A 115343-nucleotide genomic window follows, 5' to 3' on the forward strand; every position below is an offset into this window, starting at 1 on the left:
GGCGCGATAGCCGGCGGCGCGCGGCGAGCGCGTCGCGCGTTTGCATCGCGGTGTAGGTCAACTGCGCGGCGGCGAGTCCGAGCGCGCCATATGCGGGCGTCAGACCGAACGCGGCGAACGCTTCGGGCACCGGACGCTCGCCGGCAATGGCCGCGGCCAGCAATTCGCCGGAGACGGTGGTCGGCGCCATGCCGTGTCCGCCGAAGCCGACCGCATGCCAGACGCCGTCCGCGCCGCGGCCGATTTGCGGCATCTTGTGACGCGCGTAGCTCATCAGTCCGCCCCACGCGTAGTCGATGCGCACGTCGTGTAGTTGCGGATACACCTTTAGCAGGTCGCGCCGCAGTAATCGCGCGATGACTTCAGGCGCGCGATCTCGTACTGAGATGCGTCCGCCCCACAGAATGCGCGTATCGGGCAACGGCCGGTAGTAGTCGAATGCGAAGCGCGTGTCGTAGACGGCCGCGCGCGTATCGATTGCATCTTGCAGACGCGCGCCGAGCGGCTCCGTCGCCATCACGTAGGTGGCAATGGGCAGCACCGCGCGCTCGACTTTCGCATGGACGTTGCGCGCATAACCGCCGCCCGCCATCACGACGTGCCGCGCGTCGATTGCGCCTTGCGGCGTATGCACGATAAAGCCCGCGCCCTCGCGCTGCAAACGCACGACAGGCGACTGCTCGTGTATCCGCACGCCCGCATTGGCCGCGGCATTCGCTACGCCGAGCACGTATTTCAGCGGATGAAAGTGAAACGCGTTGCGCTCGAAGAGACCGCCGTGATAACGGCGCGTCTTCAATTGCGAGGCAAGCTGGTCTGCCGTCAGCGGTTCCCAATCGACGCCGAATGAATCGCGCATCAGGCGCAGTTGCGCGTCGAGACGCGCCGGTTCGTCGAACCAGTTGGCGAGAATCACGCCGGCGTCGGTTGCGTCGCAATCGATGCGATAGCGCGCGATGCGGGCGCGCATCAGATCGACGGCGTCGGTCGTAAGCGCGTAAAGCTCGCGCGCGCGAACCGCGCCTAGCGTTTTCAGCATATCGGCACAGTCGAGGCTGTAGCCGCCGAACACGAAGCCGCCGTTGCGCCCCGATGCGCCGAAGCCGACTTGCCGCGCTTCGAGCACGGCGACATTCGCGACGCCGCGTTCAGCCAGCCCCAATGCCGTCGAGAGTCCCGCAAGCCCGCCGCCCACGATGCAAACGTCGACACTGTGGCGTCCGGCGAGCGGCGCGTAAGCAGAGGGGCGAGCGACAGTCGCTTCGTAAAAGTTGTCCATGGCGGCTAGCGTAGCGGCATTCGCGTGTCCGCGTCCAGCCGCTTAGCCGCTCACTTGCCGCAAGACACGGTCGCGCTTTATCTGCCCCAGCGCAACACGAGCGGATCGAGCCGCCGCGCGATCTTGAGAAGTCCTTCGCGCGTCGCGGGATGCATCGCCGGCAACGGATGACGCACCGCGTCCGAGCGAATCACACCGCCTTCCTTCATCAACGCCTTGCAGGATGCGAGGCCACCCTGGCGGTTTTCGTAGTTGATGAGCGGCAGCCACCGCTGATAATGCGCGGCGGCGGCTTCCGTATCGCCGGCGGCGTACGCGTCGACGATCAGACGAATGCCGTCCGCGTAACCGCCGCCTGTCATCGAACCCGTTGCGCCCGCATCGAGATCGGCCATCAGCGTAATGGCTTCCTCGCCATCCCACGGACCCACGATTGCATCGCCGCCCAACTGGATGAGTTCGCGCAGCTTGTTGGCGGCTTGCGGCACTTCGATCTTGAAGTAAGACACGTGCTCGATTTCGCGGGCGATGCGCGCGAGAAACGGCGCGGACAGCGGCGTGCCGCTAACGGGCGCGTCCTGGATCATGATCGGAATGTCGATCGCATCGGACACGGCGCGATAAAACTCTTCTATGCCGCGCTCGCCGATGCGGATCGTCGCGCCGTGATAAGGCGGCATGACCATCACCATCGCGGCGCCGGCCTCTTGCGCGCGGCGGCTGCGCTCCGCGCATTGATGCGAGCTGAAATGCGTGGTCGTGACGATCACCGGCACGCGGCCCGCCACGTGATCGAGCACGACGTGCATCAACGTGTTGCGTTCGTCGTCCGAAAGTGCGAACTGTTCGGAGAAGTTCGCCAGAATGCACAGGCCGTTCGAACCCGCGTCGATCATGAAATCGATGCAGCGCTTCTGGCCTTCCAGATCGAGCCGGCCGGCGTCGTCGAAAATGGTGGGAGCAACGGGAAAGACGCCGCGCATCGCGGCGGCATGGGTGGTTTGGCTCATGATTCGGGCGCCTTTTAGAAGTGGTAGGGCACGGCAGTGTCGATGTCTCCACCGCCGACTATACGGCGCTGCGGCGGCCGGGTATATTGAATTGTTTCCATCCTGTGATCGCTTTTACGACTCACCGCGGCTTTCATGAAAAACACGTTGAACGTTCTGCTCGGCAAATTGCGCATGAAGCAGTTGCAATTGCTGATCGCGCTGGACGACCAGAAATCGTTGCATAAAGCGGCCGGGCTCATGTCGATGACGCAATCGGCGGCGAGTAAGGCATTGCAGGAACTCGAGTCGATGTTCGAGGCGCCGCTTTTCGAGCGTTCGAAAAGCGGCATGATTCCGAATCAGCTCGGGCATTGCGTGATCCGCCATGCGCGCCTCGTCGCGACCGACCTCACCGCGTTATGTCAGGACGTGGCTGAAATACGCTCGGGGCGCGGCGGGCGCGTCGCGATCGGCGCGATCATGGGCGCTATTCCGCAGTGCGTGATTCCCGCCGTGAATCGGCTGCACGCGGGACATCCGAACCTGTCGATCGAAGTGGTGGAGGACACGAGCGCGCGCATGCTCGCGCAACTCGACGACGGCCGCCTCGATCTCATGATCGGCCGTGCCGCCGTGGCTGTCGATCCATCGAAATACCAGTATCGTCCGCTTGCCGATGAACCGTTATCGGTGGTGGTGGGCTATGGTCATCCGCCGTTGCCGAGAAAGGAAGTGAAGCTCGGCGATCTGGCCGATCATCGTTGGGTGATGTATCCGTCGCATATGCCGTTGCACGCGCTGCTCGAACGCGAGATGGATCTGGCGGGGCTCACAATGCCGGATAACCCGATCTCGACGGCATCGACTTTTGTGACCGTCGCGCTATTGCAAAGCCGGGCGGATCTCGTGTCGTTGTTGCCGACTGCCATCGCCGAGATGTTCATTCGGCAAAAAATGCTGCGCGCGGTGCCGGTCAAACTGAAATCGCCTTCGCAGACTTTCGGTGTCGTGACGCGCAAAGGCGGCGTGCTGTCGCCGCCAGCGGAACGCTTTGTCGAATTGCTGCGGCAGCACATGAAGATGCGCGACGAGCCGGACATGCAGAAGCCAAAGCCAAAGCGCGCACTCACCACGAAACGAAAAGCCGCCTGAACAAGCGGTTTTTTCGACTGACACTCACACTCGCGGCCGACATCGCGCAGACCTTAAATATCGCACGGTAATTCGCACTTTGCTATGTCGCCGCAGCGGGTGTTGTAGCCGCGACACTGGGGGTTTATCCGAACCAATTGCGTGCGGGCGTCCGAGCTAAACTCCTTAAAGGGTGCCGGATTTACGAGCCTGGCGCCCGTTCGGGGAGAGCAGTCATGAATCGGCCATCGGTTCGGTTTCCGCTTCGCGCCACCGGCACCAGCCCGGTGCGCAAGTGGATCAAATGGGCGCTGGCGGCGGCGTTGTTGCTGGGCTTGGCGTGGCTTGCACGCTTATGCCAGCTCGAAATAGAAACGTCCCGGCTGCAAGCGCACTATCTGTCCGAACTGACCCGCGACGTCGGTTTCACGGTCGACGACGGCCCCAGTCATTCCATTCGCTTCCCCGAAACCGATAAAGGCCCTTACGACACGCGCCTCGGTTACGCGCTGCTGCCGTCCATCCAGCAGCGCCTGCTGCAACGCGGCTTCGAAATCACCGCGCAGGCGCGCGATTCGGAACGCATGCTTTCGCTCGCGGACAGAAGTCTTTTTCTGCCGTATGCCGAGAAAGACCAGGCCGGTTTGCAACTCTTCGACGGCACCGGCGCAGCGCTTTTCAGCGCGAATTTTCCAGGCCGCGCCTATGCGAGCTTCGAGGCGATTCCGCCCGTCATAGTCAATTCGCTGCTCTTTATCGAAGACCGCTATCTGCTCGATCCGAACCAGCCGAACCGTAATCCGGCTATCGACTGGGGACGCTTTAGCCGCGCGCTGGCCGATCAGGGCGCGCGCGTATTCAATCATCATCAGCCGACGCCTGGCGGCAGCACGCTCGCCACGCAGATCGAAAAATTCCGCCACTCGGCGGGCGGCCGCACTGCAACGCCTCCGGAAAAGCTGCGGCAGATTGCATCCGCTTCTGTGCGTGCCTATCTGAACGGCCCTCAAACGATGCCCGCACGTCAGCAGATCGTCGTGCATTACCTGAATTCGGTGCCGTTGGCCGCGCAACCCGGCATCGGCGAAATCAACGGCATGGGCGACGGCCTCGCCGCATGGTACGGCCGCGATTTCGCAGAGGTGAACCGCATACTCGCCTCGCCTTCAAGTGAAGAGAATTTGGCGGCGCAAGGAGAAGCCTTCCGCGAAGTACTGTCGTTGATGATCGCGCAGCGCGCGCCGTCGTATTTCCTGCATCGCGGCTATCCCGAACTCGAGCGGCTGACGGACAGCTATTTGCGCTTGCTCGCGAGTGGCGGCGTGATTTCCGCCGCGCTGCGCGATGCGGCGCTGTCGACGAACGTGCAGTTGCACCGCGCGCCAAAACCCGCCCAAAACACGGGCTCGTTCGTGTCGCGCAAAGCCGTCACGTCGATGCGCTCGAATCTGCTCGCGGCGCTCGGCATTCCGAGCTTCTACGAACTTGACCGGCTCGACCTGCAAGCCACGGGCACGCTCAACAATGCCGTGCAACAGGCCGTGAGCGAGAGGCTTGCCGCCGCCGCCACACGCGAGGGCGCGAAGGCCGCGGGTCTGGTCGGTTTCGAAATGCTGCGCGCGTCCGACGATCCGTCGAAAATCGCCTACAGCTTCACACTATTCGAGCGGCGCGACGGCGCGAACCTCGTGCGAGTGCAAACGGACAGCGTGAACCAGCCGTTCGACATCAATTCCGGCGCGCGGCTCAATCTCGGTTCCACCGCGAAACTGCGCACCATGGTGACGTATTTGCAGATCGTCTCTCAACTGCATGGCCGTTACGCCGCTCTGAGCGCGACGGAGCTGAAAGCCATCAAGCCCGATCCAAACGATCAATTGACGCGCTGGGCGCTCGACTACTTGTCGCATACACGTGACCGCTCATTGCAACCCATGCTCGATGCGGCCGTCGAACGCAAATACTCGGCGAGTCCCGGCGAAACGTTCTACACAGGCGGCGGCGCGCAGAGCTTTAACAATTTCGATTCCGACGACAACAGCCGCATTCTCACGGTTCGTCGCGCGTTCCAGCATTCGGTGAATCTCGTGTTCGTGCGGATGATGCGCGACATCGTTCACTATGAGATGGTGCAGACGACCGGGCCTTCGTCGCAGTGGCTAAACGATCCCGCGATTCGCAAGATGTATCTGACGCGTTTCGCCGATCAGGAAAGCCGCGTATACATGCACCGGTTCTATACGAAGTATCACGGCAAGACGCGCGACCAGGCGCTCGCTTTGTTGCTGCTCGGCGTGCGCAAATCGCCGCCGAAAGTCGCGACCGTATTGCGCAGCGTCGCGCCCGACGAGTCCAACGCGTGGTTCAACGAGAAGATGCGCGCTGCGCTGAGAAACACGCCGGCCGCCTCGATACTCGACGATGAAGACCTCGCAAAGCTCTACGCCAAATACGGAATCGACCGCTTCAATCTAAATGACCGCGGCTATATCGCGAGCGTGCATCCGCTGGAGTTGTGGACGCTCAATTATCTGCGCGAGCATCCGAACGCCACGCTCAACGAAATACAGAACGCAAGCGGCGACGTGCGTTTGCAGACCTATTCGTGGCTCTTCAAAACGCGCTATCACGCGACGCAGGATCGCCGCATCAAACGCATGGTCGAATTGCGCGCCTACGAGGCCATCGGCAAATCGTGGCAGGCGCTCGGCTATCCGTTCGAGACGCTGACGCCTTCGTATGCAGCGGCAATCGGCGCGTCGGGTGACAGGCCCGCCGCGCTCGCGCAACTGATCGGCCTGATTGCGAACGACGGCAACAAGGTGCCGACCGAAAGCATCACGCAACTGGACTTCGCGAAAGACACGCCATACGAAACGCATTTCCGCCGCGCGGCAACCGCGCCGCAACAGCAGCTTTCGCCGGAAATAGCGGGAACGGTAAAAGGCATGTTGCGCGATGTGGTGACGGGCGGCACGGCGCGGCGTCTCGCGCAAGGCATCACGTTCCCCGACGGCCGGACTATGGAAGTTTACGGCAAGACCGGCACCGGCGATCAGCGCTTCAACGTATTTGCCAAAGGCGCGCGCCTCATCGAATCGCGCAAGGTGAATCGCAGCGCGACGTTCGTGTTCGCTATCGGCGACCGCTTTTACGGCACGCTGACTGCCTGGGTACACGAACCGTATGCCGCACGCTACGAGTTCACGAGTGCGCTTTCGGTGCAATTGCTGAAGTCGATGGCGCCCGCGCTGCAACCGTTGCTCGAGTCCGCGCCCGCAAAGACCGCTTCGGTCTCCGTGAAGAGAGTCGCGGCGCAATAAACTGAACGCGTCGCTGCAAATCAATAAGCGGACTCGGTCGCCGGCTTGAGAAAGAGTTCATGCACCGGCGCGAAGTGCGCGTAGAGCGGCAGTATTGCGCCGCCCATCGCACGCGCGTCGGCGCCGATTGCGCCTTCCAATAGTTGCGGACGCACCATTCCTTCCCACTCGAATCGATCGAGCACGCGCTCCGTGCGACGAATGATTTCGCGCACCATTTGCCGGTCGAGTTCACCGTCGATCACCACTGCTTCGAGATCCAGCAGCGCTGCCGCATTCGTGAGCGCGTTGGCAATCGCGGGGCACGCGCTATCGAGCCATTCCTCGGTGTGCCGCCACATGTCCGGCGATAACGCGCGATGATCGTGCGCGGCCGCAGCCGGCTTGCCCGCTTCACTCAACAGGCGTTCGAGCACGAAGCCCGATGCCGCGTGCAGCAGTTGCCGCGCGGGCTTGCGCGCGCTGCCTTCGCGCAGCGGAATGGAGCCGACGGCGCCCGCGTTGTCGTGCGGTCCGCCATGCAAGCGGCCGTCGATTACGAGTCCGCCGCCGATGAACGTGCCCACGAACAGATACAAAAAATTGTGGATGCCGCGCCCTTGGCCCATCACGAGTTCGGCGGCACAGGCGGCGGTGGTGTCCTTCGAGAATTCCACCGGCAGGCCCGTCATGGTCGCGATGCGCGCGCGCAAGTCGATCTCGTGCCATGCATCGAGCGCATCCAGCGCGTCGGGCGGCGCGCCGAGCAGATCGCGCCAGCCGCCGAGCCATAACGGCGCGGCCACGCCCACGCCGACGACTTTGCTTGCACTCGCGCCGAGCGTCTGATTCACGCGCGCGAGCCTTGTTTCAAGCGCTGGAAACAGCGTGCGCGGATCGGGATACGGATACTCGAACACGTCGCGGCACACAACGCGGCCCGCGAAATCCATCGCCAGCACGTCGAGGCTGCGGCGCCCGACCTTGATGCCGATCGTATAGGCACCGTCCGCACGCAACGCAATCGGCACCGACGGCTGCCCGATCCTGCCACGCACGCGCGCCTGCTTTTCCAGCAGACCGTCGTCGATCAAACGGTCGACGATCATCGACACCGTCTGCATCGAAAGACGTGTCAGGCGGCCAACGTCGGCTTTCGGCAGCGGCCCGTGCAAGCGGATCGCCTGCAGCACGATGCGTTCGTTGAATTGCCGCATGCCGACCTGGTTTGAGCCGACCGTGCGTTTGAGGGGCGGGCGCATGCCCGTGGTATCCATGACGATGAGCCCCTCAGCGAAGTGACTGCATCATGCAATCGCCTTGACGTCGGCTTCTTTCGCGCCCGTCATGATTGCAACGGCCTCGGACATATGCACGTCTTTCGTATTGACGAGCGCGGCGCGCCGGCCGAGCCGCTGAATATGAATGCGGTCCGCGACTTCGAATACGTGCGGCATGTTGTGGCTGATGAGAATCACCGGCAGCCCGCGGTCGCGCACACGGCGAATCAGTTCCAGCACCATGTTGCCTTCCTTCACGCCGAGCGCGGCGGTGGGCTCGTCGAGAATCACGACGTGTCGCGCGAATGCCGCACTGCGCGCGACCGCGACGCCCTGGCGCTGACCGCCCGACAATGTTTCGACGGCCTGGCGCATCGAGCGGATGCCGATTTGCAGGTCTTTCATATGCGCAGTCGCTTCCTCCAGCATGCGGCGCTTGTCGATCATCTTGAAGATCGAGCCGCGCCAGCCGGGCTTCACCAATTCGCGCGCGAGAAAGAGATTTTCGGCGATGCTCATCGCGGGCGCGACCGCGAGTTCCTGATAGACGGTCTCGATGCCTTGCGCGCGTGCATCGAGCGGGCTGCGGAATTTGACGGGCTTGCCGTCGAGCAGAATCTCGCCTTCGTCGGGCACGGTCGCGCCGGACAGCGCCTTGATCAAGGACGATTTGCCTGCGCCGTTATCGCCGATCACCGCGAGAATTTCGCCGGGCAGCACCTCGAAATCGCAGCCGTCGAGCGCGGTCACATTGCCATAACGTTTGACGAGCCCACGCGCCTGTAAAACGGGCAGCGGGGAAGAAGCGGAAGTAGTTGTCGACATCACGGGCTCCTGTCGGTCCGGACCTGCATGCAAGATGTTGGCGGTGCTGTGCTTAACCGCGGCGATGAGAAAGTTTGTCCGCGGCCACCGCGAGAATCACCAGCATGCCGGTGATCAATACCTGGTAGACCGAAGAAACGCCGATCAGTGTCAGGCCGTTTCGAAACACGCCGACAATCAGCGCACCGAGCAGCGTGCCGGAAATCGAACCGCGTCCGCCGAAAAGACTCGTGCCGCCGAGCACCACCGCGGTAATGCTGTCGAGATTCTCCGTTTGCCCCGCTTGCGGATCGCCCACGCCGGTACGCGATACAGACAGCAGCGCCGCGACGCCATAGATCGCGCCCGCCAATGTGTACACGGTGAGCAGGATCTTCTGCGACGACAAGCCCATCAGCCGCGCGGCCTCGGCGTTATTGCCGAGCGCATACAGGTGCCGCCCAGGAACCGTGTCGCGCAGCACGAACCATGTGGCCAGATACATCAGCAGCGTGAGGACGGTGCCGTACGTGACATCGGCGGGACCGAGCTTGAACGTGTTGCCGAAGAACATGATCGCGTCCGGCAGATTCGACACGCTTTCCGCATTCGAATAGATCTGCGTGAGCGCGAACGCAATGTTCAGCGTGCCGAGCGTGACGATGAACGCGGGCAGTTTGATGCGCGTGATCAGCACGCCATTGAGCACGCCGAACAATGTGCTCGCGGCGATACCGCAAAGAATCGCGACGGCCGGCGGCAGGCCGAGCGTGACGGCGAACTTCGTCATGATGATGGAGCCGAACGCCATCACCATCCCGCATGAGAGATCGATGCCGCCGGTCAGCACGATCAGCGTCTGACCGATTGCGATGACGGCGACGACCATCGTCTGCTGAAGAATCAGCGAGAGGTTCTGGAACGACAGGAACCGGCTGCTTTGCGAAATGAAGAATGCACAAGCCAGCACGAGCGCGATGAGCGGCCCGACTTCGGCGAGCGACGGCAGACGGTCGGAGAAATGGCGCGGATGGCCCGCGGGCGCGGAGGGAGTCGACATGATGGATGACCTCGAGACATGAGCGCGGCAGGCGCCGCGCGGCGAATCGTTCGGCGGCCCGTACGTGGGCCGCCGTGCAGTGCGCGTTACTTGTTGCCCCAGCAGTTGTCGACACCGAACTTCGTGTCCTTGCTGTCGATGCCGGACATCGGCTTGTCGGTGATCAGCGTCACGCCCGTGTCCTGATAGCCCGTGACCTTCTTGCCGGTCTTGGCGTAGTCGACGCCCGCCGTCACGCCGAGCGAGGCCATCTTCAACGGATACTGTTGCGAGGTCGCGGCAATCGAGCCGGCCTTCACGTTGCGCACGCCTTCACAGCCGCCGTCGATGGAGACGATCATCACGCTCTTGTCCTTGCCCGCCGCTTTCAACGCGCGGTACGCGCCCGCGGCTGCCGGCTCGTTGATCGTGTAAACCACGTTGATGTCCGGCGCTTTCTGCAAGCAGTTTTCCATCGCGGTCTGGCCTTTCGCCTGATCGCCGCGCGTGTCCTGGCTGCACACGATCGACGCGTCGCCTTCCTTCACGCCGAAGCCTTCGAGAAATCCGTTATGACGCAGCACGCCGACCGACACGCCTGGCGCGAGGTCGAGCGTGGCGATCTTCGCGGGCTTGCCGTTCAACGCGGCTTTCGCGTACTTGCCGATCAGCACGCCGGCCTTGAAGTTGTCGGTGGCGAAGAGGGCGTCGGTGGCGTCCTGCGGATCGGTCGGCGTGTCGAGCGCGACCACCATCACGCCGGCCGCGCGCGCTTTCTTGATGCTCGGCACGATCGCTTTGGTGTCGCTCGGCGTGATCAGAATCGCTTTTGCGCCGGCCGTCATCATGTTTTCGATCGCGGTCACCTGGCTCGCGTTATCGCCGTCGAAGCGGCCTGCGGCGGTAATCAGCTTCGCGCCGTCTTTCGACGCAGCCGCTTCCGCGCCTTGCTTCATCTTCACGAAAAACGGGTTCGTGTCGGTCTTCGTGATGAGGCCGACGACCGGCTGGTCGGCTGCCTGGCTCGCGCTCGTGCACCAGACCGCCGACGCCGCGACGCACATGGAGACGATTTTCCTGGCGACAGGAAGCCTGCGGGAATTCAGATTCATGGGACGCTCCTCCAGTTATTGGCAACGACGTTTGAACTGCCGGCGGTTGCACATGCGAACGCTGCGCGGCGCAACCCGAACGGCGGCTGATTCCAACCGTGATCTGAGGTCGAAAGAAGCCGCCTAAATCACTTTGGTTGATTTAGTACAGCAGGCGCGAACGGGCGCGTCAAGGAATCTCGTGAGCGGGGGTGAGAGTGCGGCGAATCACGTCTAGGCGCGCAAAGCCATACGGGGTCGGGCTCTCCGGCGGTGATGCGATGCAGCGTTGAGTGACGCCGATTGGGGAAAGTCCTGGCTGCGGTGAAAGTTGTCTGAAAGCTAAAAGGCATGCGTTAGCGACTAAAAGCCGCGCATGCTTCGCTCCGTTTGCAGCGGTGCGAGGGGAAAATCAACGCGAGCGCGGCGTGCCGCTCGACGCTCGCACCACGAGTTGCGGCGCGGACGAAACGCGCATCGGCACTTTCGTTTTGCCGCGTGCGTTCTGCCCATACGACGACTCGATCAACTCGCGCAGCAGCGACACCGCGAGTCCGGCCACTTCGACGGTCGGCACCGCGACCGTGGTCAACGCGGGTCGCGATTCGCGAGCGAGTTGAATATCGGTGATGCCGACAACCGACAAATCCCCGGGCACCGCGAGGCCCAGGTCCGCGGCGGCATGCATCGCGCCGAGCGCCGGCAGGTCGTTGGTCGCGAAGATCGCAGTGAGTTGCGGGTCGGCTTCGAGCAACGCGCGCGCCGCCGTGTAGCCACCGTGGATCGTATCCGCTGCATGTCGGACGCGGTTCCTGCGCACGCCGGCCGCGCGCAGTGCATCGACGAAACCTTCATAGCGCGTCGCGTGAACGCCGGACGCCTTGCTGCCGACAATCGCGCCTATCCGCCGATGTCCCAACTCGAGCAGATGTTTGCCGGCAAGCTCGCCGGCCAGACGAAAGTCGACGGCGACGCAGGGCAAGCCCGGCGGATCGTCGGGCCGCTCCCACATGCATAAAACCACGGGCGTACCGCGCGATTCGGTCACATGAAGGTCGGCGAGTTCGAGGTTCGCGTTCGTCACCAGCACGCCCTCGGACAGCGTGCCGGCAATCTGATCGAGGTAGGCGCGGCCCGTCACCGGATCTTCGTTAGTATTGCAAATGATGACGAAATGGCCGCTCGTACGCGCCGCGCGTTCGACGGCGAGCGCGAACTCCGGATAAAACGGATTGGCGATGCTCGACACCATCAACGCGAGCGTCGGCGCGCGGCCTTCGGCCAGCGCGCGAGCGGCAAGATGCGGGCGATAGCCGAGGGCATCGACGGCTTCGAGTACGCGTTGACGCGTCGCTTCGCCGACGCGGCCGCGATTGCGCAGCACGTTCGAAACGGTGGCGGGCGTCACGCCCGCGTGGCGCGCAACTTCGCTGAGTGTGGGCATAGATCGTCATTATTTGGGATGATTACCCGGCATTTGCATCAAAGCGCAAGGCACGGCACCATCTGTCGCACAGACAAAACGACATGGAGACAGGCAAGGACCGGCGATCGCATGCGATCGATTTTTTAGGTCCTGCTGATTAAGCGCTTAATCTCCGTCGTCGAGCCGATTAAATCACGGAGTCGATGCGATGGCGAGCATTTCGTTAAGAGGCGTACAGAAAGCGTATGGCGACGGCGCGCCGGTGATTCGCGACGTCGATCTGGAAATCGGCGAGAACGAATTCTGCGTTTTTCTCGGCCCCTCGGGCTGCGGCAAGTCCACCTTGCTGCGCATGATCGCGGGGCTCGAAGATCTCACCGACGGCGACTTGTCGATCGGCGGAAAGATCATGAACGACGTGCCGGCCGCACAGCGCGGCGTCGCTATGGTGTTTCAGAGCTATGCGCTCTTTCCGCATATGACCGTGTTCGAGAACATGGCCTTTGGATTGAAGCTCGCCAAAACTCCCAAGGAAGAAATCGACCGCAAGGTACGCGAAGCCGCGCGCGTTTTGCAACTCGAAGCACTGCTCGAACGCAGGCCGAAAGCACTCTCGGGCGGTCAGCGTCAACGCGTTGCAATTGGCCGCGCAATCGTGCGCCAGCCCGGCGTGTTTCTATTCGACGAACCGCTTTCCAATCTCGACGCAACACTGCGCGGTCAGACTCGCATTGAAATCGCGCGGCTGCATAAGCAGTTTGCGAAGGCGAGCGTGGTGTATGTCACGCACGATCAGATCGAAGCGATGACGCTCGCGGACAAGATCGTGTTGCTGCATGCGGGCAAAGACACCGAGCGCTACGGCAGCATCGCGCAAATCGGCGCGCCGCTCGAGTTGTATCACCGTCCGAAAAGCCGCTTTGTGGCCGGCTTTATCGGTTCTCCACGCATGAACTTTTTGCCGGGACGGGTTGCTTCCGTCGACGCGCAAGGCGTAATCGTGACGCTCGACACGACGCTCGAAAACGTACGCGTGCCCGTGGATGGCGCCGCGCTCGAGGTCGCCCAACCGGTGACGCTTGGCGTGCGTCCGGAGCACCTTGAATTCATCGATACGTCTTCGCTTCAGGATGAAGCGGTGCTCACGCGCACGGTTTCGCTCGTCGAACAACTCGGCGAACACAGCTACGTGCATCTCGATCAGCCTGGCGGCTTCACGCTGATCGCAAAGGCGCCGGGCGACACGCATCTCGCGCCGGGAGATCGCGCGCATTTGCGTGTGCCGCGCCACGCCACGCATTTGTTTACCGAAGACGGCTTTGCCGCCGCTTCGCTGGAATCCGTCGAACACTACGCATAAAGGACATTCGGATGCGCCTTGGAGTCTGCTACTACCCGGAACACTGGCCAGAGTCGATGTGGGAAGACGACGCGCGCCGGATGAAAGCACTCGGCATCGAACAGGTGCGAATAGCCGAGTTCGCATGGAGCCGCATTGAACCGACGCCCGGTGAATATGATTGGGCGTGGCTCGATCGCGCGATCGAAGTACTCGGCGCGGCCGGTCTGCAGGTTGTAATGTGCACGCCGACCGCGACGCCGCCGAAGTGGCTGATCGACCGTCATCCGGACATCTTGCCGATTGGCGCCGATGGCCGGCCGCGCGCGTTCGGTTCGCGTCGTCACTATGACTTTTCGTCGCCGTCGTATTTCGCGGCGTCGCAGAAGATTTGCACTGCAATTGCCGAGCGTTATGGCAAGCATCCGGCCGTTCGTTACTGGCAGACCGATAACGAATTTGGTTGCCATCACACGGTAGTCAGTTATTCGCCCGCGGCAGTAGAGCGCTTTCGCGAGTGGCTGAAAGCGCGCTATCAAACTGTCGACGCATTGAATCGCGCGTGGGGCACCGTGTTCTGGAGCATGGAGTACCGCAGTTTCGACGAGATCGACGCCCCCGTCGCCACCGTGACCGAAGCGCATCCTTCGCATCGGCTCGATTACCGGCGCTTCGCTTCCGATGAAGTCGCGCGCTATAACCGCATGCAGGTCGAGATCATTCGCGCGCATTCGCCGGGGCGGCCGATCGCGCACAACTTCATGCAGCTCTTCACCGAGTTCGATCACTACAAAGTTGCCGCCGATCTCGACGTCGCCGCGTGGGACAGCTATCCGCTCGGCGCACTCGAAGAGCAATGGTTTGCGCCGGACATGAAAGCGCGCTGGCTGCGCAGCGGTCATCCCGACTTTGCGTCGTTCAATCACGACGTGTACCGCGGCATGTCGAAGCTGCCGTTCTGGGTGATGGAGCAGCAGCCGGGTCCAGTGAACTGGGCGATGTGGAATCCCGCGCCGCTGCCTGGCATGGTGCGTTTGTGGAGTTGGGAGGCGTTTGCGCATGGCGCGGGTTGCGTGTCGTATTTCCGCTGGCGTCAGGCGCCGTTTGCGCAGGAGCAGATGCATGCGGGTCTGAATACGCCGGATAACCGCCTCGACGTGGGCGGTAGCGAGGCCGCGCGCGTGGCCGAGGAAATCGGCACTGTACTCGCGGCGAACGCCGACGCAGATGCCGCGATTCGTTCGAAAGTCGCGCTCATTTACGACTATGAGGCGAAGTGGCTCTTCGAGATTCATCCGCAGGGTGCGGACTTTCACTATCCGCGCTTTGCATTCGAGTACTACTCGGCATTGCGCGCACTAGGTCTCGATGTGGATGTCGTGCCGGTCGATGCATCGCTGGACGGCTACAGTCTGATCGTCGTGCCGCCGTTGCCGGTCGTGTCTGCTGATCTTGCCGCGCGCCTCGCGAAGTCGGGCGCGCAAGTGGTGCTCGGGCCGCGTACCGGTTCTAAGACTCAGGACTTGCAGATCCCGGCGAATCTTCCGCCAGGCCCGCTCGCTGATGTATTGCCGTTGCGAGTATGGCGCGTCGAATCGATGCGGCCGAATGTGACCGAACCTGTGCTGCTCGATGGCACACAAACCGCGAATGCCGGAGAGGGCGTCGCGCGTCACTGGCGCGATTTCATCGAAAGCAATGGCACGAATTCATTCGACGTGCTCGCGCGTTTCGCGGACGGCCACCCAGCGTATGTGCGAAGCGGCGCGTTCCATTACTTTGCAAGCCTGTTCGACGACGCGCTGACGGTTCGGCTTTTTGCGCAAATCGCACAGCAGGCAGGCATTCAAACGATGCCGCTCGGCGAAAGCGTACGCATCAGCCGGCGTGGTGCGCTGACCTATGTGTTCAACTACGGCGATTGCGCACACACCATCGCCGATGTGGCAGACGACGCGTTCATTATCGGTTCGCGCGCAGTCGAACCACAGGGCGTGGCAGCGTATCGATCGAAATGACCGGTTCGGGTAACGGGACGATTGGCAAGCCGGAATTCCATGCAGTAACGACAACGACGCAAAATCAAGGAATAAAGGAGACAGGTAGCATGAAAATGAAACCACGCAAGGTTCTGCTGACACTCGCGCTCGCTGCGGCTGCGCTCGGAACGTCCGTTGTCAGTACTGCGCAGGCCGGCACGCTGACTGCGAACATCGCGTTCAAGGGCGCGAGCCAGCGCGCGGTGTGGCAGTCGGTGGTCGACGACTTCAAGAAGGCGCATCCTGGCATTGACGTGAAGGTATCGTTTATCGACGAAGAAGCCTACAAGGTGCAGTTGCCCGGCTGGCTCTCCACGGTCGCGCCCGACATCGTGAACTGGCATGACGGCGAACGCATGGCCTATTACGCGCAGCGCGGCCTCTTTGAAGACCTGAGCGGCGATTGGGCGAAGAACGGCTGGAACGACATGTATGCGTCGACGAAAGAAGCCTCGTCGTATAAGGGCAAGCAATATGCGGCGCCCACGGTGTACTACTCGTGGGGCATGTTCTATCGCAAGGATCTGTTTCAGAAGGCCGGCATTTCCGGTGAGCCGAAAACGTGGGAGCAGTTTCTCGACGACTGCAAGAAGTTGAAGGCAGCCGGCATTGCGCCGATTGCCGTTGCGGGCCGCGATTCATGGACGCTCGCCGGATGGTTCGATTATCTGGATCTGCGCGTGAACGGCAACGCATTCCACCAGAAGTTGATGGCGGGCGAGATTGCGTACACCGATCCGCGTGTGAAGAAGGTTTATACGACGTGGAAGCAGTTGATCGACGCCGGCTATTTCATCGACAACTCGCTCTCTTACGATCTCGATTCGGTGCAGCCGTTCCTGTTCCAGGGCAAAGCCGCGATGATGCTGATGGGCACGTTCATTACCGCGGGCTTTCCGGCGAACGTGAAGCCTCAAATGGGCTACTTCCAGTTCCCGATCATCGACGCCAATGTGCCGACCGCTGAAGATGGTCCGGTCGAATCGCTGCATATCCCGTCGAAAGCGAAGAACAAGGCGGATGCGCATACGTTCCTCGCATTTGTCGAGACGCCGGAAATCGGCGCGAAGCTCGCCACGGGGCTTGGATCGTTGTCGGCGAACAGCAAGTCGCCGGAACCGGAAGATCCGATTTCGAAGATCGGTTTCCAGATTCTTGCGAATACGAAGGGCGGCATTGCGCAGTTCTATGATCGCGACATGACAAAGGAAATGGCCGATGAAGGCATGAAGGGCATGCAGCAGTTCATTTCCGATCCGTCGAAGCTTGATAGTGTGCTCGCGCAGTTGGAGCAGACGCGGAAGCGGATTTATAAGAAGTAGGGAAGGGGGCGGTCGGGCGGCCGCCTTGGTGTTTTTGCTTGGCCGATAACACGCGTCGACAGCTTTGCATGGGGTGGGAGTAAGAGCTTTGCATGGGACCGGAGTAACGCGCTAAAGCGCGAACTCCGGATCGACAGCTAAAGCACCAACTCCCACCGACAGCTTTGCATGGGGTGGGAGTAAGAGCTTTGCATGGGACCGGAGTAACGCGCTAAAGCGCGAACTCCGGATCGACAGCTAAAGCACCAACTCCCACCGACAGCTTTGCATGGGACCGGAGTAAGAGCTTTGCATGGGACCGGAGTAAGAGCTTTGCATGGGACCGGAGTAACGCGCTAAAGCGCGAACTCCGGATCGACAGCTAAAGCGCTAACTCTGGTCGACAGCTTTGCATGGGGTGGGAGTAGGTGCTAAAGCACCAACTCCCACCGACAGGAGAATCACTTTGTCGCATTCCGTCACCCGTCACACCGTGGACGGACCCGTTCAGCCGGGCGGCTCCGCGCTGCCCGCATCGCGTGACCACGCGCCGAATGTCCGCACGCGCGGCCGCCGTCCTTCGCCCACTGCAAGGCGCCAACGGCGCGCGGCCTTTCTGTTTCTCGCGCCGGCCTGCGTGATGGTGGCCATTTATGTGATCTGGCCGATTCTCTCGACAATACGCCTGAGCTTCTTCAACTGGGACGGCATGACGGAGCCGACTTTCGTCGGCCTCGCCAATTACGTCGAACTGTTCAACGCGCAAACGTTCTATACCGCGTTGAAGAACAACGTCATCTGGTTGCTGCTATTCCTCCTCGCCCCGCCGATGGGACTCGCCGTCGCGCTCTACCTGAATCAGGCAGTGGCCGGTATCCGTATCGTCAAATCGCTGTTCTTTGCACCGTTCGTCTTGTCCGGCGTCGTCGTCGGACTGATCTTCTCGTGGTTCTACGATCCGACATTCGGCCTGCTCGCGCTGATTCTCGGCCACGGCGTGCCGGTACTCGGCGATCCGCGCTACGCGACTTTCGGCATCGTATTCGCGGCACTGTGGCCGCAAACCGCCTATTGCATGATTCTCTATCTGACCGGACTCACATCGCTCAATGCCGAGCAGATAGAGGCCGCGCGCATGGAAGGCGCACGCGGCTGGTCGATGCTGTGGCACGTCATTCTTCCGCAATTGCGACCTACTACGTTCATGGCAATCGTCGTCACGATCATCGGCGCATTGCGCAGTTTCGATCTGATCTCGGTGATGACCGGTGGCGGTCCGTTCGAAAGCTCGACGGTACTCGCCTATTACATGTACGACCAGGCGATCAAGTACTACCGCATTGGTTATTCGGCGGCAGTGGCCGTCGTGCTGTTCGGCATCATGCTGGTGTATATCGTTTATCACTTGCGGCGGATGCTGCGCACCGAGCAATAAGGAGCGACCATGTTTCCAATTCCCATCGACAAATGGAAACCGGCCACGCGCCGCGTCTACAAACTCACCTTGCCGATTGCACTGCTGATCTGGCTTCTGCCGATGATCGCCGTGCTCGTCACGTCCGTGCGGTCCACCGAAGAACTCAGCGAGGGCAACTATTGGGGCTGGCCCAAACACTTCGCGCTATTCGACAACTATCGCGAGGCGCTCACCACTTCGCCGATGCTGCATTACTTCTGGAATAGCGTGCTCATTACCGTGCCTGCGGTAATCGGCTCGATCGCTCTCGCGGCGATGGCGGGCTTCGCGCTCGCCATCTATCGCTTTCGCGGCAATTCCTCGCTATTCGCCACCTTTGTCGCGGGCAACTTCGTGCCCGTGCAGGTGCTGATGATTCCGGTGCGCGACCTGTCGTTGCAACTCGGCGTGTTCAATACGGTTAGCGCACTGATCCTCTTTCATGTTTCGTTTCAGACCGGATTTTGCGCGCTTTTCCTGCGCAACTTCATCAAGCAGTTGCCGTTCGAACTCGTCGAGGCCGCGCGCATCGAAGGCGCAAACGAGTGGACCGTGTTCTTCAAAATCGTGCTTCCGCTGATACGGCCCGCGCTCGCCGCGCTGGCGATCCTGGTTTTCACCTTTGTCTGGAACGATTACTTCTGGGCGTTATGTCTGACGCAAGGCGATGACGCCGCGCCGATCACAGTCGGCGTTGCTGCGTTGAAGGGCCAATGGACGACTGCCTGGAACCTCGTTTCCGCAGGCTCCATTCTCGCTGCGCTGCCTTCTGTGGCCATGTTCTTTGCGATGCAAAAACACTTTGTCGCCGGGTTGACGTTCGGTGCAACAAAGGGCTAAACCGGCGATCGCCTCACGCTAAAAAAAGCCACGGCAAAAGAATAATAAGTCTCGCGAAGCACACCCAGCTTTGCCAGTACGACTGGCAAACGTTTGCGCAATTATCATCACGTTTCCCCTCATTAAAGATCGGGAAGGGCTTGTCGTTATCTAGTGAAATAAGTCAGACCGTCGAACTGACTCGTGCCTGAAAAAAAGGCACGCGCTGGACCAAAGCTCATCGGGGGTAGCAATCGTGAACCAACAACGCTCGCCATGGACTCGCACCGCGGCTCCGGGGGAAGTCATCTATTCGGAAGGCTTCTTGGGCGACGCAGTCATCTACGTCATTGCAGATGGCAAAGTCGAGATCTCCACGCAGTGCGATGAAAAAAAGGTCATTCTCGCCACGCTCGGCAAGGGCGAGTTTTTCGGCGAAGCGGCGTTGTTGCCGCCCGAGCCGCGAGCGCACACCGCCAAGGCATTGAGCTTTTGTCAATTGACGGCTATCGCAGGCGGTATCGTCGAAGAAGAACTGGAACGCGTGTCGCCGCTTCTGCGTCATATCGTTCGCACGATGATACGGCGCGTCAAGAAGAAGGACGACATTCTCGCGACGAACACGCATGCCGATTTTCTCCCAGGCGTACTGTCCTACGCGCATGTGCTGTCGTTGATGGCAGGCGCCGAGGCGACTGACCGGTTCGATGCACGCGCTCGCCGTCCTCAGAACGAGGAAGTCTCGATTCCGCTTCCCGAAGTCATCAAGAAGTGCAACGCGATTGCAGGCCATTCGCGCCCGCATGTGATGGCGATGCTCAAGCGCATGGAGAAGCTCAATCTGGTCTCCATCGAATCGGGACGCTCAGAGCGGCTGAACAATACGTCGGGACGCTATTCGGCGAGCGACGGTGCAGTGGGCAGGCAACTCGTCACGTTCGATCCGGTGAAAATCACCGAGCGCGCGCAGCAGGTCGCGAATCACGATCTCGACGTTTCGATCAGCAGCGAACTCGAACTGATTGAACTCGACGATCTGGAAGCGTTGATCGGCGTCGACAGAAAGGTGATTCTGAACAAGCTCTCGCATTCGGAGATTGCCGAAGACCTCTTCGCGTTCCGCAAGACCAAGGTTCTCAACTACGTCGAAGAGAAAGGCCTCAGCTATTTCTCGCGCCGCAATGCGCGCGGTGCGGGTGAATTGAATTCGCTCGACGATCTCGAGTTCGTCGATCAGCGAACCCTGTTCGAAGCAGTGAGTGCGTTCGATACCTACGATCTCGCGAAGCTGCTGTCGGCGTCAGCCGGACAGCCGGTGGACGAGCGCCTGCAGGCCGTCATGACCGAAGCGAGAAAGAAAGAAGTGTCGTGGGTGATGCGCCGCGAGATCAAGATCGATCCCGTCGAGATTGTGGAAATCGAGCAGCGTTTCATCGATACCGTCCGCGCGCTGAAGTCGCCCGCGGCGCACGCCGCGCCGGTCGAATCCTGACGCCCGTTGCGTTCGGTCTAGAAGGCCGAACGCAATCTTTAACTGTAATTCGCAGGCTCGTGCAGCCGGTCGCGAGGACGTATGGATCTTTTGACGGTATTTGGCGTAGTGTTCGGCGTCGCGGCGATCGTCGCGGGCTTCTCGCTCGAGGGCGGCGACTTTACGTCGCTGCTTCAACTGGAGGCGTTTGTCATTGTCCTTGGCGGCACGTTGGGCGCAGTGATGATCCAGAACACATGGGCACGGTTTTACGACGGCGTGAAGCTGCTGCGCTTTGCTTTCGTGAAGGCGCGGCAAGTGGATCGCGAGAGCCTTTCCGTTCTGCTCGAATGGGGCGATCAGGCGAAACTGAACGGCATGCTGGCGTTCGAATCGATCGACGCGAAAGGCATTAGCCCATTCGCGAAGCGAGGTCTCGAACTGCTCGCGAACGGCGTTTCCACGGCTGTACTCGAAGACGCATTGCAGCGCGAAGTCGACGCCTATGAGCGCAATTGCATGGCGGCCGCGCGTATCTGGCAACAGGCGGGCGGTTATGCGCCGACCTTCGGTATTCTCGGCGCAGTGCTCGGTTTGATTCAGGTAACGGGGCATATGCTCGAGCCGTCGCAACTGGGCAAGGGCATTGCGGTCGCATTCGTCGCCACGCTGTATGGCCTTGGACTCGCGAACCTCGTATTTCTGCCGCTATCGGGAAAGATCCGCGCGCAGGTGGACAGCGAATTGCGTTTCAGGCGCTTGTATCTGGACGGCTTGCTCGCGATCTCGCGCAAGGAATCGCCGCATACCATCGAAACGCGTTTGGCGGGCGACGTGCGCGAACGATCCGCCGAATTGCTCGGCTAGTCGAGTCGAGAAAAGTCATGCATCAACTGATAGCGGACCTGCGTGTATGAGTACAACCACTGGCAGCAAGCGTCTCGCGACGGACAAGAACGGGCACGACGACAGCCACGATAGCGGCGAGCAGTCGGACCGCTGGCTGATTTCATACGCCGATCTGATTACTACACTGATGGTGCTGTTTCTCGCGCTCTATGTCTTGCAGCTCGCGAAGAACAGCGAGTTGCAAATACAGACGCTGCAGCATCATCCGGTGAAGGAAGCTGTCGACGTAGAGCCGCCGATCACGGCAGCGAACGCGAAAGACGCCGCAAAAAAGCAGCTTCTGTCATTGCTTGCACCCTTGCAGGACAATCGCCAGATTACGATTTCGCACACGCCGCAAGGCGTGGAAATCGCGATCAATGCGAAAGTACTGTTCAATTCCGGCGATGCGCGTCTTTTGCCCGAATCGTTCGCGGTGCTGGAACGCATTGCAGCGGTGCTGCGCGACCGCGCGAAAAATAACATCCTCGTGGAAGGGCATACGGACAGTTTGCCGATTGCCACGGCGAAATACGAATCCAACTGGGAACTGTCGTCCGCGCGCGCGGGCGCGGTGGTGCGCTTCTTCGCGGACAAGGGCATAGAAGCGCACCGCATGGCGGCAATTGGCCGTGCCGACAATTTCCCGCTCATCATCGGCAACGATGCGGCGGCCAACGCCGCCAATCGCCGCGTGACGATACTCGTCGAGTACTGAGCGCCAAACGGGAAGCATCAAACGCCGAGCGCAAGGTACTGATGAAGAGACTGAATCGCGGCTGCGCCTTCTCCAACGGCTGCCGCGACTCTCTTCACCGAGCCGCTGCGCACGTCGCCCACTGCGAAAATACCCGGCCGGCTCGTTTCGAGAAAATGCCCGGTGCGCTCGGACGTCCACTTGTGAGCGACATCGGGACCGGTCAGCACGAAGCCATTTCTATCGAGTTCGACGCAATCGCCAAGCCAGCCGGTATTAGGTTGCGCGCCGAGAAACAGGAACACATGGCGGATTGGCTTCTCTTCGATTCGCCCTTGCTGATTCCATTGAATCGACTCGAGATGCGCTTCACCGTTTAGCGCGACGATCTGCGTTCGCACATGAACCGTGATATTCGGCGCTGCCTCGATGCGTCGGATCAGGTAGTTCGACATGCTCGCGGCAAGTCCTTCGCCGCGAATCACGATATGCACATGGCGCGCGAAGCCCGAGAGAAATACGGCTGCCTGTCCCGCCGAATTGCCTCCGCCGACAATGACGAGTTCTTCGTTGCCGCAAAACGCCGCTTCCATATACGTCGCGCTGTAGTACACGCCTCGGCCCTGGAAATGTTCGAGACGTGCGAGCTCCGGCTTTCGATAACGCGCGCCTGTTGCGATCACCACTGCGCGGCCATACACATGCTCGTCGTGACTGAGACGGATGTGAAACGGCTGACCCTTGTCGCATTCAATACCGAGCGCCTCGATCGGCACGCCGACTTCAGCACCGAATTTGCGGCATTGCGAAAGGCCGCGTCCGGCAAGCGCCTGACCGGAGATGCCGGTGGGAAACCCAAAGTAGTTTTCGATCTTCGAACTCGTGCCGGCCTGGCCGCCCGGCGCTTTCGTGTCGAGAACCGCGACGCGCAATCCCTCCGACGCGGCATAGACGGCTGCGGCCAGGCCCGCCGGTCCCGCGCCGACCACGACCACGTCGAACCGTTCGCCATTCAATCTGTCGGGACTCAAACCGATTGCGTCGGCAACGGCGCGATTTGTCGGGCGCTTCAGCACGACACCTTGCAAGGTGACGAGTACCGGCAGATCTTCTTTCGTGGCGCCGTAACGTTCCAAGAGTGCTTTGGCTTCCTCGTGCTCGTCGATATCGAAGTACGCCGACGGTTGCGCATTACGGCTCAGGAAGTGCCGCAATACGAGTGTCGGAAAAGAAGCCGAGCTGCCGATCACGACCACGCCGCCGCTCTGATCCTGTATGTAGGCGACGCGGCGCAGAATGTATGCGCGCATGATCGTCTCGCTCAGTTCCGCTTCGGCAATCACGAGCGCGCGCAGCGATTCCTCGTCGATCACGATGACTTCGCAATCGCTCGTCGCGCGCGCGGACGCCACCGCGCCGCGCCCCGCGAGCGTGCCGACTTCGCCGGTAAAACTGCCGGGCCCGTGCGTGCCGAGAACATGCAGCGTATCGCCGCTGCCGCGCGTCGCCTCGATGGTGCCGGAGATGATCGCGTACATCGGAATGTGGCGATCGCCTTCGGTAAACAGCACGTCGCCGGTGTTCAGTTTGCGCCGCTCGCCATAGCGCTCGAGTACCGCGAACTGCGCGTCGTTCAGCCTGGGGAAGATCTGGTGGTGACGGCTGCCGCCTGCCAGCAGATCTTCACGCTTGCCAGAAGTTTTATCGCTCATGAGAGGTCCGATTGGAAAGACGCACGATGCAGCGTGTCGCTGCGCCGCCAGATTGGCATGCGAATGCGAACAATCGGCAGCAAGAAAAGGCCGCGGAGAAGCCGCTTTCGCCGAGATTGTGCGCCAGAGTCCACTCGCCAGTAAAGAGTGCGTAAGGCGGAGAACGTGCGGCCGAACAGCGCGAGAGCGCTTCTGCTCAAGTTCGCGCTTCTTTTGCCGTAAAAGACGAGAGGAATTAGAGAAATAGACAATGAAAAGGGTCTAGGAAGCATGCGCGATTTAACAGTAAAAAACAGCTTACTTGCAGTGCTGGTCGTCTTTGCCGCGATGATCATGTTCGGCGGCGTGGTCGGCGTATTCGCACTCGGCCGCTCGAATGAAAACGCCCAGCGGCTTCAGGAGATCGCCACTCAGGAGATCCTCGCCAACGATGGCTATAAGGACAGCACGCGCACGCGGGCAGCGCTTACGCGCGCTTATGCCGCGTTGAAGGAGCGCAACGATCTCGCCACGCGCGATTCCGCACTTGGCAGCGCGCAACGAACGCTCGATCGCGCGGATGCCGAGACGCGCGCTTTTGCGGCAGCGTCCCGATTCGTGGGACAGGACGATGCGTTGAAACAGCAGCTCGTCGATTCGTCGAATGGATTGGCGGCCACTTTAAAGAAAGCTTTCGACGCGCTTCAGCGTGGCGATACCGACGCCTACGTCGCCATCAACGATCGCGACATTACACTTGCCGGTCAGGTCTATTCGGCAAACGTCGAAAAATTCCAGAACCTTGCGGGTGCGCTTGCAAAGGAGTCAGCGGCGAGAACCGAACGCGAATACGGGTGGATCGTCGCGATGGTTTTGACTGGTGTTGCGCTTGCCCTCGCATTGATCGTCGCCACGCACTTTGCGTTGCGCACCATTGTTATTCGCCCGTTGCAGCAGGCGTCGAAACTGCTCGACCGGATTGCGGGCAATGATCTGACCGCGTCTATTCCTGAAGGCAGCAAGAGCGAGATCGGCAAGTTGTTCACGTCGATGTCGCGGATGCAGGCCGGACTCGCGCATACCGTGTCGAACGTGCGCGTCAGTTGCGAGGCGATTCACGGCGGCGCGCGCGAGATTGCAGCGGGCAACCTCGATTTGTCGAGCCGCACCGAAGAGCAATCGGCTTCGCTCGAGGAAACCGCGGCGAGCATGGAAGAACTGACCTCCACCGTCAGACAGAACGCGGATAACGCGCGCCAGGCAAGCACGCTTGCCGCGAGCGCCGCCGACGTCGCACAGCGCGGCGGCGACGTCGTGCAGCGCGCGGTCCACACCATGACGGCCATTACCGCAAGCTCGCACAAGATTGCGGAGATCACCGGCATGATCGACAGCATTGCATTCCAGACCAACATTCTCGCGCTCAACGCTGCCGTCGAGTCCGCGCGTGCGGGCGAGCAGGGCCGCGGCTTCGCTGTCGTCGCGGGGGAAGTGCGCACGCTGGCTCAACGCAGTGCGAGCGCCGCGCAAGAGATCAAGGCGCTCATTTCCGCTTCCGTCGATGACGTGCGCAGCGGCAACGAACTCGTCACACAGGCCGGCCACACGATGAACGAAATCGTCGGCGCAGTGCAGGGCGTTGCGACTATCATGGCGGAGATCACGTCGGCGACGGTCGAGCAAACCGCGGGCATCGAGCAGGTCGGCAAAGCCGTCAGCCAGATGGATCAGGTCACGCAACAGAACGCCGCGCTCGTCGAGCAGGCCGCCGCCGCTGCGAGCGCGCTCGAGCATCAGGCGCAGTCGATGAACGATGCGGTGTCGGCATTCCGTCTGCGATAACGCCGTCAGTCTCCAAACCAAACTAATCGGAAAACAAATATGAGCGTTAAAGCCGTCTCGCGTGCAGTCGCAATTCTGTTAGCCGGCGTGACGATGTCCGCCACCGTGCACGCGTCCACGTATGCGTATGTGTCGAATGCGGACAGTCAGGACATTTCGGTTTTCAGCCTCGATAAGTCGAATGGCGCACTCAAGCCGGTCGAAACAGTGAGCGTTGGCGGCACGGTCATGCCGATGGCCTTTTCGCCGAATCATTTGCGGCTCTATGCAGGTCTGCGTTCAAAGCCTTTTGGCGTGGTGAGCTTCGCAGTCAGTCCGCTTGACGGACGCCTGACCGAACTCGGCAAGGCGCCGCTCGCGGAAAGCATGGCCTATGTGTCGACCGACGCGAGCGGCCGCTATCTGTTCTCCGCGTCATATGGCGGCAATCTGCTCGCGGTAAACGGCATTGGTGAAAATGGCGTTGCCGGCGATGTTCAGCAGATCGTCAAGACGGGTCCGATGGCTCACGCTATTCGCAATGCGCCCGATAATCGTTATGTGTTCGCGTCAGTACTCGGCGCCGACGCATGGTTGCGTTTGAAGTTCGACGCGGCGAACGGCGCGCTTACTCAAGACGCGGCGCCCGCCTATTCGCTGCCGGCCAAATCGGGCCCGCGCCATTTCGTGTTCTCGCCGGATGAGCGCTTCGTTTATCTGATCGACGAACTCGACGGCAAGCTGCATGTACTCGCATTCGACAAGCAACGCGATGCGGTGAAGCCGGTGCAGACCGTTTCCATTCTGCCGCCCAACTTCTCCGGCGACAAACCGTGGGGCGCGGATGTTCACATCACGCCCGACGGCCGCTTCGTCTATGCATCGGAACGCACGTCGAGCACGCTCGCTGCTTATCGCGTGGACCGTGCATCGGGAAAGCTGACGCGCATCGGCACCTATCCGACCGAAAAGCAGCCGCGCGGCTTCAATATCGATCCTTCGGGCAATTACCTGCTTGCGGTCGGTCAGTTGTCGACCAACCTGAGCGCATACCGGATCAATCGCGAGACGGGCGCATTGAGCGCGCTCGGTCAGTACCCGGTCGGCAAGGGCGCGAACTGGATCGAGATTGTCGAGTTCAACGGATCGAACGATTGAGGTTTACGGCGAACTGCGTCCCCGCGCATGCGGCGACGCGGACGCCGGCCCGCCCGCCGACGCAGCACTGCGTCGGCGGGCGCGCAAGCCGCGCCATAGTTCTTCGAGGTAAGGCAGTAGCTCGAATAGCAGAATCAACGCGAACAGAATCGCGATATAGGCGACGGGTAACGGCTCGCTTTTCGCGGTCAATTCGAATCTCGCCGGCTCGCTGCCGAGGCCGAGCAACGCCAGAAATTGCGTCCAGTGACGGGCGACGACAAGCAGTATCGCCATCAGCGGCACGAGTTCGAGAAAGCTATGAACGTGCTGTTCGAACGGCGTCACCTTGCGTCCACTCACTGCATAACTGACGTCCCACAGCGCGGTCGCTTCGTGAACGAAGAACGCGACGATCATCAATAGAATGATGCCCGCGTTGATCTCGAGAAAGATCGCGGCGAGTAGCGGCAGTCCGACTTCGGCAAACATCAACAGATGGATCACCGATTCTTTCGCGCCGGTCGTGGATTCGATTCGAGTCGCGCGATGGCACAGCCAGTCCGCGAAACCGGCCGCAAGCCACACAGGCAAAACGAAGTACATCAGGATCGTGAGGGTTGGGTCGGTCGACATGATTTCCTCGGCGAACGGCTGGCTGACCAACGCGAGCACGCGGCTTTACTCGATCCCTTCGTGTTTCAACGCCAGTTGCACCGCGGGCCGCCCGCGCATGCGTTGTGAGAACTCCGCGAGTTTTTGTGGGACCTCGATCTTTACTTTGTTCGCCCATAGAAGCATGGTGAACAGATAGGCGTCCGCGACGCTCGCTTCTGCGCCGAACAAATAGTTGCCTTTAAGCATTGTCGATATGAGCTGGAAACGCTGGCCGATTTTCTCGCGCGCGGCATTCGCTTCCTCATCCGACGCCGGCTTGAATACGCGGCCGAATTGTTTGTGAAGCTCCGTTGAAATAAAGGCGAGCATTTCAATCAGGCGCGTAGTGCCGAGTTCTCCCGACGGTGCAAGCGAGGGCTTGCGTTGCGCGACCCACGAAAGGATCGCGACGTTTTCGGTGAGCCGTTGACCGTCGTCGAATTCGAGTGTCGGTACATAGCTCTTGGGATTGATTTCATCGAACTTCTGGCCGGTCTCAGTCGTCTTTGTCTTGAGGTCGACGCGCACGCGATCGAATTGCATCTCGGCCTCGTGCATCGCGATGTGATCGGCAAGACTGCACGCGCCCGGCGAATAGTAAAGCTTCATGATGCGGCCCTCCTTCATGCAGCAGTTGGCGATTTTTTAATGCAGCATCCCGCGTGCCTCTACTTGTCGTGACGGCCCGGAAGCACTGCGCCAAGCACCTGCTTCGCGGTCTGCACAATCACATTGCCTTCGTCGGGATCGCCTTTTAACAATGTCGATGCAAACGCCTTCGCCTGAGCCAGCGTGATGTGCGGCGGTAACGGCGCGATGTTCGGATCGGCCTTTACTTCGATCACCACAGGGCGGTCCGCAGCAAGCGCAGCGTCCCAGGCCGCGCCCATCTGTTCGGCGTCGTCGACATAAATGCCTTTCAGGCCGATCAATTCCGCGAACTTGTGATACGGCACCGAAGGAATGTCCTGCGAAGCCTCGAACTTCGGATCGCCCTCCATCACACGCTGTTCCCACGTGACCTGGTTCAGGTCCTGATTGTTAAGGACCATGCAGATCCAGCGCGGATCGGCCCAGCCTTTCCAGTACTTCGATACGGTGATGAGTTCGGCCATGTTGTTCATCTGCATGGCGCCGTCGCCGACCAGCGCGATGACGGGCCGCTCCGGATAAGCGAACTTCGCGGCGATCGCATACGGTACTGCCGCGCCCATCGACGCGAGGCCGCCCGACAGCGAGCACATCATGCCGCGCTTCACCTTCAGATCGCGTGCATACCAGTTTGCACAGGAGCCTGAATCGCTCGTCACGATTGCATTCGACGGAACGCGTGGCGACAGTTCCCATACCGTGCGCTGTGGATTGACGGCATCCTTGCCGGGCTCGTGTGCGCGTTCGTCGAGTGTCTTCCACCAGTCGGCGGTCCAGCCTTCGATCGTCTTGCGCCACCCGCGGTCCTGCTTGTGTTCGAGCAAAGGCAGCAACGCGCGCAGCGTTTCCACGCTATCGCCGACGAGGTTCACTTCCATCGGATAGCGCAGGCTCAGCATGTCGGCTTTCAGGTCAATCTGCACGCCGCGCGCCGCACCTTCCTTCGGCAGAAACTCGGAGTACGGAAAGCCGGAGCCGATCATCAGCAGCGTGTCGCACTCGGTCATCAGATCGTAACTGGGCTTCGTGCCGAGCAGGCCGATCGAGCCGGTGACCCACGGCAGATCGTCGGGCAACACCGCTTTGCCGAGCAGCGCCTTTGCCACGCCTGCACCGAGTTTTTCCGCGACGGCGATCACTTCGTCCGTTGCATGCAGTGCGCCGGCGCCGACGAGAATCGCGACCTTCTTGCCGGCGTTGAGCACGTCGGCGGCCTGCTGAAGATCTTCAGGCTGAGGCACGAGACGCGGCTCGCGATAACCGACGCCCGAATGCAGCGTGCCGTGTTTGCGCGCAGGAGGCTCGTACGGCAAGTCTTGCAAGTCGTTCGGCAGCACGAGCGCCGTCACTTTGCGCTCGGAAAGTGCGGTACGTATCGCACGATCCACGAGATGCCGCACTTGCGCGGGCACCGACGCCTGTCCGACGAACGCCCCCGCGACGTCCTTGAAGAGCGAGACGAGATCGACTTCCTGCTGATAGTGGCCGCCGAGCGCCGCGCGAGCCTGCTGACCGGTGATAGCCAGCACGGGCATATGATCCATGCGGGCGTCGTAAAGTCCCGTCACGAGGTGCGATGCGCCAGGCCCCGACGTCGCGATACAGACGCCGAGCTCGCCTGTGAATTTCGCATGCGCGGATGCCATGAAGGCGGCCATTTCCTCGTGACGAACCTGAATGAATTCGATGGGCCTCGGCTGGTCCGTGTTCTTGTGATGCTTCTTCGCTTCACTCTGCGCGCGATTCAACGCGCCGAACACGCCGTTGATGCCGTCGCCGGGATAGCCAAAAATTCGGCGCACGCCCCACGCCTGGAGTCGCTCGACGATGAAGTCACCGACAGTTGTGGACATGGACAGCTCCTCACAATAAAGATCGTCACACATGCGAGGTTGCAAACCACGTTCCGCGTTCTTTCACTCAGAAAGAATGAATTGCTTCCTTGTGAAGCTGCGCGGTGAATGAAGCGGGCTCGCTTTTTGCTGGGCGCTTGTGAGTAAAACGCGGTGCATGTCGTGCAAGGGATTCGTCATGAATAAAGTCGTCGTTGTGACAGGCGCGGGTGCCGGAGTGGGACGCGCGACCGCCGAGGAATTCGCGCGGCATGGCTACGATGTCGCATTGCTTTCACGCGATTTGGCGCGGCTCGAACGCGCGGCCGCCGAACTGCGTCTTCGATACGGCGTGCGTGCCATTGCGATTCCAACCGACGTCGCCGACGCCGCGCGCGTGGAAGAAGCGGCAACGCGCACCGAAACGGAGCTTGGACCTATCGACGTGTGGGTCAACGTTGCAATGGCCACGGTCTTCGCGCCGGTATCGAAGCTGACTGCGCAGGAATTCGAGCGAGGCACCAAGGTGACGTACCTCGGCCAGGTGCACGGCACGATGGCCGCACTGTCACGCATGCGCACGCGCAATCGCGGAACGATTGTCAATGTGGGGTCCGCACTCGGTTATCGTTCGGTGCCGCTGCAATCCGTCTATTGCGGCGCAAAATTCGCGGCGCGAGGTTTCACTGACTCGCTGCGTTCCGAGATCATTCACGACGGGCTCAATGTGCATTTGACGATGGTCGATTTGCCCGCATTGAATACGCCGCAATTCGACTGGTCGCTCAACAAGATGGGTAAAAAGGCCAAGCCCGTCGCGCCGATTTTCCAGCCGGAAGTGGCCGCGCGCGCGATCTATTTCGCTGCAACGCATAAGCGTCGCGAGGTATGGGTGGGTTTTCCGACGGTCAAGGCGATACTGGCCAACTTCATCGCGCCCGGACTGCTCGACAGATATCTGGCAAAGGCGGGCTACTCAGGACAGGTCACCGACGAGCCGCTTCCTGCCGACGCGCCTAACAATCTGTTCGATCCCGTACCCGGCGATTACAGCGCGCACGGACGTTTCGACCGTGAGTCGAAACCCGTAAGCCTGGAGATGTGCGCGGTTCGTCACCGTGGCTTTTTATGCGCATTGGCAGGAATAGGGATCGTCGGCGGCATCGGATTTTTGATCAGAAAGAATCGCGGCGCATAGATACGACGGCGTAACAAAGGGTTCTTGCCGGCCACCAGGTAAGAGTCACGAGGATAGGTGACAATACACCTATCCCACAGCCCTTAGGAAAGCCATGTCCCAGCCGCTCACCATCGATTTCGTTTCCGACATTGCATGCCCCTGGTGCGCAATCGGCCTTTCGTCGCTGCAACTCGCGTTGTCGCGCGTCGGTGACGCAGTGGATGCGCGGATCGTCGTGCACCCGTTCGAACTGAATCCGCAGATGGCGCCCGAGGGCCAGGCGATTGTCGATTATCTGGGCAAGAAGTACGGACGCACGCCCGAGCAGATCGAAGAAACGCAGGCCATGATCCGCGAGCGCGGCGCAAGCGTCGGCTTCGAGTTCGGTCCGCGCACGCATGTCTACAACACGTTCGATGCACACCGCCTGTTGCATTGGGCAGGTCTCGAAGGCAAGCAACTGCCGCTCAAGCTCGCGCTGCTGCGCGCCTATCATTCGGAAGGCCGCGATCCGAGCAATCATGATGTGCTCGTCGAAGTCGCGCAGTCGGTAGGAATGGACGCCGAGGCTGCGAGCAAGGTACTGCAAAGCGGCGACTATGCCGACGAAGTCCGCGCCGAAGAAGAAGAGTTCCAGTCGCACGGCATTCAGTCGGTGCCGGCAATCATTTTCAATCGCCGCTATCTGGTGAGCGGCGGGCAACCTGTCGAAACCTTCGAACAGGTCATTCAGCAGATTCTGGCCGAAGCATAATCCGGCACTTTCGTATGTGAATGCCTGCGCAATAGCAGGCCTTTTTTTGGCGTAAACGAAATACAGCCGGAGAACCCCGTTCATGGTCACCAAACGAATCCATGCCGCGTTGCTCGGCTTCGCGCTGATGGCGCTTGCATGCGTAGCTCATGCGCAATATACGACCGATTGGCTCGCCAATACCTATGGCACGCTGGCCGCGCACGTCGGCAACGGCGCGCGTTCAATGTGGGTCGCACCGGAAGGCGTGATCTATACGTCGTCGTTGTGGGACGAGAACGAGGGCGGCGTCGCGATCTATCAGAACGGTCAGAACATCGGCTCGATCGGTACGCACGCCGACTTTCAGGGCAGCGCGATAACCGGCAATGCGACGTCGATTTTCACGGCGCTGCAATACAACAGGTCGTTCGGCAGCGGCTCGGTCGGGCGCTATAACCGTGCGACCAAAGCGCTCGAGCTTCGCATTCCGGTCAGCGTGTGGACCGGCATCCCTCATGCGGATGTCATCACCGGACTCGCCACGGCAGGCACGCTGCTTTATGTCAGCGATTTTTACGGCAACCGTGTGCGTGTCTATACGACTGACGGCGTGTGGCAGCAGGACATAGCGGTGTCCGGTCCCGGCGCGCTCGCACTCGATGCTGCGGGCAATCTGTGGGTCGCGCGAAAAAGCGCTGGCGTCATAGCGCAATTCAGCGCGGCAGGCGCGTCGCTCAATACGATCCAGATGCCCGCCGCTTCGCGGCCCTCGGCGTTGTATTTCGATGCATCGACGGGACGGCTCATGGTCGGCGACGAAGGCCCCGACATGAACATCAAGATCTATAACGTGGCGGGCGCGCCGACGTTGGCCGGTACATTCGGCATTCAGGGCGGCTACCTGGATACGACTACCGGAATCAAAGGGCAGGTCGGCGACAAGCGCTTCACGCGCGTAGCGGGCATCGGCAGGGACGCAGCGGGCAACCTGTATGTGCTCAACAATCCGTGGGGCGGCGGCTGGGACATGGGCCGCAATGGTCCGACCGACCTGCATGCCTACGACAGCGCCGGCAATCTGCAATGGAAACTGCAGGCACTGAACTTCGAAGCGGTCGCGGCACCGGACCCGTTGACCGACGGCGCGTACTTTTATAGCGGCGCGCATATTTACACGGGCACCGCGGGCGGCACCTTCGTTGCGAATACCGTCGACCCGTTTACTTATCCATCGGACCCGCGCCTGAATATCAACGACACGCAGCGCGGGCAGCACTTCGGGCAACTCGTCGCGGTGGGCGGAAACCGCATTCTCGTCGCGTCCGGCCAGAACCCCGACACCTTCAACTTCTATCATTTCAATTCGGCGAGCGGCTACATTGCAATACCGGATGGCTCTTTGCCGGGCCCGGCGTTCAACACGACGGTGAAGGTGACGGGAGGCTTTTGCATCGACAGCAGGGGCGATGTGTGGGCGGGTCTCGACAGAACAAACCATATCTATCATTACCCGCTTACGGGTTTCGACGGAAACGGTAAGCCGTTGTGGGGCCCCGCCGTCACGATCAAGATTCCAATGAGTATCCGGCCGTTGACGCGCATCATCTATTTGCCCGAAAGCGACACGATGATTCTCGCGCAAGGCGTGGCAGGCAGTTGGGACTGGACGGCGATACAGTCGCGCATCGAGGTCTATCACGGCTGGAGCGCGGGTAATACGACACAGCCTCAGCCGGTGATCAATCTCACTAGCGCCAATTCGAAGTCGATTACCGCAGTGGGCAATTATCTTTTTGTCGGCTACGTGCATACGGTGCCGAACATCGACGCGTTCAATCTGAACACCGGCAATCTCGACGCCACGCTCATCAATAATAGCCCCGGTACTGTGGATGTCGGCAACGATGTCGATTCGATGTACGGACTGCGAGCGTTTCTGCGGGCAAGCGGCGAATACGTGATTACGAAAGACAACTACAACGGATCGAGCATGATCGTGCATCGCTGGACACCTTAAGCGGCGTGGGCCTGCGTGAGGCTTCGCGCTAATCACGTAGGCCATCGGATAAGATACGGCCCTCGTGGCATTTTCCCGCTTAAAGGAGTGGTTTCAGTGATTCAGCCGAGCAACGTATTCAAGGAAAACCTCGCGCACATGCCTGCAATCGACGGCATTGCGCGTATCGATCTGATCGACGCGCAAGGCGCCGTTGTTGCGAGCATCGAGAACAAGCCGGGCAAACAGGGCTCGCTCGCGGTCTACAACTATCTGCAACAGACGTTCGATGCGCTCGACGCCAAAGCCGCCGAACACGGCCTCGCGGTGTTCGGCGAACATACCGCCGACGCGCGCAACCGGCCCGGCGCTCATCCGAATGTCGATCATCTTCTCGCGATTGCAGCGGGCGCGCCGGCTTTGCGCATCGACGTGATTGCGGCGGACTGAACTGCGTTCGGGCCGCCGTTAACGCGACTTGCTTTAGCGCGCCTTTAACGCGCATTGCTTTAACGACCTTGAAGGCCGTGCGCCGCACGGCCGAATATCGCGCGGTCGGCGAGCCATACGGCGACAAGCGTTGCGCCCATCAACGGAAAAACAATGCCGAGCATGACGAGGCCGGTTTTCCACCCGCGCATCGGCGGTGCGGCTCTTTCCCGCGAAGGCGCGCCGAGCGAGCGCTGCGGTTTGCGCTTCCACCACATCACGCAGCCGCTCACGGCCATCAACGCGAGCCCCAACGAAATCGCGGCGCACAGAATCTGATTGGCGACGCCGAAATAGCGGCCCATATGCAATGACGTGCCGTATGACACCGCTTTCGATACGCCGCCATAGTCGGCATAGCGAATGTCCTTGAGAATCGCGCCGCTGTACTGCTCGATATAGATGGTGCGTTCCAGTTGCGGATCGGCCGGGAAATACGACACGGTATAGACGCCCGTCGGCGATGTCGGCAGCGCGATGTTGTAGCCGCTCGTGACACCGAGCGACGCGGCTTGCCCGACGATGTGGCCGAGCGGCAACGGGGCCGCTGCTTTCGCATCGGCGGAAGCGGGCACAGGCGCATTGCCCACGGCCCAGGGCGTTTGCGGCAGCGGCAAGTCGTCCATCACCATGCCGGGCATGGAGTCCATGTGCGCGGCGTGTTCTACTTGTGCGCCTGGTTTTGTCTTCGCGTCGATCTCTTTGCTCGTGCCCGCAGGCAGCACCGAGCGCAACGGCAAGCCGCCCCACGTGCCAGGCGGAGCGCCGAGATTCGCAGCGGTCGCGAGCGCCTTGAACTGCTGACCCCACGAGCCGGACCACGGCAAACCGGTCAATACGAATGCAAGCGCGCCGAGTGCGAGCCAGATGCCCATGACCGCGTGGATGCTCTTCCACAGCGGCCGGCCCTTTAACGTCAGACGCGGCACGAGTGCATCCCGCACGCGTGTCGTTTCACGCGGCCACCACAGCGCGATGCCGGTGCCGATCATCACGAGCGTCCAGCATGCGGCAAGCTCCATCAGCAATTCGCCCGGTTTGCCGAGCAATAGCTTGCGATGAAGCATGCGGTCGACCTGCATCAAGCGACGCTCGACGCTCAATGTGCCGAGTACTTCTCCGCTATACGGGTTCAGATAGACGCTCTGCTTTTCGCCGTCCGCGAGACGAAAGATGAATTCCGTGCTGCGCTCAGGCGCGTTCGAGATCGCGGCGGTGACGGCGATTGCGTTGGACGGCATCGCCGTACGCGCTCGCGCGAGCAGCGCGTCTTCTGACATGCGCGGCGCCGTTTGCGGTTCGACGACGAGAAGCCGCGGATAAAGCAGCGGCTCGATTTGCGGCTGAAAACAGTACAACGTACCCGTTATTGCCAAGACGATGAGAAACGGCATCACGAAGAGGCCAGCGTAGAAGTGCCATCGCCAGAGCGTGCGATAGCCGCTGCTGGGGCTCGTCGTGCCTAATACGGCGTTATGCGGTGCGATGGTGGACATTGAATCCTCCTGAAGAAGATTGATCTGGTTCTTGCGCTAGAACGCTACGATTGCGCGCTACATGCGCAACTTCGCTTCCAGATAGAACGTGCGTCCTGGGTAAGGGTGATAGACGAAGTAGCGCGCATCGAAAATGTTGTCGACGCCAATGCCGACTTCGCTCAGCTTCGTGGGCCTGAACGTGAACTTCGCGTCCGCCACCGTGTAAGAACTCGTGCCGCCGAATACATCCGGATTCGTGTCGGTATTCGTGAGCGTGTTGTATTGGCGGCCCGAATAGCGCGCGGCGAGTGTCACTGCCGCGCGCTCGTCGAAGCGATAGGTCGCCGCCACATTCACGCGCCATAGCGGAATGCGATAAAAGTATTTGCCGACGCTCGCGGGGTTCTGCGCATTGGCAATGATCTTCGACTGCGTATAAGCGACGCTTGCCAGCAGATCGAGTCCGCGCATGAATACGTTTTCGCCGGCATAGCTCGTTTCCACGCCGCGCGAACGTACCTTGCCGATGTTCTGGAAGTTCGTCACGTTCGGAATCACGGTCGTATCCGTCTGGCTGAAAATCGTGTTCTTCACGTCGTCCTGAAACAGCGAGAAACGGAAGATGCCATTCCAATGCGCCCATTCGGCGGTGAGTTCTTTCGAAAGATCGTCTTCCGGTTTCAGGTTCGGGTTGTTGTTGACGATCGAGGAGCCGTTGATTTGCCCCTGGAACAATTCACTGACCGTGGGAAAGCGATATGCGCGGCCAATCGACGCGCGTAACGTCAGATCGTCGCTCACATCGAATGAAAGCGAAGCCTTCGGCGAGAAGTGCTGCTCACTGGCGTTAGCGAGTGCAACCCTTGTGCCCGGCAACGCTTGCGATCCGTCGTACGCGCGCCAATCTTCGTAACGCACGCCGTAGACGAATTTCCAGCGCGGCAGGAAGCGCCATGCGTCCTGTGCGTAGAGCGCCTGAGTTTGCGTCTTGCCGGCGAATGCGTTGGCGAATGAGGTCGGGGAGCCGTCGCGCCAATTGAGCGTCGAGTAACTTTCGTTGTCGAGAAAGTAATTGTCGTAGTGGTAGCCGAAAGCGAGCGCATGATTCGCGAGACCCGCTTGCGTCGACGCCGGCGTGTAAGTACTGCGCAAGTCGAGTGTCTTCCAGCCGGTGCCGTCGCCGAAGGTCACGGTGCCCGCGCCATTGCCTGGCGCGCCGGAACTTGCAAGACGCGCGACGCTATTACTGACGTCGTAATACGAGGCGATCGCCTCGCCGTTCCAGCCTGTGGCGTTGCGCGTTTTCAGCGTCACGCCATAGAGCCAGTTCTCGCTATGGCCCAGGCTCGGCGCGAATGCGGCAGCGGGAATCGTGTACTCGTAGCCGTTGATTGAAACCTTGCCGCCGTACACCGCGTTGCCGTTCGCGTCGCGCAGAAAACTCGACGTCTCGCTGTTATACGTTTGATGCCAGTAGCCGAGCGTAAAAGCGCCTTGCAGTGTCGGCGTGAAGTCGTACTGCATCTTCAGCTTGAACTGGTCCTGCACGGTGTGCTCGATGCCTTCGCCGTTAATGCCGAGTATGGCGGTCGGCGTATTGGTCTGGTTGTTATAGAAGTACGCTCCTGTAACCGGCGTGTCGCCGGCCTTCGCGGGCGTGCCCGATTTGGCGAGCGTCGCGAATTGCAGCGGCTGGCTCGTGTTTTCCAGATGGTTCACGCCGAGCAGAAACGAGAACTTGCCGATCTGGTTGCCGATAGACGCACTCGCTTCACTGCCGTTGAAATTACGGTTCACACCGTAGAGGCTGAAGTGCTGCGTGAATGCTTTCACGTCGGCTTCGGCCTCGAATTTCTTCGGCATGCGCGTGCTGATCAATACGGTCGCGCCAAGCGAATTGCCCGGATAGAGCGCGGAATACGGGCCATAAATCACATCGACCTGCTGGATCTCGTCGGGAGACACCATCGACCAGCGCGGTGGAAAAGAAAAGTTGTTGCCCAGCAGATTGCTCAGCAGTAACCCGTCCGCATAGACGAGACCGCGCGCACTTTGCGTATTGCTCGTGCCGCGCACTGCGATGATCGAATTCAGATCGCCGATAAAGCGTTTGCGAACCGCGAGATTCGGCATGTACTTCAGCACGTCCTCGGTGTTCGCGACATTCCAGTTGGAGAATTGCTCGCGCGTGACTGTTTCGACCGAAGCCGGCAGATTCGGATCGACGGCGCGGGGCGCGACGCTTTCGTTTGCGGCGCTATTCGCACTCACGCTGACGGCGGGCAGCGTCGTGTCGGCGCTCGCCGTGTCGGCGTGAGCCGGCGCGACCGCTAACGCGGTCATGGCTGGGGGAACGAAGGCGCGCAGCCTTCGCAATGAGAAGATCGACATGAGCGTTTCCTTCATGCATTGAACGGACGATCGCGCACGCCATCGACAGATGCGGCAAATGCGGCCGCATGTGGCTAACGCGGCCACATGTGGTCAATGCACGCAATGCGCGGGCGATCAGGAACAACGACGATCAGGAAACGGAGGGCGGTGCTCTAGGGCGTCCCGAAGGGAACGCGCCGAGTGGTGTGAAGCGGGTGGAGAGAGTGGGCGGCGCCGTGCCTGTCATGACGATGACAACCGGTGGCTGCGCGGCCGCAACCGTGGGCATGGCCACATGATGCTGCAACAGATGACAGTAGCCGCAAGCGCCGAAGGCGTCGTCGTGACTGAGGTGGACGGCCGATGTGTCAGCGCGGCTCGCGTGCTGCATGGCGCCGGGCTGAACGGTTTGCAGCGCCGAACATAGCGCGGCAATCGGCTCCTGCGCGCGGTTGGACACCAGCGTCTGACTCACGACCGGCGCAAACACGACGAGCCACATGGCGATGAGGCCAAGCCAGGCGGTCAGACGGTTGCGGGAGTGTGGAGTCATGGCGATGAGCAGGAAAACGCGGCGATTCTAGCACTGCCACGCACATTTTTCTGCCCGATGTCCGGCATAACGGCGGATTGAAGCCGGAAATCCGCTCATTTCCCGCCGTTACAACGCGGCCGCATCGCTTAATCTGCGTGGTACATGTTGGCCTTTGTGCAACATGGGCGATCCCGCACCTGGACGCCGCACTCGCAACGTTACTGGACTCATGACTCTCACGCAGACGCTCGCCTCTTCAATTGCACAACTCAACCAGCAGGCGATAGCGCTCTACTCGGCGGATGAATTTGCCGCGGCATTATCGACGGTAATGCCCGCGATCGAGCGCGACGAAAGCACGCTCGACGATGCAGCGATTCACGCAATGGCCGACGCGCTGAACATCGCCGGGGCTTCGTCGTGCCGTCTCGGTCACGCGGACGATGCAGAGCGCCATTGGCGCCGATGCCTGCGTATCGCGCCAGGTTATGTCGAAGTGTATGAGAGCTTCGGCGCATTGCTGAAAGCGCGCGGTCGCCTGTCGGCGGCCAAAGCAATTTATCGGCAACTCGTCGCGATGCGGCCCGAGCATGCGGACGCTCACAATCAACTGGGCGCAGTGCTGCATGCGCAAGGCCATCATGAAGAGGCCGAGGTGTCGTATCGGCGTGCGCTTTCCCTTCGCCCGGACCATGCCGAGGCGCACTATAACCACGGCGTCGTATTGCAAACGTTGCGACGCCTGCATGAAGCCGAGGCCGCATATCGCGAGACGCTGCGCCGATTACCGGCGCACGCGCAAGCGCACAACAATCTGGGCAACGTGTTGATGGATCTCGGTCGTGTCGACGAAGCGGACGCGGCTTATCGCGACGCGCTCAGCATCCAGCCGCATTATCCGGAGGCATTGAATAACCTCGCCGGCGCGTTGAAGGCTGCGCAGCGTCTGACCGAAGCCGAACTCGCTTGCCGGCTTGCGTTGACCATGCGCCCCGACTACGCGGAGGCTCACGTCAATCTTGGCGCGGCGCTGACCGATCTTGCACGGCTGCCCGAAGCCGAGTCCGCGTATCGCAAGGCAATCGCGCTTTGCGCCGATTACGCCGAGGCTCATTACAACCTCGGCATCACGCTTTTCAAACTCGAACGCATGGAGGAAGCCGCGGCCGCTTATCGCGAAGCGGTTCGCCTGCGTCCCGACATAGCGCCTGCTCATAACAATCTGGGCTGCGTGCTGCGCCTGCTCGACCGTTTGCCCGAAGCCGTCGACGCTTTCGAACAGGCGCTATCCACTGATCCCGATCTGGCCGAAGCGCATTACAACCTCGGCGCCGCGCTCGCGCAATTGACGCGTCTGCCCGAGGCGGAAAGCGCATACCGTCGCGCACTTTCGTTACGCGCCGATTACGGCGACGCGCGCTTCGGGCTCGCGACATTGCTGCTGAGCATGGGACGTTTCGAGGAAGGCTGGCCGCTTTATGAATGCCGCTATCAGCAGACGGGTTTCGTGCATCGGCAGACTGCTCAGCGGCTATCGTGTCCGCAGTGGCAGGGCGACGCGCTCTCGGGACGATCGTTGCTCGTCTGGCAGGAAGACGGTCTCGGCGACATGCTGCAATTCAGCCGCTATTTCGCGTTACTGAAGGCGCAGGGCGCCGCGCATATCGCGTTTGCATGCGCGCCTGCGTTGCATCGGCTGATGACGCGCATCGACGGTGTGGACTCTGTGCTCGATCACCATACGGCAGCGGCGCGTGCATCCGATTATGATTGCTGGACGAGCCTCTTGAGTGCGCCGCTGCATTTGCGCACAACCATCGATACGATTCCGCGGCCGGTCCGGCTCGCGGCCGAAGAGTCGCTCGTCGAAAAATGGCGGCCTGTGCTCGACGCATTGCCGCCGGGGCGCAAGATCGGTCTCGTGTGGAAGGGCAATGCGAAGCATCATAACGACGCCAATCGTTCGATTCCGTCGCTCGTCACACTCGCACCGTTGTGGAGCGTGGCCGGTCTCAGCTTCGTGAGTCTGCAGAAAGGGCAGGGCGAGGACGAGGCGCGCCACCCGCCACCTGATCAGCCGTTGCTCCACGTTGGTTCGATGGTGACAGATCTTGCCGACAGCGCCGCGATCGTCGCGCAACTCGATCTGGTGATTTGCGTCGACACGTCGATCGCGCATCTCGCTGCGTCGCTCGGCAAACCCTGCTGGGTGATGCTGCCGGAGAAAGATGTGGACTGGCGCTGGATGTACGAGCGCAGCGATTCGCCGTGGTATCCGCACACGCTGCGGCTATTTCGCCGCGAGCGGCGCGAGGAGTGGACCGCGGTTGTCGAAAGAGTGAGACAGGCGTGCGTCGCGCGATTCGGCGTGCGCGAGTAGCCGCTACGCACTCACGAGCGTCATCGAGAAACCGTCCCACCCTTTTGTGCCGACCGTTTGAATCGCAGTGGAGTCGAGGCGCGGATTGCTGCCAAGCAGCCTGAAGAATTCATGCAGGCCGGCTACGTCCGGATCGCTGCTCGCGTGATCGGCAATGCGGCCGCGGCGAATCACGTTATCGCCGACGATCAGTGTGCCGACGCGGCTCAATTGCAGCGACAGGCGCAGGTACTCGGGATAGCTTTTCTTGTCGGCGTCGAGAAAAATCATGTCGAACGGTTCGACGTTATCGGCGACGAACTGCGCGAGCGTTTGCGCCGCGGCGCCCACGACGATCGACGCAACGCCCGACACGCCCGCGCGTTCCAGGTTCGCGCGCGCGACTTCGGCATAGTCGCCGTTTGCTTCGAGAGAGATGAGTTGACCGGTTGGCGGCAGCGCTCTTGCGAGCCAGATCGTGCTATAGCCGCCGAGTGTGCCGACTTCGAGAATGCGCCGCGCGCCGCGTAGTTTCGCGAGCAGATGCAGCAGCTTGCCCTGATTCGGCGCGACGTTGATGGACGGCAAACCCGCCTCGGCACTTGCGCGCAATGCAGCGTCGAGTGACGCGTCCTCGGGTAAAAGGCTGCTTGTCAGATATTCGTCGATCGTATTCCAGAGGTTCTCGTCCATCGTTTCTCCTGCATGGTGTGAACTACTTCGCGCGCTTCGGCTTTGCCTTCGATGCCTTGCTCGATGCCTTGCCCGATTCGTTAAGCGCGATTGCCGCATGAATCAGGGCCTTAAATGCATTCGCGTCGAGTTCCTCGCCTTCGTGAATGTCGATTGCGCGCCTCGCATTGCCGTCGAGACTCGAATTGAAAAGCTTTGCCGGGTCCGCGAGCGAAGCGCCCTTCAGGAACGTCAGCTTCACCGCCGACTTATACGACTCGCCTGTGCAGATGATGCCATCATGCGACCACACAGGCGTGCCCATCCATTTCCATTCTTCGATCACGTCAGGATCGGCTTCGTGGATGAGCTTGCGCACTCTGCTCAAAGTGGCGCCGCGCCAGTCCGCGAGATCGGCAATTCTTTTGTCGATCAGTTCCGAGGCCGGCAATGCTTCCGACGAAGCCGATTTATTCATAGTGCTCTCCTGAGCTTGTTCGGTTCAGAGCCCGAATTGCTTCGCGTACTCGGTATTCAGACGCGGCCATTCGAAATTCATTGCATCGCCGGCGACGATACGTCCCAGCGGATCGCCCGCGAGGAAATGGTCGAGCACGTCGAGGCATATGTGCCAGCCGGCTGCGCCCATCGAGATGAACTTGCGGTCGATGTTGTGCCACAGCGTCAGGCGCGTGCCGTCGCCGAGCGACTCGAGTTGCCAGCGAAGATCGTTCTCGCCCCAGCGGTACTCGAGCAGATTCGGCGCGTCGGCGCGCGTGACTTGCGTCTCCGACACTTGCGGCGTGGGCGTGCCCACTGTCGAAAGCTTGACCGGACCGACCGATGCAAGGCTGTGGTCCGCATCGAACGGCGCCCATTCGCGCAGGCTTTTCGGGTCCGTCAGCGCTTGCCAAACTTTCTCCGGCGAATGACGCAGTTCGCGCACGAGGACGAGCATCCAGCGGTCTCCGTCTTTCTGAACTTCCGCGCCGGCGGCGGGGCCGGGCCTGTATGAATCGCGATTGCTCATCGCTTCTTCTCCTTGCGACGTGGTGCGGGATGAGTCTGGTCGAGATGACGCTCGAGCGCGTCGAGATGAACCGACCAGAAACGGCGGAACGGAGCGAGCCACGCGTCGATCTCCATGAGCGGCTCCGGTTTGATGCGATAGACGCGCCGTTGCGCGTCGACGCGAGACTCGACGAAGCCGGCGTCACGAAGCACACGCAAATGCTTCGAAACAGAGGGCTGCGAGAGATTGAGCTGCTCTTCGATATCGCCCACGGACTGCTCCGACGATGCAAGCAGACTGAGAATGGCGCGGCGGCTCGGCTCGGCAATGATGGCGAAAGTTGAGTCCATGTCGTTTATATACTCCGTGAGGCATATACGTGTCAAGCCGTGGCTGTGGATGCGAAAGCCTCACGATTCGTTTGGTTGGCTCCGGCTTCGCTTCGCTTTCCGCGCCGCCTTCACAAACTCGACGAAGCATTTCACGACCGCATCGTCGCGCGCGGTTTGCCATGCGAGACCGATGCGCCAACTGGCGCCGGGTCCGCGCAACGGCAGCACTCTCGCGTCGCGCAACAAATACTGCACGCGGGACGGCAGAAACGCGGCGCCGACGCCTGCGGCCACGCCGGCCAGCACGGTCTGAATGTCGTCGGTCTGCTGGATCACATTGGGCACGAAACGATGCGCGGCACACCACTGGTCGATCTGCGCGGCGAGGCCCGGACCACGTCCGCGCGCGAGTGCAATGAAGCCCGGCTCGTTCATTTCGTTCAGATCGGAAGGAAGGCGCTTCCAGCGTGCATGCTGCGGAATAGCCAGCCCGAGTGCCTCGTCGAGCATCGCGAATGAGGAGACGCCGCTATCGGCCGGCAAGCGTAGAAAGCCCACTTCGAGCTTGCCGGAAAGAAGCCGCCGCGTTTGCTCCGCCGACGACAGGTCGTTGAGCGTCACGCTGACGTTGGGATAGCGCTTGCGAAAGTCGGCGACCAGTTGCGGGACTTCGGTGAGCGTGGAGAGCCCGAGACCCACGCGCAGAAAACCGCGCGCGCCGCTGCTCGCCTCGCGTGCCCGCGCGAGGATTTCGTCGGCATCGCGAACTAGCGCTTCCGCATCGGCGAGAAAGCCAGCGCCAAAAGTAGTGAGTTCCGCGCCATGCCGGCCACGCTCGAAAAGACGCGCGCCGAGGCTCGCTTCGAGTGCCGCGATCTGCTTGCTAAGAGCGGGTTGACTCACGCATAAAACGTCCGCTGCCTGGCCGAAATGACGCAGCTCGGTGACCGTGAGAAATGCCCGCAGTAGTTTGAGTTCCATTCTTGAAAGTAATCGAATGCACCGAAACTTTCATTTTACGTATGGATGGTAGCGCGGTCCAATGGTGCTGTTCTTATTTCACCGGGCCGTGAAAATGCTGTCTTCGTTCGCTTCGTCGTTTCGGGTTGCATCGGTGCCGCTTGTGTCGTGCCGCGGGCAAGCCGCGCAAAACGTCGCGCGTATCGCGGACTGGTTGACGCTTGCCGCGTCGCGCAACATCGACCTCGTGGTCTTTCCCGAGGCTTGTATCAGCGGATACGCGAGCATGGCGAAGCTGAACCGTGCCGAACTGAATGCGCTTGCTGAACCACTGGATGGTCCTTCCGTGCGCGCGGTCATGGATGCGGTCGAGCGCACTGGCGTCGCGGCTGGTGTGGGACTTATCGAACGCGCGATGGATGGGCAGTTGTTCAACAGCTATCTGGTGTGTCTGCCGGGCGGCGTGCGCTATTGCCACAGAAAGCTGCATGCGTTCGAGCATCCGCGCATTGGCAGCGGCGATCGCTTCACCGTGTTCGATGCGTCAGCGGGCATTCGCATCGGTATCCTGATCGGCGCCGATAACTATGTGGTCGAGAACGTGCGCATGACAGCGCTGATGGGCGCGACGCTGCTGATCGCGCCGCATCGAACGTATGGTGTGAGCGGGGATGGCAGCGAGTGGATGCAGCCGATGTCGATGGAGCAGGCGCTTAACGGCGCGTCGAGCGGGAATGCGGCGCGTTGCAAAGCCGCATGCAGTGCCGAAAAATGGCTATGCCGCTGGCTGCCTGCGCGAGCCGTCGATAACGGAATGTTTGTCGTGTTCAGCAATGGCGCCGACATCGCCGGGCAGCCGAAACGGGCCGGCGCAGCGATGATCGTCGATCCGTTCGGCCGCACATTAGCGGACATGTCGAGCGGCGAAACGACAGGCGGCCTCGTCTATGCCGAACTCGACACGAGGCTGATAGGGGTTAGCCCTGGGCGCGAATGGCTCGGTGCCCGCCGATCGGATCTTTACGGCGCATTGAGCCGCTCTGCGTTAAACGCGACGGACTTCGACGCGCAACGCGTGTCGGCCAAAGGCGCGGTTGCAGTGTCGTTTGCGCAGGTCCGACGCAATCGCGTTATCGGTTGATGCGACCCGCGCCAGAACACCTATTCCGCGATTGAAAAGCGCGCCGGACGGCTTTGCGTCGATTTCGTGGGGCGCTCGATGCGCGCCGTCGCGCCTCGGATGAACAGCACCGCGCACACCGCAACCATCGCCCAAATGCAGAGAATTACCGTCAAAGCGCTCATTTCGTGTCTCGAACGTTATAGAAGTGCTGTCGTTATCGTTGGCTGTACTGTGTTGCCAGCCGGTCAGTGCATCGTGGGTTGGTCGTCGCCGGCGGAAAGAATCTCGTCGATCAAATGCGTGGCCAATCCAAGCTGCTTTTCCAGCGAAGCACGCGCTGCGTGCGCCGCTCGTTCATCTCCCCGCGCCGCTGCATTGTACGTCTGCGTCGCGAGGCGCAACACATTTTGCGAAGCGAGATGCAGGTCGTGCATGGTGCCCGTGTCGCCAGCGGGCGCGGGGCTCGCTTCGGCTGCCGTCAATTCGGGCAGATTTTCGTCGAACGGGCGATCCGGGCGGTCCGGACGATTCGGGCGATGGCGGGAAGACATCTGAGGCTCCTGGCGCGATTGGCACGAAAACAGTGTGCGCCGGGCGAGCGAACTTCAATTGGTCGAATAGAAGGCGTTTTTAAGGGCAATCGCGGGCATGGGCGGGCTGAGGGTTTTCGTCTGTAGAAAGCATGGCTTTCAAGTGCGCTGCACCAACGCATTGCAGCTACGTAGACAAAGCGCGTTCACACGCGCTTTGTGATCTGCAAAAACGCGTGATGCCAACGTTACCGATAAGCAGATTAGATGGCTTTATGGGCCGCTTTAGGCGCTTGATCGACGCGCGCCAAATCTACAATGACAGCCACATTAGCGTTGGAGACCCGCGATGTCCGGTCGCACACAGACCCGCATTCCCTGCATGTTGATTCGCGGCGGCACGTCGAAGGGCGCGTTTTTCATGGCGTCAGATCTGCCCGCCGATCCAGTCGAGCGCGACCGTGTTCTGCTCGCCGTGATGGGTTCGCCCGACCCGCGGCAGATCGACGGTATCGGCGGCGCCGATCCGCTGACGAGCAAGGTCGCGATCATTTCCCGCTCGTCGCGCGAGGACGCCGACGTCGACTATCTGTTTGCGCAAGTTGTCGTCAACGAGGCGCGCGTCGATTTCGGTCAGAATTGCGGCAACATTCTCGCGGGCGTCGGGCCGTATGCGATCGAGCGCGGACTCGTCAAAGCGGAAGAAGGCAGCACGCGTGTGGCCATTCACATGGTGAACACCGGTCAGATTGCAGTGGCCACAGTCAGCACGCCGGATTGTCGCGTGACGTATGAAGGCGACGCGCGCATCGACGGCGTGCCTGGCGGCGCCGCGCCGATTCCACTCGAATTCAGGGACACGGCCGGTTCGACATGCGGCGCGCTTTTGCCGACGGGTCAATTGAAGGACACCGTTGAAGGCGTGGAGGTGACGTGCATCGACAACGGCATGCCGCTTGTGCTGATGCGCGCGCGCGACCTGCAACGCAGCGGTTACGAAACGCGCGAGGAACTGGATGCCGACGAGGAACTGAAGGCGCGCATCGAAAAAATCCGCCTGGCCGTAGGCCCGATGATGAACCTCGGCGACGTGAGCACGCGCACTGTGCCGAAGATGTGTCTCGTCGCCGAACCGCGCGATGGCGGCACCATCTCCACGCGCAGCTTTATTCCGCACCGCTGCCATGCGTCGATTGGCGTGCTCGGCGCGGTCAGCGTGGCAACCGCTGCTGTGTTGCCGGGAACTGTCTGCGACGGCCTTGCAAACGTCGATGCGGAAGGCGCGCGCAAGCAGGTGTCCGTCGAGCATCCGACTGGCGAGTTCACTGTCGAACTCACACTCGGCGGCGAGCGCGATCGTCCCGTGGTGTTGAGCGCGGCGTTGCTGCGTACCGCGCGCTGGTTGTTCGACGGCGTGGTCGGCATTCCTGCTTCGGTGTGGGAACAAAGAGGTTCTTTATAAACTGAACGGCCGCTAGTTCGTCGTGGCGGTGCTGACGGTACGCGTAACGTCCACGACCGACAGACGAATCGCGTCGATCAGCGCGCGAGCCGCCGGCGACGGCGTACCCGCCGCGCGCAGCGTCAGCCCTATGTCGCGGCGCGTATTGTGAAGCGGCACGTCGAGCACCGCGAGCTGGCCCGTTTGCACTTCGTAGTGCAACTGCTGCGCCGACAGCGCCGCAACCATGTCGGTGCCCAGCAGCAGGCCGCGAATCACCGCGAGATCAGCGGTTTCGACGGTAGGCAGCGGCGGCCTGATTTTCATCCGCTTGAATTGCGCTTCGAATAGCGCGCGAGCCGGCGCGTGGCTGCGCGGCAGAATCCATTGCACGTCGCGCAAATCGGCGATACGCGGCTCATGCGCGCGCGTGAGCGGGTGATCGCGGCGCACGAGAAGCACCATGTCTTCCGACATCAGGCGCTCGTTCCGCAGGCCACTGGTCGCGTCGTTTTCGCGCAGTGCGCCGAGAATGAAGTCGATGTCGCCCGCTCGCAGACCCGCCACTAACGCTTCATAGGCGCTTTCGTCGGTGACGACACGCACGCCTGGATTTTCCGCGCTCATCTTCGCGATGGCTTTCGGCAGGATCAGCGTGCGTCCGAGCGGCAATGCGCCGACGGTCACCGCGCCCTGGATATTGCCGCGCAATGCGGCGATATCGTCGGGTACGTGGCGCAGTTCGTTCAATGCGCGGCGCACGTGCAGCAGAAAAGTTTCGCCTTCCGTCGTGAGCAGAATACCGCGCGGGCTTCTATGAAAGAGGCTCAAACTCGAGCCGCTTTCCAGTACGCGGATCGCGGTACTCACGGCAGGCTGGCTGATGCCGAACGTCTTCGCGGCGCTCGGCATATGACGATGCCGTGCCAGCGCGACGAAGATTTGCAGCCGCCGCGTGTTCAGCAAATACGCGGGCAACGCGCCCTCAGCAGCGGGCCGGCGACGCGTCTGGCGCGCGGCGCACCATTGCGCGAGTTCTTCGAGCTCCGCAAAAATCCGCTCGCAGCGAAGCAGGACCGCGCGCCCGACCGGCGTGGGCAACATGCCCGAAGGACCACGATCGAAGAGCGGTTCGCCGAGCGCCGATTCGAGTTCCTGCACTGATCGCGTGACCGCCGATTGCGCGCGAAACAGCGCAGCCGCCGCACGCGTCGCGCTGCCCCTGTCGGCGACGAGGCGAAACGCGCGTAGTTGCGCGAGGTTGAGGAGGTCTTTCGTATTCGCGGGCCTAGTGCGCATGGCGGCGCTTGCGGACGTAGGCGTGGTTCCTTGCGCGGTGCCCTGGTTCCTCACGCGACGCGGCGCTGCGTTCTGAGTCATGCCGCGCCCGCGATCAGGTGCAAAGCCGGCAGCGACAGATTGAGGCTTTCCTTCGAGATGTGCGTGTGTTCCTTCATCAACGCCTCCACGCGCGCGCCTTCACCTTTCTTCAACGCGTCCGCGATCGCATGATGCTGGCGGTGCGCGTACATCAGCATCATGAACTGGCGCTCGCGCGCGGCTTCGTCGAATGCGATGGTGAACGGCGAGACGAACGGAATCTTGTCGTTCAGGCTCAGCGCGGCGCTCACCGCTGCGTTTTGCGCGGCTTCGATGATGAGCGAGTGAAAGCGCCCGTTCATGTCGGCATAACGCACGTCGTCGCCGGGTTTCAGTTGGCCGTTGCGGAAGATTTCGTCGCCCTCGCGCAGGCAGTCGTCGAGTGCGGCGGCGAGCGCTGCGCCCACGCCGCCCTCGGCAACCGAACGCGCGGCGAGACCTTCGAGCACGCCGCGCACGTCGATCGCATTCAACACGTCGCGCACGCTGAAACGGCGCACCACATAACCGCGCGCGCCGGAGCGATCGAGCAGTCCTTCGGATGACAAGACGCTGAGCGCATAACGCAGCGGCGTTCGCGACACGCCGAGCCATTGCGCGAGTTGCGCTTCGACGAGCCGTTGTCCGGGCGACAGTTCGCCTGCCAGGATTTTCTCGCGTAAGGTCTGAACAATGGCCTGCTGAGTGGTTTCGTTCATCGTCGTCTACTCGTTGGACGTCGTCCAGTATAGCCACGCGAGCCGGGTTGCACCACGCTTCGAAAGCGTCTTGCGAGTTGGTTTTATGGCCATCTAATTTGTTTATTGGCGGCCATTCCAGAAATGCGGTTGCGAAGTCAGCTTAGATCCGTTCGGGATACCAAAGCGGCCCGGCATCATGCGGCTCGCGGGTCATTGCATGAAGACGGAAGGGCTCTCGCACTCCACTGGTAGCCACAATTCTGCTCATCTCGCGCGTTTACCCGTACTTCCCGAGAGCCCCCACAATTCCTATCTTCGTATCCCAAGACGGTTGCCAACGCTTCTTTCGTGTTCCCGGCAACCTATCCGATTCGCACACAGCAATAGCGCAGCACGAAGTAACGGAAGACAAACGAAATGGCAAGGATCATTGGCGGCATCGGCACTTCGCATGTGCCGACTATCGGCATGGCGTACGACAAGGGCAAGCAGAACGATCCGGCATGGGCGCCGCTTTTCAAGGGCTATGAACCTGTGGCGAGCTGGCTCGCAGAGCGCAAGCCGGACGCGATGGTGATGTTCTACAACGACCACGCGAACAGCTTTTTCTTCGACTGCTATCCGACCTTTGCACTGGGCGTATCGGCCACTCATGAATTCGCGGACGAGGGCGCGGGAAAACGTCCGCTTCCGGATATAGCGGGCCACCCCGACCTCGCGATTCACATTGCCGAGCAACTGGTCAACGACGAGTTCGATCTCACGATATTCCAGGATCGTCCGCTCGATCATGGCTGCAATTCGCCGCTTTCATTGATGTTGCCGCATGCGGGCGGCTGGCCGCTTGCGCTCGTGCCGATAGAGGTCAACGTGCTGCAGTATCCGCTGCCGACCGCGAACCGCTGCTATCGGCTCGGACAGGCACTGCGCCGCGCGATCGAATCGTATGAAGCGGACCTTGATGTCGTGGTGGTCGGCACGGGCGGTCTCTCGCATCAGGTGCACGGCGAGCGCAGCGGCTTTAACAACACCGAATGGGACATGGAGTTTCTGGACCTGATCGTTCACGAACCAGAGCGTCTGGCCGCGATGAAGCATGTCGACTATGTGCGCCTGGGCGGCGCGGAAAGCGTCGAAACGATCATGTGGCTCGCGATGCGCGGCGCGCTCGGGCCAACGGTGCGCGAGCTACATCGCAACTATTACCTGGCGACCAGCACGGCAATGGCCGTCACGATTTACGAAGACGAGGTGGCGCAATGAATCCGCAATTGATCGGCGTCGAAGAACTGACCGGCACCTATCCGTTCGACATTCGCCAGAGCATGAAGGCCATGCGGCTGAACCGCTTCTTCTGGCAAATGCGCGAGGCTGCGGCGCGCACGCTGTGGCTCGAGAACCGCGAGGCGGCTTACGACGCGGCACGGCTAACACCGGAGGAGCGCACGCTCGTCGATAACGCCGACTGGATCGGCCTGATTCGCTACGGCGTGTGCTTCTTCGTGCTGGAGAAATTCGCGCGCGTCGTGAAGATCACGAATCTTGGGATGTACGCAAGCATGCGAGGCGAAACGCTCGAAGCGTTTCTGAAGACGCGCAAGGTCCCGGAAGCCGTGTAGCGCGCTCGACACGGCGCCCGCTGCAGGCGCATTTAATTCGGATACCAGAACAAAACCCGGCTTCCATTGAAAGCCGGGACGGGAAACTATTTTCTTCGGAGACAAGCATGAAATCTGCAGAATCAGTCGACATCAAGGCGTTTATCGACGCGCGCAAGGTGTCGCCCTATCAATGGCTCGTCCTCGTTCTGTGCTTTGTGATCGTCATGATGGACGGCCTCGATACGGCCGTGATGGGTTTCGTCGCGCCCGTCATCATGCATGACTGGAGCGTGAGCCGTACCGCGTTTGGTCCGGTGATGAGCGCTGCGATGGTCGGCCTCGCGGTCGGCGCATTGGCCGCGGGTCCGATTGCCGATCGCATCGGGCGCAAGAAGGTATTGATCGCTTCGGTATTCTGCTTCGGCTTTTTCAGCCTGATCTGCGCGTTCGCCGAAACGCCAGTACAGCTCGTCGTATTGCGTTTTCTCACTGGCCTCGGACTCGGCGCGGCCATGCCGAATTCGACGACGCTGCTTTCCGAATACGTGCCGTCGCGCAGCCGTTCGCTGCTGCTCACCATCATGTTTACGGGCTTCAATTTCGGCTCGGGAGCGGGCGGCTTCGTCGCGGCCTCGCTGATTCCGCACTACGGCTGGCGCTCGGTGTTCATGTTCGGCGGCATCCTGCCGATCGTGAGCGTGCCGCTTTTGTTGTGGCTCTTGCCCGAGTCCGCTCGCCTGATGCTGGTGCGCAAGATGCCGAACGAACGTATCGCGGCGACGCTCGGACGCGTCTGCGGCCACCTGTTCGACAAGGACGTGCGTTTCACGGCGCCCGAACCCGTGGTTGCGGCAAAGGCGCCGGTGCGCATGTTATTCGCCGATGGTTACGCGCTCAGCACGCTGATGCTGTGGCTCACGTATTTCATGGGCCTTCTCATCATTTATCTGTTGACCGGCTGGCTGCCGACGCTGATCAAGGACGCCGGCTTGCCCGTCGAACGAGCGGCTGCGATCACCGGCATGTTCCAGTTGGGCGGCACGATTGGCGCCGTCGCGGTGGGCTTCGCGATGGACCGTCTCGATCGCAACGGAGTGATTGGCGCGGCATATCTGCTTGGCGGCGTGTTTATCTTCGCGCTCGGCATGGGCACACTGAAGTCGAGTTTGTTGCCGGTTCTCGTCACGTGTGCGGGCTTCTTCATGAGCGGGGCGCAGACGGGGCTCAATGCACTCGCGCCAAGCTGCTATCCGACCCGCGCTCGCGCAACCGGCGTGAGCTGGATGCTCGGCTTTGGGCGGCTCGGCGGCATTCTCGGTTCGCTCGTGGGCGGCGCGTTGCTGTCGCTCGGATTCAGCTTCCAGGTCGTGTTTTCCGTGCTTGCGGTTCCCGCCATTATCGCGGCCGTGGCAATCGGGATGAACCGGCTTGCCTTGCGTTTCATTACCAGTCCGGTTGCCGACGCATAGATCTGTTTTGCAGTGAGTGGCGAGAACTTGCGGCGTTCAGCTTGCGCCTCCGTTCTTGTATCGAACGCGAACACAGCGCGCTTACTACATCTACTGCGCGTTTATCCGGGAGCAGACATGGACGGCAATTTGAGTGCAAGCACGAGCGAGTTCAAGAGAACAGATCTTTCGTCCCGGTGGACGTGGCGCAATCGTCACGCAATGATTCGCGCGGGCGTGGCGGGCGGATTGCTCGGCGCGGTGATCATCTGGATTTACGAGGCGTTGATCTGGGTCGGCGCGCAGCATCTGATGCCGCTCGCCGGCATTCCGCGCAACGCAACGGGTCTCGTATTCGGCAAAGGCGTGCAGGAGTCGATCGGTATATGGGCCTACGTAGTGGGCACGGGTATTCATTTCGTGTTCGCGATTGCATGGGGCGTGCTGTTCTCCGCCGTCTGGCCATACTTTCGCCGACGCGGCATTGAAGCGACGCTCGTCGCACTCTTCTATGCGGTGCTCGCGTGGATCGTCATGCACGTGGCCATCATGATCGCTTCAGATAATCACCCGAACTACTACGACCCCGCGGTGATTATCGGCGGCTTTATGTCTCACATCTTCTTCACCGTGCCGCTTGCATTGACGGTGAAGCGCCGGTTCGAAAGAGAAGCGCAAAAAAGTATTTCAACAAAGACGTAGCAATTGGGGATCTGGAGAATGAAAAGAAGTCTCAGGGGAATTGACGTCGCGCTATTCGGCGCGGCACTGGCGGCCTCAGTGCCGGCCTTCGCGCAAAGCAGCGTGACGTTGTACGGTATCGTCGATAACGGCCTTTCCTATACCAGCAATCAGACATCCACGCTGGGCTCGACGAGCGGCGGCAAATCCGCTGTCAAGTTCACGCCGGGTGTATGGGCCGGCAGCCGCTTTGGCCTTAAAGGCGGGGAAGATCTCGGCGGCAACACGAAGGTTATTTTCCAGCTTGAATCAGGCTTTAACTCGGGGACGGGCGCGCAGCAATACAGCAATGCGATGTTCGGCCGCCAGGCCTGGGTCGGCGTTACCAATCCCGCGTACGGTACTTTTACGGCGGGTCGCCAATATGCGTCGTACTACCAGATGCTGTCGCCGTATAGTCCGACGACCTGGCTCACCGGCTACTATGGCGCGCATCCTGGCGACGTCGACGGTCTCGATACGATTTACCGCGCGAACAACACGCTCGAATATACGTCGCCGAAACTGTACGGTCTGACTGTGAGCGGTTCGTATTCTCTCGGCGGCGTGGCCGGCAGCACGAACCGCGGCTCGACGTGGTCGACTGCGGCGCAATATGCGTTGGGTCCGATCGGCCTCGCGGTCGGCTTCTCGCGGATCAACAACTCGACGCTCGGCGGCGGCACATGGGGCGCGGATTCCACGACGACGAACGGCGGCTCACAGATCGGCGTATCCGCGGTGACGAACGGCTATCAGACCGCGCAGGCGCAGCAGCGTTTCGCAGTGGGCGGCGGTTATACGTTTAACAGCGCGTGGGACGCCACGGCGACCTATACGAACGTGCAGTACATTCCGGGCACAGGCTCGAAATTCCACGACACGGCAATCTTCAATACAGGCGGTCTCGTGTTGCACTGGAAGCCGATGGTCGCGTGGGATTTCGGCGCGGGCTACAGCTACACGCGCGCGACACGAGCGAACGGTATTGAAGACAGCGCGCAGTATCACCAGTTCAACCTGTCACAGTACTACTCGCTTTCAAAACGCACCGGTCTTTACGCGCTGGAAGCGTATCAACATGCGAAGGGGAAGACGCTCGGCACGAATGGGGCTGGGCAGATCATCGACGCCACCGCGACGCTCGGCGACGGCTACAACACCGCGCCGTCGACGACCGGCAATCAGTTCGCTTTCGGCGTGGGCATCATTCACCGCTTCTGACGAATGGATTGAGTTTGTTGTCGTTTGAAAAGCCGGGCTGCATGCATGACCTCCATGCGTCAGCCCGGCTTTTTTGTTGTCGCGGAACAGTAATTGCTCCCTCGTTGCACGAAATCGCCTCGCGGTATTTCAGGAGCCGCGTCGCGAATTCTTCCGCGAAAACAGCAAGCAGTTAATAAGGGAGACGATCATGACGAGCAAGCCCACGACACTCGCCACTCCGGCCACCCTGGCCGCCCCGGCTGATCCCGCCGATCCGAGCCGTCGCAAGGTGCTCGCGGCGCTTGCAGGGTCCATCGCATTGTCGGCTTGTGGAGGAGGCGGTGGAGGCGGCAACAATGGCGGCTCGGGCTCCGGCGGATCGCAGCCCGTCGGCACGATTCCGCCCGCCCGCGCGAATCTCCCGCGTCCCGCGCTACCCGATCCCGCTACCTCGGGCATCGACCATGTCGTGCTGGTGACGATGGAAAACCGTTCATTCGATCATCTGCTGGGCTGGGTCCCGAATGCGGAAACCGCGCAGACCGGTCGGAACTTCAAGGACGTGTTCGGCGAAACCCACACGTCGTTCGCGCTTGCCACGAACCCCGCGTATGGCTTCCAGGCGTGCTCGTTCGCGGACCCGAATCATTCATACGATGCCGGACGCGTTCATCTCGCCAATGGCGCAATGAACGGCTTCCTGCTCACGGCCGGTACAAGCCTCACGCGCGGCGACCTGCTTCCCATCGGCTATTTCCAGTCCGCGGATCTCGACTTCTATCGCGGCGCAGTCACGCAGTACACCGTGTGCGACTACTACATGAGCGGCATTCTCGCGGACACTTATCCAAACCGCGTGTATCTGCATAGCGGACAAACGGACCGCTTGTCCGACACGCTCGACACCTCGTCGTTGCCGACCATCTGGGACCGTCTCGACGCAAAGAACATTTCGTCGACGTACTACTTCCACGACGTGCCGTTCACCGCGCTTTACGGAACGCGGTACGTGGGCCGCTCAAAGCTCTTCTCCGACTTTCTCTCCGACGCAGCCGCAGGTACTTTGCCCTCGTTCTGCATGGTCGATCCGAGCTTTGGCGGTGAAGCGCAGGGTACGTCGAACGACGATCATCCGCATGCCGACGTGCGCAACGGCCAGGTGCTGCTCGGCCAGATCTACGACGCGTTACGCACGAGCCCGAACTGGAGCAGAACGCTGATGATCCTCGTGTACGACGAGTGGGGCGGCTTCATGGAGCATGTGGCGCCGCCCGTGAAGCCGGTGTCGAGTGCAGAGGCTTCGCTCGGCAACGACGGAAGGCTCGGCTTTCGCGTGCCCTGCATGCTGTTCGGGCCGCGAGTGCGCGCCAATTATGTGTCGCGCTATCCGTTCGATCCGAGTTCGATTCACCAGTTACTCGCATGGCGTTTCGGCCTCGATCCACTCGGTGTGCGCGCAAGCGATTCGGCGACATTCAATATGGCCTACGCGCTCGACTTTACCGATCCCGCGCGCACGGACGCGCCGGCCATCGCGGTGGCACAAGGCACGTTCGGCTCGGCATGCTCGAATTTGTCGACGGCGGGCGCGGGCGCGAGCGGCATTGCGCAACTGGACAAGAGCCAGCTCGTGCCGAATACGGCCATGAGTGCGCCAGGCGGCCGTTTCGCCGAGTTGCGCACGAAGGCGGACGCGCTCGGCTTCCCTGCGCCGAGATAATGGTTGCGATTGAGAAGATCTGTTAGCCCTGAGTCGCGCGGCGTCAGAACAACTGCTTTTGACCAGACGTGAGCCGTGTAAAGTCGTCGCGCAACAGCGGCAAGATTGCATCCGCAACGGGTTGCAATTGACGCGTGAGATAGTGTTCGTAGTCGATCGCGGAACGCAGCGTTTCGAGCGGCTCGGGGCCGGCAATCGTCATCACATAGCTGATCCAGCCGCCGTTCTGATATTGCAGCGGACGCCCTTGCCGGCGATTGAATTCGTCGGCCACGCGCGCGGCGCGCACGTGCGGCGGCACGTTGCGTTCGTAGTCGCCGAGCGGTCTGCGCAGACGCTTGCGATAGACGAGCTGATCGTCCAGCTTGCCGGCGAGCGTATCGCGCACATAGTCGCGCACGTAATCCTGATACGGCTGCTGCGTGAAGATGCGTCTATAGAGTTCCTGCTGGAACTGCTGCGCGAGCGGAGTCCAGTCGGTGCGAACCGTTTCGAGTCCTTTATAGACGATCTCTTCGCTGCCATCCGCCGATACGGTGAGACCGGCATAACGTTTCTTGCTGCCTTCTTCCGCGCCGCGAATGGTCGGCATGAAGAAGCGCCGGTAATGCCGCTCGAATTGCAATTCGAGTGCGCTGTCGAGTCCGAAGCGCTGTTGTAAATCCTGCCGCCACCACGCGTTGATATGCTCGACGAGCGCGCGTCCGATGCGGCCCGCTTCTTCTTCGTTGTGCGCGTGCCGCAGCCAGACGAAGGTCGAATCCGTGTCGCCGTAAATGACTTCATAACCTTCGGCCTGAATCAGTTCGCGCGTGCGGTGCATGATTTCGTGGCCGCGCATCGTTATCGACGACGCAAGACGCGGGTCGAAGAAGCGGCAGCCGGTCGAGCCGAGCACGCCGTAAAACGCATTCATGATGATCTTCAGCGCCTGCGAAAGCGGCTTGTTCTGCTCGCGTTTCGCGGTTTCTCGGCCTTGCCATACCTGACTGACAATCGACGGCAGACAATGACGCGTGCGTGAAAAACGCGCGCCGAGAAAGCCGGGTACGGACTGATCGTCACCGGGATTCAGCATGCCTTCGACGAGCCCGACAGGGTCGATCAGAAATGTGCGAATGATCGACGGATACAGGCTCTTGTAGTCGAGCACCAGCACTGAATCGTATAAGCCCGGGCGCGAGTCCATCACGAAACCGCCGGGACTCGCGGCGCCCGCCACGTCGCCGATATTGGGCGCGACGTAGCCTTGCCGATGCATTCGCGGCATATACAAATGCGTGAACGCAGCGACGGAACCGCCGCTGCGATCCGCGGGCAGCCCGGTCACAGTGGCGCGCTCCAGCAGAAACGGCAGCAGTTCCGTCTTCGCGAAGATACGCGTGACGAGCTCGCAATCCTTCAGGTTATACCGGGCGAGTGCGGGCTTGTCCTCGTCGAAGCGGCGCTGGATTTCGTCCATGCGCTGATACGGATTGTCGATGGATTTGCCTTCGCCCAGTACCATTTGCGACACATGCTCGAGGCTGAACGAGGGAAAGCTCCAGGTGGCCGAACGCAGCGCCTCGATGCCGTCGATAATCAGGCGCCCCGCAGCGCCCGCAAAATAGTGATTCTGCTTCAGGCCGTGTTCGCGCCACTCCATCACCGCGCCGCCGCGGCCGAGTCTCAAAGGCACGCGGTATTGCTCGGCATGCTGCTGCAGCACACGCAAATCGAATTGCACGAGATTCCATCCGATGATCGCATCGGGATCATGCCGCTCTATCCATGTGTTGAGCTTTTCAAGCAACTGGGCGCGCGTTTCGCAGTATTCGAGGTCGAAGTCGAGTTGGCCCGCATCGCCATTCGGCGGTCCTAGCATGTACACCTGGCGCTGACCGCAGCCTTCCAATGCAATCGAATAGAGTTCGGCATGCACACTCGTTTCGATATCGAGCGACACGAGTTTCAATGAAGGACGATAGTCCGCGGCCGGCTTCAATTCGCCATTGACGAGCGTACCGTCGCTTTGCTGTTCGCCGCCGAACCACACTGGCGCAGTGATGAAACGCTCCATCATGTAGCGCTCGGGCGGAAAGATGTCGGCTTCATAGACATCCACGCCGCCTTGCTTCAAGCGTTTTTCCTGGCCGGTCAACTGTCGATATTGCGGGCAGTAAAGTCCCATTACCGTCCGGTGATGGAAGTCGCGCAGTTCCAGCGGACGCAGATCGAGAGGCGCCTCGCGGCGCAAGATGGATTCGACGCGCTCGCGCTGTTCCGCGGGCACGAATGCCACGGACGTTTGATGGCGCAAACGCACGTGACGAGGCCCGCCGTCGGTTGCCAGCCAGAAATCGACTTCGGTGCCGGCGGGCGCGTCCCGCCAATGCCGCGTCAAAATGAAACCCTGCTCGAGCTTTGTCAAACTCACCACCCTGGATCTTGCGAAAGGCGTGTTGTCGCCTGATGCAATTCTACCGTCGCGCGCAAGCCGCAGCGCGTGATGCCAATGGCACCGTGTCTGCAGCCGCGCGACGTAGCCGGTATGATGAGTTGGCAGCGCTTCTCTCGGCGCGATCCTGCGCCGGTCAGTCTTCTAAAAAAACGGAGTAAATGAAATGACTTTGGGCAAACTTCTGGTAGCCGCTGCGGTTGCCGCAGCGAGTTTCGGCGCGCATGCGCAAGTTGCCGGCACGCAACCGCTCGGCGTGACTATCGAACAATCGAATGCGCTGCTGAGCGGCTGGAGCGTGAAGAAAAGTATTCTCGGCAAGGCCGTGTACAACGATCAGAATGAGAAGATCGGTTCGATCCGCGATCTGGTGGTGGCGCCGGATGGTTCTCTTTCCGCAGCGATTGTCGCCGCGGGCGGCTTTCTCGGCGTTGCGTCGCATGATGTAGCGGTGCCTATTGCGGCACTCGACGTTCGCTCGGGCAACTTCTATCTGCCGGGCGCCACGAAGGCAGCGTTGAAGGCAACGCCCGAGTTTCAGTACAGCAAGGTGCAGGCGCCGCCGAAGCCGAAGAAGCTGTCGACGCAGTGATGTTAAAGCGGCTTGCGGGCAGGCCGATTAATAGGCCGGCCCGCAACTGCTTTACGCCTCCAGGGCGAGCGTGGCGAACGTCCCGAGCCAATGCTCGCCCATGTAGTCTCCGGCCACATGAGGCAGCGCACTTTGCAAGTGACGCTCGGCTGCATCGAGCAATGCCGTGCGTCGTATGTCGCCTGCCGGCAGCGCGCGAGCCAGCGAGCGCTGGCACCAGGCGCGGCTCAGATTGAGACCGTCGAGATGCGCGATCTTGCCGTCGGTGCGGTCCGTTACCGTAACCGGTTCGAATAACGTAGCCGGCTTTTTTGCGCCGAGGTCGGGCAGAAAGCGCCCAAACCAGTCGACGAATTGCGCGGACGGCAACACACGCCGCATCAATTCCGCTTCCATCAGCGAGGGCGAGAGGAATTCGTCGCCGGCGGGCTCCCATGCCTGGCACCCTACGTCGTGCAAAAACCAGCGCTCCGCGGTGTTGACAATCAACGCCTCCAGCGAGCCGCGCGAAGTTTGCCGCGCGAAATCCAGCGTGAGCGCAAGCGCGAATGCCATGTTGAAATGCGTGCCGACGCGCAGCGGATAAGTGGCTTTCGGCAGAAACGTCTCGAAACGTTCGACGAAGATCTCGGTAAGCGGCGCGAAAGTCTTCGACCAGCGCGCGGCATGCGAGAGCTTTGACGAATGCAATTGCGCGCTGAGCGCGAGCAACCAAGCCCAGCCATAAGGCCGCTCGAAGCCCAGGTTATGCGGCAACTCGAGATAAGCGCGTTCCCCGGCTACGTTCGCCGCCGTCAAATGCTCGTCCACCACGGCGACGATACGTTCTGCTTCCGGCAAATCCGGGAAGCGCTCGATAAGATGAAGAACCAGCCAGTAGCCATGCACGCACGAATGCCAGTCGTAGCTGCCGTAAAAAATCGGGTGCAATGCACGGGGGCTTTGTACGTCTTGCGGACCGGCCAGCGAATGCGTGAGTTTGTTTGGGTATTCGCGTGTTAAATGAGCGAGCGCGAGATTGGCGAATTTCGACGCGGATTCGCGAGTGAGCAGGGCGGTCATCGGCGGTTCCTCGAGGCGGAATAAGAACAGGCCATTAGTATCGTATTCGCAGCCGACAATAGCAAAGCGGCGAGCGCGGTTCTCCGCTGGATGCATGCTGGATATTCTAGTCGCAGCAGCGGGAATGCCGCGATGTCGGCGTTTGCGGCCGCGAACGGCGCGCAATTGCAGCTAAAGCTGCGGCGATGGGTTTTGAAAATGCCTGGAGGTGAGCGCAAGCGGACACGGCGTCCAAGCCGCGTTTCTTTCCAGTTCTTTACACCGTTATGGCCGCCTTTATGCGCGTGCTAACGTCGCGCTCCGCTACAAGCAATGCGTCTTTGCACTGACGACACGAAGAAACACGAAGATGGAGCAGTTCTTTATGCGGCGTGCCAGCGCCGTCAATTTCCTGCTGGCGCGCCGACGCCTATGCCTCGACAAGATTGCGTCCGCAACGGACGTTGACCTGGATCAGCAGCGCGAAGCCGAATTGATCGAGCGTCTGGTACTCGACGTTCGCGCGGGGCGGCTCAGTACATTCGAATTGAAACAGGCGAAAGCCGTTGCAGTGATCGTCACCGATTGAGGCTTCGGCTTATTGGCGGCGTTAGAAGCGATAGCCGGAGTTCTCCGCCGCTATCGCCTTCTCTTTTCTTACTGGCTGCGCACTGCGCTATAAAGAGGCAATACCCGCTCCTCGAGCATTGCAATCGCCTGAACCGCGAGTTGCGACAGCGTGTGCTTGCTGCTCGTTGCAATGGCGAGCCGGCTGAACAGAGTTGGCTCGGTAATGCGGATCACGCGAAAGCGCCGCTTGAGCGCGTCGCTCACGGTTGCGTTGAGCGGCAGCACCGCATAGCCGATGCCCTCGCTGACCAGATCGAGAATCGACGACACGGCGTCCACTTCGAGTTCGATATTGAGTCTCACGCCTTGTTCGGCCGCAACCGATTCGAGCATGCGCCGGATTGCATGCATGCGGCCCGGAATGACGAGCGGATAGCGTGGAATGTCGCGCAGTGCGATGGTTTTAACCGTCTCGCGCGCGGCCTTTGCAACTGGTTTGCCGTCATCCGCACCGATCAGAAAGAGTTCCTCGGTAAAGACAGTGCGCTTGTCGATTAGCGGTGTGTCGAACGTGTCGTAGAGAACCGCGGCGTCCACTCGGCCCATCATCAACCATTCGATCAGATAGGTCGACAGTCCCTCGGCAACCGAAATAGTCGCGCCCGGAAACGACGTACGAAAACTGCGCACGAGTTCATGGGTGGCGACTTTCGCGAAGCTCGGCGTGATGCCGATGCAAAAGTGCCCGCCGACGGTGCCGCGCAATTCGTCGAGATCCTGTGACGCGCGCTGCACTTGCGAAAGTATCCCTTTGGAATGAGCCAGCATTCGCTGACCCGCCGGCGTGAGCGTGACGCCGCGGCCATTGCGTTCGAGCAGCGTGTGACGCAATTCGACTTCGAGTTGCCGCACGAGCCTGCTGAGTGCCGGCTGATTGGTGTCGAGCGTAATGGCAGCGCGCGTAAAGCTGCCGAGTTCGGCGACGTGCACAAACGCTTCCAGCTGCTTGAGGTCCATGATGAGAGCTATGTGAAAAACACATATCAGCTAGTTTGGTATAGCGATTGTATCGAGCCGCGCGTGCCGCCACAATCCGCTTACTCCAGCTTACATACGCAGCCGCACACAGCCCCGCACCCAGCCGCCGCACTCGGCCGCGCCGCGGCCACCAGAACCAGATAGAGACGAAGCACATATGAAATCCTGCTTGCCGCCCGATCCCCATCCTGTCCGTCCCGCGCAGCGACTGCCCGCCGGCGCCTGCGACGCGCATTGTCATGTCTTTGGTCCCGCCGACGTTTTTCCGTATGCGCCCGATCGCAGCTACACGCCGCCCGACGCGCCTTTCGAGCAACTCGTCGCGCTGCACGATTTTCTCGGCGTGAGCCGCGGCGTGATCGTGCAGGCGAGTTGTCATGGCACCGACAACACCGCGATGCTCGACGCGATTGCCCGAAGTGACGGCCGTTATCGCGGCGTCGCGATCGTCGACGGCGATGTGACCGATGCGCAACTTGCCGACCTCGACGCGCGCGGTGTGCGAGGCGTGCGCTTTAACTTCGTCGCGCATCTTGGCGGCGCGCCGGATCTCGATGTGTTCGACCGCGTACTCGAACGCATCGAGCAACTTGGCTGGCATGTCGTGTTGCATCTGGACGCGCAGGACATTCTGCAATACGCGGAGCGGATCGCGCGCATCAACGTCCCGTTCGTGATCGATCACATGGGCCGCGTGCGTGCCGAAGCGGGACTCGATCAGCAGCCCTTTCGCCAACTACTCGATCTCATGCGCAATCCGCTCGCATGGGTCAAAGTATGCGGTTCCGAGCGCGTTTCGGCAGGCTACCGGCCGTTCGACGATGCGATTCCATTCGCGCAAGCACTCATCGACGCCGCGCCGGACCGGGTACTGTGGGGCACCGATTGGCCGCATCCGAACATCAGCAAGGACATGCCGAACGATGGCGAACTGGTCGACCTGCTGTTCCGTTTCTGCCCCGACGAGGCATTGCGCGAAAAGCTGCTGGTGACGAATCCCGCGCGGCTTTACGGCTTTCGCTCATAACAGTTGACGCTGTACCGGTATCGAGAACTGCCGCATCAGATGGCAGCTCTGTGGAAAGCGACCTGTATATATATCGGCTTTCCGCTCACTATTCCCGATGGAGACAAAGATGATCAGCACTAATGCCCGCGTTATTCGACCCGGAGCAGCTTCATGAGCGAGAGCGCCGTCATGACCTCGTCCGCGTCCGGCGCAAGGAAGCCGTTCTATCGCACGCTTTACTTTCATGTGTTCGTCGCGATCGTTATTGGCGTGCTGCTTGGGCATTTCGCGCCGTCGCTTGCCGTGAAGATGAAACCGCTTGGCGACGCGTTCATCAAGCTGATCAAGATGGTGATCGGGCCGATTATCTTCTGCACCGTTGTGACCGGCATTGCCGGAATGGGCGACATGAAGAAGGTCGGGCGAGTAGGCGGCAAGGCGCTGCTCTACTTCGAAATCGTGTCGACGCTCTCGCTCGTGGTCGGGCTCGTGGCAGGACATGTCTTTCGTCCTGGCAGCGGCTTTAATCTGAATCCGGCCACCATCGATACGAAAGCTCTCGCCGGTTATACGACTGCGGCGCATCAGCAGAATACAATCGAGTTCCTGATGCACATTATTCCCGACACCGTCACAGGCGCTTTTGCGTCGGGAAATGTACTGCAAATCCTGCTGATTTCCGTGCTGTTCGGTGCTGCGCTTGCCGCCACGGGAGAGCGCGGGCGCCCGCTCATCGCAATGATCGACTATTTCGCGCATACCTTTTTCGGCATCGTGCACATCATCATGAAAGTGGCCGCGATCGGCGCTTTTGGCTCGATTGCGTTCACGATCGGCACGTACGGGATCGGCGCGGTCGTGCCTTTGCTGAAACTGATCGGCGCCTTCTATGCGACGCTGTTCGTATTCGTGATCGTGGTGCTCGGCGCGATTTCGCGGCTACTCGGTTTCAGCATTCTGCGCTTCATGAGTTATATCCGCGAAGAGGTCCTGATTGTGCTGGGCACGAGTTCTTCCGAGGCCGCGCTGCCGCAGATGCTCGAAAAACTCGAGCGTCTTGGCTGCTCCAAATCGGTTGTCGGACTCGTCATTCCGGCCGGCTATTCATTCAATCTCGACGGCACTAACATCTATCTGACGATGGCCGTGCTTTTTATCGCGCAGGCATTCAACATCGAGCTCAGCCTCATGCAGCAATTGACGCTGGTCGGCGTGGCGATGCTGACGTCGAAAGGAGCGAGCGGCGTGGCTGGCGCCGCATTCGTGATGCTGACTTCGACGTTACTGGTTTTCCCGCTCATTCCAGTGTCCGGCATGGTGCTGATTCTCGGCATTCACCGTTTCATGGGTACAGGTCTCGCGATTGTGAACACGATCGGCAACGGCGTCGCGACGCTCGTCGTCTCCGCGTGGGAACACGAGCTCGATCGATCGAAGCTCAATGCAGGCATGTCGCGCCGACGCACGGATTAAGCGCGGGAATTAACGGGCTAGCCGCCGAATACATTGCAGTGTCCTGATGACTGCGAGCGCATTCGCGCACGCAGCAGGGGACGCTTGCATTCAAAAAAATAGAAACTGGTCTGGAGACGTGATTCATGTGGACAAAAACAAATGCCATGCGCCGCATGCTGCACGTGAACGCTGCGTGCATTGCGACGGCTCTTTCGATGGCGGCGAGCGGCACCGCGCACGCCGATTCTTCACAAGCCGCGGCGGGCGCGGCGTCCGTGTCTTCATCGTCGGTGCAGATTTACGGCCTGATCGGCATGTACGTCGACAGTTCCAAACTCAGCACGACACGCTCGAGTACGGTGCAGATGGGCGGCGGCGGAATGACGACATCGTTTTGGGGCATTCGCGGCCGCGAGGACATTGGCGGCGGCAACGCGGTGATCTTCAGCCTCGAAAGTTTTTTCCGGCCGAATACCGGGCAGATGGGACGCAATACGACTGACGGGCTATTTTCACGCAACGCCTATGTGGGACTTACCGGCGCATACGGCACGTTCAAGTTTGGCGAGCAAACCAACCCGACGTATATCAACCAGCAACTCGTCAATCCGTTCGGTTCTTCCGTTGTCTTTTCGCCGTTGATCGTGCAGTCGTACACGGCGAGCTATAGCAACACGGTGATTGGCGATACGGTCTGGCAAAACGCAATCGAGTACGTTTCGCCAAATTATGGTGGGCTCACGGGCACCGCGATTTATAGCGTAAGCAGCACGACGGGGCACCAGGGGCGCGACAATATCGGCCTGCATTTGACCTACGCAAAAGGACCGCTCACGGCGGTGTTTTCCGCGCAACGCGTACGCACTGCGGCGGTTGCGCCGTCAAGCGGTCAGTACCTTTATCTCGCGGGAGCCGCGTATGACGCGAGGTTCATGAAGGTCTACGGCGCCGCGCAAATGACCAGCAATAACAATGTGGAGACCGGCTCGCACACTTATGAACTGGGCGTTTCGGTGCCGCTCACGCCGTCGAATGTGATACTCGCCGAGTGGGCGCGCACCAAACACAGTGCGCCGCTGAATCACAGCAACGTGCGCAACACGGCGAGCCTTGCTTACGAGTACATTCTGTCGAAACGCACGTTCGTCTATACCGTCTATTCATACGACAAACTCACTGCGAATCCGTCAGGCAGCACATATGGCGTGGGAATGCAGCACACCTTCTAGGTGCGATGAAACAGTCCGCCTTATGCGCTGCTGCCTGGTTCCGCGCGCCGTGCAGTGTTGCACGAGAACAGACGCGCGAACAGGCCCCGCGACGTTTGCGGCGCTTCGGCGACTTCCATTGCGTTACGCCACCAACGCTCGCCACGATGCGGCGCTGTGAGGTCGAGCCGCTCGCCCATGCGTGGTGTGGAAAGCGCGACGCCGCGCGCAGCGGCGAGACCCAGCACGCGCTCGAACGGGTCGTACCACCGGTGCATCGCGAGATCGAACGTGCCGTTGTGAATCGGCACAAGCCAGCGGCCGCGCAAGTCGACGTGCGCCTGTACCGTCTCTTCCGGCTGCATGTGGACGTACGGCCATTGCGCGTCGTACGCGCCGGTTTCGACGAGCGTGATGTCGAACGGACCGAGGCGTTCGCCAATGGTCCTGAAGCCGTCGAAGTAGCCGGTGTCGCCGCTAAAGAACACGCGCAAATCGTTATCGACGATAACCCACGACGCCCACAGCGTGCTGTTGCCGTCGAACAGACTGCGCCCCGAGAAATGCTGGCCAGGCGTTGCGGTGAATGCAATCCCGTCGATCTCCAAGCTTTGCCACCAGTCCAGTTGACGCACCTTGCCCGCGTCGATACCCCATTCGATAAGCCGGTCGCCGACGCCGAGCGGCGTGACAAAGAGCTTTGTCGTAGCGGCAAGCGCGAGCACTGTTTCGTGGTCCAGATGATCGTAGTGGTCGTGCGAAAGAATCACGCCGGCAAGCGGCGGCAGATCTTCGAGCGCAATAGGCGGCGCATGAAAACGTTTGGGACCGAAGCGCCGAAATGGTGAAGCGCGTTCTGCGAACACCGGATCGGTCAACCAGAACTCGCCGCGCAACTTGAGCAGCACGGTCGAATGTCCGAGCCGGTAAAGGCTTCTATCCGGCGCCGCATCGAGATCCTCGCGCGTCAATCTGTCGACCGGCAAGGTGGCCAGCGGCACCGTGCCCGACGGCTTGTTGAGCAGCACATTCCACGCAATGCGCAAGGTCTTGCCGAATCCTTCGACAGGACGCGGCTTCACGTTGCGAAAGCGCTCGCCGTCATGCTGCGCCGACAGCGCGGACAACTCGCGTCCGCGCCTCGCGGCAGCGAAACCCAAAGTCCGGCTGATGGAGTCGAGGAGCGATGTCATGTGTGGCGTCCCGAGTTGGAAAGTAGACTGAGCAGTGTACTTTATAATCTCGAAAAGTAAACTGCACAGTGTAAAATTTCCGGATGGACCCCACAGTCACTCACCAACGCCTCACCGACCGCAAGCGTGTCGCCGTCATTAACGCGGCAATCGAGGAATTTCTGGCGGCCGGTTTCGACGCCACCAGCATGGATCGCATCGCCGCGCGCGCGAATGTATCGAAGCGCACGGTCTATAACCATTTCCCCAGCAAGGAAGCGCTCTTCGCCGAAATACTGCGGCAGTTGTGGGACGCGAGTCACGCCGGCGAGACACTTGCTTATCGGGCGAACGTCCCGTTGCGCGAGCAACTAATCGAACTTTTAATGCGCAAGCTGCGGCTTATCAACGACGAAGCGTTCCTCTCGCTCGCGCGCGTTGCGATCGCCGCGGGCATTCATTCGCCGGAGCGCGCGCGCGATATGGTCGCGCGTCTCGGCGAACGCGAGGAAGACCTGACCGTGTGGATACGCGCGGCCGCGGCCGACCAGCGTCTGCGAATTGCAGACCCTGTGTTTGCCTCGCATCAGTTGCAAGGGCTCGTCAAGGCGTTTGCGTTCTGGCCGCAAGTGACGATGGGCCAGCCGCCGCTCAGCGAGACCAAGCAGCAGACAATCGCCGAATCCGCGGCGGATATGTTTCTCGCGCGCTACGCGTAAGCGGCGAGCGTTTTATCGCGCAACAACGCATTCAACTGCCGCGCGATTAAACAGGTTCTTCCGGCACGTCGAACAGACTGTCATCCACATTCACTTCAAGCGCACAGTCGTTCTGGTTTGGGGACGAGCTTTTCAATTCCGCAAAACGCGTCTGTACAGTCGCTTTGAGCCGCTCCTGAATCGTCCTGCGCTTGATGGTGTCCATCGCCGCATACCGGTTTATCTGCGCCTGAGAAAACCGGAGCGTCGCGGCGCAACGCGTATCGAGCGATGTATCGCCGTGCGATTGCAGAACCCACGCCAACTGCATGTAAAACGTGGCGCCTTCATCGTAGGTAAAGACACTCGGCGATTTCGGCGATTCAAAGGCGCTCGCGAGCGCCAATTCGATTTCCTCGATCCGCTGCTGTCGGTCCGTTTCGCGCATGACTGACCTCGCATAGTGTGGGTTCGTAGGGCGGCGTCGTCAAAGCGGGCGCAACTCATGCGTGCGTTCCGATTATGCGTTGCCGTCCTTACTCTGCAATGCGAACTCGCAAACATCGAACCATGTACGCGAGGATGCAGTGGACTGCGCGTTCGCGGACGCAATAACCGACGCGAGCGCACGCCGCATACGGGTTGCGCTTTTTACACAGGATTGCAACTTGTACAGGGACAGAAGGCGGTCGCATATTGCGAAGCCGTGTCGCGTCGGCATGTCGATCATGCGTCCTGTTTCAAGGCGCTTTGTGAGGCAATCAATCGCCGGCGTCCGCACGATTTGTCGAAGCGATCGCGCGTTCGCCGACGGCGAGAAGCGCGATGCCCGACGCTCACGACCCGTGAGGAGAGGATGATGGAACGAGTTCTAGGCAAGGCAATGGTCGCGGTATTGATCGCGGCGCTGGCAGGCGGCACATTCGGGTGCAAACGCTCCGGCTCGAACGATACGGCGGGAACGGCCGGCATGAGCGGGCCGGCTGCCACGAGCAATAGCGTCGCGCCGCCGATGGGAGGCGCATCCGCGGCGAGCCAGTAAGCTTGCAAAGCCGGCGTTTGGTTCGCGTCATCGCGCGGCAAACGGCGAGTACATGGAGCGGCTCCGCGCCATCGCCACGCACGAAGGAATGACATGCGCGCAATGGTGTTCGACGGAAGCGCTGCGGTGCTGCATGAGCGCGACATGTCCGATCCGCAACCGGCGGCTGGCCAGTTGCTGATCGGCGTTCACGCGTGCGGCGTGTGCCGAACGGATTTGCATGTCGTCGACGGAGAACTCGCGCATCCGAAGCGGCCCATCATTCCCGGACATGAGATCGTGGGAACAGTGGCCGCATTGGGCAACGACGTCGCCGGGTTTCAGGTGGGCGATCGCGTTGGCGTGCCGTGGATCGGCCACACCTGTGGCCACTGCCGCTATTGCACGAGCGGCCGCGAAAATTTGTGCGACGCGCCGGGCTTTACGGGCTATACGATCGACGGCGGATACGCGGAGCGCACGGTCGCCGATGCCCGCTATTGCCTGCATCTACCCGAGCGCTATTCCGATCTCGAAGCAGCACCGCTGCTATGCGCCGGCCTGATCGGCTATCGCACACTGAGCATGGCAGGCGATGCGCGCGCAATCGGCATCTACGGGTTCGGCGCGGCCGCGCATATCGTCGCGCAGGTGGCGCTGCACCAGGGCCGCACGGTGTTCGCGCTGACGCGTCCGGGCGATACCGCCGCGCAGCAGTTCGCGTTGCGGCTCGGGGTGCACTGGGCCGGCGGCAGCGACGAGACGCCGCCCGAACAACTCGACGCGGCGCTCATCTTCGCGTCGGCCGGGCCACTCGTGCCTGCTGCATTGAGGGCCGTGACGAAGGGCGGCGTTGTCGTGTGCGGCGGCATTCATATGAGCGACATTCCGTCGTTCCCCTACGATCTGTTGTGGGGTGAACGGCGCGTGTGTTCGGTTGCCAACCTCACGCGCGCCGACGGTCATGCCTTCATGCAACTCGCGGCGCGAATGCCGTTGCAAATCGAAACCACGCCTTATGCGCTCGCGGATGCAAACCGGGCCCTCGACGATCTGCGCGACGGCAGACTAAGCGGTGCGGCGGTGTTGCGCATGCGGTGATTGCGGAACCCGTTATCGACCCGGCGACGCGCGTCGATGCTTGCCGCGCGCGGGATCTTTTGCACCCAGCATTTCCTTATCGTGAGCCAATGCCGCGCGCAGACGCGGCACGATGAAATCGATAAAACTACGCGTTTTCAGCGGCAATTTTCCTTGTCCCGCATGCATGACGCTCACCGGTATCGGCTCGGGCTCGAACTCGCGCAGCACCAGTTTCAGTTTTCCTTCACTGACCGCGCTTGCTGCCTGATACGACAGCACGTTTGTCAAACCGACACCGGCGATGGCCGCATCGATCGCCGCTTCAACGGTATTGACCGACAGCCGTGCACGAACCGGCACCGTCTGCTGCGGGGCCTGGTGTCCGCCAAATTCCCACACGTAACTCGAAGGCAACGCATCCGAAACGATGCATGAGAAGCGCGCCAGATCGGCAGGCGTTTGCGGCTCGCCGGCTTGCGCAAGGTACTGCGGACTTGCGCACACGACGCGGCCCACGGTGCCCACCTGCGTCGCGACCATGCTGCTATCGGGCAGCTTGCCGATGCGCAGCGCGACGTCGATATGCTCGTCCAGCAGATGCAGGTTGCGATCCGCGAGCACGAGCCGCACGGTTATCTCCGCAAACGCTGCGAGAAAGTCGCTGACGACGGGCAGCATATGCAACCGCCCGAAGACGACAGGCGCTGTCACCACGAGTTCTCCGCGCGGCGCGCTGTACTCGCCCGCGGCGGCGCTTTCCGCCTCGCTCACCTGCTCGAGAATCTGCTTGCAGGCCGCGAGATAGGCGACGCCCGCGTCGGTGAGCGTGAGCTTGCGTGTCGATCGAACGAGAAGACGCGCGTTGAGATGCGCCTCCAGTTCCGCGACTTTGCGGCTTACCGTGGGCAGCGGCATGCGTAGCTTGCGGCTGGCAGCGGAGAAGCTGCCGCTTTCCGCCGCGGCCACCAGAATCGACATTGCTTCAAGACGGTCCATGAACGCGCATGCTCATCGAGTTGAATCGATGCAAAATACCGGATTGCCGCGAGTTCTGGAAGAGCTGCAACACGATTGCGTGGAGCGCAAGTGCACTGTGCCCCGCAAATGGACGCGAGCGCTACAATCGTCATCACATATAGCGCGATAAAGGAGACACAGCATGACAACGCTTCAGCCGATCAGCCGCTACCCCGTGCCCGATCCCAGCGAATGGCCCGACGACATCCGTGCGCGCATTCTCGAAGTGCAGCAGAAAGCCGGTTTCGTGCCGAATGTATTTCTGACGCTCGCGCATCGGCCGGATGAGTTTCGCGCGTTCTTTGCGTACCACGACGCGTTAATGCTGAAGGAAGGCGGCCTCACCAAAGGCGAGCGCGAAATGATCGTGGTGGCCACGAGCGCGGTGAACAATTGCCTGTATTGCGTGGTCGCGCATGGCGCGATCGTGCGCATCTACGAAAAGGCGCCCTTGCTCGCGGACCAGCTTGCCGTCAATCATCGCAAGGCGGACATTACCGCGCGGCAAAACGCCATGCTCGACTTTGCATTGAAGGTGTGCCGCGAATCGGGCAGCGTCGATGAAGCCGACTTCGAGCTCCTGCGCGAACACGGCTTCTCCGACGAAGACATCTGGGATATTGCTGCGATCACGGCATTTTTCGGCTTGTCGAATCGCATGGCCAATGTCATTTCGATGCGTCCCAACGACGAGTTCTATTTGATGGGCCGCGTGCCGAAAGCCGCATCGGATACTGCTTCAAAATAGGCTTATTCTGCGCTATGCCGTTTATGCGCTCGCCGGTTCGGAACGGAGGGCGGGCGTGGGCAGCGCGGTATCGTCAATGGGAAAGTGCAGCAACGCGGCGATAAGTCCGCTCGCCACCGTTGCTTGCCACAGCAGCGAATACGAGCCGGTTAGATCGAATACGACGCCGCCTAGCCACGCGCCGAGAAACGAACCGATCTGATGGCTCAGAAAGCACACGCCGAACAGGCTGCCAAGATGCCGCGTGCCGAATACTTTCGCGACGAGTCCGCTCGTCAGCGGAACCGTACCGAGCCATGTGAGGCCCATTACGGCTGCGAATAGCACCACCGTCACCGCGCTTTTCGGCAGCAGGAAGAATGCGCCGATCGTCGCGCTGCGAATCAGATAGAGCCAGCCAAGCACGTAATGCTGCCGGAAGCGGCCACCAAGCCAGCCACAACCCCAACTGCCGACCATATTGAACAGACCGATCAGCGCGAGCGCGGTTGCGCCGAGTCCGATCGGCATATGGCACAGCGACAGATAGCCAGGCAAGTGTGTGGCGATGAATGCGAGCTGGAATCCGCAGGTAAAGAAGCCGAGCGTGAGCAGCCGGTAGCCGCGATGTCGCGCGGCTTGTGCGAGCGTATCGCGTAACGGCGCAGCGGGAGGTTCGTGCCGCGGCGCTCCTACAGGCGCGCGACGGTCCAATACGATGCCGAGCGGGGCGACCATCAGCATCACGAAAGCGAGCACGAAGAGCGACGTGGCGATACCCGCATGGAGCCTGATTCCTTGCACGAGAGGAACCATCAATACTTGCCCGACGGAGCCGCCTGCGCTGACAAGACCCATTGCCATGCTGCGCTTTTCAGGCGACGCAACGCGGCCGACCGCAGGCAGCACGACACCGAACGTGGTGCAACTCACGCCGATGCCGACCAGCAGACCCATGCCGACGATCAACAACGGGCCGCTCGGCGTGGCTGCCGCGAGTCCCAGGCCCGCTGCAAAAGTCGTCGCGCCGAATGCGACCACCGGCGCGGAGCCGTAGCGATCCGCGGCTGCGCCCGCGAACGGTTGCGCGAAACCCCACACGAGATTGTGCAGTGCGATCGCGAATGCGATCAGCGTGACGGGCAAGCCTCGATCGAACGAAAAAGGCCCGATGAAGAGCCCGAAGGTTTGCCGGATGCCCATTGCCGCGCTGAGAACAAGCGCGGCGGCGAGAATGACGAGCGTCGTGTGATTGAACGCGGGCGTGAAGCGTCTGCTGCTGGTGGTCGACATGTTCTGATCTCCTTTGACACAATGGTCGCAGCGAGTATCAGAAGCGGCAAAAGAAAAGTTTTTGACGACAGGTGAATATGGCTCACGTGTGCAATGCGGCGTGCGCGTGCAATGCTTGCAATAAGCGTCGACGGAATCAGAACGACGTGCCGATCTGAAACTGGAACTTCTGATACTTGTCGGTCGCGTGTTTGACGACCGGAAAGCCGAGCGACAATTTCAGCGGGCCAATTGGCGAAATCCATTCGAGTCCCGCGCCATAGCTGTAGCGCAAGCCGTTTGCGCCGGTACTATTGCCTTCGCTGCCCCACACATTGCCGGCGTCGACGAAGGTGAAAACGCGCAGTGTTCTGTCCCATCCGGTGCCGGGCAGCGGGAACGTCATTTCGACGTTGGCCACGACCATTCGCGAGCCGCCAATCGGGTCGCCCGTGGTTTTGTCGGTCGGCCCGAGCGAGCCGGATTCGTAGCCGCGCACCGAGCCAATGCCGCCTGCGTAGTAGTTCTTGAAGATCGGATAGGCCTTGCCGGCAAACCCATTACCGTAGCCCCCTTGAAGATTGAGGCCGAGAATGAAGCCGCGCGAGAACGAGTAGTAGTACTGCGCCTGAAGGTCGGTCTTGTAGTACTCGGTGCCGCCCGCCGGCGTGCCGACTTCGCTATTGGCCTGCACGAAGTAACCGCGGCTCGGCACCAGTGCGCTGTCGCGATTGTCGCGCGCCCAGCCTGCTGTAATGGGCACGTTGTTGACCACATTGCCGAACTCGGCCACATAGTCTTTATAGCTTTGCGGCGTCGATGAATCCGTGCTCAGCCGGTTCTGCTCGAGTCCGAGGCCGAAATAGACGGTGTCCGCCTCGGAGAACGGAATGCCGAACTTCAGATCCGCGCCCACGGTGATGATGCGAAAACTCGTATCAGTGTAGTAATAGAGCGGATAGGTGGTGCGGTAGTAGACGTCGGTAATACGCTTGATGCCGTCCACGGTGAAGTACGGGTCCGTTTGTGTAAGCGAAAGCGTGCGGTACGTCTTCGCCGTATTCACGTTCACCGCGAGGCTCGTGCCGGAACCGAACACATTGTCCTGCGAAATGCCGGCTGAAAGTACCACCTTGTCGGTGGACGAAAAGCCCGCTCCCAGCGTAATCGCGCCGGTCGGCTTCTCGTTGACTTTGACATCCACGTCGACCTGATCCGGCGATCCCTCCACCGGCACGGTGGTCACGTCGACATCGGTGAAATAGCCGAGACGATTCACACGGTCCTTCGACAACATCAGGCGGTTCGAGTCGAACCACGAACTTTCGAGCTGACGCATTTCGCGGCGCACTACTTCGTCGCGCGTGCGGGTGTTGCCGGTCACGTTGATATGGCGCACATAGACACGGCGGCTCGGGTCCACTTGCAGCGTCAGGTCGACCGTACGGTGTTGCTGATCGATCTTCGGCAATGCATTCACGGTGGCGAACGCGTAGCCGTATTCGCCGAGCTTGTCGACCACGGCCTTCGTCGCGGCCTGCAGCTTTTCCGCGGAAAAGCGCTCGCCGGCCTTGATGTTCACGAGTTTCGCCAACTCGCTCTCGCGGTCGAGCAGGTTGCCCGCCAGCTTGATAGAAGAAATGGTGTACGGCTCGCCTTCGTGAAGCGTGACCGTCAGATACATATCCTTCTTGTCCGGCGAAAGCGATACCTGCGTCGATTCGATGTTGAACTCCAGATAGCCGCGATTCAGGTAGTACGAGCGCACATGTTCCAGGTCGCCGGTGAGCTTGTCTTTCGCATACAGATCGTTTTTCGTGTACCACGAGAACCAGTTCGGCGTGGACAACTGCATTTCGTCGCGCAACGTGTCCGTGCTGAATACGCTGTTGCCGATGAAATTGATCTGCCTGATCTTTGCACTCGGACCTTCGGCCACGGAGAAAAGAATCGCCACACGGTTACGGTCGATTGGCGTGATCGTCGTCGTCACTTCCGCGGCGTAATAGCCGCGCGTCAGGTACTGGCGCTTCAATTCCTGCTCCGCCTTGTCGACGAGCGCCTTGTCGTAAGAGCGGCCTTGCGACAAACCGACGGCGCGCAGCGCCTTCGTCAGGTTTTCCTTGTCGAACTCGTGAATGCCCGCGAAGTCGATTGTGCCGACGGCGGGGCGTTCCTGAACGTGCACGGTGACGACATTGCCTTCGGTGGAGATACGCACGTCGTTGAAAAAGCCGGTGGCATAGAGCGCGCGAATCGATTCGGAAGCCTTATCGTCCGTAAAGGGCTCTCCCTGTTTGATCGGCAGATAGGCGAAGAGGGTGCCCACTTCGATGCGTTGCAGACCTTCTATCCTGATGTCCTGCACGACGAACGGTTCGGCGGAATGCGCGGGGCTGCTTGCCAGCGTGATGCCGGCGAATGAAAGCGCGCCTGCCAGCCGGCTCGTTAAAGCTTGAAAGTTCATCTTGGGTTATCGATCCTGATGCAGCGCGCGCGAGCGCAGATGAGAACGCTCGAAGGCAAACGGCGCATTCGAAACGGCGGTATTGGGCTCTGGAAAGCGCGAAGTATAGGGACGTGTGCGGCGGCTATCGTTACCGGAAACTTTCCGCGCCTTATGGTCGTGCGGTGTCCAATCTATCGACGAGGCGGTGCGCGGGGGCTGTCAGCGTTGTGCGCGGAAATAATGCGTTACAGAGGCGAAGAAAGCGTAGGGCGCGTGTAACCCAACGGCGCATGGGCGCTGCTATTGTGAAATCGGCGATTGCGCTACCGGCGTAACGCGATTTGGAGGGCGGGTCATGATGGAGTTCTTTTCACCGGCGGTTCTTGCAGCGATCTTGCGCGTCAGTTCGACGCCGATCTTTTCGTTGCGCCTTGCTACAGCGTCGCTGCTCGTGCGCCGCGACGTGCCGCGCTCTGCGGTCGATGCGATCGATGCGGTCGATGCGGTCGCTATGGTCGATCCGGTCGATGCGCGCGAGCGCGGCAACCCCGCGCGAGAGGATGCGATTCGTGGCTGACATTTCGACTTTCATGCTGGATTCGATCACCGGCATGCAATTGACGGCGGACGGCCAGTACCTGCTGATTCACGGCAATCAGCCCACGGCCGCGCTGCATCGTTCGGTACTCAACGATCTTCTGGTGGCGCTGCCCAATGCCATAGAGCATGCGGATCGCGTGGCTCACGACGGTCAGGAGAGAGGTTTCGCACTGCATTGTCAGGGTTGGGAAGTTGGCCGGCTGGAAGGCATGGGCATGGTGGTGATCCGCTTTCGCCTATCGGCGAATGCGGGCCTGTCGTTTTCGTTGCCCGCCGAGCAGATTCCTCATCTGCTGCATGCGCTCGGCGGCGTGGTGGCTGCAAACGAGGCTCGCGCGAGCGATGCGACGCTGCAATAGCCGCATTCCATTCGTGAATACGCTGCCGGCGTCGGCGTGCTTTCTTTTCGCATTGCTGCGTCCTTCATTCTTTCCTTTCGTTACCTCTTTTGAAACTACGCAGTGTATTTCAGCGCATTCGCTTAAGGCGGCTCGTTTCTCTGATGCTGTGTACTGCGGGCTATGCGCCGCTTGCCGGTCACGCGCAATTGAGCGGCGCGGCTGCGCAAGCCGAATCTGTCGACGGCGTATGGGGCCTGCGGCTCGCGCCGCAGTTGACCGAGCAGCCTATGCGCGCGGGAGATCAGCCATTCGTATCGGCGATTGCCGATTCCGTCACGGCCACAGCCGACACGGACATGTCGCTCAAGGGACACGCGCAGTTGCGGCGCGGCGTGTCCATCGTGAAGGGCGACGCATTGCATTACGACGTGGATACGGATAAGGCCGATGCCTATGGCAACGTACAACTCGTTCAGAATGGCAACGTGTTCGACGGCCCGGACGCGCACGTTTACCTGGCAGCGAATGAAGGCTATATCAGCGTGCCCAAATACCGGTTCCATCTCACTGGAGGTTGGGGCAGTGCACGGCGCGTCGATCTTCTGGATAAGGAGCGCTCGGTCGTGCATCACGGCACGTACAGCGCGTGTCAATGCGAGTCGGACCCGGCCTGGTACGTGAAGGCATCGGAGTTCGACATGGATACCGGCATAGACGAGGGCATCGCGCATAACGGCGTGCTGTTCTTTCAGGGCGTGCCGCTGCTTGCGAGTCCGTGGCTCTCGTTTCCACTGTCGGGCGCGCGGCGCAGCGGCCTGTTGCCGCCGACTTTCTCGATGAGTTCCACTAATGGCATCGACGTCGCGCTGCCGTATTACTTCAACCTTGCACCGAACTACGATCTCACGCTGACGCCACGCATCATGACGCGCAGAGGCGCGATGCTGACAGCCGATTACCGTTATTTGCGGCCCAACGATTCCGGTTCGATTTCAGTTGCCTGGCTGCCGCACGATGCAATAACCAACACGGAGCGCTATTCGATTGCGTTGAAAGAGAACTGGGATTTCGGCTCGGGATTCGGCGCATACGCCAATTACAACCGCGTCTCCGACTCCACGGTCGTGACCGATCTCGCGTCGGGCATTGCCTTTCCGACCGGCTCGACCACGCTGTATCAGCAGGAAGCGGGGCTCACCTATTCGAATGGACCGTGGACCGTATTGGCGCGCGAGCAGCGCTGGCAATCTTTTTCCAGCGACTCCACTTACAACCGCGAGCCGCAAGTCAATGTTCGCTACGCGCGCTACAACGTGGGCGGTTTCGATTTTGGCGCCGAAGCAGATGCGACGCGCTTCACCATCTCGTCGTCGGATATGACGCAAGGCAATCGCTTCGTTTTCAATCCGTATGTGAGCTATCCGATCGAGCGTCCGGGCTGGTTCATTACACCGAAGCTGGCGTGGCATTTCGCTGCGTATGATCTGACGTCGATCGGCTCCGACGTGCCCGCGGGCGAGCCCAAATCGTTCAGCGTGAACGTGCCGACGTTCAGCCTCGATTCCGGCATGCGTTTCGAGCGAAGCGTGCGGCTGTTCGGGCAATCGTACATACAGACGCTCGAACCGCGCCTCTTCTATGTGTACACGCCTTATCGCAATCAGTCGTATGTGCCGCTATTCGACACGGCCGCCGCGGATTTCGGACTCGCCGAATTGTTCATGGAGAACAGCTTTGTCGGTAATGACAGGGTGTCCGATGCGAATCGCGCGACGGCGGCATTAACCACGCGCTTCATCGACCCCTCAAGCGGAGATGAGCGCGCGCGCTTTGTTCTCGCGCAGCAATATGACTTTCGCACGCCGCGCGTGACGTTGCAGTCCACCGACAATATCAGCACGGTGGCGCGGACCGGCATTATTCTCGGCGCCTCATACAAGGTGGGGTCCAATCTCAGCGCGGAGCAGGCTGTCGAGTACAGTCAGGCCAATCATTACCTCACGCATGCGGAGGCCGGATTTGGCTGGGCGCCTGGCGCGCACGAGGTGTTGAATATGGCGTACCGCTACACGCGAGCCAATAGTACGCTCGACTATCAGCCGGTCAATCAGTTCATTGTCTCCGGGCAATGGCCGCTTGCGCGCAATGTCGTCAGCGTTGCGCGTGTCAATTACGACATGAGTGCGCATCGGCTGATTGCCGGCTTGCTTGGGATTCAATACGACGCTAACTGCTGGTCCCTCGGTGTCGCATTCGAAAAGTACACCAATGCGACGAGTTCGGCCACATCGCCGAGTACTGGAACCCGCATGCTGATGCAGCTTCAGTTGAAGGGCTTTTCGCAGGTCGATAACGGTTTGCTCAATCAGTTTCGCGCCAACGTGCCCGGCTATACGCCCGCGTCGACGGTGGAAGAACCGGTGTCGCGCTTCAGCGATTATCAATAGCGTCTATCGCGGCGTGTGGATATCGGCGCTGGCGTCGTCGCACGAAAACTGCTCGGCCTCCGCGAGTATCCATTGCCTGAAGCCGAGTAGTTCCGGCCGACGTTCGCCATTCTCCGCACTGACGAGCCAATACGCGCCCGCCGAGTCAATCGTGTCGAAAGCCGCTTCAACGAGCGCGCCGCTCTCGAGGTCGCAATCCACCAACGGCTTGCGGCCGAGTGCAACGCCGAGTCCCATGCTCGCGGCTTCGAATGCGAGCTGGATGGTATCGACACGCAAGCCGTCGTCCGGATCGAGCTTCTCTGCGCCGGTCGCTTCGAGCCACGTCTGCCAGTCTTCGCTCGCGGCGTTCACGTGAATCAACGTGGCTTTCTCTAATGACGGCGCGCCATGCTCGTCGCGCAGCGACTCGAGATAAGCGGGGCTGCAAACGGGGACGAGTTGTTCTCCAAAGAGCCGCGTCCACGCGGCGCCCGCAACTGGTGCGCGGCTCAAGCGGATTGCGAAATCGAATCCATCCACGGGAAAACCGACCTGACGATGCGATGTGTCGACCGTCACGTTGGCATTCGGCCAACGCGCCTTGAAATGCTGCAAGCGCGGCAATAGCCAGCGCGATGCAAACGTCGGCGCGCAACTCAACGCAATCGGCCGATTCGCGCGATGATTCGGCAGACGCTGCGTGCCGATCGCAATCAGCGAAAACGCCTCTGAAACATATGACAGATAGTCGGCGCCGGTCGCGGTCAGTGATATGCCGCGCGGCTCGCGCACGAACAGTTCGACGCCGAGCGTTTCTTCGAGACCGACAATGCCGTGACTGACGGCACTCGGCGTCACATTCAATTCCGCGGCGGCGAGCTTGAAGCTTTGATGCCTGCCCGCCGCTTCGAAAAAACGGAGCGCGGGCAAAGGCGGCAGACGTAGCGGCATGTTGCATCCCCATATGACGGCGCAACGCCCGCGAGGCCGCGTGCGTGCCGTTTCGCGACAGCATACCGCGACGTGGCGATTGTTTTGCAGCGGTTTTCATTGCAGTGCGGAAAGAAGTTCTTGCGCACTGTGCGATAAATTGTTTGCACGCGTTGTCGATACTCGGTGGATTCGACCGTCGTCTGCATATGGGCGGCGCGCCTTTAGCCCTTTAGCCCTTTAGCCGCTCACTTGTCCTTTCTCATCGACAGGAGATGCCAGATGACTGAACTGAACCAGGCTTCATCGACGCTCAAACCGGCCCGCGAACTGGCCGACTCGCCGCGCCGTTTTCCTGGCGAAAGCGCCGAATATCGGCGTGCACGCAATGACTTGCTCGCTGAAGAAATCGAACTGCGCCGCCATATCGAACGCGTCGCCGCGCAGCGCCGCGCGTTGCCGCTCGGCGGCGCGGTGCCGGAGGATTATCGTTTCGAAGGAGAGTCCGGACCCGTCACGTTGTCCCAAATGTTCGGCACTCACGACACACTCGTCACCTATAACTGGATGTTCGGTCCACAGCGCGAGCGGCCTTGCCCAATGTGCACTTCGCTGCTGAGTGCGTATGACGGCGAAATGCCCGACATTCTGCAGCGCGTCGCATTTGCGGTGATCGCGCGATCGCCGATAGAGAAACTCGCCGCCTTCAAGAAAGAGCGCGGCTGGCGTTATTTGCGGCTGTATTCGTCGGCGGGCAATACATTCAATCGCGACTATGCGGGAGAAGATCCAGACGGCGACGACGTGCCCGCATTCAACGTGTTCACGAGAAACAATGGGACGGTGCGTCACTTCTGGGCCGCGGAAATGGGTCCGTGGACCGCCGACCCTGGCCAGGACCCGCGAGGCGCGCCCGACGTAATGCCGATCTGGACCGTGCTCGATATGACGCCAGGCGGCCGGGGCAGCAACTGGTATCCGAAGCTGCAATACGACAATGCACCGCGTTAGCGCGGCGCGCGGCAAGGGCGATTAGCTCGCTGCGTCGTTTGCCTGACTTTGCGCGAGCGCGGCTTGCAGATAGCCTGACACGGCGCCCGAACGCATGGGCGGACTGAACAGGTAGCCTTGCACCGCGCGAGCGCCCAATGCCTTGACCACTTCCGCTTGCGACGAAGTCTCGAGCCCCTCGACCACACATTCGAGCCCGAGGTTCTTGCACAGATCCAGTACCGATTTGACGATCTTCTTCGATGCGCTATTCGAATCGACGTCGGTCATGAAACTGCGGTCGATCTTGATCGAATCGAACGGAAGACGGTGCACGTAACTGAGGCTCGAATAGCCGGTGCCGAAATCGTCGAGCGAAACGCGGCAGCCTGCCTGCTTGATCATCGTGAGCGCGGAGCGGGCCTGCTCGAAGTCGCGCGTGACCGCCGTTTCCGTGATCTCAAACGACACGCGATGCGGCGGCACGCCGCTTGCCGAAACAATGTCGATAAGACGGCGCGCGCGTGCCGACGTCGAAATATCGATCGCGGAAAGATTGAACGACAGATAGAGTTCGGCTGGCCAATGCGGAACTTCGGCGAGTGCTTTATGCAGCAGTACTTCCGTAATCCGCAGAATGATTTCGGTGCGCTCCGCGATGCGGATGAACTCTTCCGGCTTGACTGCGCCGAGCCGCGGATTGTGCCATCGGCCGAGTGCTTCGAGTCCGATTGTCCGTCTCGTCACGACGTCGGAGATCGGCTGAAACTCCAGAAAGAGTTCCGACTCGAGTTCCGCATGACGCAATTCCTGCGTGACGAGACTCGAACGCCGAATGCGCGTTTCGTGTTCGGTGGAGAAGATCACCGCTGTACCGCGGCGGCCTTCCTTGCCGACATAAAGCGCCGCATCCGCACGCTCGAACACTTGAGTAACGGTGTTACCCGCGTCGGGAAATGCAGCCCAGCCGATCGTGCCCGACAGTTCCGCGATATTGCCCGCGACGCGATACGGCTGACTGAGCGCGTCGCAAATGCGCTGGCCCAATTCGAGCAGCGCATCGTTCGATTGCCGGTTTTGCGCGAGTACTCCGAATTCGTCGCCCCCGAGCCGCGCGAAGAATATGCCGGGCTCGGCGAGCGCAAGCAGACGCACGCCGACTTCCTGCAGCACGAGATCGCCGCTCGCGTGACCGTAGATATCGTTGACCTGCTTGAAGCCGTCGAGATCGATAAGGCCCACATTAAAGCCGCCGCCAGTGGCGAGCGCCTGCTCGGACAGCGCGCGCAGCGAGGCGAAAAAACTGCGGCGATTGGGCAGGTCGGTCAGGCTGTCGATGCTTGCGAGTCGAAAGTTCTCGTCGCTGAGTCGTTGGGTCTTCTCCTGACTCGCCTGCAAATCGCGCTGCGTGTGCACGACGCCCGCAAAAGAGCGGTAATACAGTTCGATGATGAACGCGAGTGCGAGTCCGATCAGCGTCATGTCGATCGCCATCGCGATGAAAACCGGCGAGCCGGTGAAGACGAGGAACGTCGCAAAACTCAGGATAACGATCGATAGCAGCAGCAACGCGGCCACGCGCAAATGCATCAGGCAGAACACGCAGCCTACTACTGTCGTCGCCATATAGAAGGCGACGTGCGCCTGTTCATACGGCGTGCCGTAGGGCAGCAGCATCAGCGACCAGGCAGTGAATGCAATGCCGAAGATGCCCGCTACCCAGATGAGCCGGCGCAATTCGGGTACGGCTTTCTCGTGAGTCAGTACCAGGTTGCGGCCACGCCACCATCGCATGCAGCGTACGACACACAGCGTGCAAAGCGCGCCGGGAATGTAGATGGACATCCACGCCGGCGCGCTATGCAAATGCGTGAACGTGACGGCCATCGTATTGACGATCAGGATGAAGTAGAGAAGGGGAATCTGACGGCCGAACGCCTGGACCTGCGAACGCACGAGCTCGGGGTCTCCTTCCGCAACCGACAACGCTTCTCGCAATCTGGTTATTGCAACCATTCCTGTCCTTTAACATTTGCGCCGCATACGCAGCTTGGTATATCGGCAGGGGCCGGTCGGACCTTGAGCGCAGTCGATGCGAGCTTCAGTTCGTGAGACGGTAAGAACGACCTGCGTGTTGCGAAAGGGGCGTTTATTCGCGCGTCGTTCGAGTAACTTTGACCTTGGGATTGCGGCTCAAAGCGTGGGACAGGACAGCACGCGCAAGGGTCCAAGCGTCGTACCCGGTTCGCCGTTCGTGGCGGGAGTGCCTTGCGGCGGCGTCGAAACGAGGCGCACGGCGTTCTCGCCGGCATTTGCCAGAACATACTTTTCGGCGCTGTTTTCGGGCTGCCAGTAAGCGCGAAACATGCCGTTTTCGCCGAATACGAGCAGCTTGCCATGCACCGTTTTCATTCCGCTGATGAGATCCACGGGCTCGCCGTCGCGTACCTGAAAAGCTTGCGGGGTTGCCGGATGAGTGGCGCTTGCGAGCGTCGCGCAGCCGTTTTCATCGGCTGAAGCAGTGCCGCCGACGAGCGCGCCGAGCAGTGCACATGTTGCAATATGGCGAAATTTCATCTTTTTCTTTCTCCCGATTGCTGGCTTGTCGGCGCGTTGCAAGGCGAATGCCGCTGCTCGCGGGCGGCACCATAACATAGTAAAAAATCACTGGGCGATTGCGACAGGCCGCGCTAAAGCACTGAAATTGCAACGGATTGTGATTCGACGCGTTCGCTGGTACGGCGCGAGAAACGCGTAAGCGCACGATTCTTATGGCACTTTGCCGAAGAAAATCGTCAAATCCCCAGTGGGCGGGTGAAACAAGGCTTACACGCGGGGTTTGCGCGAATGCGCGCCTATGCGTTAGTGTGTCGGTCCCGGCGCGACAGATGTAGCGCCGTTTCCATGATTACCATACGGGAAGTGCTATGAACAAACAGGAACTGATTGATGCAGTCGCCGCAGCGACGGGCGAAAGCAAAGCGGCCACGGGCCAAACCATCGACGCTATCGTTGAAGCGGTGACCAAAGCCGTGGTCGGTGGCGATACGGTGCAACTGGTCGGTTTCGGTTCTTTCTCGACTGGCGCGCGTGCAGCACGCGTGGGCCGCAATCCGTCGACGGGCGCCGAGATCCAGATCGCCGCAGCCAAGACGGTGAAGTTCACCGCAGGCAAGGCGTTCAAGGAAGCAGTCAACGCGTCGTAATGCAACGCGCTTCACACTGGAGCGTCCGCCATGCGCCGTCATGGCGCTGCGAGCGACGCCTCGAGTGTGAAGAATCGCGCGCTGCGCAGCCCCGATAGACGAACGCGTCGGCGGATGGCGCGGCGCGTGTGCGCCGGCTTTCGTCGAGCGCGCTCGACGCAGCGAGGCTGCGTCTGCAATCAGCTCGCGCGGCGCTTGCGCGTCGCTTCGGCGAGCGTCTCCAGCACCGGCTCCGTTTGCGCCCAGCTTACGCATGCATCGGTAATGGACACGCCGTAACGCAGCGGCTCGCCGGCCTTCAGATCCTGACGGCCTTCTTCCAGATGACTTTCAAGCATGACGCCGATAATGCGGCGCTCGTGTGCGGACAGTTGTTGCGCGAGATCCTGAACCACATCGAGTTGACGCAAATGCGATTTGCCGGAGTTCGCGTGCGAGCAGTCGATCATCACCTGTTCACGCAGCCCCGCTGACTTAAGCGCTGCGCAGGTTGCCGCCACTGAAGCGCTGTCGTAGTTCGGGCCTTTCTTGCCGCCGCGCAGAATCACGTGAGCATCGTCGTTGCCGCGCGTTTCGAAGATCGCAGCCATGCCCATCTTCGTCATGCCCATGAACGCGTGGCTTGCGCGCGCGGCGACGATTGCATCAGCGGCAATCTGCACACCGCCGTCGGTGCCGTTCTTGAAACCGATCGGACAACTCAGGCCCGAAGCCAGTTGCCGATGACTCTGACTTTCCGTTGTGCGCGCACCGATTGCGCCCCAGGCGATCAGATCGGCAATGTACTGCGGGCTCAGCAGGTCGAGAAATTCCGTTGCGGTCGGCAAGCCGAGTCCATTGATGTCGAGCAGCAATTGCCGCGCGAGACGCAGGCCCTCATTGATGCGGAAACTGCCGTCCAGACGCGGATCGTTGATATAGCCTTTCCAGCCGACGGTAGTGCGCGGTTTTTCGAAGTACACGCGCATGATGATCAGCAGGTCGTCTTTGTACGCGTCCGCGGCGGCTTTCAGTTTGTGCGCGTAGTCGATTGCCTGGTCGTGATCGTGAATCGAGCAGGGCCCGACGATCATCACGAGGCGGTCGTCGCGCCCGTGCAGAATGTCGGCGATTTCCACGCGGGTTTTTTCCACCAGCGATTGCACCGTGGGCGGCACGGGAAGTTCGTCCTGCAGCAGCGCGGGCGAAATGAGCGGACGTACCGCGCCGATGCGAACGTCGTCGATGCGGGTGGTGTCCTGGGTGGCGTCGGCCGAGCCAACTTCCTGGTCGTGCAGAGGATTGTCGATGGCGCTCAAGGTATTCTCCCGGACTTGTCGATGTGAGCTGGCCTTGCGGCCTTGAATGTGGGTGTCGTTGCGCGGTGGGTCGCGCGCAATTCGCTGCCGGGATTATGACATTCGCGCGCCACCGCGGACACCGCGCGGCTCGAGGGTGCGCGCGAAGTGAGCGAGAACTGAGCGATAAGTGAGCGAGAAGTGAGCAAAAGCCGCTCGAAAGCGTTGCTTAAAGCCGCTCGATCAGCGCCTTTGCAGCGGCCGGATTGCGTTCCTTGAAACCGCTGATCACGTAGAGATACACATCGCGTGCGGCTGCTTTCGCGGGCGGCGCGCCACAGGTTTCCAGATCGCCGGGCGTGGTACCCGCCGCCAGTTGGCGCGCGCGTTCGGCCCATGCGTCGAGCGCTTTCGCCGGATAACCGTTGGCCTCTTTCTCGGTTGTGCCCATGATGCGCGCGTACACGAACGGCGCGGTGATGTCGGCGATCTGCGGATATTCGCTGTCGCCGGCCAGCACCACTGCGACCTTGTATTTGCGTGCCAGCGCGATGAATTCGGGTGTCCTGAAGCTCTCGTTGCGCACTTCGATGGCATGCCTGAGCTTGATTCCTTCAATGCTCGCGGGCAGCAGCTTGAGGAAAGCCTCGAAATCTTCGCCGTCGAATTTCTTGGTCGGCGCAAACTGCCAGTTGACGGGCCCGAGCTTCTGTTTGAGCAGCAGCACGCCGCTCGCGAAGAAACGCTCGATGGTCTCGCCGGCATCCGCGAGTACTTTTCGATTGGTCGCGTAGCGCGGCGCCTTCAGCGAAAAGACGAAATCATCCGGCGTTTCCTGATACCACTTTTCATAGCTCTCCGGCTTTTGCAAGCCGTAGAACGTCCCATTGATTTCGATGGTCGACAACTGGCGGCTCGCGTATTCTAGCTCGCGCTTTTGCGTTAGATCTTCGGGATAAAACACCCCGCGCCATGGGGCATAGGTCCAGCCACCAATGCCCACCCGGATTCGCGGTTTCGTGCGCGTTGCCATATGCGGTTCCTCGTTGTTCTGGTTTGCCTCGCGGCGCCCCGGTGTCGATTCGAGCGCTGACAGCCCTACGTTGCGTCAGGCAGTAGCTTACTCGATCGTGCGTCGCGTGTAAGGAAGGGGCGGGGCATTCATCAAAACGGGGGTTATCGAGGAAGCATCCGGTAAAGCCGATGTTCCGGTAAAGTCGCAACGAGTTGCCAGCCAGCGAGTGTTTCAGACAGGCGCCGTTGCGGATCGAACACTGCCAGGTACACCTCAGTGAATCGGGTTGGCAAGTCCGGAAATGTTTTTTGCAAGTCTGCTGCCCACGCGCGCAGCATATCGTCGTTTGCGCGGAATGCCTTATCGCCGTTTTCAATGTCGTCCTGGAACTTCCTCAACGCGGCGTTTTTGGTGCGGTAAAGCACCGGCTGTTGACCCGCCTTCAAATAGAGATCCGGTACGAGAACACGGTCAAGCGTGGCGAGCGCGACGACTTTATCCAGATACGGATTCCACCGGTCGGGCGCCGTTCTTGGCGACGGGTACGTCGTATCCTGTTTGTACTGGAACAGAACAGAGCCTGATTTCAACGACGCAAACGTAGCCCTGTATGCCTGAATGGCAGGCTTCGCCGCACGCCAGTCGGCAGTTACCGTCGCAATGCGGAACAGGAAGACGATAGTGAGCGCCACCGCGCCGGCACGTTGCAGACGCGGTCTCGAAGCCCGCACATCCACCAGTGCAGTCAGCAGGAACGCGAAGCTCAGCGCACATCGCTCGACAACGCCATAAGAAGCAAATGCGGAGAATGGCGCGAATAGGGCCACCAGCGGAAGCGCGATGACGGTTATCCGGCACTCAGGCTGACACGTCCACCACCTCAGTAGAAAGCCCACGGCTAACGTCAGGCCGAGGCTTGCCAGAATTGCAATGTCGGCGGGAGGATTACCGATTGCGAACACATCGAGCCAGCGGCTCACTTTGGCGAATAGATGAATGAAACCGAAGTCGACGGAACCGCGAAGCCCGCCGGTACTGCTGTGCGCCAGCAATACCACGGGAAGTATCAACGGAACCAGGGTTGCGCTCGCATGCCTGAACATCGACCGGATGCGGAATTTGTCTTCCTGTAGCAGACAGCCAAGCTCCCATGTTCCCGTGACCAGTGCAAAGACGGCCAAAGGAAACAGATGGCAAAAATAGATGAGAAGCGCGCTGCAAGACGAGACTGCGATTCGAGCGACCGTGGACCGGCGTAGCGTGACATGCAACGCTATGGCCCATAAACAAAGGCCGATTCCGAACAGAAAGTTGTCGTAGCCGCGAATCAGAATCCAGTTGTAGAGCAGCAGAAAACTGGTCAATGGGAACCATGACCAGCGGCCGTTTAGCGCACGGCTGAGGATCAGGCATCCCGAGCTGATCAACGCAAGTTCGACAACGATAAAGAGCCACGCAGCCCATTCCACCGGCATGAGCTTCGCGATCCACGGGACCGTCAGGTCCATCGCAAGATCGGGTAAAGGGTCCCACCGAACTACAAAGTCGCCGGCGTAGGAAACCGGATGCGCAAGAATGTCTATCCTGACGATATTATAAAAGTGCTGCCCCAACGGAGGTATCGACGAAACGAAGAGCGGCAATGAGGCCACGAGAGTGGCGATTAGCCAGACGGCCCACAGAGTCAACGGCCTGCCGCTCTGCACGGGTCCTCTTTGTGCAGTCATCAAATCCCCTTTCAGGTTGTTAAAGCGCTTTGCGTCGTGCGGGTAACGAACGAATCAAACAACCTTGAGGATCGAAGTCGCGAAAGTTCTAATCTCATCAAACTGGGTAACAAGTTCCAGGCACAACACGAATCCAAGCATCGCCGATAGTCCGGGGTAGCGCTCGATCCAACGCAATATAGGAGTTGCGTAAAGCGGTCTCACGGAATCGCGCGTCATGACATAGGTAATGACGATGCCGATCGCAGCGCCCGCCAACAGGTCCGTCGGATAGTGGAAGCCGAGGTAGGCGCGCGGAATGCAAATGAAAATGGCGACGTAGAGAAGCGCGAGAATGCCGATGCGGCGCGAGACGACAAAGAGCCCTACTGCGACCGACATCCACAGCATTGCGTGATCGCTAGGAAAGGAACTCCACGTTGACAACATGCTTTCGCTTTGCGGGACAAATGGGAAATGAAGGTTTAGCTCGGGGGAAAAGGCGGGGCGCATACGGAAGGGTAAAAAATGTGCGAGGAGTCTTCCTGCAAGAAGGGCCAACAGGCCACTCACGGCCGTTGCAATGACGACCTCACGCCTCCATTGCCGACGCTCGGCCGATTGAAACCATATCCACCACAAAGCCGGGATCAGAACCAGACCTTTGAAGGTGTACATGTTGGCAATGGCTTGCACCGCATGATTGCAGAGCGCACACGAATTGAATCCGCTAAGGAACGTCTCGATGCTCGTATCGAAGCTGTTCATTTTTCGCGTAGACAGTAAGGTTCGTACTGGGACCGGACGGCAACCCTCCGTCTTGCGGAGGGGTTCGCCCAACGAGTCGCTTTCCTACCTGCGGTACACCCAGATTATGATATTTGCCACCGTCGGAGGATCGACATCGGCTCCCGAATGCGCGCTTGCGCACGCTACGTTCCAAAAAATTTCCCGTTGTGGCCTGAAATGAAGAATGCTTTCAGATCGCCGTCACGGAACATCGGGTCACGCGCAAGCAGTCTCGCGAAGTACTGGTATGAGCAGCGAAGTTCAGGTCAGCACCACGCTCACGGCCTTGCACTCGACGGCAGGTATAGCAACAGCACGCTTATGAGAAGGAAGCCGGCGCCTGCGACGATCCGCGGCGAAACCGCTTCGCCTGACACGACGCCAAACACAAGAATCTCGAGGATCGTGACTGCAACCATCAGCGGATAAGCGACGCTCAGCTCGACCCGCTTGAGTGCCAGCGCATAAAGGCCGAACCCGGCACCATAAGCCGCTATCGCGGCGAGTCGATAAAATAACGGCCGGCCACCGGTCGCGAACAACGAGGGGTCGTTATCAACCCGCGCCGCAATGCGCAAAAGAATGCTCGCCGAGGCACTGCACGTGCCGCTCAGAAACAGAAAGAAGAATTGCATCGATTGAATGGTCGAGGGTCAGCTTGCCGCTATCACCGTCGCTACGCAGAGGCAGACCACGAGCAGGCTAAGGCGGTTCTTGAAGGTGAACACGATTGGATCGTCTTGCATCTCACCGCGAAAGGCCAACATCCACACACGGCTAATCCAGAAGAGCAGCAGCCCGAATAACAACCAGAGTGCGTGCGGGTGCCGATAGAGCATCCGTACATCGGATGAATTCATGTAGAGCGCGAGCACCAGTACCGCGACGTAGCCAGAAGCCGTGCCGAATGAACGCAGAATGCCGAGATCCTGCGTAACGTAACCGCGCCCGACTGCGCAAACTTTCGCTTCGCGCAATAGCGCATCGAGCTCCGCGTAGCGCTTCACCATCGCGAGACTGAGAAAGATCAGAATAGAAAACATGATCAACCAGTCCGACAGGGGAATGTCCCCCGCGGCGCCGCCCGCCGCGACGCGGGCGGTGTAAAGAGCCGCGAGCACAAAGACATCGATAAGCACGAACCGTTTGAGCCTGAGCGAATAAGCAAGCGTAGTTGCGAAGTAGCCGGCCAATACGAGCTGAAATGTGGAAGGCAAAAGCAGGGCAAGACCCGCAGAGGCGACGAGGAGCGCACACCCGATAAGCATGCCAAAAGCGAGCGATAACTGTCCCGAGGCAAACGGCCGATTGCGCTTGCTTATGTGGCGCCGGTCCGCATCGAGGTCCAGCATGTCATTGAGCAGATATACCGATGAAGCACAGAAGCAGAAGGAAAAAAATGCGATGCCTTCCGCTCGAAGCGTGTCCCCTTCGGTAAAACGGTGCGATGCGAGCAGCGGTACAAAAATCAGGAGATTCTTGACCCACTGATAAACACGCATTTCCCTGACGGTCAGGCCGATGAGCGATCGCCGCTCCTCGAAGAAGAGAACCTTCTGATTCACCATCTCGGCCGCCTCGGCGATCGGGCGCGTTCCCACAACGATTGCCCGTCTGCACTGTTTCCAAACGGGTACGTCGCACAGCGCGTTGCCGCAATAGTCGAAGCCATGCGGACCGAATTCCTCGGACAAAGCGCACGCCTTCTGGACGCCGGACAGATTCAGAGCGTCGTTGCTCGCGAGAATACCCGCGAAGAAACCGAAGTATGAGGCTATCTGTTCCGCGAACTTGCGGTTCGCAGCCGTGCATAAATACAGATCCCTGCCACTGGATCGCTCTGCACGCAGGAACGCCACGAGGCGCGCGTTATAGGGAAGCAATGTCACATCGATTGCCGCCCGCTGGGCAATCTGCGCTTTCAGATGCGCTTTGCCGCGAAACAGCCACCCAATACAAAAAAACGCATACAGTGGATTTCGCTTTATCAGCACGAGGAAAGATTCGACCAGAAGGTCGGTGCTGGTCAGCGTGCCATCGAGATCGACGCAAAGGGGTACGCTCGCCTGGGACATCATCACCTCGTGTGAGTCTGGGCTGCATGCCTGATTCGTCAGGCAACGCGCATTGCATACACTTTCCTCTTCAAGAATAGTGCTCGATTTGCTCTGCACTGTGCGTCAGAACACACTTGTCGCGGCGTCGTTAAAAAAACTGTCACACTGGCTAAAGCGCAACTGTTCTTCAGGTTTCCTTAAGGTTTTGCGCATAGCATCTGAGCGATATATGCGCCTTCGGTTCAGATGCTGATGCCGGTTGCGGACAAACCTTTTCTGCGATCTCTTGCCCGTCGCTGGAAACCGCGCCATGCGGCGAACCGAATGGCGCGCTCGCTGCTATGACGAATTAGCCCGCCTCGCGAAGTTAGCGCGGCTTCTCACCTTCCATCGGCTCGCCTAACACGAACGGCCCACCTTGAAAGCGCTGCGCGGGATCGTCGCGCGAGTCGTCAGGCGCCGTTGCCGGAAAGCGCGACGCGAACGGCGCGGAACTGTCACGCGGATTGAAGCCGAGGAACGCGGCCTTGGTGTTGTCCCACCACTTGGCCGGATTGTCCGACGCGCCGTACACGACAACATGCCCCACGCGATTGGTGAACAGCGAGCAGCGCACGAGTTCGATGAAGTCGCGATAGCTCAGATAGGTGACGAGCATCCGCGGATTTTTAGGTTCTTCAAACGACGAACCAATGCGCATGCACACCGTTTCTATCCCGAAGCGATCGTAGTAGTAGCGCGACAGCGCTTCGCCGAAGCACTTGGTCACGCCATAGAGACTATCCGGACGCTGCGGCGCATCGGCGTCGATTACTTCAGTCACCGGATGAAAGCCGATCACATGATTCGAACTCGCGAACACGATCCGTTTGACACCGTGTTTGCGCGCGGCTTCATAGATGTTGTAAGTGCCGGCGATGTTCGCGCCGAGCAGATCGTCGAATGGCGCGTCGATGGAAATGCCGCCGAGGTGCACGATTGCGTCGACACCTTCGACGAGTTGCATCACCGCTGCGCGGTCGGCGAGATCGACCACACTCGTTTCTTCATGCGCCGCGGGATCGCCGAGACTCGCGATGTCGGTCACGCGCACGACCTCGGCCCATTCCGCGAGTGCGCCGCGCAACTGCCGGCCCAGGTTGCCGGCGCCGCCGGTCAGCAGCAGGCGCCGGAACGGCTTGCGATCTACTGTGGGCGATTCGCTGATGGTTTGGCTCATCGATAAAACTCCTGCCTATTGCGTGGTTAAATTGCAAAAAAGTTTTGTGCGGCCGGCGACCGGCGGCACGCCGCAGCCTGCAACCGAATCAAAACAAACGCGCGCCAGCCCATTTCTGCGACAATCCGTTAACAGGAGAACCCGTTAACTGCGCGATGAAAAAACTTCCTCCAACTATTCGCGACGTCGCGGCTGCCGCGGGCGTATCGGTCGCAACCGTGTCCAAGTTCATGAACGGCGCGCAGCGCTTCTCGCCACCCGTCGAGGCGCGCCTCAAAGCAGCGATCGAAGATCTCGGCTACCGTTCGAATCCGCTTGCGCGATCCATGATTACGGGCCGCACACGCGCCATCGGATTGACGATTCTCGACATCAGCAATCCGCACTTCACTAACGTCGTGAAGGGCGCGAACCGCATTGCACTGCGCCACGATTACACGCTGCTGCTCGTGGACACCGACGAAAACCAGGCGCGCGAAAAGCCGTTGATCGAAGCACTCGCGCAGCGCGTCGACGGCTTGATCATCAGCTCGCGCATGTCCGACAGCGAGTCGCAATGGCTGCTCGATCTCGACAAACCGCTTGTGCTGTTGCGGCACAGCGAAACCTTGCCGATCCCGAGCGTCGGCATCGACAACCGGCTCGCAACTTACATGCTCGCGCGGCACCTGCTCAATCTCGGGCATCGTCAGATCGCTTATCTCGGCTTTGGGCAGGCACGCATCAACGACGAGCGCATTCGCGGCGCGCGCGATTGTCTCGAGGAAGCGGGTCTCACGCTCGACGTGTACGACGCGCATGCGCCCACTGCGCATGCCGGCGAACATGCGTGCTCGCGCGTGATGCTTGGACCGCACAGGCCGCAAGCGGTGATCTGCTACAACGACCTTATCGCGCTCGGCTTCATGAAAGAGGCGGCGTCGCTCGGCATCAAACTGCCGCAAGAGTTGTCGGTGACCGGCGTGGATAACGTTCCGTACGGCGAATATGCGGCACCCGCGTTGACCACCGTCGATATTCAAAGCGAGAAGATGGGCGAACTCGCGATGCAAAAGCTGATCGATCAACTCGCGGGCCACGCGCAAACAGGGCATTCGATGTGCGAGCCGAGGCTCATCGTGCGTGAATCCACGGCGGCCTGCGGCTGACACATATCGCGCTTTCAACCCGTACTTCTCGCGCTTCTCGCGTTGTTGTTACGCTTCGAGTTTCGCCGGCGCCATACGCGGCGTCAGCAAGTGCATCACGCCAAACGCGACGAGATAGGCGAGCGCGCCGATAGCGAACAGTACCCAGTAGTGCCCCGTGCGTTGCAGTACCTGGCCGATTACTTCGGAGAACAGCACGCCGCCAATCGAACCGGCCATTCCGCCGATGCCCACCACCGCGCCGAGCGCGCGCTTCGGAAACAGGTCCGACGCCGTGGTGAACAGATTCGCGGACCAGCCCTGATGCGCTGCCGCCGCGAGGCCGACGATCGCAACCGCGCCCCACAGATTGTCGACCTGCGAGACGAATGCAATCGGCAGCACGCAGCACGCGCAGATCAACATCGCGGTCTTGCGCGCGGCGTTCACCGTCCACCCTGCGCGCAATAGTGCCGACGAAAGCCAGCCGCCGCCGATGCTGCCCACGGTCGTCATCGCGTAGATGCACACGAGCGGCAGGCCGATATGCTGCATGTCCATGCCGCGCGATTCGTTGAGCCACTTCGGCAGCCAGAACAGATAGAACCACCATACCGGGTCGGTCAGGAACTTGCCGATCAGGAACGCCCATGTCTGGCGCTTGCGGATCAATACGCCCCAACCAGGCGCACGCGCGTTCACGTTGGCGGCGTCGAGTGATTCGACTTCGTCGCGTGCCTCGTCGAGATCGTCGTCGTGTGAGCGCGGTTCGGCCGAGCGGTAGAACGCGAACCATACGACGAGCCACAGCAAGCCCAGCGCGCCGATGATCACGAACGCCGCGCGCCAGCCAAACGCGAGCGCAAGCGGCGGAATGATCGCGGGCGCGAACACGGCGCCGATATTCGCGCCGGAGTTGAAGATGCCGGTTGCAAGCGCGCGCTCGCGTCGCGGAAACCATTCGGCAGTGGTCTTGATGGCGGCCGGGAAATTGCCGCCTTCGCCTATGCCGAGCAGCGCGCGGACCATCGCGAAGCCGGTGACTGAACCTACCGCCGCATGCAGCATTGCGGCCACGCTCCACAGGAGCATGGCGAGCGCATACGAAATGCGCGTGCCGAGCCAGTCGACGATACGGCCGAAGCACAAAAGCCCCACTGCATAGAACGCGGAAAACGCGATCACGATGCGGCCGTACTGCACCTGCGTCCAGCCGATGTCGTGCTGCAGCAGCGGCGCGAGCAGCCCGAGAATCTGGCGGTCCATGTAGTTGATGACGGTCGCGAAGAACAGCAGTGCGCAGACCGTCCAGCGGTAGCGGCTGGCTGTACGGGCAAGACCGAGTACGGCAGTTTGCATGGATGTCTCCGTCGCACGGCTTCGCTCGTCGCGCCGCGCTTTTCTGTGCCGGGCGACGAGCGCCCGGGCCCGCGGCGCAGCACCCGGCGCAGTCGCGCGCGGTCAGCGATTTGGACCCAATTAGGAAAACGTTTTTCTAGAATAGAAGCTTTGCGGCCGCAATGCTAGTGCTGAGTTTACCTAGGGTTGTGCGCGACGGCGAAATGGTGCGACGATAAGCGCCGTGCAATAGGTTAATCGTTTTCTCGAAGGTTGCCAGGAGCCGCCGAGCTCTATCCAACACTAATCAGGAGACAGACATGCGTTCCCCACGAAAGTCCATCGGCAGGTGTGCTGTGAGTACGTTGACGCTTCTTCTCATGTCGGCCTGCGGCAGCGGCACCGACGATGCGAACCAGCCGCCCGCGCCTACGCCCACGCCGACAGCCGCGCCGTCGCTGCATGCAATCGTTTATGGCGCGAGCGATACCAGCGTTCCGCGAGGAACCGATGTGCCCATCACGATGATGGGCCAGATGCGGGCGCTCTTCGATCTGATCAGGAAATCGCCGGACTTCACGCAGGTCGTGATGGATCTCGGCGACGGCACTCCGGTACACGTTCTCGACACCAACACGGGCGACAAATTCCTGCCCGGCAAACTCGCGCTCGGCCTTTCGTACATCCTGATCGATATGAAGGCGAAGGGCGATCCGAAATACGCGGACTATCTGGCGACCTACCAGAAGATCACCACCGCGATGATGGCGCAGCCGAGCGGCGGCAATTACACCTACGCCAATACCTCGTGGGGCGAATACTATTACCTGGTGGCGCTGAACAACTTCAAGGCGCACGGCATGCTCAATGAAGTATTCAGCGACACAATGCTGGCGACGCTGCAAAACCGTCTAACCTTCTGCGACATGTTCGGCGCGGACTCAAGCGGAAAGACGAATACCTGTCCTGCGGCCGGCGTGCCGATCGACGTTGCATCGCTGAATACCGCGCAGAATTACTATGCTGTGTCGTACGGCATTGCTGGATTACGGCAGAAGCTCGGCTGGAGCAATCCGACCTTTTCGTCCACCACCGACCCGGCCGTTGCCACGATGAACGCGCGCGACGCGTTGCTATACACGCTCACGAACCATATCCGCAACGATTCGTCGGGCGGCTTCTCCGACGAAGCATCGAACACGCACACGACCTATTACGACCAGGCGCGCTTCGACAGATACAGCACGTTGCTGATCGGCGAAGTAGTCGAGCGCACACTCGAAATGGGCAACGAGGCCAATCTCACTCCGGAATTGAAGGGCTATTTGAGGAAATCGGTCGATCTTATTCTTCCTCAATTGAACGCGGACGGCGAGGGCTTCAACTATGGACGGTCCATTGGTCCTTATGGCGATTCGGCATTCATGGAAGTTCTCACTGCCGCAGCCAATGCCGGCGTATTGACGCCGCAGGAAATGCAGATCGCCTATACGTTCATCTATAAGGCGGCTCGCCGCTATGAAACGTTCTGGTATGACCCGACGTTGCCGACTCCGTCGGTGAATATGTGGGTGAAAGGCCGCGGCACCGATACTTACCGCGGCAAGCCGCGCGTGATGGGCGAGAACTTCAGCCTGCTGCATCAGTACATGTATGTCGATGCGTGGTGGAGCAAACTGGGTTTCGGCGGCAAGGCGCCGATGGCCGATTCCGACTATCAGGCGTGGCTCGATGCAAGACCGCGCTATACGCTGACCTGGTACAACCAGCCCACCGATACCGCGCACCCGTACAGTGCGGCGCTTGTGACCGTGCGTGACGGCAATCGGGTTATCAATCTGAATCTGAGCCAGGCGCCCGACTACAATTCATTCACGCCGTATTACCCGGTTCCTTTCTCCGACAAGCTTATCTACGGTACGACCGACCTCGGCTATGCATTGCTGATTCCGCAGGTGTCGTATAACGGCAAGACCTATATACCCGTCACCTACTATAAAAATCTCAACGTCACGGAGAGTAATGGTCAGGTGATCGTGTCGTTCGACACGGCGAAGTTCAGGCAAGCCGCGAAGAACGCGGCGTTCTCGACTGACCTCGATTTGCAGGCGCATACGGTGCTCACATTCGGCCGAGGTACGCTGACGCGCACCGATACGCTGAGTTCGGCGACGCTGACCGGCAATGTGACGGTGGAAACCGACTTCACTTCATTCGCCGATTACCAGAGCACGACCGCCAACGGCGACGGCTTCTCGGTCAATTACGCCAATAACGCCAATAGCAGCGCGACCGGCTACGCCACGACCGGTTTCGACAGTTGCGCGCTGTCGAACTTCGATACGACAGCGGGCGGCGCCACGAACCCCTTGTCGACGACGCCGATCGGCCAGTTGCACTCGAACTTCGCGTGCGCGACGCAGCCGTTCACGATCAACGCCGGCAGTACCCGCACATTCGGCTGGAGCCTGAAGTACAGCAGTTAGCGTTAGCGTTGTTCTTCGTTCGTCTTTGCTGCGGTGGCTCGATGATCGGATACGAGCGTCCGCAGCATCGACGGATCATCGGCAGGCTCACGATCCAGACGCCGCGATCGAACCATCTTGCGCATGGCCAGACGCGCCATCCTGGCCCAGCCGGAAGGACGCGGATCGGCAAGCATGCTGAGCGCGCGCGCATAGTCGAGCGTGAGGCCGGGCGTCCACGCCATCGTCGCCGCGCGTTTGCGTATTTGCGCCGCAACCCATAGCTCCGGCGTCGTGATCACGCGAAGAAAAGGCCGCCACCCGCCGAGGCCGCCGACGCCACTGAGGCCGCCCCATACGCGTGTCGAAGCCCCTTCGATCGCCGCCTCGAGCGCGCGCGAGACACTGCTCGAACAGTTGCGGGATGTGAGGTTATACGTGGTGTCTTGCCGGTACGCGTCCCAGAAGCGGCGCAAGCGCGCCGGATCGTAATTGCGTATGCGCACCTGAACCGTCGATGGACACCACGCCTTCGATTCCGTCGCATAGTCAGGCTGGAACACGCCGGGCACATCGTTCTCGCGCGTGGCACGCAAGAGCCGCGCGAAGTCGTCCGGAGAACGGTCGAATTCCACCGCGGGATAGAGGCTCACGTAAATGCCATCAGGTGCTTCGAGCGCCGCGTGCCCGGTCGAGATCACGCCGTTGCGATCCACCGCCGCGATATATCGATCGACAATCGGCTGTCGCCGCGCCTCGCCTTTGGCCGATCCGACGGGGGTCCACACATGCACGGTGAGCGCGGCTTCGTCGGCGGCGGGCGGGCCGTCCCATTCGATGTTCGTCATCGCGGCCCGAGTCGCTGCATCGCTGTTGTCCAATCGTTCGGCATCCGAATCGACTGCGGGATTCGACACGAGGCGCCGCGCGCGCGTACTCAGCAACAAAAGATTCCAGCCGCCGAAGATCAAACCGAGGCCGAGGCAATACGGTACGGTGCCGACATAGTGCGTGGGATAAGGCTGATAGAAGAAGAGCGCCAACGCGATTTCGACGCCACCGCCAATCGTTGCGAGCCGCCACGTACGGTAGCGCACGACATGTGCCGAGACGATCTGCAACAGGCCATCGGCGAGAAAGAGCGTGCCGAAAATCATCGACAGTGCGAAGTGTCCATGATGATGACCCGCGAGAATCAGCGCGGCCGCCAGCGAGAACGCGATGCCCTTCGCATAGCGCAGCGTGCGCTGGCCGCCCATGCCGGTCCACGCGACCGCGAGCGTGGCGAGCCCTTCGAGCAGCAACAAAACCGCAAACGGCGTGATCGGAAAATAGAGCGCGCCGTCGAGCGCGTCGATGAACACGACGATGCCGAGCAGCAGGCTAGCCGCGCCCATCATCCTGAGCGAACGCCAACGCGTGCGCAGGTAATCGACGCCGAGCAGAATCATGACCAGACGAACCATAACGAATCCTCCTTGACGCGTTCAGTTTGCACCGGCACCGACGCGCGTGATGTCCTGTTCGCACTCTAAAGGCGAGCCGTTCGACGACGATGCAGTTTCATGTCGGCGGCTGGCGGCGATCGATCGATGTTGAAGAGCGGCAGCGCGGATGCGCTCGGCCATGAGCGCATCCAATGGCGTGTACACGACCATGCCGAGATCCGGCCGGCCATCGACGGCGAATAGCGAATATTCCATTTCGACCTGCCCGAGCGTGGGATGCAGCAGGCGCTTTACGTTCTCGCCGTCACCGTGACCCAGCACCTGGTTTTCGCGCCACATGCGGTCGAAGTCCGCGTTGGCGCGGCGCAGATCGTCGACGAGTTCGCCCACTTCGGAAGCGAGCCCTGCGCGCGCCACGTCGGCGCGGAATGTTCCGACCACGAAGCGCGCGACGCTTTCCCAGTCGTGCTGTTTCGCGCGAACGGCCGGGTCGCCGAACAGGAAACGCAGGATGTTGCGCTGGCCGGCCGGCAGCCTGCCGTAGTCGGTCAGCACGACCGCGGCGGCCGCATTCCACGCGACCACGTCCCATGTCGCGGTCTTGATGATCGAGGGGCTCGCGTCGAGCGAATCGAGCACGCGCTGCAACCGCGGGTTCACACCATCGACGCCGCGATAGCGCACCTCGGGCGGCCTCCCGAGACCTAGCATGAAAACGTGTTCGCGCTCGGTATCGGTGAGCATCAGCGCCGCGCAGATGCGCTCGAGGACATGCGCGGACGGCGCGCCGCCGCGGCCCTGTTCGAGCCAGGTGTACCAGGTGGAACTGATGTGGGCAAGCTGGGCGACTTCCTCACGGCGCAGTCCAGGCGTGCGCCTACGGCCCGAAAAGCCGAAGCTCGCCGGGTCCAGACGCGTGCGGCGGCTGCGCAAAAAGTCACCGAGGGTTTGAGCGTCGTTCACTGACATGCTGAGCCTGTTAGTCCTTTTACCGGGATAACGTCACTACTTAAACAGGATAGCGGATGAACGCATAGTACAGGGATGACTACCTAAGGAGGCATTGCCATGCGGATTTTTGTGACGGGCGCAACGGGCTTCATCGGCTCGGCGTTGGTGCCCGAACTTATCGAGGCCGGTCATCAGGTGATTGGCATGACGCGCTCCGATGCGGGCGCGCAGGCGCTGCGCGCCGCGGGCGCCCACGTTCATCGCGGCACGCTTGAAGACGTCGACAGCGTGCGCGGCGGCGTCACGAACGCGGACGCCGTCATCCATCTCGCATTCGACCACGACTTTTCGCGCTTCGCGGCGAACTGCGAGAAGGACGCACGCGTGATCGAAGCGCTCGGATCGGCGCTGGCCGGTTCCGATCGTCCGTTGCTCGTCACGTCGGGCACGGGCGCGGGCAGCCGCGACGACGGGCAGCCCGCCACGGAGGATGTGTTCAACACGGCGCACCCGAATCCGCGACTCGCAACGGAGCTGGCGAGTAATGTTCTGCTGGACGCGGGCGTCAATGTCTCGGTGATGCGCCTGCCGCAAGTGCACAACCCGTTCCGGCAAGGGCTGATCACGCCGCTTATCCAGATTGCGCGCGAGAAGGGGGTTTGCGCGTATGTCGACGAGGGCCGTAATCGCTGGCCCGCCGGACATTTATCGGACGTCGTGAAGCTGTATCGACTTGCAATCGAAAGAGCGGAGCGCGGCGCGCGCTATCACGCGGTCGGCGAGGAGGGGGTGAGCGCGCGGGAGATCGCGGAGGCGTTGGGCCGTGGCCTGAAGCTGCCGGTCGTTTCGATCGCGCGCGAGCAGACGCAGGCGTATTTCGGATGGATGGCGATCTTCGCGGCGCTCGATATGCCCGCGTCGAGTGCTCTGACACAGGCACGTTTGGGCTGGCAACCGGCGGGCCCGACGCTGATCGCCGATCTCGACGAAGCGCGTTACGCCGATGATGTGCCGGCGTGACTCAACCGTTCGACACGCTGACGAGCTTCTGACTGTGTTCGCCCGTCCAGCGCTTCACCGTCCCCGCGTCGATATCGAATAGATCGAGCACGCGTCCCAGCGTGTGATCGATCATCGACTGCAAACTGTCGGGCCGCGCGTAAAACGCCGGCACCGGCGGATAGATGATCGCGCCGGTTTCCGTCGCCGCGGTCATATTGCGCAGATGCCCGAGATGCAGCGGCGTCTCGCGCACCATCAACACGACGCGTTTGCGTTCCTTCAGCATCACATCGGCGGCGCGCGACAGCAACGAACCCGTGTTGCCCGTCGCGATCTCCGCGAGCGTCTTCATCGAACACGGCGCGACGATCATGCCGTCGACGCGAAACGAGCCGCTCGAAATCGCCGCGCCAATATCGGCATTGGGATAGTGCTCGAAAGCCAGCGCCTGAACGTCGGCCGCGCGCAAGTCGGTTTCGTAGGCGAGCGTCATTTGCGCCGAGCGGCTCATCACCAGATGAGTCTCCACGTCGAGCTCGCGCAGCATCTCGAGCAGCCTCACGCCATAGACAACGCCGGAAGCGCCGCTGATTCCCACCACGATACGTTTGCGTCGGTCCATGTTCGTCGTCTCTTGTCGATCCGCTGCGCGGCGGGTTCGTAGGTTCGTATGTTCGTCTGTCTCCGCACTCAGGTTGCATGACATGGCCCCTGTCGTTCAAACGAAATCTGTTCATGCCTCGCATGAGGGCTTTTCATTGTCCGCGGATGAAATCCGTTCATGACGTACATGAGAAATCAGCGTTTGCGAGGGGAGGTCGTTGTGCGTCAGTCTGCGCTCACCGTCGTTCCCCTTGATCATTCACCGGACAACCATGAAAACTTTCCCCTCGTTCCAGACCCACTTGCAGGCCCTCGAGGAAAAGGGCCTTGTCGTTCACGTACACCGCGAAATCAACAAGGACACCGAACTCCATCCGCTCGTGCGCTGGCAATTGCGCGGCGGCATTCCCGAGTCGGATCGAAAGGCGTTCGTGTTTCATAACGTCGTCGACAGTAAAGGACGCCGCTACGAGTTGCCCGTCGTGGTCGGCGCATTGTCGATCAATCGCGAGGTCTACTCGATCGGCATGGGCGTGCCCGTCGATCAGATCGGCAAGAAGTGGCAGCAGGCGAAGGGCAATCCGATCGCGCCCGTTCTCGTGAACGAAGCGCCGTGCCAGGAAGTGTGTTTTATCGGCGATGAACTCGATGTCGACGGTCAAGGTCTCGAACATCTGCCGATTCCCATTTCGACGCCGGGCTTCGACAACGCGCCGTACACGACCTGCTCGCAGTACGTTTCCGTCGATCCGGAAAACGGCATTCAGAACATGGGCACGTATCGCGGGCAGATCAAGGGTAAGCGCCGCGTCGGTTGCAATCCGTCGATCGAAATGGGGCAAGGCATCTATCAGCATTGGCTCAAGTACAAGGCGATGGGCAAGCCAATGCCGGCCGCGCTCGTAATTGGCGGCCATCCGGCCGTGTCGTTCTGCTCGGTCCAGAAGCTGCCAATCGACGTGGACGAACTCGGCGTGGCCGGCGCGATTCTCGGCGAACCGCTGCGCGTGGTGAAGTGCAGGACGAACGATCTGCTCGTGCCCGCCGACGCTGAAATCGTGATCGAAGGATTCGTTCCGACGGACACACTGGAACCGGAAGGGCCTTTCGGTGAATCGCACGGTCACGTGAATTTGCAGGAATTCAATCCGTACATGAACGTCACGGCGATTACGCGACGCAAGAACGCGCATCTCGTGTCGATCATCAGCCAGGTGACGCCGAGCGAAAGTTCGCTCGTCAAGAAAGTCGCGTTTGAACCGCTGTTTCTCGACCATCTGAAGAATTCGCTGCGTATCGCAAGCGTCGAAAAGGTCGTGATGCACGAGCCGCTGACCAATCTGCGCAAGCTCGTGATCGTGGTGTTCAGCGAGAAGGCAACCGAAACCGAAATATGGCGCGCGCTGATGGGCGCGGCGTCGCTGCAACCGGCGGTTGGCAAGCTGGTCGTTGCCGTGAGCAACGACATCAACCCCGAAAACAGCGATGCGATCTTCTGGTCGATGAGCTACCGGATGAACGCAATCAAGGACGTGCAGATCCTGCACGGCCGCGATACGGGACACGGACCGCGCACGTCGGGCGCGCAACGCGGCGACGATGCGGTTGACGGCGTGATCCTGATGAACGCAACACGCAAGGAAAAGCTGCCGCCGCTTTCGCTGCCGACGCGCGAGTACATGGAAAACGCGAAGGCGATCTGGGAAGAACTCGGGCTGCCGCCACTGCGTCCGGAATGGCCGTGGTACGGCGTCTCGATGGGCGACTGGGACGAGCGCAACGAAGCGATGGCGCAGCGCGCCGTGAAGAGCGAGTACTTCGAAACGGGCGAGGAGCAGACGCGTCAACGCGTCGGGCCTGAGTGGATCAATAAGGATTCCGACTGGTTCTTCGCCGAAAAGAAAGACATCTAACGCGCCGCGGATAGCGGCCACCATATCAATAGAACGACATCGATGGAGGAGATATGCACGACAAAGGAGAAGCACTTCCGGCTGTACGAATGAGTATTATGTTGACGCGCTCGCTCGCGGCATTCACGTTGCTTGGGCTGTCGAGCGGCGCGGCGCATGCGCAAAGCAGCGTCACGTTATACGGTTCGCTCGACGGCGGCTTGCGCAATCTCGTGAACGGCACGAAGGCGGGCGGCGCGGCGTTGACGATGGCGTCGAACGGCGTCTACAACTCCAACCGCTGGGGCCTGGAGGGCAAGGAAGATCTGGGCGGCGGCTACTATGCGCGCTTCAATCTGGAAGCAGGCTTCGTGCTGTCGACCGGCGCGAATAACAACACCAACAACCAGATCTTCCAGCGGACGTCGACGGTCGGAATAGGCGGGCCATTCGGGCAGGTCGATATTGGGCGGCAATTCACGCTCCAGCATTTTCTGATCAAGGACTTTGAGCCGTTCGACTTTCATTACCTCGGCATTACGGAATCGACGGCGGTGTCGGGCGGCAACACCGGACGCGACGATAACGACATCAACTATCGCGGCATTTTCGGGCCGTGGGTGGTTCGCGGCGAATATGCGCTGGGCGGCGTGCCGGGCAGCGCAGCACACGGCTCGACGCTCGCCGGCGGCCTGAACTATCGGGGCAAGACGATCAAGCTGGGCGCGGGCTATACGCACAAGTCCAATCCGTTGGCGGCGACGTCGAGCGAATACTTCAGCAATGACCAGTACACGGCAGGCGGCACGGTGAGCGTGGGCCCTGTCGATGTGATGGCCGGTTACTCGCTCGATTTGCAGGACACGCCCGCTTCGGCGCGCAGCATGACACGCAATCAGTACTTGTGGGGCGGTTTGCGTTATCAGGCGACGCCGTTCTTTAGCGTGACTGCCGCGTATTACGACAACAAGAACAAGACCGGCGGCGTGGACGGCAGGAAAGACGTGGCGATTCTCGGCATCGACTATCTGCTCTCGAAGCGCACGGAGCTTTATGCGGACATCGACTATACGCATTTCACCGGCGTTTATGTCACTAATGCAACGTTGAACGCGTCGGGTCACGCGAAACAGACGGGCATCTCGTTCGGTATGAATCACTGGTTCTAGCCGTACCGTCTACTGCAACTTAACTCACGCAAAAAAACCGGTCGGAAGCCTTTAGGCTCCAACCGGTTTTTTTACGCTTGAGCAATCAGTGTTCAGTGATCGTCGAGCGACCCTTGCGCATTGAAGTGTGCGCGAATCGTCTTCGTGTGATGCAGAAATGCCGGCGTTGCCATCACCTCAAGGGAACGCGGACGCGGCAGATCGATATCGTAGATCGCGGCAATCGAGCCCGGCCGTTCCGACATCACCAGCACGCGGTCCGACAGGAATACCGCTTCAGGAATGCTGTGCGTGATGAGCAGCACGGTTTTCTTCGATTCGAGCCAGATGCGCTGCAATTCCATGTTCATGCTCTCGCGCGTCATTGCGTCGAGTGCGCCGAAAGGTTCGTCCATCAGCAGAACGGACGGCTCGTGCAAGAGCGCGCGGCAGATCGACACGCGCTGCTGCATGCCGCCGGAAAGTTGCCACGGATACTTTTGCTCGAAGCCTTCGAGACCGGCCATGCTGATTAGCTGCATTGCCTTCTCGCGTGCTTCGCGCCTCGGCATGCGGCGCATTTCCGCCTGCAACAGAATGTTGTCGAGCACATTCCGCCAAGCGAGCAGCACGGCGCTCTGGAACACGATGCCCACGTTCTTTTGCGGGCCGCGAATCGGCTCGCCGGACAAGGTCATCGTTCCGGACGAGATCGCTTCGAGTCCGGCGACCATCTTCAGCAAGGTGCTTTTGCCGCATCCGGACGGCCCCACGATCGAAACGAACTCCTGTTCGCGGATGTCGAAGTCGAGCGGTTTCAGCGCTTCCATCATGCCTTGCGCGCTGCGATAACTCTTGGTCACGCCGCGCAGTTCTATCAGCGATCTGGCGGGCGCGGGCGCGGAAAAAGACCGGTGATGCTTGTCGTCGAGCTTGAGTACGGTGGTCATAGCGGGGCGGGTTTCGGGTGAACGGAAAGTAACGACGCGGCGGCGCTAGTGCGGCTCATGGAACGAATGCGCCGGTGTAGTACTTCGCGGGCACGTTCGCCGACGGATCGAGCTTGCTGTACTGCACGATCGCGGCCACGGAGTCGTCGATGTTCTTCGCGCTGACGTGGAAGATCGGCGCCTTCTCGGTTTCGGGCGTGCGGTAGAACGGGATCGTCGCCTGCAGCGTGCGGATCATCGTGTCGCGCGAACCGGCGGCGGGCAGCGTCTTGAGTAGCGCATCGACCGCGGCGGCCGGGTCTTTCTCGCTGTCGTTCACGGACTTCGCCGTCGCGTGCATGAAGCGTTTGAGCAGATCGGCATGGTCCTTGATCATGTCGTCGCGCGCGATGATGCTAAGCGTCGCCACGTTCACGTTGTAGTCGGCAAACAGGATCGCGCGCGCAGGCTTCTTCGTGGCCTGCTCGACGGAGATCAGCGGGATCGTCGCGAAGCCGACCAGCAGATCGGCCTGACCCGTAATGACCGCATTGATCGTGGTCTGCGGATTGCCGGTGATCGTCTTGAAGTCGGAGTCCTTCAGGCCGACCTTGTTCATGAACATCGTCCATAGCTGCGACGACGCGTCGCCTGGCGCAACCGCGACCGTTTTTCCCTTGATGTCCTGCGGCGTTTTGATGTTCTTGTCCGCGAGCCCGACCACGGAGGTCGGATTTTCCTGCATCAGCACGCCGATCGCTTTGACGGGTGCGCCCATTGCGGCGACCTTGACCATCGTGCTGAAATCCGCGTAGCCAATGTCCACGTTGTGCGTCGCGACGGCCTGCACGGTCGGGCCCGAGCCGTGTCCTTCCATCAGCTTGAGATCGATGCCTTCGGCGTCGTAGTAGCCCTTCACCTTGCCGAGATAAAACGGTGCGACCGCGCCGTTGACCGTGTAGTTGAGCATCAATGTCAGCGAGTCTTTCGCGTAAGCGGCGTGGCTCGTGCAGCAGACCGCTGCAAACGCGAGCGCGGCTGCCATGCGCGTCGGCTTTCGTGATTTCATGGTGTCTCCTTCCTGTGGCCCCATCTGAAATGGGTGACGTCTGCTTCTTGATGTGGGGTAGTCAAAGCGAACGCGGTGGAACCGCGCGAACGCCGCGAGCGCGTTAAGCGCGTCCAAGCAGCCGCGAGCGATGCGACGCATGCCACGGAATCGCGATGCGCTCCAGCATGTCGATGGCGACGAACAGCAGAGCGCCGATCACCGACAGCACGACCAGCGCCGAGAAGATCAGCGGCTGGTCGAAGTTGCCGTTTGCACGTTGCAGCACGAAGCCGAGTCCCGAATTCGCGCCGACGAATTCGCCGACCACCGCGCCGACGACAGCGAGCGTGATCGACACCTTCATGCTTGCGAAGATCGACGGAAGCGCGTGCGGCAGGCTGATCTTGAAGAACGTTTTCACCGGCGAACTGCCCATCGACTTCGCCAGATCGGTCAGATCCTTCTCGACCGATTTGAAACCCATCACCGTCGATACGACGACCGGAAAGAAGCCGAGCAGGAAGGCAACGAGTATGCGCGGAAAGAGTCCGAAGCCGAACCAGACCACAAAAAGCGGCGCAATCGCCACCTTCGGAATGCTCTGCGAAAACACGACGAGCGGGTACAGGTAGCTCTCGATCAGCGGCGACGCGGCGACCAGCATCGCGATCGGCACGCCGATCAGCACCGAAAGCGCGAAGCCGCCGAGCGTCGCGTAGAGCGTCGGCAGCGACTCTTCCAGCAGCATCGACCATTGCGCAGCGATCTGATGGAGGATCGCTTCGGGCGTCGGCACCAGATACGGCGGAATCTTAAAGATGCGTATCACGAGATCCCACGCAAGCACGATGACGACAATAAGCAGCAGCGGACGGACCCACTGCGAACTCAGGACTTTCCTGGTGAAGTTCACGGCATTCGACCTTTATGGTTGAGAAGCGGAAGAGCGGGAAGAACTGGAAGAGACCGCGCGCGGACATGCGCCGGCATGCTCTGGCAGCAAGATTGACCGCCAGCCATGCGCCGGGCAAACGCTAATTGTTCATGCCGCATATGAGAGAAATTCATCCGCTGCGTGCGGCGGCGCGATGCGCAATAACGAAACGCGCATCGTCGTCGATGCGATGGAACGTCCGTTCGCAAGCGATGAATTGTTTTCATGCTTTACATGAAAGATCGTCGTTTGCCGGTCCAACGGCGAGCCCGCAATATCCGGCTGAGGGCTCGATGACCCGAACTCGAACGCATCCGATAGCCAGTGGAGCATGCAATGAATCAACCGATCAGTCCCGATGTCGTGTCGTCGCACGTTACCGTGCGTGACGGCACGCAAATCGGCTACACCCTCTACGGCGCAAAAGACAACACGGTGCGCGTGGTGCTCGTGCATTCGCTCGCGATGGACCGTGACTTCTGGGCGCCTGTCGTCGAGCGGCTGTTGCCGCGCGCTGCTGTGCTCGCCATCGATGCGCGCGGTCACGGCGCGTCCGGCAAGCCGGCCGGTCCGTACACGGTGTCGCTGTTTGCGCAGGACGTGTACGACGTGCTGCGCGCGACGGACTTTCGCAATGTGCTGATCGCGGGCGCGTCGATGGGCGGCTGCGTCGCGCTGCAATTCGCGGCCACATGTCCTGATGCGATCGGCGCCGGCTTGATCGACACGACCGCGTGGTACGGCGAGACGGCGCCGCAGGATTGGGACGCGCGCGCCCAGAAGGCCGAGACCGGCGGCCTTGCGCCGCTGGTCGAGTTTCAGACCACGCGCTGGTTCAGCGACGCGTTTCGCGCCGCGCATCCGCAAGTGGTGCAACGTTGCGTGGACACCTTTCTGCGCAACGACGTTGCCGCATTCGCCGCAACCGGCCGCATGCTTGGTTCGTTCGACGGCCGCGCGCTGATGGCGAAGGTGAGGGTGCCGACGTGCGTGATCGTCGGTGAAGAGGACTATGCGGCGACGCCCTCAATGGCGCGCGCGTTGCACGCGGGCATCGCCGGATCGACCTTCACCGAGATCCCGAAGGCGCGTCATCTGACGCCGCTGGAAACGCCCGACATCGTCGCGCGCGAACTGCACGCGCTGCTCGATCGCGCAGGCTGCGCCCGCTAGATGCACAAGAAACCTGCAACGAATACGCGCAACAAGGAGTGCCTGGATGATTCCGTTTGAGCTCGCGAAGCCACGGTCGCTGAAGGAAGCGATTGCGCTGCTGGACCCGGAAGACCCGGATATTCGCCCGGTGGGCGGCGGCACCGCGGTGATGTTGATGATGAAGGCCGGCGTGCTGCGGCCGACGCGGCTCGTCAGTTTGCGCGATATCGAGCCGCACTATGCGCAGGTTCGCCTGGACGACAACGGCGAGTTGCGTATCGGCGGATTGACGCGGCTCGCGACGCTCGAGCATTCGCCGGTCGTGAAGGAGGGATGGCCGCTCATCGCCCGCACGTTGCGCACGCTGTCGAATGTGCGAGTGCGCAATGTGGCGACCATCGGCGGCAACCTCGGTCACGCCGATCCTCATATGGATATGCCGCCGGTGCTAAGCGCGCTCGGCGCACGCGTGACGATCACGGGTCCGCACGGCGAACGCACGGTGCCCGTCGAGCAATTGTGCACGGGCTATTACGAAACCGTGCTCGCTCGCGATGAACTCATCTCCGAAGTGATCGTGCCGCCGCAAGCCGGCCGGCCCGCTGCGTACATGAAGGTCACGACCCGCGCGGCGCATGACTGGCCTGCGCTCGGCGTGGCTGTCGTGCTCGATATAGAGGGGCCGCGCATCGGCCGCGCGAGCGTGATCGTCGGCGCGGCGACGGACCGGCCGACACGGCTCACGCACGCCGAAGCGCTGCTTCGCGGCGCGGCGCCCGACGACGCGATTCTGCGTGAAGCGGGCGAAGCGGCTGCGGCGCAACTGGATATCGTCGGCGATCCTCATGGGTCCGCGAGTTACAAGAAGCAACTGCTGAAGGTCTATCTGGGCCGCGCGGTGCGCACGGCGCTGGCCGCCGCGGGCGGACGCGCCGCTCAATTCGGGGATCATGCGTGATGAAGATCGACAAGACGCTGGAAGAACAGCCAGCACAAAAGCAGGTGGGCCGCGCATTGAACCGGCTCGAAGCGCGCTCGAAAGTGACGGGCCGCGCGGAGTACATTCATAACCTCGTGCTGCCGCGCATGCTGTACGGCAAGATTTTTCGCAGCACGATGGCGCACGCAAAGATTGTCGGCATCGACACGAGCGCCGCGCGTGAAATGGAGGGCGTATTCGCCGTCTACACCGGCGAAGATATTCGCAAGGTGATTCCCGAGCCTTACTATGGCCCGGCGTTTCACGACCAGCCGATTCTCGCGCTGGATAAAGTGCGCTACATCGGCGAGCCGGTTGCCGTCGTGCTCGCGGCCGATCCGCATATCGCCGAAGAGGCAACGCATCTGATCATGGCCGAATACGAGGAATTGCCGGCCGTGTTCAACGAAGTCGAGGCCGCGCAATCGGATGTACTCGTGCACGACTTCCTGCGCCCAGCGGGTACGTTCCCGGACCTGAAGCATCTTGCCGGACGCAAAGGCACCAATGTCGCGCTCGATTTCCAGTTGCGGCGCGGCGACGTGGAGGCGGCCTTCGCAAGCGCCGCGCATGTATTCGATGACACGTTCACCACGCAGCAGGTGATGCACACGCCGCTCGAGCCGATGGTCTCGCTTGCCGAGCCGGATATGGGCACGGGAATGCTGACGGTGCATACGGCGTCGCAGAGCCCGTCGTTCGTGCGCATCGAAATCGCGCGTCTGCTGGGGTGGGACGAGAACCGCGTGCGCGTGAAGTCGGCGCTGCTCGGCGGCGGCTTCGGCGCGAAGCTGTATATCAAGCTCGAAGCACTCGTCGTCGCGCTGGCGCTGCTGTCGCGGCGCAACGTGAAAATCTCGCTGACAATGGAAGAGCAGTTCTTCACGATCACCAAGCACGCCACCACGTTCCGCATGAAAACGGCGGTGAACGAAGAAGGCCGCATTACCGCGCGCAAATGCGAGGTCTGGTGGAACGGCGGCGCGTATGCCGATATCGGGCCGCGCGTCACGCAGAAGTCGGGCTTTACCGCTTCGGGTCCGTACGACATCGAGAACGTGTGGATCGATTCGTATCAGGTCTATACGAATCTGCCGCCTGCGGGCGCCTTTCGCGGCTTCGGCATTCCGCAGATGGTGTGGGCTTACGAGAGCCATGCCGATATGATTTCGCGCGCGCTTCGTATCGATCCGCTCGAATTCCGCCGCCGCAATATCCTGCGCGAAGGGCGTCCCCATGCAACCGGCACGCCGATGCACGACGCGGCGATCGGTCTCGTGCTCGAACGCGTCGCGCAGCGAATGAACTGGACGGCGCCGTTCGAGCACGGCACAGGCACGCTGCGGCGCGGCCGCGGAATCGGCGTCGGTTTCAAGGCGCTGGTGGCGCCCACCACGTCGATGGCGATGGTGAGCCTCGCGGGCGACGGCAGTTGCACGGTTTATTCGAGCACGGTCGATATGGGCCAGGCGTCGGAAACCGCGATTGCGCTGATGGCCGGTGAAGTGCTCGGCATTCCCGCCGAACGCATCCGCGTGATGCGGCCCGATACGGACGTGACGCCCTACGACATGGCGACGCTCGGCTCGCGCTCGACATTCCACATGGGACACGCGGTGCGTCTCGCCGCTGAAGACGTGAACCGCAAACTCGCCGAACTCGCCGATGAACTCGGCGTGCCGGCCGCGCCCGCGAGCCGCGCGGGCGAACTGCTGCGGCGCAAGTACGGCATGCAGGCGGGCAACATCGTCGGCATAGGCAGCTTTATTCCGCCGTATAAGTCGCCGGAACACGAGACAGGGCAGTCGGAGAACATCACGCCGAACTGGATGGTGGGCGGCTGCGGCGTCGAAGTCGAAGTGGATACGGAGACGGGCCACTTCAAGCTGTTGCGCTTCGAGCATGTGGTGGATTGCGGCACGCCGATCAATCCGAAGGTGGTCGACACGCAGATCTCCGGCGCGGCCATCATGCAACTCGGCATTTCGCTGTTCGAGCGCATGGAGTTCGACGAGGTCGGGCAGCTTCGCAACGCGTCGTTCGCCGAGTACAAGATTCCGGGCATACACGATATTCCGCCGGTCATCGGGCGCGAGACTGTCGACTCGGTGCAGAGCAACGGGCCGTTCGGCGCGAAAGGCGTCGGCGAGAGTTCGACATTCGGCGTCGCGTCGGCGATTGCCGAGGCCATCGAAGACGCGGTCGGCGTGCGTCTGAAGTCGCTGCCGCTCACGCCCGAGCGTGTGTACCGTGCATTGTGCGCCGCGCGCAATGAACCGCTATCCGAGGAATAAACATGAACGCTACTTCCATCAACATTCAATTCACGCTGAACGGCGAGCGCGTGAGCGCCGACGTCGAACCGCATCACACGATTCTCGACGTGCTGCGTCAGCAGTTCGCGCTATATGGCGCCCGCGAGAGTTGCGGTCAGGGTCTTTGCGGATGCTGCACGGTGATCGTCAACGGCGAGAGCGTGTCGGGCTGTCTCTATCTCGCCGCAATGGCCGACGGCGGCGAAGTCAGCACGATCGAAAACCTGGACGCCAATGGAGAGCTCGATCCGGTGCAGCAGGCGTTCATCGAGTGCGGCGCGTTTCAATGCGGCTTTTGCACGTCAGGCTTCATACTGATGAGCCGCCAGTTGCTCGACCGCAATCCTGACCCGAGCGAAGCCGAGATCCGCAATTTCCTGTCGGGCAATCTTTGCCGTTGCGCCGCGTATCCGGAGATCATCGAGGCCGTCAAGCTCGCCGCGCAAATGCGCAAGTCGAAGGCGACCGTGGCCGTCGTGGCCGCGTAGCGCGCCTGCAAACAACGGCAAATCAACGCAGTGACGCGCGTCTGAAGAACAACAGACGGCATGGCGCGCGATAACGACATCGAGGAGAAGTCGATGCAGCACCCTCTGGAGGAAAGCTCCGGCGGCGGCACGCGCGGCAGCCTGGGCGGCGAGCCGCGGGTCGCCCTGGACGACGCGACCCATGCCGTCTGGTATCGCTCGATCAACCGCCAGCAATGGAGCGCATTGATCGCGTCCAATCTCGGCTGGTTCTTCGACGGCTACGAAACTTACGCACTGGTCCTCACCGTGGGCGGCGCGCTCGGCCAGTTGCTGCCGGCGTCGGGCCACGCGCAGATTCCGTTCTACGCGGGACTCGTGATCGCATTGACGCTGCTCGGCTGGGGCATCGGCGGATTGATCGGCGGCATCCTGACCGACTATATCGGCCGCAAACGGATGATGATGTTCGCGATTCTCGCGTATTCGCTGACCACCGGTTTGAGCGCGCTGTCGTGGGACTGGACATCGTTCGCGGCGCTGCGCTTCATCGTCGGTCTCGCGATGGGATCGGAGTGGGCGACGGGCACCGCAATGACCGCGGAAATCTGGCCGGACCGGCATCGCGGCAAAGGCGCGGGGCTCATGCAGTGCGGCCTCGGCACGGGCTTTTTCGTCGCGTCGCTGATATGGCTTTTCATGAGCGGCGCAGGCGAGCATGCATGGCGCTACATGTATCTGATCGGCGTGCTGCCCGGTCTCGCGACGCTGTGGATGCGCGCGGGCATTCCCGAGTCCGAGCAATGGCAGCGCGTGAACACGGAGCGCAAGGCGACGCTCGCGCGCAGGAAGTCGGGCGTGACGCTCGACGCGCGCGAACAGTCGCTCGCGCGCTTTACGCTCGTCGATCTGCTGGCCGATGCGAAGCTGCGCCGCCGCACGTGGATCGCCGTGCTGATGTCGCTTAGCACGACGCTCGGCTGGTGGGGCATCTCGACATGGGTGCCGCCCTACATCGGCTCGGTCGCGGCGCGTGCCGGGCTTTCGGCGGCCTCGTGGGCGAGCTTTGCCGGCATGGCCTACAACGTCGGCGCGATCAGCGGTTATATTGGCCTCGGCTTTCTCGCCGACGCCTATGGCCGCAAGCGCATCACCTGTCTATTCTTCGCGATGGCGTTCGTGCTGACGCCGGTGCTCTTCATGTGGACGCACGACGTCGGCCTGCTGCTGGCGGTCGCCTGCGTGGCGGGCTTTTTCAGCCTCGGTCAATATACGTGGATGCCCACGTGGCTGCCCGAGCTTTATCCGACGCGCGTACGCGGCACCGCTATCGCGCTGTGCTTCAATGTTCCGCGCTTTCTTGCGTGGACGGGGCCGCTCGTCGCCGGCACACTGATCACCCGCTTCGGCGGCTACGGTCATGCGGCGGTCATAGTCGGCTTCATCTATCTGGTCGGCCTCGCGCTCGCGCCGTGGCTGCCGGAAACGCGCGGCCAACCCTTACCAGAAGAGGTTTGAACCATGAATTTCATTTTCACCGACAATGCGCCGTCTCCGGGCGGCCACTATTCGCAGGCCGTGCAGGCGGGTGGCTTCACGTTCGTCTCGGGCATGCTGCCGGGTCCCGGCGTGGCCACCGACGGCCCCGACAACTTCGAGCGCCAGGTGCGCGCCACGCTCGCTCATTGCGAGCAGGTGCTGGCCGCGGCGGGCTGCGCGCTGACCGACGTCGTGCAATGCACCGCGTACATCGTCGATGTGAAGAACTGGCCGGAGTTCAACCGGCTCTACGCGGAGTATTTCGGCGCGCACAAGCCGGCGCGCGCGGTCGTGCCGGTGCCCGAGCTGCATCACGGCTTTCTCGTCGAGTTGCAGATGGTCGCGCATCGCGGCGCATAAACGCGCCGCTCAACGGAGGACACGATGGACAGCATTGACGTGAGCGTGCTGCGCAATGCCGTCGACTGGCTCGCGGCGCGCCGCCGCGTCGTACCCGTCACGGTGACGCGCACGTGGGGTTCGAGTCCGCGCCCCGTCGGCGCGATGCTCGCGATGCGCGACGACGACCTACTCCTGGTCTTGATCCGCCTCCGGCAACTGCGGCCCTGAGCTGACGATACCCCACCATTGCTGACGCAGTGCGTCGCGCAAGATTTTGCCGCGCGCGCTGCGCGGCAGCGCTGCAACCGGATAGATATTCATCGGCATCTTTTCGCGCGGCAGATGCCGCCGGCAATGCGCACGCAGCGCCTCCACGTTCGGCGCGATGTCCGGCTGCAGCACCACGAAGCAGACCGTTTCCTGTCCATACACCGGGTCGGGCACACCGAGCGCCGCGACGTCCTGCACATGAGGATGCGTACGCATCACATCCTCTATCTCCTGCGGCACGATCTTCACGCCACCACGAATGATGAGATCGTCCATGCGAGCCGCCATGCGCACGAAGCCGTCCGTGTCGCGTGCGGCGATATCCCGCGTGAAGAGCGGCGCGCCGCGAATCGGCAGCAGCGAGCCGTCTTGCTGAAGCACGCCGAGCGCGAGCTTGTCACCGTCGACGACAACCTGGCCTTCGACGCCGGCAGCGCACGGCATACCGTCGGCATCCACGATCTCGAAGCGGATATGCGCGGCCGGATAACCGACCGTTCCGAGCTTGCGATGCTCGAGCCGGTTGCCGCACATCCATCCCGCTTCCGACGACCCATACAGATTGAGGATGCGAATGCCGTAGCGCTTTTCGAAGCGCATCCATTGAACGGGCGATAGCGGCGCTGTGCTGCAGGTCATCGCGCGCAGCGACGAGAACGTTTCGGCGCTCACCTCGAGCGGTGCTTCGAGAAGCATGTTGAGCACCGTGGGCACGCCCGCGCAAACGGTAATGCGCTGATCGCGGACCCAGTCGCCGAAGCTGCTGCGCGAAAAGCGGCGCGCGACGCATAGTGTCGAACCGAGTTGCAGGAACGGAATGAAGCTCAGTATCTGCGCCGAGTACCAGTCGAACGAACGGTATTCGAGCATGCGGTCGTCGCGGCTCGAACCGAGCAGGTCGATACTGTCGAGGCCGTTGAGCCAGTACGACTGGTGATCGTAGACGACGATCTTCGGAATGCCGGTCGTGCCCGACGTGCAGCACATCGACGCAATGTCGCGATGCGTGCATACGGTTGCGCCATCGGGCAGCGGCGTGTCGTCGTGCGCGCCTGCTTCGAGCGAGATGATGTCGCCATCGCAGCCGATGTTCTCGCGGCCGGCCGAGGCCCACGAAACGAAGCGCACGACCTGCACGTTCGCTGCGGCGACGGAGGTGTCGGCGGGGTCCACGGCGTCGACGGGAAACACGATCAGCTTCGGCCTGATTGTGTCGAGCAACTGCCGTGCGATCGTTACGCCGACGAAGGGCACGTCGAGCGGACACACGATTGCACCGAGCCGCCACGCGCCGAGCCACAGCAGCAGCTTGTCGGGCGCATCGCAGTCGGCGAGCACGACGCGCGTGCCTCTCGTCACGCCACGCCGCGCGAATTGTCTGGCGATCGTCTCGACCGATTGCGCGAGTTGCTCGAAGCTCATGCTCACGCGCCGCTCGACATCGACGATGGCAGGCTTGTTGGGCGTCGCGCGCCGATGCTGTTCGAGCAGGGCCGCGACAGTGCGAAAGGGCGGATCGTTCGTGGGCGGATGCGTGCTGACCATGAGCTCAGCAGGGCTCGGGCACGGAAGGCGAGGCGGCCTCGCATTGCGCCGCGGTCTCGCCGCGATCGCGGTTTTCGCCGAGCCGCGCGAGCGCCCATTCACGGAAGGCTTCCACTTTCTTCGTGCGTGCCTTGTCGGTCGGCGACGAAACGAAATACGCGGAATTCGACGGCACACGCACGTCGAACGGCGCCACGAGTTTGCCGCTCGCCAGATCGCCGTTCACGAGCGGCGTGCGGCCGATTGCAATACCAACGCCGTCCACGGCCGCCGCGAGCGACGTGAGCTGCAAATGGAAAACGGATTCGCCGGCGAATTCCACGGGCTCATGCACGGCTGCTTCGAGCCACGCGGGCCAATCGTCCTGGTACATCGAATAAA

98 protein-coding genes and 2 pseudogenes (2 of these 100 cut by a window edge) are annotated in these 115343 nt (G+C 61.0%); 51 read left to right on the forward strand and 49 right to left on the reverse strand.

Annotated features, from left to right (window positions below):
* Nucleotides 1-1279, reverse strand: partial view of an NAD(P)/FAD-dependent oxidoreductase gene (locus P0D87_RS17230; RefSeq protein ID WP_053860098.1) — the 5' portion only. Its footprint begins 11 nt before the window's first position; 1279 of the gene's 1290 nt are visible here — the first part of the coding sequence; the start codon lies at nt 1277-1279; its stop codon lies beyond the left edge, outside the window.
* Between the two features lie 77 nt (nt 1280-1356).
* On the reverse strand, nt 1357-2289 hold the full coding sequence (locus P0D87_RS17235) for a dihydrodipicolinate synthase family protein (RefSeq protein WP_053860099.1): 933 nt from the start codon (nt 2287-2289) through the stop codon (nt 1357-1359).
* Nucleotides 2290-2424: 135 nt separating this feature from the next.
* Here P0D87_RS17235 and P0D87_RS17240 point away from each other — a divergent pair, with 135 nt between their 5' ends.
* A complete protein-coding gene (locus tag P0D87_RS17240; RefSeq protein WP_053860100.1) occupies nt 2425-3423 on the forward strand; it encodes a LysR family transcriptional regulator in 999 nt (332 codons plus the stop codon).
* A 215-nt stretch (nt 3424-3638) separates the two neighbouring features.
* On the forward strand, nt 3639-6725 hold the full coding sequence (locus P0D87_RS17245; RefSeq protein ID WP_053860101.1) for a transglycosylase domain-containing protein: 3087 nt from the start codon (nt 3639-3641) through the stop codon (nt 6723-6725).
* Between the two features lie 20 nt (nt 6726-6745).
* On the opposite strand, the gene P0D87_RS17250 is transcribed toward P0D87_RS17245, so the two are convergent.
* The 5 genes from P0D87_RS17250 to P0D87_RS17270 all read right to left on the reverse strand — a co-directional run bounded on the left by P0D87_RS17250 (nt 6746) and on the right by P0D87_RS17270 (nt 12362).
* The gene (locus P0D87_RS17250) at nt 6746-7981 is read right to left on the reverse strand and encodes an ROK family transcriptional regulator (RefSeq protein ID WP_053860102.1); all 1236 of its coding nucleotides are present in this window, start codon (nt 7979-7981) and stop codon (nt 6746-6748) included.
* 30 nt (nt 7982-8011) lie between these two features.
* The gene (locus tag P0D87_RS17255; RefSeq protein ID WP_006049904.1) at nt 8012-8809 is read right to left on the reverse strand and encodes an ATP-binding cassette domain-containing protein; all 798 of its coding nucleotides are present in this window, start codon (nt 8807-8809) and stop codon (nt 8012-8014) included.
* Nucleotides 8810-8861: 52 nt separating this feature from the next.
* Nucleotides 8862-9848: an ABC transporter permease gene (locus tag P0D87_RS17260; RefSeq protein ID WP_006049903.1), complete on the reverse strand. Its 987-nt coding sequence runs from the start codon at nt 9846-9848 to the stop codon at nt 8862-8864.
* 86 nt (nt 9849-9934) lie between these two features.
* Entirely contained in the window at nt 9935-10939 is a 1005-nt protein-coding gene (locus P0D87_RS17265; protein WP_053860103.1) for a sugar ABC transporter substrate-binding protein, read from the reverse strand.
* Nucleotides 10940-11330: 391 nt separating this feature from the next.
* Nucleotides 11331-12362: a LacI family DNA-binding transcriptional regulator gene (locus P0D87_RS17270; protein WP_006049901.1), complete on the reverse strand. Its 1032-nt coding sequence runs from the start codon at nt 12360-12362 to the stop codon at nt 11331-11333.
* A gap of 190 nt (nt 12363-12552) precedes the next feature.
* Here P0D87_RS17270 and P0D87_RS17275 point away from each other — a divergent pair, with 190 nt between their 5' ends.
* The 8 genes from P0D87_RS17275 to P0D87_RS17310 all read left to right on the forward strand — a co-directional run bounded on the left by P0D87_RS17275 (nt 12553) and on the right by P0D87_RS17310 (nt 22375).
* Nucleotides 12553-13704 carry an ABC transporter ATP-binding protein gene (locus tag P0D87_RS17275; protein WP_171800030.1) on the forward strand — a complete coding sequence of 384 codons (1152 nt, stop codon included), beginning with the start codon at nt 12553-12555 and terminating at the stop codon, nt 13702-13704.
* An 11-nt stretch (nt 13705-13715) separates the two neighbouring features.
* Entirely contained in the window at nt 13716-15701 is a 1986-nt protein-coding gene (locus tag P0D87_RS17280) for a beta-galactosidase (protein WP_053860105.1), read from the forward strand.
* 89 nt (nt 15702-15790) lie between these two features.
* Nucleotides 15791-17044: an ABC transporter substrate-binding protein gene (locus P0D87_RS17285; RefSeq protein ID WP_029970154.1), complete on the forward strand. Its 1254-nt coding sequence runs from the start codon at nt 15791-15793 to the stop codon at nt 17042-17044.
* Between the two features lie 445 nt (nt 17045-17489).
* Nucleotides 17490-18458 (forward strand): carbohydrate ABC transporter permease, encoded by a 969-nt coding sequence (locus P0D87_RS17290; protein WP_053860106.1) that lies wholly within the window; start codon nt 17490-17492, stop codon nt 18456-18458.
* A 9-nt stretch (nt 18459-18467) separates the two neighbouring features.
* Nucleotides 18468-19319, forward strand: a complete 852-nt coding sequence (locus tag P0D87_RS17295) for a carbohydrate ABC transporter permease (protein WP_006049896.1) — start codon at nt 18468-18470, stop codon at nt 19317-19319.
* Between the two features lie 235 nt (nt 19320-19554).
* The gene (locus tag P0D87_RS17300; protein ID WP_053860107.1) at nt 19555-20790 is read left to right on the forward strand and encodes a Crp/Fnr family transcriptional regulator; all 1236 of its coding nucleotides are present in this window, start codon (nt 19555-19557) and stop codon (nt 20788-20790) included.
* Between the two features lie 81 nt (nt 20791-20871).
* Nucleotides 20872-21636: a flagellar motor protein gene (locus P0D87_RS17305; protein WP_006049894.1), complete on the forward strand. Its 765-nt coding sequence runs from the start codon at nt 20872-20874 to the stop codon at nt 21634-21636.
* A 46-nt stretch (nt 21637-21682) separates the two neighbouring features.
* Nucleotides 21683-22375, forward strand: coding sequence for an OmpA family protein (locus P0D87_RS17310; RefSeq protein ID WP_053860108.1), 693 nt, complete (start codon nt 21683-21685; stop codon nt 22373-22375).
* 17 nt (nt 22376-22392) lie between these two features.
* Here the strand turns inward: P0D87_RS17310 and P0D87_RS17315 are convergent, their stop codons facing one another.
* The gene (locus tag P0D87_RS17315) at nt 22393-24066 is read right to left on the reverse strand and encodes an FAD-dependent oxidoreductase (RefSeq protein ID WP_053860109.1); all 1674 of its coding nucleotides are present in this window, start codon (nt 24064-24066) and stop codon (nt 22393-22395) included.
* Nucleotides 24067-24336: 270 nt separating this feature from the next.
* Here P0D87_RS17315 and P0D87_RS17320 point away from each other — a divergent pair, with 270 nt between their 5' ends.
* Entirely contained in the window at nt 24337-25887 is a 1551-nt protein-coding gene (locus P0D87_RS17320; RefSeq protein ID WP_171800029.1) for a methyl-accepting chemotaxis protein, read from the forward strand.
* A gap of 39 nt (nt 25888-25926) precedes the next feature.
* Nucleotides 25927-27024 (forward strand): lactonase family protein, encoded by a 1098-nt coding sequence (locus P0D87_RS17325; RefSeq protein ID WP_053860111.1) that lies wholly within the window; start codon nt 25927-25929, stop codon nt 27022-27024.
* 3 nt (nt 27025-27027) lie between these two features.
* Here the strand turns inward: P0D87_RS17325 and P0D87_RS17330 are convergent, their stop codons facing one another.
* The 3 genes from P0D87_RS17330 to P0D87_RS17340 are packed head-to-tail and all read right to left on the reverse strand — an operon-like array spanning nt 27028 to nt 30164.
* Nucleotides 27028-27639 carry a hypothetical protein gene (locus P0D87_RS17330; protein ID WP_053860821.1) on the reverse strand — a complete coding sequence of 204 codons (612 nt, stop codon included), beginning with the start codon at nt 27637-27639 and terminating at the stop codon, nt 27028-27030.
* A 45-nt stretch (nt 27640-27684) separates the two neighbouring features.
* Nucleotides 27685-28269 carry a glutathione binding-like protein gene (locus tag P0D87_RS17335; protein ID WP_053860822.1) on the reverse strand — a complete coding sequence of 195 codons (585 nt, stop codon included), beginning with the start codon at nt 28267-28269 and terminating at the stop codon, nt 27685-27687.
* Nucleotides 28270-28328: 59 nt separating this feature from the next.
* Nucleotides 28329-30164 (reverse strand): thiamine pyrophosphate-requiring protein, encoded by a 1836-nt coding sequence (locus P0D87_RS17340; RefSeq protein ID WP_006049883.1) that lies wholly within the window; start codon nt 30162-30164, stop codon nt 28329-28331.
* A gap of 178 nt (nt 30165-30342) precedes the next feature.
* On the opposite strand from P0D87_RS17340, the gene P0D87_RS17345 reads away from it, so the two are divergent.
* The 4 genes from P0D87_RS17345 (at nt 30343) to P0D87_RS17360 (ending at nt 34505) form a co-directional block, all read left to right on the forward strand.
* Nucleotides 30343-31341, forward strand: a complete 999-nt coding sequence (locus tag P0D87_RS17345) for an SDR family oxidoreductase (RefSeq protein WP_053860823.1) — start codon at nt 30343-30345, stop codon at nt 31339-31341.
* A 94-nt stretch (nt 31342-31435) separates the two neighbouring features.
* On the forward strand, nt 31436-32077 hold the full coding sequence (locus P0D87_RS17350) for a DsbA family oxidoreductase (protein ID WP_006049881.1): 642 nt from the start codon (nt 31436-31438) through the stop codon (nt 32075-32077).
* Between the two features lie 82 nt (nt 32078-32159).
* The gene (locus tag P0D87_RS17355) at nt 32160-34076 is read left to right on the forward strand and encodes an SMP-30/gluconolactonase/LRE family protein (protein ID WP_408636972.1); all 1917 of its coding nucleotides are present in this window, start codon (nt 32160-32162) and stop codon (nt 34074-34076) included.
* Nucleotides 34077-34172: 96 nt separating this feature from the next.
* On the forward strand, nt 34173-34505 hold the full coding sequence (locus P0D87_RS17360) for a DUF2322 family protein (protein ID WP_053860113.1): 333 nt from the start codon (nt 34173-34175) through the stop codon (nt 34503-34505).
* 59 nt (nt 34506-34564) lie between these two features.
* On the opposite strand, the gene P0D87_RS17365 is transcribed toward P0D87_RS17360, so the two are convergent.
* The 3 genes from P0D87_RS17365 to P0D87_RS17375 form a co-directional block, all read right to left on the reverse strand.
* On the reverse strand, nt 34565-36040 hold the full coding sequence (locus P0D87_RS17365) for a PepSY-associated TM helix domain-containing protein (protein ID WP_053860114.1): 1476 nt from the start codon (nt 36038-36040) through the stop codon (nt 34565-34567).
* A gap of 57 nt (nt 36041-36097) precedes the next feature.
* A complete protein-coding gene (locus P0D87_RS17370; protein ID WP_149029237.1) occupies nt 36098-38413 on the reverse strand; it encodes a TonB-dependent receptor in 2316 nt (771 codons plus the stop codon).
* Nucleotides 38414-38546: 133 nt separating this feature from the next.
* Nucleotides 38547-38948, reverse strand: coding sequence for a DUF2946 domain-containing protein (locus P0D87_RS17375; protein ID WP_029970176.1), 402 nt, complete (start codon nt 38946-38948; stop codon nt 38547-38549).
* Nucleotides 38949-39159: 211 nt separating this feature from the next.
* Here P0D87_RS17375 and P0D87_RS17380 point away from each other — a divergent pair, with 211 nt between their 5' ends.
* Complete coding sequence (locus P0D87_RS17380; RefSeq protein WP_053860116.1) at nt 39160-41310, forward strand: tetratricopeptide repeat protein; 2151 nt, start codon at nt 39160-39162, stop codon at nt 41308-41310.
* Nucleotides 41311-41313: 3 nt separating this feature from the next.
* Here P0D87_RS17380 and P0D87_RS17385 read toward each other — a convergent pair whose 3' ends face one another.
* From P0D87_RS17385 to P0D87_RS17405, 5 genes are read right to left on the reverse strand one after another with little or no spacing between them, the layout of a single operon-like run.
* Entirely contained in the window at nt 41314-41982 is a 669-nt protein-coding gene (locus tag P0D87_RS17385) for an O-methyltransferase (protein ID WP_053860117.1), read from the reverse strand.
* Nucleotides 41983-42004: 22 nt separating this feature from the next.
* Nucleotides 42005-42439, reverse strand: a complete 435-nt coding sequence (locus P0D87_RS17390) for a DUF1801 domain-containing protein (RefSeq protein WP_053860118.1) — start codon at nt 42437-42439, stop codon at nt 42005-42007.
* A 24-nt stretch (nt 42440-42463) separates the two neighbouring features.
* Nucleotides 42464-42991: an SRPBCC family protein gene (locus P0D87_RS17395; RefSeq protein WP_053860119.1), complete on the reverse strand. Its 528-nt coding sequence runs from the start codon at nt 42989-42991 to the stop codon at nt 42464-42466.
* The gene (locus P0D87_RS17400) at nt 42988-43323 is read right to left on the reverse strand and encodes an ArsR/SmtB family transcription factor (RefSeq protein WP_029970184.1); all 336 of its coding nucleotides are present in this window, start codon (nt 43321-43323) and stop codon (nt 42988-42990) included. Before P0D87_RS17400 ends, P0D87_RS17395 begins: the two co-directional genes overlap by 4 nt.
* 60 nt (nt 43324-43383) lie before the next feature.
* Nucleotides 43384-44286 (reverse strand): LysR family transcriptional regulator, encoded by a 903-nt coding sequence (locus tag P0D87_RS17405; RefSeq protein ID WP_053860120.1) that lies wholly within the window; start codon nt 44284-44286, stop codon nt 43384-43386.
* Nucleotides 44287-44380: 94 nt separating this feature from the next.
* Here P0D87_RS17405 and P0D87_RS17410 point away from each other — a divergent pair, with 94 nt between their 5' ends.
* Nucleotides 44381-45406, forward strand: coding sequence for a nitrilase family protein (locus tag P0D87_RS17410; protein WP_321175822.1), 1026 nt, complete (start codon nt 44381-44383; stop codon nt 45404-45406).
* 227 nt (nt 45407-45633) lie between these two features.
* On the opposite strand, the gene P0D87_RS17415 is transcribed toward P0D87_RS17410, so the two are convergent.
* Nucleotides 45634-45939 (reverse strand): hypothetical protein, encoded by a 306-nt coding sequence (locus tag P0D87_RS17415; protein WP_029970189.1) that lies wholly within the window; start codon nt 45937-45939, stop codon nt 45634-45636.
* 328 nt (nt 45940-46267) lie between these two features.
* On the opposite strand from P0D87_RS17415, the gene P0D87_RS17420 reads away from it, so the two are divergent.
* On the forward strand, nt 46268-47380 hold the full coding sequence (locus tag P0D87_RS17420) for a 4-oxalomesaconate tautomerase (RefSeq protein ID WP_053860122.1): 1113 nt from the start codon (nt 46268-46270) through the stop codon (nt 47378-47380).
* 12 nt (nt 47381-47392) lie between these two features.
* Here the strand turns inward: P0D87_RS17420 and P0D87_RS17425 are convergent, their stop codons facing one another.
* Together P0D87_RS17425 and P0D87_RS17430 are read right to left on the reverse strand one after the other, a co-directional pair.
* Entirely contained in the window at nt 47393-48658 is a 1266-nt protein-coding gene (locus P0D87_RS17425; RefSeq protein WP_053860824.1) for a LysR family transcriptional regulator, read from the reverse strand.
* A 77-nt stretch (nt 48659-48735) separates the two neighbouring features.
* Complete coding sequence (locus P0D87_RS17430; RefSeq protein ID WP_053860123.1) at nt 48736-49437, reverse strand: GntR family transcriptional regulator; 702 nt, start codon at nt 49435-49437, stop codon at nt 48736-48738.
* Between the two features lie 399 nt (nt 49438-49836).
* Between P0D87_RS17430 and P0D87_RS17435 the strand changes: the two genes are divergently transcribed.
* The 6 genes from P0D87_RS17435 (at nt 49837) to P0D87_RS17460 (ending at nt 56114) form a co-directional block, all read left to right on the forward strand.
* Entirely contained in the window at nt 49837-50682 is an 846-nt protein-coding gene (locus P0D87_RS17435; RefSeq protein ID WP_029970193.1) for a gallate dioxygenase, read from the forward strand.
* Entirely contained in the window at nt 50679-51038 is a 360-nt protein-coding gene (locus P0D87_RS17440; protein ID WP_053860124.1) for a protocatechuate 3,4-dioxygenase, read from the forward strand. Before P0D87_RS17435 ends, P0D87_RS17440 begins: the two co-directional genes overlap by 4 nt.
* A gap of 107 nt (nt 51039-51145) precedes the next feature.
* Nucleotides 51146-52489, forward strand: coding sequence for an MFS transporter (locus P0D87_RS17445; RefSeq protein ID WP_053860125.1), 1344 nt, complete (start codon nt 51146-51148; stop codon nt 52487-52489).
* A gap of 117 nt (nt 52490-52606) precedes the next feature.
* Complete coding sequence (locus P0D87_RS17450; protein ID WP_171800027.1) at nt 52607-53170, forward strand: hypothetical protein; 564 nt, start codon at nt 52607-52609, stop codon at nt 53168-53170.
* A gap of 18 nt (nt 53171-53188) precedes the next feature.
* Nucleotides 53189-54412, forward strand: coding sequence for a porin (locus tag P0D87_RS17455; RefSeq protein ID WP_053860126.1), 1224 nt, complete (start codon nt 53189-53191; stop codon nt 54410-54412).
* 190 nt (nt 54413-54602) lie between these two features.
* Nucleotides 54603-56114: an alkaline phosphatase family protein gene (locus P0D87_RS17460; RefSeq protein WP_053860127.1), complete on the forward strand. Its 1512-nt coding sequence runs from the start codon at nt 54603-54605 to the stop codon at nt 56112-56114.
* Nucleotides 56115-56157: 43 nt separating this feature from the next.
* Here P0D87_RS17460 and P0D87_RS17465 read toward each other — a convergent pair whose 3' ends face one another.
* Nucleotides 56158-58524 (reverse strand): DNA polymerase II, encoded by a 2367-nt coding sequence (locus P0D87_RS17465; protein WP_408636981.1) that lies wholly within the window; start codon nt 58522-58524, stop codon nt 56158-56160.
* 193 nt (nt 58525-58717) lie between these two features.
* Here P0D87_RS17465 and P0D87_RS17470 point away from each other — a divergent pair, with 193 nt between their 5' ends.
* The gene (locus P0D87_RS17470; RefSeq protein ID WP_171800026.1) at nt 58718-59143 is read left to right on the forward strand and encodes a PRC-barrel domain-containing protein; all 426 of its coding nucleotides are present in this window, start codon (nt 58718-58720) and stop codon (nt 59141-59143) included.
* 51 nt (nt 59144-59194) lie between these two features.
* Here the strand turns inward: P0D87_RS17470 and P0D87_RS17475 are convergent, their stop codons facing one another.
* Complete coding sequence (locus P0D87_RS17475; RefSeq protein WP_006049855.1) at nt 59195-60205, reverse strand: DUF2891 domain-containing protein; 1011 nt, start codon at nt 60203-60205, stop codon at nt 59195-59197.
* 349 nt (nt 60206-60554) lie between these two features.
* On the opposite strand from P0D87_RS17475, the gene P0D87_RS17480 reads away from it, so the two are divergent.
* Nucleotides 60555-60773: a hypothetical protein gene (locus P0D87_RS17480; protein WP_232292281.1), complete on the forward strand. Its 219-nt coding sequence runs from the start codon at nt 60555-60557 to the stop codon at nt 60771-60773.
* A gap of 68 nt (nt 60774-60841) precedes the next feature.
* On the opposite strand, the gene P0D87_RS17485 is transcribed toward P0D87_RS17480, so the two are convergent.
* Nucleotides 60842-61771: a LysR family transcriptional regulator gene (locus P0D87_RS17485; RefSeq protein WP_029970202.1), complete on the reverse strand. Its 930-nt coding sequence runs from the start codon at nt 61769-61771 to the stop codon at nt 60842-60844.
* Nucleotides 61772-61949: 178 nt separating this feature from the next.
* On the opposite strand from P0D87_RS17485, the gene P0D87_RS17490 reads away from it, so the two are divergent.
* The 3 genes from P0D87_RS17490 (at nt 61950) to P0D87_RS17500 (ending at nt 65485) form a co-directional block, all read left to right on the forward strand.
* Entirely contained in the window at nt 61950-62819 is an 870-nt protein-coding gene (locus tag P0D87_RS17490; protein WP_053860129.1) for an amidohydrolase family protein, read from the forward strand.
* Nucleotides 62820-62972: 153 nt separating this feature from the next.
* Nucleotides 62973-64274: a dicarboxylate/amino acid:cation symporter gene (locus tag P0D87_RS17495; protein ID WP_053860130.1), complete on the forward strand. Its 1302-nt coding sequence runs from the start codon at nt 62973-62975 to the stop codon at nt 64272-64274.
* Between the two features lie 125 nt (nt 64275-64399).
* Nucleotides 64400-65485 carry a porin gene (locus tag P0D87_RS17500; RefSeq protein ID WP_149029238.1) on the forward strand — a complete coding sequence of 362 codons (1086 nt, stop codon included), beginning with the start codon at nt 64400-64402 and terminating at the stop codon, nt 65483-65485.
* Nucleotides 65486-65505: 20 nt separating this feature from the next.
* On the opposite strand, the gene P0D87_RS17505 is transcribed toward P0D87_RS17500, so the two are convergent.
* Entirely contained in the window at nt 65506-66657 is a 1152-nt protein-coding gene (locus tag P0D87_RS17505; RefSeq protein ID WP_053860132.1) for an MBL fold metallo-hydrolase, read from the reverse strand.
* 83 nt (nt 66658-66740) lie between these two features.
* On the opposite strand from P0D87_RS17505, the gene P0D87_RS17510 reads away from it, so the two are divergent.
* Nucleotides 66741-67355 (forward strand): TetR/AcrR family transcriptional regulator, encoded by a 615-nt coding sequence (locus tag P0D87_RS17510; RefSeq protein WP_053860133.1) that lies wholly within the window; start codon nt 66741-66743, stop codon nt 67353-67355.
* Between the two features lie 46 nt (nt 67356-67401).
* On the opposite strand, the gene P0D87_RS17515 is transcribed toward P0D87_RS17510, so the two are convergent.
* The gene (locus P0D87_RS17515; RefSeq protein WP_053860134.1) at nt 67402-67782 is read right to left on the reverse strand and encodes a DUF3022 domain-containing protein; all 381 of its coding nucleotides are present in this window, start codon (nt 67780-67782) and stop codon (nt 67402-67404) included.
* Between the two features lie 411 nt (nt 67783-68193).
* Here P0D87_RS17515 and P0D87_RS17520 point away from each other — a divergent pair, with 411 nt between their 5' ends.
* Nucleotides 68194-68376, forward strand: a complete 183-nt coding sequence (locus P0D87_RS17520; protein WP_006049846.1) for a hypothetical protein — start codon at nt 68194-68196, stop codon at nt 68374-68376.
* A 93-nt stretch (nt 68377-68469) separates the two neighbouring features.
* Nucleotides 68470-69456: a zinc-dependent alcohol dehydrogenase family protein gene (locus tag P0D87_RS17525; protein WP_053860136.1), complete on the forward strand. Its 987-nt coding sequence runs from the start codon at nt 68470-68472 to the stop codon at nt 69454-69456.
* 12 nt (nt 69457-69468) lie between these two features.
* Here P0D87_RS17525 and P0D87_RS17530 read toward each other — a convergent pair whose 3' ends face one another.
* Nucleotides 69469-70434 carry a LysR family transcriptional regulator gene (locus P0D87_RS17530; RefSeq protein WP_053860137.1) on the reverse strand — a complete coding sequence of 322 codons (966 nt, stop codon included), beginning with the start codon at nt 70432-70434 and terminating at the stop codon, nt 69469-69471.
* A gap of 163 nt (nt 70435-70597) precedes the next feature.
* On the opposite strand from P0D87_RS17530, the gene P0D87_RS17535 reads away from it, so the two are divergent.
* Nucleotides 70598-71203 (forward strand): peroxidase-related enzyme, encoded by a 606-nt coding sequence (locus tag P0D87_RS17535; protein ID WP_053860138.1) that lies wholly within the window; start codon nt 70598-70600, stop codon nt 71201-71203.
* A gap of 21 nt (nt 71204-71224) precedes the next feature.
* Here the strand turns inward: P0D87_RS17535 and P0D87_RS17540 are convergent, their stop codons facing one another.
* Entirely contained in the window at nt 71225-72475 is a 1251-nt protein-coding gene (locus P0D87_RS17540) for an MFS transporter (protein ID WP_053860139.1), read from the reverse strand.
* 136 nt (nt 72476-72611) lie between these two features.
* Nucleotides 72612-74846: pseudogene (bamA, locus tag P0D87_RS17545) on the reverse strand (outer membrane protein assembly factor BamA); the annotation flags it as partial.
* Nucleotides 74847-75258: 412 nt separating this feature from the next.
* Here bamA and P0D87_RS17550 point away from each other — a divergent pair.
* The 3 genes from P0D87_RS17550 to P0D87_RS17560 all read left to right on the forward strand — a co-directional run bounded on the left by P0D87_RS17550 (nt 75259) and on the right by P0D87_RS17560 (nt 78291).
* On the forward strand, nt 75259-75480 hold the full coding sequence (locus P0D87_RS17550; protein ID WP_053860140.1) for a hypothetical protein: 222 nt from the start codon (nt 75259-75261) through the stop codon (nt 75478-75480).
* Complete coding sequence (locus tag P0D87_RS17555; protein ID WP_053860828.1) at nt 75473-75862, forward strand: hypothetical protein; 390 nt, start codon at nt 75473-75475, stop codon at nt 75860-75862. Before P0D87_RS17550 ends, P0D87_RS17555 begins: the two co-directional genes overlap by 8 nt.
* Nucleotides 75863-76005: 143 nt before the next feature.
* Nucleotides 76006-78291: an LPS-assembly protein LptD gene (locus P0D87_RS17560; RefSeq protein ID WP_082367153.1), complete on the forward strand. Its 2286-nt coding sequence runs from the start codon at nt 76006-76008 to the stop codon at nt 78289-78291.
* 3 nt (nt 78292-78294) lie between these two features.
* Here P0D87_RS17560 and P0D87_RS17565 read toward each other — a convergent pair whose 3' ends face one another.
* Nucleotides 78295-79224, reverse strand: a complete 930-nt coding sequence (locus tag P0D87_RS17565) for a LysR substrate-binding domain-containing protein (protein WP_053860141.1) — start codon at nt 79222-79224, stop codon at nt 78295-78297.
* Between the two features lie 261 nt (nt 79225-79485).
* Between P0D87_RS17565 and P0D87_RS17570 the strand changes: the two genes are divergently transcribed.
* Complete coding sequence (locus tag P0D87_RS17570) at nt 79486-80214, forward strand: DUF899 family protein (RefSeq protein ID WP_053860142.1); 729 nt, start codon at nt 79486-79488, stop codon at nt 80212-80214.
* Nucleotides 80215-80235: 21 nt separating this feature from the next.
* Here P0D87_RS17570 and P0D87_RS17575 read toward each other — a convergent pair whose 3' ends face one another.
* Nucleotides 80236-82209: a putative bifunctional diguanylate cyclase/phosphodiesterase gene (locus tag P0D87_RS17575; protein ID WP_053860143.1), complete on the reverse strand. Its 1974-nt coding sequence runs from the start codon at nt 82207-82209 to the stop codon at nt 80236-80238.
* A 177-nt stretch (nt 82210-82386) separates the two neighbouring features.
* The gene (locus P0D87_RS17580; RefSeq protein ID WP_053860144.1) at nt 82387-82770 is read right to left on the reverse strand and encodes a hypothetical protein; all 384 of its coding nucleotides are present in this window, start codon (nt 82768-82770) and stop codon (nt 82387-82389) included.
* 350 nt (nt 82771-83120) lie between these two features.
* Here P0D87_RS17580 and P0D87_RS17585 point away from each other — a divergent pair, with 350 nt between their 5' ends.
* Complete coding sequence (locus tag P0D87_RS17585) at nt 83121-83399, forward strand: HU family DNA-binding protein (RefSeq protein WP_006049832.1); 279 nt, start codon at nt 83121-83123, stop codon at nt 83397-83399.
* Between the two features lie 179 nt (nt 83400-83578).
* Here the strand turns inward: P0D87_RS17585 and P0D87_RS17590 are convergent, their stop codons facing one another.
* From P0D87_RS17590 to P0D87_RS17620, 7 genes are all read right to left on the reverse strand, one after another.
* On the reverse strand, nt 83579-84697 hold the full coding sequence (locus tag P0D87_RS17590) for a 3-deoxy-7-phosphoheptulonate synthase (RefSeq protein WP_053860145.1): 1119 nt from the start codon (nt 84695-84697) through the stop codon (nt 83579-83581).
* A 208-nt stretch (nt 84698-84905) separates the two neighbouring features.
* Entirely contained in the window at nt 84906-85709 is an 804-nt protein-coding gene (locus P0D87_RS17595) for a DUF72 domain-containing protein (protein ID WP_053860146.1), read from the reverse strand.
* Nucleotides 85710-85852: 143 nt separating this feature from the next.
* Nucleotides 85853-87199 (reverse strand): hypothetical protein, encoded by a 1347-nt coding sequence (locus tag P0D87_RS17600; protein ID WP_310076277.1) that lies wholly within the window; start codon nt 87197-87199, stop codon nt 85853-85855.
* Nucleotides 87200-87472: 273 nt separating this feature from the next.
* A complete protein-coding gene (locus tag P0D87_RS17605) occupies nt 87473-88165 on the reverse strand; it encodes a phosphatase PAP2 family protein (protein WP_006049828.1) in 693 nt (230 codons plus the stop codon).
* A 299-nt stretch (nt 88166-88464) separates the two neighbouring features.
* Complete coding sequence (locus P0D87_RS17610) at nt 88465-88821, reverse strand: DMT family transporter (protein WP_053860148.1); 357 nt, start codon at nt 88819-88821, stop codon at nt 88465-88467.
* 18 nt (nt 88822-88839) lie between these two features.
* Nucleotides 88840-90261, reverse strand: coding sequence for a UbiA family prenyltransferase (locus P0D87_RS17615; protein WP_053860149.1), 1422 nt, complete (start codon nt 90259-90261; stop codon nt 88840-88842).
* 349 nt (nt 90262-90610) lie between these two features.
* The gene (locus P0D87_RS17620; protein ID WP_216649169.1) at nt 90611-91462 is read right to left on the reverse strand and encodes an NAD-dependent epimerase/dehydratase family protein; all 852 of its coding nucleotides are present in this window, start codon (nt 91460-91462) and stop codon (nt 90611-90613) included.
* A gap of 155 nt (nt 91463-91617) precedes the next feature.
* Here P0D87_RS17620 and P0D87_RS17625 point away from each other — a divergent pair, with 155 nt between their 5' ends.
* Nucleotides 91618-92610, forward strand: coding sequence for a LacI family DNA-binding transcriptional regulator (locus P0D87_RS17625; RefSeq protein WP_006049824.1), 993 nt, complete (start codon nt 91618-91620; stop codon nt 92608-92610).
* Between the two features lie 48 nt (nt 92611-92658).
* On the opposite strand, the gene P0D87_RS17630 is transcribed toward P0D87_RS17625, so the two are convergent.
* On the reverse strand, nt 92659-93948 hold the full coding sequence (locus tag P0D87_RS17630; protein WP_053860150.1) for an MFS transporter: 1290 nt from the start codon (nt 93946-93948) through the stop codon (nt 92659-92661).
* A gap of 299 nt (nt 93949-94247) precedes the next feature.
* Here P0D87_RS17630 and P0D87_RS17635 point away from each other — a divergent pair, with 299 nt between their 5' ends.
* Nucleotides 94248-96413 carry a hypothetical protein gene (locus P0D87_RS17635; RefSeq protein ID WP_053860151.1) on the forward strand — a complete coding sequence of 722 codons (2166 nt, stop codon included), beginning with the start codon at nt 94248-94250 and terminating at the stop codon, nt 96411-96413.
* Nucleotides 96414-96415: 2 nt separating this feature from the next.
* Here the strand turns inward: P0D87_RS17635 and P0D87_RS17640 are convergent, their stop codons facing one another.
* Together P0D87_RS17640 and P0D87_RS17645 are read right to left on the reverse strand one after the other, a co-directional pair.
* Entirely contained in the window at nt 96416-97858 is a 1443-nt protein-coding gene (locus P0D87_RS17640; protein WP_053860152.1) for an HdeD family acid-resistance protein, read from the reverse strand.
* 21 nt (nt 97859-97879) lie between these two features.
* Nucleotides 97880-98809, reverse strand: coding sequence for a helix-turn-helix transcriptional regulator (locus tag P0D87_RS17645; RefSeq protein WP_053860153.1), 930 nt, complete (start codon nt 98807-98809; stop codon nt 97880-97882).
* A 99-nt stretch (nt 98810-98908) separates the two neighbouring features.
* Between P0D87_RS17645 and P0D87_RS17650 the strand changes: the two genes are divergently transcribed.
* Nucleotides 98909-99811 (forward strand): SDR family oxidoreductase, encoded by a 903-nt coding sequence (locus P0D87_RS17650; protein ID WP_053860154.1) that lies wholly within the window; start codon nt 98909-98911, stop codon nt 99809-99811.
* A gap of 1 nt (nt 99812) precedes the next feature.
* Here P0D87_RS17650 and P0D87_RS17655 read toward each other — a convergent pair whose 3' ends face one another.
* Nucleotides 99813-100415: a UbiX family flavin prenyltransferase gene (locus P0D87_RS17655; protein ID WP_006049818.1), complete on the reverse strand. Its 603-nt coding sequence runs from the start codon at nt 100413-100415 to the stop codon at nt 99813-99815.
* A 253-nt stretch (nt 100416-100668) separates the two neighbouring features.
* On the opposite strand from P0D87_RS17655, the gene P0D87_RS17660 reads away from it, so the two are divergent.
* Both P0D87_RS17660 and P0D87_RS17665 read left to right on the forward strand, forming a co-directional pair.
* Complete coding sequence (locus P0D87_RS17660; RefSeq protein ID WP_006049817.1) at nt 100669-102309, forward strand: UbiD family decarboxylase; 1641 nt, start codon at nt 100669-100671, stop codon at nt 102307-102309.
* Between the two features lie 89 nt (nt 102310-102398).
* Entirely contained in the window at nt 102399-103457 is a 1059-nt protein-coding gene (locus P0D87_RS17665; RefSeq protein ID WP_321175824.1) for a porin, read from the forward strand.
* A gap of 92 nt (nt 103458-103549) precedes the next feature.
* Here the strand turns inward: P0D87_RS17665 and P0D87_RS17670 are convergent, their stop codons facing one another.
* The 3 genes from P0D87_RS17670 to P0D87_RS17680 form a co-directional block, all read right to left on the reverse strand.
* Nucleotides 103550-104386 carry an ABC transporter ATP-binding protein gene (locus P0D87_RS17670; RefSeq protein ID WP_006049815.1) on the reverse strand — a complete coding sequence of 279 codons (837 nt, stop codon included), beginning with the start codon at nt 104384-104386 and terminating at the stop codon, nt 103550-103552.
* A 55-nt stretch (nt 104387-104441) separates the two neighbouring features.
* Nucleotides 104442-105434 (reverse strand): ABC transporter substrate-binding protein, encoded by a 993-nt coding sequence (locus tag P0D87_RS17675; RefSeq protein ID WP_053860156.1) that lies wholly within the window; start codon nt 105432-105434, stop codon nt 104442-104444.
* 103 nt (nt 105435-105537) lie between these two features.
* Nucleotides 105538-106329: an ABC transporter permease gene (locus tag P0D87_RS17680; RefSeq protein ID WP_006049813.1), complete on the reverse strand. Its 792-nt coding sequence runs from the start codon at nt 106327-106329 to the stop codon at nt 105538-105540.
* Nucleotides 106330-106686: 357 nt separating this feature from the next.
* Here P0D87_RS17680 and P0D87_RS17685 point away from each other — a divergent pair, with 357 nt between their 5' ends.
* The 7 genes and pseudogenes from P0D87_RS17685 to P0D87_RS17715 all read left to right on the forward strand — a co-directional run.
* Nucleotides 106687-107523 (forward strand): alpha/beta fold hydrolase, encoded by an 837-nt coding sequence (locus P0D87_RS17685; RefSeq protein ID WP_053860157.1) that lies wholly within the window; start codon nt 106687-106689, stop codon nt 107521-107523.
* Nucleotides 107524-107569: 46 nt separating this feature from the next.
* Nucleotides 107570-108463 carry an FAD binding domain-containing protein gene (locus P0D87_RS17690; RefSeq protein WP_053860158.1) on the forward strand — a complete coding sequence of 298 codons (894 nt, stop codon included), beginning with the start codon at nt 107570-107572 and terminating at the stop codon, nt 108461-108463.
* Nucleotides 108463-110778 (forward strand): xanthine dehydrogenase family protein molybdopterin-binding subunit, encoded by a 2316-nt coding sequence (locus P0D87_RS17695; RefSeq protein ID WP_053860159.1) that lies wholly within the window; start codon nt 108463-108465, stop codon nt 110776-110778. The genes P0D87_RS17690 and P0D87_RS17695 overlap by 1 nt, the downstream gene beginning before the upstream one ends.
* Nucleotides 110779-110780: 2 nt before the next feature.
* Nucleotides 110781-111287 (forward strand): (2Fe-2S)-binding protein, encoded by a 507-nt coding sequence (locus P0D87_RS17700; RefSeq protein WP_053860160.1) that lies wholly within the window; start codon nt 110781-110783, stop codon nt 111285-111287.
* Between the two features lie 93 nt (nt 111288-111380).
* Nucleotides 111381-112784 carry an MFS transporter gene (locus P0D87_RS17705; RefSeq protein WP_053860831.1) on the forward strand — a complete coding sequence of 468 codons (1404 nt, stop codon included), beginning with the start codon at nt 111381-111383 and terminating at the stop codon, nt 112782-112784.
* Nucleotides 112785-112787: 3 nt separating this feature from the next.
* Nucleotides 112788-113165 carry a RidA family protein gene (locus tag P0D87_RS17710; RefSeq protein ID WP_006049807.1) on the forward strand — a complete coding sequence of 126 codons (378 nt, stop codon included), beginning with the start codon at nt 112788-112790 and terminating at the stop codon, nt 113163-113165.
* 24 nt (nt 113166-113189) lie between these two features.
* Nucleotides 113190-113342 (forward strand): annotated as a pseudogene (locus P0D87_RS17715) (XdhC family protein); the annotation flags it as partial.
* Here P0D87_RS17715 and P0D87_RS17720 read toward each other — a convergent pair.
* Nucleotides 113334-114962 (reverse strand): class I adenylate-forming enzyme family protein, encoded by a 1629-nt coding sequence (locus tag P0D87_RS17720; RefSeq protein ID WP_053860162.1) that lies wholly within the window; start codon nt 114960-114962, stop codon nt 113334-113336. The pseudogene P0D87_RS17715 and the gene P0D87_RS17720 overlap by 9 nt on opposite strands.
* 4 nt (nt 114963-114966) lie before the next feature.
* Nucleotides 114967-115343, reverse strand: partial view of a LysR substrate-binding domain-containing protein gene (locus P0D87_RS17725; protein WP_006049804.1) — the 3' portion only. 589 nt of this gene lie beyond the right edge of the window; the window shows 377 of its 966 coding nt (coding positions 590-966); its start codon lies beyond the right edge, outside the window — the gene reads right to left on this strand; it ends in the stop codon at nt 114967-114969.

The organism is Paraburkholderia sp. RL17-368-BIF-A (assembly GCF_046054045.1).
Taxonomy (GTDB): Bacteria; Pseudomonadota; Gammaproteobacteria; order Burkholderiales; family Burkholderiaceae; genus Paraburkholderia; species Paraburkholderia graminis.

Bases quoted from the DNA above. Each gene is read 5' to 3' on its own strand.
- P0D87_RS17235 (WP_053860099.1), bottom strand. From the start codon at position 2,289: ATGAGCCAAACCACCCATGCCGCCGCGATGCGCGGCGTCTTTCCCGTT.
- P0D87_RS17240 (WP_053860100.1), top strand. From the start codon at position 2,425: ATGAAAAACACGTTGAACGTTCTGCTCGGCAAATTGCGCATGAAGCAG.
- P0D87_RS17245 (WP_053860101.1), top strand. From the start codon at position 3,639: ATGAATCGGCCATCGGTTCGGTTTCCGCTTCGCGCCACCGGCACCAGC.
- P0D87_RS17250 (WP_053860102.1), bottom strand. From the start codon at position 7,981: ATGGATACCACGGGCATGCGCCCGCCCCTCAAACGCACGGTCGGCTCA.
- P0D87_RS17255 (WP_006049904.1), bottom strand. From the start codon at position 8,809: ATGTCGACAACTACTTCCGCTTCTTCCCCGCTGCCCGTTTTACAGGCG.
- P0D87_RS17260 (WP_006049903.1), bottom strand. From the start codon at position 9,848: ATGTCGACTCCCTCCGCGCCCGCGGGCCATCCGCGCCATTTCTCCGAC.
- P0D87_RS17265 (WP_053860103.1), bottom strand. From the start codon at position 10,939: ATGAATCTGAATTCCCGCAGGCTTCCTGTCGCCAGGAAAATCGTCTCC.
- P0D87_RS17270 (WP_006049901.1), bottom strand. From the start codon at position 12,362: ATGCCCACACTCAGCGAAGTTGCGCGCCACGCGGGCGTGACGCCCGCC.
- P0D87_RS17275 (WP_171800030.1), top strand. From the start codon at position 12,553: ATGGCGAGCATTTCGTTAAGAGGCGTACAGAAAGCGTATGGCGACGGC.
- P0D87_RS17280 (WP_053860105.1), top strand. From the start codon at position 13,716: ATGCGCCTTGGAGTCTGCTACTACCCGGAACACTGGCCAGAGTCGATG.
- P0D87_RS17285 (WP_029970154.1), top strand. From the start codon at position 15,791: ATGAAAATGAAACCACGCAAGGTTCTGCTGACACTCGCGCTCGCTGCG.
- P0D87_RS17295 (WP_006049896.1), top strand. From the start codon at position 18,468: ATGTTTCCAATTCCCATCGACAAATGGAAACCGGCCACGCGCCGCGTC.
- P0D87_RS17305 (WP_006049894.1), top strand. From the start codon at position 20,872: ATGGATCTTTTGACGGTATTTGGCGTAGTGTTCGGCGTCGCGGCGATC.
- P0D87_RS17310 (WP_053860108.1), top strand. From the start codon at position 21,683: ATGAGTACAACCACTGGCAGCAAGCGTCTCGCGACGGACAAGAACGGG.
- P0D87_RS17315 (WP_053860109.1), bottom strand. From the start codon at position 24,066: ATGAGCGATAAAACTTCTGGCAAGCGTGAAGATCTGCTGGCAGGCGGC.
- P0D87_RS17320 (WP_171800029.1), top strand. From the start codon at position 24,337: ATGCGCGATTTAACAGTAAAAAACAGCTTACTTGCAGTGCTGGTCGTC.
- P0D87_RS17325 (WP_053860111.1), top strand. From the start codon at position 25,927: ATGAGCGTTAAAGCCGTCTCGCGTGCAGTCGCAATTCTGTTAGCCGGC.
- P0D87_RS17330 (WP_053860821.1), bottom strand. From the start codon at position 27,639: ATGTCGACCGACCCAACCCTCACGATCCTGATGTACTTCGTTTTGCCT.
- P0D87_RS17335 (WP_053860822.1), bottom strand. From the start codon at position 28,269: ATGAAGCTTTACTATTCGCCGGGCGCGTGCAGTCTTGCCGATCACATC.
- P0D87_RS17340 (WP_006049883.1), bottom strand. From the start codon at position 30,164: ATGTCCACAACTGTCGGTGACTTCATCGTCGAGCGACTCCAGGCGTGG.
- P0D87_RS17345 (WP_053860823.1), top strand. From the start codon at position 30,343: ATGAATAAAGTCGTCGTTGTGACAGGCGCGGGTGCCGGAGTGGGACGC.
- P0D87_RS17350 (WP_006049881.1), top strand. From the start codon at position 31,436: ATGTCCCAGCCGCTCACCATCGATTTCGTTTCCGACATTGCATGCCCC.
- P0D87_RS17355 (WP_408636972.1), top strand. From the start codon at position 32,160: ATGGTCACCAAACGAATCCATGCCGCGTTGCTCGGCTTCGCGCTGATG.
- P0D87_RS17365 (WP_053860114.1), bottom strand. From the start codon at position 36,040: ATGTCCACCATCGCACCGCATAACGCCGTATTAGGCACGACGAGCCCC.
- P0D87_RS17370 (WP_149029237.1), bottom strand. From the start codon at position 38,413: ATGTCGATCTTCTCATTGCGAAGGCTGCGCGCCTTCGTTCCCCCAGCC.
- P0D87_RS17375 (WP_029970176.1), bottom strand. From the start codon at position 38,948: ATGACTCCACACTCCCGCAACCGTCTGACCGCCTGGCTTGGCCTCATC.
- P0D87_RS17380 (WP_053860116.1), top strand. From the start codon at position 39,160: ATGACTCTCACGCAGACGCTCGCCTCTTCAATTGCACAACTCAACCAG.
- P0D87_RS17385 (WP_053860117.1), bottom strand. From the start codon at position 41,982: ATGGACGAGAACCTCTGGAATACGATCGACGAATATCTGACAAGCAGC.
- P0D87_RS17390 (WP_053860118.1), bottom strand. From the start codon at position 42,439: ATGAATAAATCGGCTTCGTCGGAAGCATTGCCGGCCTCGGAACTGATC.
- P0D87_RS17395 (WP_053860119.1), bottom strand. From the start codon at position 42,991: ATGAGCAATCGCGATTCATACAGGCCCGGCCCCGCCGCCGGCGCGGAA.
- P0D87_RS17400 (WP_029970184.1), bottom strand. From the start codon at position 43,323: ATGGACTCAACTTTCGCCATCATTGCCGAGCCGAGCCGCCGCGCCATT.
- P0D87_RS17405 (WP_053860120.1), bottom strand. From the start codon at position 44,286: ATGGAACTCAAACTACTGCGGGCATTTCTCACGGTCACCGAGCTGCGT.
- P0D87_RS17410 (WP_321175822.1), top strand. From the start codon at position 44,381: ATGCTGTCTTCGTTCGCTTCGTCGTTTCGGGTTGCATCGGTGCCGCTT.
- P0D87_RS17415 (WP_029970189.1), bottom strand. From the start codon at position 45,939: ATGTCTTCCCGCCATCGCCCGAATCGTCCGGACCGCCCGGATCGCCCG.
- P0D87_RS17420 (WP_053860122.1), top strand. From the start codon at position 46,268: ATGTCCGGTCGCACACAGACCCGCATTCCCTGCATGTTGATTCGCGGC.
- P0D87_RS17425 (WP_053860824.1), bottom strand. From the start codon at position 48,658: ATGCGCACTAGGCCCGCGAATACGAAAGACCTCCTCAACCTCGCGCAA.
- P0D87_RS17430 (WP_053860123.1), bottom strand. From the start codon at position 49,437: ATGAACGAAACCACTCAGCAGGCCATTGTTCAGACCTTACGCGAGAAA.
- P0D87_RS17435 (WP_029970193.1), top strand. From the start codon at position 49,837: ATGGCAAGGATCATTGGCGGCATCGGCACTTCGCATGTGCCGACTATC.
- P0D87_RS17440 (WP_053860124.1), top strand. From the start codon at position 50,679: ATGAATCCGCAATTGATCGGCGTCGAAGAACTGACCGGCACCTATCCG.
- P0D87_RS17445 (WP_053860125.1), top strand. From the start codon at position 51,146: ATGAAATCTGCAGAATCAGTCGACATCAAGGCGTTTATCGACGCGCGC.
- P0D87_RS17450 (WP_171800027.1), top strand. From the start codon at position 52,607: ATGGACGGCAATTTGAGTGCAAGCACGAGCGAGTTCAAGAGAACAGAT.
- P0D87_RS17455 (WP_053860126.1), top strand. From the start codon at position 53,189: ATGAAAAGAAGTCTCAGGGGAATTGACGTCGCGCTATTCGGCGCGGCA.
- P0D87_RS17460 (WP_053860127.1), top strand. From the start codon at position 54,603: ATGACGAGCAAGCCCACGACACTCGCCACTCCGGCCACCCTGGCCGCC.
- P0D87_RS17470 (WP_171800026.1), top strand. From the start codon at position 58,718: ATGACTTTGGGCAAACTTCTGGTAGCCGCTGCGGTTGCCGCAGCGAGT.
- P0D87_RS17475 (WP_006049855.1), bottom strand. From the start codon at position 60,205: ATGACCGCCCTGCTCACTCGCGAATCCGCGTCGAAATTCGCCAATCTC.
- P0D87_RS17480 (WP_232292281.1), top strand. From the start codon at position 60,555: ATGGAGCAGTTCTTTATGCGGCGTGCCAGCGCCGTCAATTTCCTGCTG.
- P0D87_RS17485 (WP_029970202.1), bottom strand. From the start codon at position 61,771: ATGGACCTCAAGCAGCTGGAAGCGTTTGTGCACGTCGCCGAACTCGGC.
- P0D87_RS17490 (WP_053860129.1), top strand. From the start codon at position 61,950: ATGAAATCCTGCTTGCCGCCCGATCCCCATCCTGTCCGTCCCGCGCAG.
- P0D87_RS17495 (WP_053860130.1), top strand. From the start codon at position 62,973: ATGAGCGAGAGCGCCGTCATGACCTCGTCCGCGTCCGGCGCAAGGAAG.
- P0D87_RS17500 (WP_149029238.1), top strand. From the start codon at position 64,400: ATGTGGACAAAAACAAATGCCATGCGCCGCATGCTGCACGTGAACGCT.
- P0D87_RS17505 (WP_053860132.1), bottom strand. From the start codon at position 66,657: ATGACATCGCTCCTCGACTCCATCAGCCGGACTTTGGGTTTCGCTGCC.
- P0D87_RS17510 (WP_053860133.1), top strand. From the start codon at position 66,741: ATGGACCCCACAGTCACTCACCAACGCCTCACCGACCGCAAGCGTGTC.
- P0D87_RS17515 (WP_053860134.1), bottom strand. From the start codon at position 67,782: ATGCGCGAAACGGACCGACAGCAGCGGATCGAGGAAATCGAATTGGCG.
- P0D87_RS17520 (WP_006049846.1), top strand. From the start codon at position 68,194: ATGGAACGAGTTCTAGGCAAGGCAATGGTCGCGGTATTGATCGCGGCG.
- P0D87_RS17525 (WP_053860136.1), top strand. From the start codon at position 68,470: ATGCGCGCAATGGTGTTCGACGGAAGCGCTGCGGTGCTGCATGAGCGC.
- P0D87_RS17530 (WP_053860137.1), bottom strand. From the start codon at position 70,434: ATGGACCGTCTTGAAGCAATGTCGATTCTGGTGGCCGCGGCGGAAAGC.
- P0D87_RS17535 (WP_053860138.1), top strand. From the start codon at position 70,598: ATGACAACGCTTCAGCCGATCAGCCGCTACCCCGTGCCCGATCCCAGC.
- P0D87_RS17540 (WP_053860139.1), bottom strand. From the start codon at position 72,475: ATGTCGACCACCAGCAGCAGACGCTTCACGCCCGCGTTCAATCACACG.
- P0D87_RS17550 (WP_053860140.1), top strand. From the start codon at position 75,259: ATGATGGAGTTCTTTTCACCGGCGGTTCTTGCAGCGATCTTGCGCGTC.
- P0D87_RS17560 (WP_082367153.1), top strand. From the start codon at position 76,006: ATGCTGTGTACTGCGGGCTATGCGCCGCTTGCCGGTCACGCGCAATTG.
- P0D87_RS17565 (WP_053860141.1), bottom strand. From the start codon at position 79,224: ATGCCGCTACGTCTGCCGCCTTTGCCCGCGCTCCGTTTTTTCGAAGCG.
- P0D87_RS17570 (WP_053860142.1), top strand. From the start codon at position 79,486: ATGACTGAACTGAACCAGGCTTCATCGACGCTCAAACCGGCCCGCGAA.
- P0D87_RS17575 (WP_053860143.1), bottom strand. From the start codon at position 82,209: ATGGTTGCAATAACCAGATTGCGAGAAGCGTTGTCGGTTGCGGAAGGA.
- P0D87_RS17580 (WP_053860144.1), bottom strand. From the start codon at position 82,770: ATGAAATTTCGCCATATTGCAACATGTGCACTGCTCGGCGCGCTCGTC.
- P0D87_RS17585 (WP_006049832.1), top strand. From the start codon at position 83,121: ATGAACAAACAGGAACTGATTGATGCAGTCGCCGCAGCGACGGGCGAA.
- P0D87_RS17595 (WP_053860146.1), bottom strand. From the start codon at position 85,709: ATGGCAACGCGCACGAAACCGCGAATCCGGGTGGGCATTGGTGGCTGG.
- P0D87_RS17600 (WP_310076277.1), bottom strand. From the start codon at position 87,199: ATGGACCTGACGGTCCCGTGGATCGCGAAGCTCATGCCGGTGGAATGG.
- P0D87_RS17605 (WP_006049828.1), bottom strand. From the start codon at position 88,165: ATGAACAGCTTCGATACGAGCATCGAGACGTTCCTTAGCGGATTCAAT.
- P0D87_RS17610 (WP_053860148.1), bottom strand. From the start codon at position 88,821: ATGCAATTCTTCTTTCTGTTTCTGAGCGGCACGTGCAGTGCCTCGGCG.
- P0D87_RS17615 (WP_053860149.1), bottom strand. From the start codon at position 90,261: ATGTCCCAGGCGAGCGTACCCCTTTGCGTCGATCTCGATGGCACGCTG.
- P0D87_RS17620 (WP_216649169.1), bottom strand. From the start codon at position 91,462: ATGAGCCAAACCATCAGCGAATCGCCCACAGTAGATCGCAAGCCGTTC.
- P0D87_RS17625 (WP_006049824.1), top strand. From the start codon at position 91,618: ATGAAAAAACTTCCTCCAACTATTCGCGACGTCGCGGCTGCCGCGGGC.
- P0D87_RS17630 (WP_053860150.1), bottom strand. From the start codon at position 93,948: ATGCAAACTGCCGTACTCGGTCTTGCCCGTACAGCCAGCCGCTACCGC.
- P0D87_RS17635 (WP_053860151.1), top strand. From the start codon at position 94,248: ATGCGTTCCCCACGAAAGTCCATCGGCAGGTGTGCTGTGAGTACGTTG.
- P0D87_RS17640 (WP_053860152.1), bottom strand. From the start codon at position 97,858: ATGGTTCGTCTGGTCATGATTCTGCTCGGCGTCGATTACCTGCGCACG.
- P0D87_RS17645 (WP_053860153.1), bottom strand. From the start codon at position 98,809: ATGTCAGTGAACGACGCTCAAACCCTCGGTGACTTTTTGCGCAGCCGC.
- P0D87_RS17650 (WP_053860154.1), top strand. From the start codon at position 98,909: ATGCGGATTTTTGTGACGGGCGCAACGGGCTTCATCGGCTCGGCGTTG.
- P0D87_RS17655 (WP_006049818.1), bottom strand. From the start codon at position 100,415: ATGGACCGACGCAAACGTATCGTGGTGGGAATCAGCGGCGCTTCCGGC.
- P0D87_RS17660 (WP_006049817.1), top strand. From the start codon at position 100,669: ATGAAAACTTTCCCCTCGTTCCAGACCCACTTGCAGGCCCTCGAGGAA.
- P0D87_RS17665 (WP_321175824.1), top strand. From the start codon at position 102,399: ATGAGTATTATGTTGACGCGCTCGCTCGCGGCATTCACGTTGCTTGGG.
- P0D87_RS17670 (WP_006049815.1), bottom strand. From the start codon at position 104,386: ATGACCACCGTACTCAAGCTCGACGACAAGCATCACCGGTCTTTTTCC.
- P0D87_RS17675 (WP_053860156.1), bottom strand. From the start codon at position 105,434: ATGAAATCACGAAAGCCGACGCGCATGGCAGCCGCGCTCGCGTTTGCA.
- P0D87_RS17685 (WP_053860157.1), top strand. From the start codon at position 106,687: ATGAATCAACCGATCAGTCCCGATGTCGTGTCGTCGCACGTTACCGTG.
- P0D87_RS17690 (WP_053860158.1), top strand. From the start codon at position 107,570: ATGATTCCGTTTGAGCTCGCGAAGCCACGGTCGCTGAAGGAAGCGATT.
- P0D87_RS17695 (WP_053860159.1), top strand. From the start codon at position 108,463: ATGAAGATCGACAAGACGCTGGAAGAACAGCCAGCACAAAAGCAGGTG.
- P0D87_RS17700 (WP_053860160.1), top strand. From the start codon at position 110,781: ATGAACGCTACTTCCATCAACATTCAATTCACGCTGAACGGCGAGCGC.
- P0D87_RS17705 (WP_053860831.1), top strand. From the start codon at position 111,381: ATGCAGCACCCTCTGGAGGAAAGCTCCGGCGGCGGCACGCGCGGCAGC.
- P0D87_RS17710 (WP_006049807.1), top strand. From the start codon at position 112,788: ATGAATTTCATTTTCACCGACAATGCGCCGTCTCCGGGCGGCCACTAT.
- P0D87_RS17720 (WP_053860162.1), bottom strand. From the start codon at position 114,962: ATGGTCAGCACGCATCCGCCCACGAACGATCCGCCCTTTCGCACTGTC.